Origin of the sequence: Streptomyces sp. NPDC052040 (assembly GCF_044548405.1) — a bacterium.
GTDB lineage: Bacteria > Actinomycetota > Actinomycetes > Streptomycetales > Streptomycetaceae > Streptomyces.
Genome location: NZ_JBIUBV010000005.1, coordinates 1 through 113,529, shown reverse-complemented (window position 1 = coordinate 113,529; position 113,529 = coordinate 1). Strand labels below are relative to the sequence as shown.

The 113,529-nt window shown below is 71.2% G+C and carries 102 protein-coding genes and 1 pseudogene (1 of these 103 only partly in view); 46 read left to right on the top strand and 57 right to left on the bottom strand.

Annotated elements, in window-relative coordinates:
• Window positions 1–89 carry the final stretch of an alpha/beta fold hydrolase gene (locus tag ACIHAA_RS13250; protein WP_399816338.1) on the top strand. Its footprint begins 781 nt before the window's first position, so 89 of the gene's 870 nt are visible here — the last part of the coding sequence; its start codon lies beyond the left edge, outside the window; it ends in the stop codon at window positions 87–89.
• Between the two features lie 25 nt (window positions 90–114).
• Here the strand turns inward: ACIHAA_RS13250 and ACIHAA_RS13245 are convergent, their stop codons facing one another.
• Entirely contained in the window at window positions 115–1,011 is an 897-nt protein-coding gene (locus tag ACIHAA_RS13245; RefSeq protein ID WP_399816336.1) for an NYN domain-containing protein, read from the bottom strand.
• 286 nt (window positions 1,012–1,297) lie between these two features.
• Here ACIHAA_RS13245 and ACIHAA_RS13240 point away from each other — a divergent pair, with 286 nt between their 5' ends.
• Complete coding sequence (locus tag ACIHAA_RS13240; protein ID WP_399816334.1) at window positions 1,298–1,450, top strand: hypothetical protein; 153 nt, start codon at window positions 1,298–1,300, stop codon at window positions 1,448–1,450.
• A 124-nt stretch (window positions 1,451–1,574) separates the two neighbouring features.
• Here the strand turns inward: ACIHAA_RS13240 and ACIHAA_RS13235 are convergent, their stop codons facing one another.
• From ACIHAA_RS13235 to ACIHAA_RS13225, 3 genes are all read right to left on the bottom strand, one after another.
• The gene (locus tag ACIHAA_RS13235; RefSeq protein ID WP_399816332.1) at window positions 1,575–2,180 is read right to left on the bottom strand and encodes a MarC family protein; all 606 of its coding nucleotides are present in this window, start codon (window positions 2,178–2,180) and stop codon (window positions 1,575–1,577) included.
• A 164-nt stretch (window positions 2,181–2,344) separates the two neighbouring features.
• Window positions 2,345–3,253, bottom strand: a complete 909-nt coding sequence (locus tag ACIHAA_RS13230) for a PHP domain-containing protein (RefSeq protein WP_399816330.1) — start codon at window positions 3,251–3,253, stop codon at window positions 2,345–2,347.
• Window positions 3,254–3,538: 285 nt separating this feature from the next.
• Complete coding sequence (locus ACIHAA_RS13225) at window positions 3,539–4,180, bottom strand: DUF6758 family protein (RefSeq protein WP_399816328.1); 642 nt, start codon at window positions 4,178–4,180, stop codon at window positions 3,539–3,541.
• A gap of 180 nt (window positions 4,181–4,360) precedes the next feature.
• Between ACIHAA_RS13225 and ACIHAA_RS13220 the strand changes: the two genes are divergently transcribed.
• Window positions 4,361–5,626: an MFS transporter gene (locus ACIHAA_RS13220; RefSeq protein WP_399816327.1), complete on the top strand. Its 1,266-nt coding sequence runs from the start codon at window positions 4,361–4,363 to the stop codon at window positions 5,624–5,626.
• A gap of 135 nt (window positions 5,627–5,761) precedes the next feature.
• Here ACIHAA_RS13220 and ACIHAA_RS13215 read toward each other — a convergent pair whose 3' ends face one another.
• The gene (locus ACIHAA_RS13215) at window positions 5,762–6,358 is read right to left on the bottom strand and encodes a suppressor of fused domain protein (RefSeq protein WP_399816325.1); all 597 of its coding nucleotides are present in this window, start codon (window positions 6,356–6,358) and stop codon (window positions 5,762–5,764) included.
• A gap of 537 nt (window positions 6,359–6,895) precedes the next feature.
• On the opposite strand from ACIHAA_RS13215, the gene ACIHAA_RS13210 reads away from it, so the two are divergent.
• Window positions 6,896–8,011, top strand: a complete 1,116-nt coding sequence (locus tag ACIHAA_RS13210) for a magnesium and cobalt transport protein CorA (protein ID WP_399816323.1) — start codon at window positions 6,896–6,898, stop codon at window positions 8,009–8,011.
• 34 nt (window positions 8,012–8,045) lie between these two features.
• Window positions 8,046–8,576 carry a hypothetical protein gene (locus ACIHAA_RS13205; protein WP_399816322.1) on the top strand — a complete coding sequence of 177 codons (531 nt, stop codon included), beginning with the start codon at window positions 8,046–8,048 and terminating at the stop codon, window positions 8,574–8,576.
• Window positions 8,577–8,737: 161 nt separating this feature from the next.
• Here the strand turns inward: ACIHAA_RS13205 and ACIHAA_RS13200 are convergent, their stop codons facing one another.
• A complete protein-coding gene (locus ACIHAA_RS13200; protein WP_399816320.1) occupies window positions 8,738–9,490 on the bottom strand; it encodes a hypothetical protein in 753 nt (250 codons plus the stop codon).
• 175 nt (window positions 9,491–9,665) lie between these two features.
• On the opposite strand from ACIHAA_RS13200, the gene ACIHAA_RS13195 reads away from it, so the two are divergent.
• Genes ACIHAA_RS13195 through ACIHAA_RS13185 form a run of 3 tightly spaced genes read left to right on the top strand, consistent with a single transcriptional unit; the run spans window position 9,666 to window position 12,692 of the window.
• On the top strand, window positions 9,666–10,946 hold the full coding sequence (locus tag ACIHAA_RS13195) for a magnesium transporter MgtE N-terminal domain-containing protein (protein ID WP_399816318.1): 1,281 nt from the start codon (window positions 9,666–9,668) through the stop codon (window positions 10,944–10,946).
• A complete protein-coding gene (locus ACIHAA_RS13190) occupies window positions 10,936–11,514 on the top strand; it encodes a DUF1003 domain-containing protein (protein WP_399816316.1) in 579 nt (192 codons plus the stop codon). Before ACIHAA_RS13195 ends, ACIHAA_RS13190 begins: the two co-directional genes overlap by 11 nt.
• 44 nt (window positions 11,515–11,558) lie before the next feature.
• Window positions 11,559–12,692, top strand: coding sequence for an Mrp/NBP35 family ATP-binding protein (locus ACIHAA_RS13185; RefSeq protein WP_399816314.1), 1,134 nt, complete (start codon window positions 11,559–11,561; stop codon window positions 12,690–12,692).
• Window positions 12,693–12,783: 91 nt separating this feature from the next.
• On the opposite strand, the gene ACIHAA_RS13180 is transcribed toward ACIHAA_RS13185, so the two are convergent.
• The 4 genes from ACIHAA_RS13180 to sigE form a co-directional block, all read right to left on the bottom strand.
• Window positions 12,784–13,446, bottom strand: coding sequence for a hypothetical protein (locus tag ACIHAA_RS13180; protein WP_399816312.1), 663 nt, complete (start codon window positions 13,444–13,446; stop codon window positions 12,784–12,786).
• 252 nt (window positions 13,447–13,698) lie between these two features.
• Window positions 13,699–14,157, bottom strand: a complete 459-nt coding sequence (locus ACIHAA_RS13175) for a sec-independent translocase (protein ID WP_399816310.1) — start codon at window positions 14,155–14,157, stop codon at window positions 13,699–13,701.
• Between the two features lie 283 nt (window positions 14,158–14,440).
• Window positions 14,441–15,436 (bottom strand): zf-HC2 domain-containing protein, encoded by a 996-nt coding sequence (locus ACIHAA_RS13170; RefSeq protein ID WP_399816309.1) that lies wholly within the window; start codon window positions 15,434–15,436, stop codon window positions 14,441–14,443.
• Window positions 15,433–16,203 (bottom strand): RNA polymerase sigma factor SigE, encoded by a 771-nt coding sequence (gene sigE / locus ACIHAA_RS13165; RefSeq protein WP_399816308.1) that lies wholly within the window; start codon window positions 16,201–16,203, stop codon window positions 15,433–15,435. Before sigE ends, ACIHAA_RS13170 begins: the two co-directional genes overlap by 4 nt.
• 57 nt (window positions 16,204–16,260) lie before the next feature.
• Here sigE and ACIHAA_RS13160 point away from each other — a divergent pair, with 57 nt between their 5' ends.
• Window positions 16,261–17,055 (top strand): O-methyltransferase, encoded by a 795-nt coding sequence (locus tag ACIHAA_RS13160; protein WP_399816306.1) that lies wholly within the window; start codon window positions 16,261–16,263, stop codon window positions 17,053–17,055.
• A 139-nt stretch (window positions 17,056–17,194) separates the two neighbouring features.
• Here ACIHAA_RS13160 and ACIHAA_RS13155 read toward each other — a convergent pair whose 3' ends face one another.
• Complete coding sequence (locus ACIHAA_RS13155; protein ID WP_003966491.1) at window positions 17,195–17,362, bottom strand: DUF3117 domain-containing protein; 168 nt, start codon at window positions 17,360–17,362, stop codon at window positions 17,195–17,197.
• 372 nt (window positions 17,363–17,734) lie between these two features.
• On the opposite strand from ACIHAA_RS13155, the gene ACIHAA_RS13150 reads away from it, so the two are divergent.
• On the top strand, window positions 17,735–18,538 hold the full coding sequence (locus tag ACIHAA_RS13150; RefSeq protein WP_399816304.1) for an enoyl-CoA hydratase/isomerase family protein: 804 nt from the start codon (window positions 17,735–17,737) through the stop codon (window positions 18,536–18,538).
• Window positions 18,539–18,600: 62 nt separating this feature from the next.
• Here the strand turns inward: ACIHAA_RS13150 and ACIHAA_RS13145 are convergent, their stop codons facing one another.
• Both ACIHAA_RS13145 and ACIHAA_RS13140 read right to left on the bottom strand, forming a co-directional pair.
• The gene (locus tag ACIHAA_RS13145) at window positions 18,601–19,182 is read right to left on the bottom strand and encodes a DNA-3-methyladenine glycosylase I (protein ID WP_399816302.1); all 582 of its coding nucleotides are present in this window, start codon (window positions 19,180–19,182) and stop codon (window positions 18,601–18,603) included.
• Complete coding sequence (locus tag ACIHAA_RS13140; RefSeq protein ID WP_399816300.1) at window positions 19,179–19,526, bottom strand: DivIVA domain-containing protein; 348 nt, start codon at window positions 19,524–19,526, stop codon at window positions 19,179–19,181. Before ACIHAA_RS13140 ends, ACIHAA_RS13145 begins: the two co-directional genes overlap by 4 nt.
• A 167-nt stretch (window positions 19,527–19,693) precedes the next feature.
• Between ACIHAA_RS13140 and folP the strand changes: the two genes are divergently transcribed.
• The gene (folP, locus tag ACIHAA_RS13135) at window positions 19,694–20,554 is read left to right on the top strand and encodes a dihydropteroate synthase (protein ID WP_399816298.1); all 861 of its coding nucleotides are present in this window, start codon (window positions 19,694–19,696) and stop codon (window positions 20,552–20,554) included.
• 103 nt (window positions 20,555–20,657) lie between these two features.
• Here the strand turns inward: folP and ACIHAA_RS13130 are convergent, their stop codons facing one another.
• Complete coding sequence (locus ACIHAA_RS13130; RefSeq protein WP_399816297.1) at window positions 20,658–21,416, bottom strand: TIGR00730 family Rossman fold protein; 759 nt, start codon at window positions 21,414–21,416, stop codon at window positions 20,658–20,660.
• Between the two features lie 181 nt (window positions 21,417–21,597).
• Window positions 21,598–22,677, bottom strand: a complete 1,080-nt coding sequence (gene dapE, locus ACIHAA_RS13125; protein ID WP_399816295.1) for a succinyl-diaminopimelate desuccinylase — start codon at window positions 22,675–22,677, stop codon at window positions 21,598–21,600.
• Window positions 22,678–22,773: 96 nt separating this feature from the next.
• Here dapE and ACIHAA_RS13120 point away from each other — a divergent pair, with 96 nt between their 5' ends.
• Window positions 22,774–23,751 carry a heavy metal transporter gene (locus ACIHAA_RS13120; protein WP_399816293.1) on the top strand — a complete coding sequence of 326 codons (978 nt, stop codon included), beginning with the start codon at window positions 22,774–22,776 and terminating at the stop codon, window positions 23,749–23,751.
• 641 nt (window positions 23,752–24,392) lie between these two features.
• Complete coding sequence (locus tag ACIHAA_RS13115) at window positions 24,393–24,845, top strand: ATP-binding protein (RefSeq protein WP_399816291.1); 453 nt, start codon at window positions 24,393–24,395, stop codon at window positions 24,843–24,845.
• Between the two features lie 90 nt (window positions 24,846–24,935).
• Here ACIHAA_RS13115 and ACIHAA_RS13110 read toward each other — a convergent pair whose 3' ends face one another.
• Both ACIHAA_RS13110 and fdxA read right to left on the bottom strand, forming a co-directional pair.
• The gene (locus tag ACIHAA_RS13110) at window positions 24,936–26,030 is read right to left on the bottom strand and encodes a bifunctional succinyldiaminopimelate transaminase/glutamate-prephenate aminotransferase (RefSeq protein ID WP_399816289.1); all 1,095 of its coding nucleotides are present in this window, start codon (window positions 26,028–26,030) and stop codon (window positions 24,936–24,938) included.
• Between the two features lie 152 nt (window positions 26,031–26,182).
• Complete coding sequence (fdxA, locus tag ACIHAA_RS13105; RefSeq protein ID WP_307068547.1) at window positions 26,183–26,503, bottom strand: ferredoxin; 321 nt, start codon at window positions 26,501–26,503, stop codon at window positions 26,183–26,185.
• Window positions 26,504–26,643: 140 nt separating this feature from the next.
• On the opposite strand from fdxA, the gene ACIHAA_RS13100 reads away from it, so the two are divergent.
• Both ACIHAA_RS13100 and ACIHAA_RS13095 read left to right on the top strand, forming a co-directional pair.
• A complete protein-coding gene (locus tag ACIHAA_RS13100; protein WP_399816286.1) occupies window positions 26,644–27,693 on the top strand; it encodes a GNAT family N-acetyltransferase in 1,050 nt (349 codons plus the stop codon).
• Window positions 27,690–28,562, top strand: coding sequence for a tetratricopeptide repeat protein (locus tag ACIHAA_RS13095; RefSeq protein ID WP_399816284.1), 873 nt, complete (start codon window positions 27,690–27,692; stop codon window positions 28,560–28,562). The genes ACIHAA_RS13100 and ACIHAA_RS13095 overlap by 4 nt, the downstream gene beginning before the upstream one ends.
• Window positions 28,563–28,620: 58 nt before the next feature.
• Here the strand turns inward: ACIHAA_RS13095 and ACIHAA_RS13090 are convergent, their stop codons facing one another.
• The 8 genes from ACIHAA_RS13090 to ACIHAA_RS13055 all read right to left on the bottom strand — a co-directional run bounded on the left by ACIHAA_RS13090 (window position 28,621) and on the right by ACIHAA_RS13055 (window position 36,670).
• Complete coding sequence (locus ACIHAA_RS13090) at window positions 28,621–29,235, bottom strand: DNA-binding response regulator (protein ID WP_399816282.1); 615 nt, start codon at window positions 29,233–29,235, stop codon at window positions 28,621–28,623.
• The gene (locus tag ACIHAA_RS13085) at window positions 29,232–30,467 is read right to left on the bottom strand and encodes a sensor histidine kinase (protein ID WP_399816767.1); all 1,236 of its coding nucleotides are present in this window, start codon (window positions 30,465–30,467) and stop codon (window positions 29,232–29,234) included. The genes ACIHAA_RS13090 and ACIHAA_RS13085 overlap by 4 nt, the downstream gene beginning before the upstream one ends.
• 5 nt (window positions 30,468–30,472) lie before the next feature.
• Window positions 30,473–31,216: an ABC transporter permease gene (locus ACIHAA_RS13080; protein WP_399816280.1), complete on the bottom strand. Its 744-nt coding sequence runs from the start codon at window positions 31,214–31,216 to the stop codon at window positions 30,473–30,475.
• Window positions 31,213–32,160: an ABC transporter ATP-binding protein gene (locus tag ACIHAA_RS13075; protein WP_399816278.1), complete on the bottom strand. Its 948-nt coding sequence runs from the start codon at window positions 32,158–32,160 to the stop codon at window positions 31,213–31,215. Before ACIHAA_RS13075 ends, ACIHAA_RS13080 begins: the two co-directional genes overlap by 4 nt.
• Before the next feature lie 144 nt (window positions 32,161–32,304).
• On the bottom strand, window positions 32,305–34,656 hold the full coding sequence (locus ACIHAA_RS13070; protein WP_399816276.1) for a hypothetical protein: 2,352 nt from the start codon (window positions 34,654–34,656) through the stop codon (window positions 32,305–32,307).
• A 224-nt stretch (window positions 34,657–34,880) separates the two neighbouring features.
• Complete coding sequence (locus tag ACIHAA_RS13065) at window positions 34,881–35,300, bottom strand: DUF6113 family protein (protein WP_399816274.1); 420 nt, start codon at window positions 35,298–35,300, stop codon at window positions 34,881–34,883.
• Window positions 35,297–36,196 (bottom strand): N-acetyl-1-D-myo-inositol-2-amino-2-deoxy-alpha-D-glucopyranoside deacetylase, encoded by a 900-nt coding sequence (gene mshB / locus ACIHAA_RS13060; RefSeq protein WP_399816272.1) that lies wholly within the window; start codon window positions 36,194–36,196, stop codon window positions 35,297–35,299. The genes ACIHAA_RS13065 and mshB overlap by 4 nt, the downstream gene beginning before the upstream one ends.
• Window positions 36,197–36,205: 9 nt before the next feature.
• Window positions 36,206–36,670 carry an ATP-binding protein gene (locus ACIHAA_RS13055; protein ID WP_399816269.1) on the bottom strand — a complete coding sequence of 155 codons (465 nt, stop codon included), beginning with the start codon at window positions 36,668–36,670 and terminating at the stop codon, window positions 36,206–36,208.
• A gap of 158 nt (window positions 36,671–36,828) precedes the next feature.
• Between ACIHAA_RS13055 and ACIHAA_RS13050 the strand changes: the two genes are divergently transcribed.
• On the top strand, window positions 36,829–37,704 hold the full coding sequence (locus ACIHAA_RS13050) for a helix-turn-helix domain-containing protein (RefSeq protein WP_399816267.1): 876 nt from the start codon (window positions 36,829–36,831) through the stop codon (window positions 37,702–37,704).
• Entirely contained in the window at window positions 37,701–37,910 is a 210-nt protein-coding gene (locus ACIHAA_RS13045; protein ID WP_399816265.1) for a DUF397 domain-containing protein, read from the top strand. Before ACIHAA_RS13050 ends, ACIHAA_RS13045 begins: the two co-directional genes overlap by 4 nt.
• 160 nt (window positions 37,911–38,070) lie before the next feature.
• Here ACIHAA_RS13045 and ACIHAA_RS13040 read toward each other — a convergent pair whose 3' ends face one another.
• Window positions 38,071–38,265, bottom strand: coding sequence for a hypothetical protein (locus ACIHAA_RS13040; RefSeq protein ID WP_399816263.1), 195 nt, complete (start codon window positions 38,263–38,265; stop codon window positions 38,071–38,073).
• A 205-nt stretch (window positions 38,266–38,470) separates the two neighbouring features.
• On the opposite strand from ACIHAA_RS13040, the gene ACIHAA_RS13035 reads away from it, so the two are divergent.
• Window positions 38,471–40,591 (top strand): prolyl oligopeptidase family serine peptidase, encoded by a 2,121-nt coding sequence (locus ACIHAA_RS13035; protein ID WP_399816261.1) that lies wholly within the window; start codon window positions 38,471–38,473, stop codon window positions 40,589–40,591.
• Window positions 40,592–40,767: 176 nt separating this feature from the next.
• Here ACIHAA_RS13035 and ACIHAA_RS13030 read toward each other — a convergent pair whose 3' ends face one another.
• Genes ACIHAA_RS13030 through ACIHAA_RS13010 form a run of 5 tightly spaced genes read right to left on the bottom strand, consistent with a single transcriptional unit; the run spans window position 40,768 to window position 46,436 of the window.
• Entirely contained in the window at window positions 40,768–41,889 is a 1,122-nt protein-coding gene (locus ACIHAA_RS13030) for an ABC transporter ATP-binding protein (protein ID WP_399816259.1), read from the bottom strand.
• Window positions 41,876–42,856: an ABC transporter ATP-binding protein gene (locus ACIHAA_RS13025; RefSeq protein ID WP_399816257.1), complete on the bottom strand. Its 981-nt coding sequence runs from the start codon at window positions 42,854–42,856 to the stop codon at window positions 41,876–41,878. Before ACIHAA_RS13025 ends, ACIHAA_RS13030 begins: the two co-directional genes overlap by 14 nt.
• A 9-nt stretch (window positions 42,857–42,865) precedes the next feature.
• Window positions 42,866–43,864, bottom strand: coding sequence for an ABC transporter permease (locus ACIHAA_RS13020; RefSeq protein WP_399816255.1), 999 nt, complete (start codon window positions 43,862–43,864; stop codon window positions 42,866–42,868).
• A complete protein-coding gene (locus ACIHAA_RS13015; RefSeq protein WP_399816253.1) occupies window positions 43,857–44,780 on the bottom strand; it encodes an ABC transporter permease in 924 nt (307 codons plus the stop codon). Before ACIHAA_RS13015 ends, ACIHAA_RS13020 begins: the two co-directional genes overlap by 8 nt.
• A 33-nt stretch (window positions 44,781–44,813) precedes the next feature.
• A complete protein-coding gene (locus ACIHAA_RS13010) occupies window positions 44,814–46,436 on the bottom strand; it encodes an ABC transporter substrate-binding protein (protein WP_399816251.1) in 1,623 nt (540 codons plus the stop codon).
• Between the two features lie 479 nt (window positions 46,437–46,915).
• Here ACIHAA_RS13010 and ACIHAA_RS13005 point away from each other — a divergent pair, with 479 nt between their 5' ends.
• The 6 genes from ACIHAA_RS13005 to ACIHAA_RS12980 all read left to right on the top strand — a co-directional run bounded on the left by ACIHAA_RS13005 (window position 46,916) and on the right by ACIHAA_RS12980 (window position 53,989).
• Window positions 46,916–47,944, top strand: coding sequence for an ABC transporter permease (locus ACIHAA_RS13005; RefSeq protein ID WP_399816249.1), 1,029 nt, complete (start codon window positions 46,916–46,918; stop codon window positions 47,942–47,944).
• A gap of 82 nt (window positions 47,945–48,026) precedes the next feature.
• Complete coding sequence (locus ACIHAA_RS13000; protein ID WP_399816247.1) at window positions 48,027–49,781, top strand: ABC transporter substrate-binding protein; 1,755 nt, start codon at window positions 48,027–48,029, stop codon at window positions 49,779–49,781.
• A 100-nt stretch (window positions 49,782–49,881) separates the two neighbouring features.
• Window positions 49,882–50,862 (top strand): ABC transporter permease, encoded by a 981-nt coding sequence (locus tag ACIHAA_RS12995; protein ID WP_399816245.1) that lies wholly within the window; start codon window positions 49,882–49,884, stop codon window positions 50,860–50,862.
• Between the two features lie 46 nt (window positions 50,863–50,908).
• Entirely contained in the window at window positions 50,909–51,946 is a 1,038-nt protein-coding gene (locus tag ACIHAA_RS12990) for an ABC transporter ATP-binding protein (RefSeq protein WP_399816244.1), read from the top strand.
• Between the two features lie 26 nt (window positions 51,947–51,972).
• A complete protein-coding gene (locus ACIHAA_RS12985) occupies window positions 51,973–53,013 on the top strand; it encodes an ABC transporter ATP-binding protein (protein WP_399816242.1) in 1,041 nt (346 codons plus the stop codon).
• Window positions 53,014–53,248: 235 nt separating this feature from the next.
• On the top strand, window positions 53,249–53,989 hold the full coding sequence (locus tag ACIHAA_RS12980) for a class I SAM-dependent methyltransferase (protein WP_399816241.1): 741 nt from the start codon (window positions 53,249–53,251) through the stop codon (window positions 53,987–53,989).
• Between the two features lie 2 nt (window positions 53,990–53,991).
• Here ACIHAA_RS12980 and ACIHAA_RS12975 read toward each other — a convergent pair whose 3' ends face one another.
• The 7 genes from ACIHAA_RS12975 to ACIHAA_RS12945 all read right to left on the bottom strand — a co-directional run bounded on the left by ACIHAA_RS12975 (window position 53,992) and on the right by ACIHAA_RS12945 (window position 65,066).
• Window positions 53,992–55,134, bottom strand: a complete 1,143-nt coding sequence (locus tag ACIHAA_RS12975; RefSeq protein WP_399816239.1) for an ABC transporter ATP-binding protein — start codon at window positions 55,132–55,134, stop codon at window positions 53,992–53,994.
• Window positions 55,135–55,146: 12 nt separating this feature from the next.
• On the bottom strand, window positions 55,147–56,208 hold the full coding sequence (locus ACIHAA_RS12970) for an ABC transporter ATP-binding protein (protein ID WP_399816237.1): 1,062 nt from the start codon (window positions 56,206–56,208) through the stop codon (window positions 55,147–55,149).
• A gap of 9 nt (window positions 56,209–56,217) precedes the next feature.
• Complete coding sequence (locus tag ACIHAA_RS12965) at window positions 56,218–57,198, bottom strand: ABC transporter permease (RefSeq protein ID WP_399816235.1); 981 nt, start codon at window positions 57,196–57,198, stop codon at window positions 56,218–56,220.
• A 91-nt stretch (window positions 57,199–57,289) separates the two neighbouring features.
• Complete coding sequence (locus tag ACIHAA_RS12960; protein ID WP_399816233.1) at window positions 57,290–59,113, bottom strand: ABC transporter substrate-binding protein; 1,824 nt, start codon at window positions 59,111–59,113, stop codon at window positions 57,290–57,292.
• Window positions 59,114–59,248: 135 nt separating this feature from the next.
• A complete protein-coding gene (locus tag ACIHAA_RS12955) occupies window positions 59,249–60,283 on the bottom strand; it encodes an ABC transporter permease (protein WP_399816231.1) in 1,035 nt (344 codons plus the stop codon).
• Window positions 60,284–60,881: 598 nt separating this feature from the next.
• Window positions 60,882–62,789 (bottom strand): translational GTPase TypA, encoded by a 1,908-nt coding sequence (typA, locus tag ACIHAA_RS12950; protein ID WP_399816229.1) that lies wholly within the window; start codon window positions 62,787–62,789, stop codon window positions 60,882–60,884.
• Window positions 62,790–62,990: 201 nt separating this feature from the next.
• Window positions 62,991–65,066: an ABC transporter family substrate-binding protein gene (locus ACIHAA_RS12945; protein ID WP_399816228.1), complete on the bottom strand. Its 2,076-nt coding sequence runs from the start codon at window positions 65,064–65,066 to the stop codon at window positions 62,991–62,993.
• A 360-nt stretch (window positions 65,067–65,426) separates the two neighbouring features.
• On the opposite strand from ACIHAA_RS12945, the gene ACIHAA_RS12940 reads away from it, so the two are divergent.
• The 5 genes from ACIHAA_RS12940 (at window position 65,427) to ACIHAA_RS12920 (ending at window position 69,835) form a co-directional block, all read left to right on the top strand.
• On the top strand, window positions 65,427–65,717 hold the full coding sequence (locus tag ACIHAA_RS12940; protein ID WP_399816226.1) for a hypothetical protein: 291 nt from the start codon (window positions 65,427–65,429) through the stop codon (window positions 65,715–65,717).
• Between the two features lie 49 nt (window positions 65,718–65,766).
• A complete protein-coding gene (locus ACIHAA_RS12935; RefSeq protein WP_399816224.1) occupies window positions 65,767–66,603 on the top strand; it encodes a hypothetical protein in 837 nt (278 codons plus the stop codon).
• A gap of 16 nt (window positions 66,604–66,619) precedes the next feature.
• Complete coding sequence (locus ACIHAA_RS12930; protein WP_399816222.1) at window positions 66,620–68,554, top strand: fumarate reductase/succinate dehydrogenase flavoprotein subunit; 1,935 nt, start codon at window positions 66,620–66,622, stop codon at window positions 68,552–68,554.
• Window positions 68,551–69,327, top strand: a complete 777-nt coding sequence (locus tag ACIHAA_RS12925) for a succinate dehydrogenase/fumarate reductase iron-sulfur subunit (RefSeq protein WP_399816220.1) — start codon at window positions 68,551–68,553, stop codon at window positions 69,325–69,327. Before ACIHAA_RS12930 ends, ACIHAA_RS12925 begins: the two co-directional genes overlap by 4 nt.
• Window positions 69,328–69,451: 124 nt before the next feature.
• On the top strand, window positions 69,452–69,835 hold the full coding sequence (locus ACIHAA_RS12920; protein ID WP_399816218.1) for a hypothetical protein: 384 nt from the start codon (window positions 69,452–69,454) through the stop codon (window positions 69,833–69,835).
• On the opposite strand, the gene ACIHAA_RS12915 is transcribed toward ACIHAA_RS12920, so the two are convergent.
• From ACIHAA_RS12915 to ACIHAA_RS12900, 4 genes are all read right to left on the bottom strand, one after another.
• Entirely contained in the window at window positions 69,832–72,444 is a 2,613-nt protein-coding gene (locus ACIHAA_RS12915) for a SpoIIE family protein phosphatase (RefSeq protein WP_399816216.1), read from the bottom strand. The genes ACIHAA_RS12920 and ACIHAA_RS12915 overlap by 4 nt on opposite strands.
• Before the next feature lie 199 nt (window positions 72,445–72,643).
• Window positions 72,644–73,051, bottom strand: coding sequence for an ATP-binding protein (locus ACIHAA_RS12910; RefSeq protein WP_399816765.1), 408 nt, complete (start codon window positions 73,049–73,051; stop codon window positions 72,644–72,646).
• A 109-nt stretch (window positions 73,052–73,160) separates the two neighbouring features.
• Window positions 73,161–73,556, bottom strand: a complete 396-nt coding sequence (locus ACIHAA_RS12905; protein ID WP_399816214.1) for a (deoxy)nucleoside triphosphate pyrophosphohydrolase — start codon at window positions 73,554–73,556, stop codon at window positions 73,161–73,163.
• A 30-nt stretch (window positions 73,557–73,586) separates the two neighbouring features.
• Window positions 73,587–73,790, bottom strand: coding sequence for an SPOR domain-containing protein (locus ACIHAA_RS12900; RefSeq protein WP_399816213.1), 204 nt, complete (start codon window positions 73,788–73,790; stop codon window positions 73,587–73,589).
• Between the two features lie 536 nt (window positions 73,791–74,326).
• Between ACIHAA_RS12900 and ACIHAA_RS12895 the strand changes: the two genes are divergently transcribed.
• The gene (locus ACIHAA_RS12895; protein WP_399816211.1) at window positions 74,327–74,527 is read left to right on the top strand and encodes a hypothetical protein; all 201 of its coding nucleotides are present in this window, start codon (window positions 74,327–74,329) and stop codon (window positions 74,525–74,527) included.
• Here the strand turns inward: ACIHAA_RS12895 and ACIHAA_RS12890 are convergent.
• From ACIHAA_RS12890 to ACIHAA_RS12880, 3 genes are all read right to left on the bottom strand, one after another.
• On the bottom strand, window positions 74,494–75,246 hold the full coding sequence (locus tag ACIHAA_RS12890; protein WP_399816210.1) for a GntR family transcriptional regulator: 753 nt from the start codon (window positions 75,244–75,246) through the stop codon (window positions 74,494–74,496). The genes ACIHAA_RS12895 and ACIHAA_RS12890 overlap by 34 nt on opposite strands.
• Window positions 75,247–75,392: 146 nt before the next feature.
• Entirely contained in the window at window positions 75,393–76,580 is a 1,188-nt protein-coding gene (locus tag ACIHAA_RS12885; RefSeq protein ID WP_399816208.1) for a DUF4190 domain-containing protein, read from the bottom strand.
• Window positions 76,581–76,652: 72 nt separating this feature from the next.
• Window positions 76,653–78,218 (bottom strand): S8 family peptidase, encoded by a 1,566-nt coding sequence (locus ACIHAA_RS12880; protein ID WP_399816206.1) that lies wholly within the window; start codon window positions 78,216–78,218, stop codon window positions 76,653–76,655.
• Window positions 78,219–78,379: 161 nt separating this feature from the next.
• Here ACIHAA_RS12880 and ACIHAA_RS12875 point away from each other — a divergent pair, with 161 nt between their 5' ends.
• Window positions 78,380–79,522 carry a pyridoxal-phosphate dependent enzyme gene (locus ACIHAA_RS12875; RefSeq protein ID WP_399816204.1) on the top strand — a complete coding sequence of 381 codons (1,143 nt, stop codon included), beginning with the start codon at window positions 78,380–78,382 and terminating at the stop codon, window positions 79,520–79,522.
• Window positions 79,523–79,567: 45 nt separating this feature from the next.
• Here ACIHAA_RS12875 and ACIHAA_RS12870 read toward each other — a convergent pair whose 3' ends face one another.
• Window positions 79,568–81,769 (bottom strand): DEAD/DEAH box helicase, encoded by a 2,202-nt coding sequence (locus ACIHAA_RS12870; protein ID WP_399816203.1) that lies wholly within the window; start codon window positions 81,767–81,769, stop codon window positions 79,568–79,570.
• Between the two features lie 534 nt (window positions 81,770–82,303).
• On the opposite strand from ACIHAA_RS12870, the gene ACIHAA_RS12865 reads away from it, so the two are divergent.
• The gene (locus tag ACIHAA_RS12865) at window positions 82,304–84,985 is read left to right on the top strand and encodes a SpoIIE family protein phosphatase (RefSeq protein ID WP_399816201.1); all 2,682 of its coding nucleotides are present in this window, start codon (window positions 82,304–82,306) and stop codon (window positions 84,983–84,985) included.
• A gap of 83 nt (window positions 84,986–85,068) precedes the next feature.
• Here ACIHAA_RS12865 and ACIHAA_RS12860 read toward each other — a convergent pair whose 3' ends face one another.
• Complete coding sequence (locus tag ACIHAA_RS12860) at window positions 85,069–85,785, bottom strand: LPXTG cell wall anchor domain-containing protein (protein ID WP_399816199.1); 717 nt, start codon at window positions 85,783–85,785, stop codon at window positions 85,069–85,071.
• Between ACIHAA_RS12860 and ACIHAA_RS12855 the strand changes: the two genes are divergently transcribed.
• Complete coding sequence (locus ACIHAA_RS12855; RefSeq protein ID WP_399816197.1) at window positions 85,775–86,218, top strand: hypothetical protein; 444 nt, start codon at window positions 85,775–85,777, stop codon at window positions 86,216–86,218. The two genes, ACIHAA_RS12860 and ACIHAA_RS12855, sit on opposite strands and share 11 nt — an antisense overlap.
• 257 nt (window positions 86,219–86,475) lie before the next feature.
• On the opposite strand, the gene ACIHAA_RS12850 is transcribed toward ACIHAA_RS12855, so the two are convergent.
• Window positions 86,476–89,481, bottom strand: coding sequence for an AAA domain-containing protein (locus ACIHAA_RS12850; RefSeq protein ID WP_399816195.1), 3,006 nt, complete (start codon window positions 89,479–89,481; stop codon window positions 86,476–86,478).
• Window positions 89,482–90,365: 884 nt separating this feature from the next.
• Here ACIHAA_RS12850 and ACIHAA_RS12845 point away from each other — a divergent pair.
• Window positions 90,366–90,892: pseudogene (locus tag ACIHAA_RS12845) on the top strand (transposase family protein).
• 13 nt (window positions 90,893–90,905) lie between these two features.
• On the opposite strand, the gene ACIHAA_RS12840 reads toward ACIHAA_RS12845, so the two are convergent.
• From ACIHAA_RS12840 to ychF, 3 genes are all read right to left on the bottom strand, one after another.
• Entirely contained in the window at window positions 90,906–91,160 is a 255-nt protein-coding gene (locus ACIHAA_RS12840) for a Txe/YoeB family addiction module toxin (RefSeq protein WP_399816193.1), read from the bottom strand.
• Window positions 91,157–91,438: a type II toxin-antitoxin system Phd/YefM family antitoxin gene (locus tag ACIHAA_RS12835; protein ID WP_266847120.1), complete on the bottom strand. Its 282-nt coding sequence runs from the start codon at window positions 91,436–91,438 to the stop codon at window positions 91,157–91,159. The genes ACIHAA_RS12840 and ACIHAA_RS12835 overlap by 4 nt, the downstream gene beginning before the upstream one ends.
• 192 nt (window positions 91,439–91,630) lie before the next feature.
• Entirely contained in the window at window positions 91,631–92,719 is a 1,089-nt protein-coding gene (gene ychF / locus ACIHAA_RS12830) for a redox-regulated ATPase YchF (protein WP_399816191.1), read from the bottom strand.
• A 353-nt stretch (window positions 92,720–93,072) separates the two neighbouring features.
• Between ychF and ACIHAA_RS12825 the strand changes: the two genes are divergently transcribed.
• A complete protein-coding gene (locus ACIHAA_RS12825; RefSeq protein ID WP_399816188.1) occupies window positions 93,073–93,579 on the top strand; it encodes a DUF6542 domain-containing protein in 507 nt (168 codons plus the stop codon).
• An 86-nt stretch (window positions 93,580–93,665) separates the two neighbouring features.
• Here ACIHAA_RS12825 and ppgK read toward each other — a convergent pair whose 3' ends face one another.
• Both ppgK and ACIHAA_RS12815 read right to left on the bottom strand, forming a co-directional pair.
• Window positions 93,666–94,412 carry a polyphosphate--glucose phosphotransferase gene (gene ppgK / locus ACIHAA_RS12820; RefSeq protein WP_399816186.1) on the bottom strand — a complete coding sequence of 249 codons (747 nt, stop codon included), beginning with the start codon at window positions 94,410–94,412 and terminating at the stop codon, window positions 93,666–93,668.
• Window positions 94,413–94,552: 140 nt separating this feature from the next.
• Entirely contained in the window at window positions 94,553–95,584 is a 1,032-nt protein-coding gene (locus ACIHAA_RS12815; protein WP_399816184.1) for a 4-hydroxy-3-methylbut-2-enyl diphosphate reductase, read from the bottom strand.
• Window positions 95,585–95,674: 90 nt separating this feature from the next.
• On the opposite strand from ACIHAA_RS12815, the gene xseA reads away from it, so the two are divergent.
• From xseA to ACIHAA_RS12800, 3 genes are all read left to right on the top strand, one after another.
• On the top strand, window positions 95,675–96,898 hold the full coding sequence (gene xseA / locus ACIHAA_RS12810; protein ID WP_399816182.1) for an exodeoxyribonuclease VII large subunit: 1,224 nt from the start codon (window positions 95,675–95,677) through the stop codon (window positions 96,896–96,898).
• Between the two features lie 10 nt (window positions 96,899–96,908).
• Window positions 96,909–97,160 (top strand): exodeoxyribonuclease VII small subunit, encoded by a 252-nt coding sequence (locus tag ACIHAA_RS12805; RefSeq protein WP_399816180.1) that lies wholly within the window; start codon window positions 96,909–96,911, stop codon window positions 97,158–97,160.
• 142 nt (window positions 97,161–97,302) lie between these two features.
• A complete protein-coding gene (locus ACIHAA_RS12800) occupies window positions 97,303–97,893 on the top strand; it encodes a malonic semialdehyde reductase (RefSeq protein WP_399816178.1) in 591 nt (196 codons plus the stop codon).
• A 149-nt stretch (window positions 97,894–98,042) separates the two neighbouring features.
• Here ACIHAA_RS12800 and ACIHAA_RS12795 read toward each other — a convergent pair whose 3' ends face one another.
• Window positions 98,043–98,564 carry a DUF4245 domain-containing protein gene (locus ACIHAA_RS12795; RefSeq protein WP_399816176.1) on the bottom strand — a complete coding sequence of 174 codons (522 nt, stop codon included), beginning with the start codon at window positions 98,562–98,564 and terminating at the stop codon, window positions 98,043–98,045.
• Window positions 98,565–98,689: 125 nt separating this feature from the next.
• On the opposite strand from ACIHAA_RS12795, the gene glpX reads away from it, so the two are divergent.
• Window positions 98,690–99,724 carry a class II fructose-bisphosphatase gene (gene glpX / locus ACIHAA_RS12790; RefSeq protein ID WP_399816174.1) on the top strand — a complete coding sequence of 345 codons (1,035 nt, stop codon included), beginning with the start codon at window positions 98,690–98,692 and terminating at the stop codon, window positions 99,722–99,724.
• Window positions 99,725–99,890: 166 nt separating this feature from the next.
• Here glpX and ACIHAA_RS12785 read toward each other — a convergent pair whose 3' ends face one another.
• Both ACIHAA_RS12785 and ACIHAA_RS12780 read right to left on the bottom strand, forming a co-directional pair.
• A complete protein-coding gene (locus ACIHAA_RS12785; RefSeq protein WP_399816172.1) occupies window positions 99,891–100,262 on the bottom strand; it encodes a WhiB family transcriptional regulator in 372 nt (123 codons plus the stop codon).
• Window positions 100,263–100,470: 208 nt separating this feature from the next.
• A complete protein-coding gene (locus tag ACIHAA_RS12780; RefSeq protein WP_399816170.1) occupies window positions 100,471–101,160 on the bottom strand; it encodes a DUF1707 domain-containing protein in 690 nt (229 codons plus the stop codon).
• A 209-nt stretch (window positions 101,161–101,369) separates the two neighbouring features.
• Here ACIHAA_RS12780 and ACIHAA_RS12775 point away from each other — a divergent pair, with 209 nt between their 5' ends.
• From ACIHAA_RS12775 to ACIHAA_RS12755, 5 genes are all read left to right on the top strand, one after another.
• Window positions 101,370–103,046, top strand: a complete 1,677-nt coding sequence (locus ACIHAA_RS12775) for a fumarate hydratase (RefSeq protein ID WP_399816168.1) — start codon at window positions 101,370–101,372, stop codon at window positions 103,044–103,046.
• A 171-nt stretch (window positions 103,047–103,217) separates the two neighbouring features.
• On the top strand, window positions 103,218–104,603 hold the full coding sequence (locus ACIHAA_RS12770; RefSeq protein ID WP_399816166.1) for a class II fumarate hydratase: 1,386 nt from the start codon (window positions 103,218–103,220) through the stop codon (window positions 104,601–104,603).
• A 243-nt stretch (window positions 104,604–104,846) separates the two neighbouring features.
• Window positions 104,847–105,539 (top strand): DUF402 domain-containing protein, encoded by a 693-nt coding sequence (locus ACIHAA_RS12765; RefSeq protein ID WP_399816164.1) that lies wholly within the window; start codon window positions 104,847–104,849, stop codon window positions 105,537–105,539.
• Between the two features lie 274 nt (window positions 105,540–105,813).
• Window positions 105,814–107,946, top strand: coding sequence for a SpoIIE family protein phosphatase (locus ACIHAA_RS12760; RefSeq protein WP_399816162.1), 2,133 nt, complete (start codon window positions 105,814–105,816; stop codon window positions 107,944–107,946).
• Window positions 107,947–108,095: 149 nt separating this feature from the next.
• On the top strand, window positions 108,096–109,559 hold the full coding sequence (locus ACIHAA_RS12755) for a catalase (RefSeq protein WP_399816160.1): 1,464 nt from the start codon (window positions 108,096–108,098) through the stop codon (window positions 109,557–109,559).
• Window positions 109,560–109,634: 75 nt separating this feature from the next.
• Here the strand turns inward: ACIHAA_RS12755 and ACIHAA_RS12750 are convergent, their stop codons facing one another.
• Window positions 109,635–112,025: a transglycosylase domain-containing protein gene (locus tag ACIHAA_RS12750; protein ID WP_399816158.1), complete on the bottom strand. Its 2,391-nt coding sequence runs from the start codon at window positions 112,023–112,025 to the stop codon at window positions 109,635–109,637.
• A 238-nt stretch (window positions 112,026–112,263) separates the two neighbouring features.
• Here ACIHAA_RS12750 and ACIHAA_RS12745 point away from each other — a divergent pair, with 238 nt between their 5' ends.
• Window positions 112,264–113,196 (top strand): SPFH domain-containing protein, encoded by a 933-nt coding sequence (locus tag ACIHAA_RS12745; protein ID WP_399816156.1) that lies wholly within the window; start codon window positions 112,264–112,266, stop codon window positions 113,194–113,196.
• Window positions 113,193–113,441, top strand: a complete 249-nt coding sequence (locus ACIHAA_RS12740; RefSeq protein WP_399816154.1) for a hypothetical protein — start codon at window positions 113,193–113,195, stop codon at window positions 113,439–113,441. Before ACIHAA_RS12745 ends, ACIHAA_RS12740 begins: the two co-directional genes overlap by 4 nt.
• Window positions 113,442–113,529: the final 88 nt, after the last annotated feature.

Genomic DNA, 113,529 nt, shown 5'->3' with positions numbered 1-113,529 from the left:
TCGTACCGCACGCCGAGCACTCCCCCAACACGGACCGCCCCGGGCCGACCGCCGAGGCCCTCGCGGCCTTCTGGAACCAGTACTCCTAGCGGGCGGTCCCCGGCGAGCCTTCGGTCAGTACTGCCCCTGCAAGTGCTCCCAGAAGCCGTCCCGCAGGGAGCGCCGCAGGTCGGACTGGCCGCGCAGCGAGTACTGCAACAGGCCCTCCGCCTCCACCAGGAGGTCCTGGTCGACCGAGCCGGGCAGATAGGGGTGCCCGGGCAGCAGCTCCGCCAGCGTCTCCCGTCCCCGCGCCACCAGCCACTTCGCCGCGATCTGCGCGCCCACGAAGCGGACGTCCTCGCGGGTGGGGCGGGCGGCGGAGGTGGCCTCGTACGCCGCCGCCGTGCGCCGGGTCACATAGGGCTTGAAGAATTCGAGTTCCAGGGTGCGCTGGCTGTCGACCTCCCACAGCAGCGGTTCCGCCTGGTTGCGGCCCTCGGGGGCCTCGATCCCCCACAGGTGCACCCGTGCCCCGTACCCCTGGGCCGCCTCCACCGCGGACACCAGGTCCTCGTCGCCGCCGATGAGGGCCGCGTCGCTGATGGCTCGATGCCGGGCCAGGGACTCCAGATCGGTGCGGATGAGGGAGTCGACGCCCTTCTGCTGGTTGTTGGCGTTGAGGTTGCCGAGCCGCACCTTGACGTCGGGGAGTTCGGCGATGGACTGCTGTTCGGCCGTGTGGATACGGCGCCGGGCGCCGTCGTACCAGTAGACGCGGAGCAGGCGGCTGTCCGCGAAGATGGAGCGCGCCTTGTCGATGAAGGCCTCGATCAGCCCCTCGGCGTCGAGGTCGAAGGACCGCCGGTCCTCGGTACCGGCGACGAGCCGCCCCGCTGCCGCGTAGAGATAGCCCGCATCAACGAAGATCGCGTGGGTGGAGGGCGTCTTCGCCACCTCGGCGAGCATGCGGTGGAGCAGCTCGTTCGTACGGTCGATGCGGGCGCCGAGCGCCGCCAGGTCGTCGTTCATATGCCTTCATTGTCCCGGTGGTCACGCTGCGAACACAACTGGTCCCGATCGGTGTCGACGGGCGGCGGACCGTCTGCTTCCGCTTCGACGGGGCAGGCGTACGGCATCTGAGCGGTCACACCCCCGACTTACCGGTCGGTAATTAGCGACTCGAAAAATTTCCTTAGCGTAGGGAATGTTTGTAACACGCATCCCGTTGACTCCTACGGACGGGGGCACTGTGGCCCCACGCTCCGCAGACCAGTAGTTCTCCTCAGGAGGATGACCAGACGAAGGGAGAAGCCCTATGCGCTTCGAAATCATGCGACTCGACGACATCGACGGCACGCCCGTGGACACCACCGTCGTGGACGCCGCCTCCGTCAAGCAGATCGTTCAGCAGGCCGCCGCCATCGGGCAGCGCCTCTGGATCCGCCCGGCAGACCCGACCGCTTCATGATCCGCACCATCGGCACGACCTCGCTCCGCCTCCGGCCGCGCAAGGCCGTCTGAGACTTCGGAAGCCCCGTACGGCAGCACGCCGTACGGGGCTTCCGCGTTCCCCGGCCCCGGGTACGGGCCGTTCAGCTTCCGCGAATGACCTGGGTGATCCCATTGATGATCTGCTGCACGGCGATCGCGGAGAGCATCATGCCCGCCAGCCGGGTCACCAGCACCACACCGCCGTCCTTGATCACCTTGATGATCAGCAGCGAGTAGCGCATCACCAGCCACAGCACCACATGGATCGCGAGGATCGCCGACCACACCGACACCTGGGTGGTGACGCTGTCGGCCTTCTGGACCGCGAGGATCACCGAGACGATCGCACCCGGGCCCGCCAGCAGCGGCATACCGAGCGGTACCAGCGCCACATTGACGTCCTTGGTCTGCTTCGGCTCGTCCGTCTTGCCGGTGAGCAGGTCGAGGGCGATGAGCAGAAGCAGCAGCCCGCCCGCGATCATCAGCGCGGGCACGGAGACATGGAGGTAGTTGAGGATCTGATGGCCGAGCACCCCGAAGACGGCTATGACACCACCGGCCACGCAGACGGCCTGGAAGGCCATCCGCTTCTGCACCTTGGCGGGCCTGCCCGCGGTGAGCGCGAGGAAGATCGGGGTGATCCCGGGGGGATCCATGATCACGAAGAGGGTGAGGAAGAGGGAACCGAAGACAGCGACGTCGAACATGGGGGCCTTGCGCAGAGGTACGGAGCGAACGCGCGGCGGTGAGTGCCGCGGCCGCTGGGGGCGGTGGCCGCGCCGGTGGCGCGGTGGGGCGGGGGCACGGCGGCGGGCGGCCGGGTGCCTCCGGGAACAGGGGGTGGAGGGGGAGAGAGGAGAAGGGTGCGGGGCTAGACGTTCCGGCGTCCGCCGGGAGTGACGCCGTCCCCGTCCGGGGTACCGCTCGGTCCGCCGGCGCCCGGGACCGGGAAGGCCCCGGTGGCCCGACGGGTGATCTCGCCGTACACCTCGGGGTCGGTGGTGTACTCGCCGAGCACGCAGGTCTTGCGGCTGCCGTGGTAGTCGGAGGAGCCGGTGGCGAGCAGTCCCAGTTCCCGCGCGAGGCCGCGCAGCCGCGCCCGGGTGGCCGGTTCGTGGTCCATGTGGTCCGCCTCGATGCCGTCGAGACCGGCGGCGGCGAGGTCGGCGACGGCGGACTCCGGCAGGGTGCGCCCGCGCCGGGCGGCCGCCGGGTGGGCGAGGACGGCGACCCCGCCCGCGGCCTTGACCAGCCGGATCGCGGCAAAGGGGTCCGTCTCGTGCTTCTGCACATGGGCCCGCCCGCCGTCGGCGAGCCACTCGGGGGTGAAGGCGTCCGAGACGCTGTCCACCACACCCAGCTCGACCAGGGCGGAGGCGAGGTGCGGGCGCCCGACCGAGCCGTCCCCGGCGATCCGGGCCACCTGGTCCCAGGTGATCGGCACGTCCAGCTCGCGCAGCTTGGCGATCATGGCGTGGGCGCGCGGCACCCGGTCGTCCCGGACCAGCTCGCGTTCGGCGAGCAGCTCGGGTTCCCTCGGGTCGAAGAGATACGCCAGCAGGTGCACACCGATGCCGTTCCACCGGCAGGACAGCTCGGCGCCGGTGACGAGGGTGAGCCCCTCGGGCAGCGCGGCGACCGCCTCGGCGTGGCCCCGGGTGGTGTCGTGGTCGGTGAGCGCGATGACGTCCAGCCCCTCGGCGGCGGCGCGGCGCACCAGCTCGGCCGGGGTGTCCGTGCCGTCGGACGCGGTGGAGTGGGTGTGCAGATCGATGCGCACGACACGGACTCCAGGCGGTGACGGGACGGAAGGGGTTCGCTCCAGGATAACGGGAGTTCCCGGCACCCCTGTCACAGCCGCAGCCGGGCTCCGCCCCCTACGCACCGGCACCCCGGCGGACCTGAGCGTCACGGCTCCATCGGCGCGTCACGGCCAACCGGAGCCACGACCCACCGGCCCACGGCCCGCGACCCACGACCCACGACCCACCCAGAGATCACGACCCACCCAGGATCACGGCCCGACCGAACTCACGGCCCGACCGAACTCACGGCCCGACCGGACTCACGGCTTGATCAGGCGCGGCGACAGCGCACCGATCGGGAGCAGGTCCACCTCGGCGCCCGCGTCGCGCAGATCGGTCAGCACCAGGTCGTCGTACATCAGCATGCCCGTCTCCTCGGGCCAGACGACCGCCCACAGCCACAGGCCGCGCGCCTCGCCCGCGAAGACCGCCCGGTCGCCGGGGACGCCCGAGACATGCCACAGCGGGGTGGGGCGTCCGGCGGCCAGCACCTTGGCCTGGGGCGGCTTCTCAACGTTGAGGCAGGCGCCGGGGTCGGGCCCGTCGATGCCCGCGTAGCGCGCGCCGAGGCCCACGCCCAGTTCCTCGGCCACGAGGATCAGCTCGCCCACCCCGCCGAGCGGCCCGGGGCCCGAGCAGGCCACGGCCGTGGCCCGGCCGCCGCTGCGGTCGTCGCCCGCGTAGGCCACCCCCGTGAACAGCCAGCCCACCGGCAGCGGCCAGGGCATCCACACCGGGACGCGGGCGCGGTGCACCACCACGCCGAGGGCCTCGACGCTGGGCGGGATCACAGGCTGGAGCGGATGCACGTTCCCATGCACATCGCACTGCCAGGCATCGGCGAAGAGTCCGGGAGCCCTGACCCGGCCACCGCACTTCGGGCAACTGGGTTCGCCCCTCATAGGGCCCCACGGTCCTCCCCGTCCCGCGCCGCGTCAAGGACGATCACCCGTCCGGCGCGCGCCCCGGCGTCGTTCCACCGGCGCAGAGTAGGTGCGGGTTGCATCTATTAGCCCTGCTAACTTATTATGTGTATAAGCCAACCATTCGGCGACCATTCAACCGAGAACTGCGAGGGCATCATGGGCAGTGGTACGGAAGGATCCGCCACGGCGGCGGCCGGGACGGATCCGTTCGACACGGGGACCGGCGGGCTGCTGCGCCAGCCGAAGGCGGTGTGGGCGACCGCGGGCGCGTCCGTCGTCGCCTTCATGGGCATCGGACTCGTCGACCCGATCCTGCCGTCCATCGCGCAGGGCCTGCGGGCGACACCGAGCCAGGTCTCCCTGCTCTTCACCTCGTACTTCCTGATCACCGCCGTGGCGATGCTGGTCACCGGCTTCGTCTCCAGCCGCATCGGCGGCCGCCGCACCCTGCTGGCGGGCCTCGCCCTGGTCGTGGTCTTCGCGGGCCTCGCCGGAACCTCCCACTCGGTGGCCCAGCTGGTCGGCTTCCGCGCGGGCTGGGGCCTCGGCAACGCGCTCTTCGTCTCCACCGCACTCGCCGTGATCGTGGGCGCGGCGGCCGGAGGCAGCGCCGCGGCGATCCTGCTCTACGAATCCGCGCTCGGCCTCGGCATGGCCTGCGGCCCGCTGGTGGGCGCGCTGCTCGGCAACATGAGCTGGCGGTACCCGTTCTTCGGTACGGCCACCCTGATGGCGATCGGCTTCCTGTGCATCACGGCGTTCCTGAAGGAGCAGCCCCGGCCCGCGCGGAAGACCTCACTGCTCGACCCGGTCCGGGCGCTCGGCCACGGCGGCCTCGCCTCGGTGGCCGCCTCCGCCTTCTTCTACAACTACACGTTCTTCACGGTGCTGGCCTTCACCCCGTTCGTACTGAACATGACGCCGTACAAGTCGGGTGCCGTGTTCTTCGCCTGGGGGCTGCTGCTCGCCGTCTTCTCGGTGATCGTGGCACCGCGCATGCAGCGGCGCTTCGGTTCGCTGAAGGTGCTCGGCGGCTCCCTGGTGCTGCTCGCGGCCGATGTCGCCGTGCTCGGCTACGGGGACCACACCACCGCCGTGGTCTGCACGATCCTGTCCGGCGCCTTCATCGGCGTGAACAACACCGTCTACACCGAACTGGCTCTCGGGGTCTCGGACGCCCCCCGGCCGGTGGCGAGCGCGGGCTACAACTTCGTCCGGTGGTTCGCCGCCGCGGCCGCGCCCTACCTTGCGCCGAAGATCGAGGAGTGGAGCGACATCCATCTGCCGTTCGCGGTGGCGGCGGTCACCGCGCTGCTGGGCGCCGTGGTGGTCCTGCTGCGGCGCAAGGCGCTGGTGCACGAGGCGGAGGAGCTCCAGCCCCGCCACGCCACGGAGGACGGGGTCGGCGTCTTCGCCGGCTGACACCGCCCGCCACCGGCCGCCTCCTTCACCGACTGACGCCGACGGACGCCGGTTGGGCCCGGGCCCTCACGGCCCGGGCCCAACCGGCCGACAGCGGGGGCGACTTGGACCCGGGTGATCCCCCTCACCCTCGCGTCAGTCCAGGGGTACGGACCTCCGGGAGGGATCCCGGAGGTCCGTACCGTGCGTCAGCCAGCGCTCCTGGAGCGCCTGGGCGCCGTGCACCCGCTTCCAGGCGGCCTCGTTCGGAGTCATCGGCAGCAGCGGCAGAAACCGCACGGGGTCGAGGGGCGCGTCCAGCTCCAGATCCTCGACCAGACCGCCGGACTCGGCGACCAGGACCGAGGTGAACGGCGCGCCCGGCCACAGCGGCCCGCCCACGTCCAGCGAGGCGCCGGGAGCCACCACCACGCCCTCGACCTGCGGGGAAGCCGCCAGGACGGCGAGCGGGCGGAGCACCTTGCCGGTGTCGGCGAGGCCGCCCCGGACGGAGAGGACCAGTTCGGCCCGGGGGCCCTTGACGGGGTCGGCGAGCAGCGCGGCGGGGTCCGCCATCGGCTGTCCCGACATGCCGAGGGTGGCGTAGCGCAGGACGGTTCCCTCCCCGGAGCCCTCCCGGAAACGCAGCACCTCGATGCGGTCGGCGCCGAGGAAGGTGACCGCCGCACGGGCGTCCGGTTCGCCGAGCGCGGTCCGCAACCGGGCCTCGACCAGAGGGAGAACATCAACCATGCGGCGAGCATAGAACTCGTCAGCTACGGGCAAAGCGGCGCCTTGACACTTCGGTCTGCTGATACTCTTGCCCGGTGCTCGGGCAGCCCGCAGAAGCGGTCGGATCGAAGCCCGGCACCGATGAGACTCCCCCACGGGGAGATGGACCGTCCCTCACCGGGGACCGGCCGGAGGAGGTGGGGCTGACATGGATCGAAGTCGACCGTGCAGTACCACCCGCTCTTCCGGCCTCTGATGTAGCTGCTCCGGCTGGCTGCCACCCCTCACCTGCGCGCCGTGTTTCCGTGCGGATCCCCCGGGAATCCGCTGAGGATCCGTTCGTGCACCGCGGAAGAGCACTTCGTTTCGCTTTACCTGATCTGACTGATCTGTACCCGTAGCGAAGCCCGCCACCGCGACGGTGCGGTGCTCCCCGCTTTGTGGACGTGCCAAACCTCCCCTGCCGAAAAGGCAGGAGACGGACCGTCAGGACGTCCCCATTCCGGGCAGTTCCACCCGTCGTCGGCGCCTCCGCTCCCCGTCGCGAAGGAGCCTGCCATGTCCATGATCCGCGATCTGCGTGCGGTGGTCCGCCCGTCCCGCCCCTCCCTGCGCAAGGACACCGGCGCCTACGACACCACGCGCGACCCCGCGACGCCCTCCGCCGTCGTCGACTGCGCGGTCTACCGCGACGGGGTCCGGATCGAGACCCCCGGCCGGCTGACCCCGCACGAGGCGATGCGGCTGGTGCGCCGGGACGGCGGCTTCGTATGGATCGGACTGCACGAGCCCACCGACGCGGAATTCGCGGGTATCGCCAGTGACTTCGGGCTGCACCCGCTGGCGGTGGAGGACGCGGTGCAGGCGCACCAGCGCCCCAAGCTGGAGCGGTACGACGACTCCCTCTTCACCGTCTTCAAGACCATCCACTACGTCGAGCACGACCGGCTGACCGCCAACAGCGAGGTCGTGGAGACCGGCGAGGTCATGTGCTTCACCGGCCGGGACTTCTTCATCACCGTCCGGCACGGCGGCCAGGGGTCGCTGCGGGAGCTGCGGCGCAGGCTCCAGGACGAGCCCGAGCTGCTGGCCAAGGGCCCCTCGGCCGTGCTGCACGCGATCGCCGACCATGTCGTCGACGGGTACATCGCGGTGGCCGACGCGGTCCAGGACGACATCGACGACGTCGAGACCGAGGTGTTCTCGCCCGGCCGCAAGGGCACCCCCCGGGGCACCGACGCCAGCCGGATCTACCAGCTCAAGCGCGAGGTGCTGGAGTTCAAGCGGGCCGTGGCGCCGCTGCTGCGGCCCATGCAGCTGCTCAGCGAGCGGCCGATGCGGCTGATCGACCCCGACATCCAGAAGTACTTCCGCGATGTCGCCGACCACCTCGCCCGGGTGCAGGAGCAGGTCCTCGGCTTCGACGAGCTGCTCAACTCGATCCTCCAGGCCAACCTGGCGCAGGCCTCCGTGGCGCAGAACGAGGACATGCGGAAGATCACCGCCTGGGCCGCGATCATCGCCGTACCGACGATGGTGTGCGGTGTGTACGGCATGAACTTCACCTACATGCCCGAGCTGCACTGGCGGTACGGCTACCCCGTGATCATGGGCATCACGGTGGTCATCTGCCTCGGCATCCACCGCACGCTGAAGCGCAACGGATGGCTGTGACCCCCCCTGGGCCGGGCGCAATTAGGCTGGCCGCATGACAAGCGAGCTGCTGGAGCGGGCCCTCGTCGAGGAGGCCACGAAGAAGTCCGGGCTGATCTGGGTCCGGGCCGAGCCCTCCCCCGGCGCGCACACCGCGGCCGCGCCCGCCCAGGCGCTGTGGCATGTATGGCACGAGGGCGCGGCCTGCGTGGTGGGCGACGGCCCCGGCGAGCAGCCGCTGCCCGGCCTGGCCGACGGGGGCGGCGCGGTCGTCACCGTCCGCAGCAAGGACAAGGGCGGCCGGATCGTCGGCTGGACCGCCCGGGTGACGGAGCTGGCGCCCGGATCGCCGGAGTGGGAGGGCACGGTCGCCGAGCTCAAGGGCAAGCGGCTGAACGCCCCCGACGGCGAGGCGATGCCGGAGCGCTGGCGCCGCGAGTGCCGGGTACTGCGCCTGGAGCCGCTGGGCACGACGCTGCCGCTGCCCTCCGACTCCCAGGCCGCGCCTCCGCCGCCGAGCCCGGCCCTCACCCGCCACCCGATCCCGGCGGCCCTGCCACGCCTGCTGCGCCGCAAGCGCCGCTGACCCGCGCCGCAAGCGCCGCTGACCGACGGCTGCCCCTCCCGGCCGCTCGCGCGGACGGCCCGTCCCCCAGGACGACCGGGCCGTCTGGACGACCGGGACGACTGGACGACCGGGACGGCCAGGGCGACCGGACGACCAGGCCGACCGGACGACCAGGGCAGCTAGGACGACGGCAACTGCTCCCCGTAGTCCACCGTCTCCTGCTTCGGCGGCTCCTGGAGCGCGAAGTCCTTTCCCCAGTCCGACAGGCGCAGCGTCCCCGCGTTGCCCGCGCGCACCAGGAGCAGCGGGTAGGGGGTGCCCTCCAGGGAGACGTCCAGGGTGCCGCCGGACCCCTTGTCGCCCTCGATCCGGATCGTGCGGACGCCGTTCTGCTCGTGGTGGCCGTCCGTGCCGAGCGTGCCGTGCAGCGCGAGCAGGCCGTCGAGCAGCACACCCTTGTCGGTGAAGCCGCTGAAGCGCTGGTAGGCCGGGTCCCCGGCCGGCACCTTGACGTACTTCCCGTCGAGCTTGTCCGCGGCGGCCGTGGATCCCGCGCCGCCCTTGCCGCCCACCCGGCTCCAGAAGCCGGCGTCGGCCTTGAGGAACAGGTGCTCGCCCACCCGCAGCAGCCGGAAGGTGCCGTTCTTCGAGGTGACCGAACCGGTGCCGCCGTCCCCCTTCAGCCGCATGTCCAGGGTGTAGGTGGCGCCGCTGCTGACGACGGTCCCCGACAGCCGCACCGCCGGGGCCGACTTCGCCGCCGTGCGGGTCCGGGTCTGGATGGTGTCGGGCGGCAGCTTTCCCACCCCGTTGGTGCCCGCGTCCGGGTCCTCGCTGCACCCCGAGAGCGCCGCCGCTCCCGTCACGACCAGCGCGCACACGGCGCTCACCAGGGCGGCCCTGCGGGTGCGGCGCGGGGGGAATGCAGTCACGGATGGGGCTGCCTCTCGTGCGGATGTCCTCGTCGGCGTACCGCAGAGTACCGGTGCCCGGCGGACCCGCCGGAGTCAGTCCGTCCGCCCCGCTCGCCAAGGCGTACGGCACCGGGACGGACTAGCCTGAAGCCCACCTGAACGGATAGACCGGCATGAACAGGAGGCGGCGGGCATGGCGGCTGGCGCCTCTCGCATCTTCGTCTCGCACCTGGCCGATGTCGCCGTCTTCGACCCCAACGGCGACCAGGTGGGCCGGGTGCGCGACCTCGTCGTCATGCTGCGGGTGGGGCGGCGCCCCCCGCGACTGCTCGGACTGGTGGTCGAACTGACCACCCGCCGACGTATCTTCCTGCCCATGACCCGGGTGACCGGCATCGAGTCCGGCCAGGTCATCACCACCGGCGTGCTGAATGTGCGCCGCTTCGAGCAGCGGCCCACCGAGCGGCTCGTCTTCGGGGAGCTGCTGGACCGCCGGGTCAAGATCGTGGAGACCGGGGAGCAGGTCACCGTGCTCGACCTCTCGGTGCAGCAGCTGCCCGCGCGCCGGGAGTGGGAGGTCGACAAGGTCTTCGTGCGCAAAGGGAAGGGCGGGGCGTTCCGGCGCAGCAAGGGCGAGACCCTCACGGTCGAGTGGTCCGCCGTCACCGGCTTCTCCCTGGAGGAGCACGGGCAGGGCGCCGAGAGCCTGCTCGCCACCTTCGAACAACTGCGCCCCGCCGACCTGGCCAATGTGCTGCACCATCTGTCGGCCAAGCGCCGTGCCGAGGTCGCCGCGGCCCTCGACGACGACCGGCTCGCCGATGTCCTCGAACAGCTGCCCGAGGACGATCAGATCGAGATCCTCGGCAAGCTCCAGAAGGAACGCGCCGCGGACGTCCTGGAGGCCATGGACCCGGACGACGCCGCCGATCTGCTCGCCGAGCTGCCCGAGGACGAGAAGGAACGGCTGCTGGGCCTGATGCAGCCCGACGACGCCGCCGACATGCGCCGTCTGATGGCCTACGAGGAGAAGACCGCGGGCGGCCTGATGACCACCGAGCCGGTGGTGCTGCGGCCCGACGCGACCGTCGCCGACGCGCTCGCCCGGGTCCGCAACGCGGACCTGTCCCCCGCTCTCGCCGCCCAGGTGTACGTGTGCCGTCCGCCGGACGAGACGCCCACCGGCAAGTACCTGGGGACCGTGCACTTCCAGCGGCTGCTGCGCGACCCGCCGTACACCCTGGTCAGCGCGCTCCTCGACGACGATCTCCAGGCCCTGTCCCCGGACGCGGCGCTGCCCGTGGTGGCCGGGTTCTTCGCGACCTACGACATGGTCGCGGCGCCCGTGGTCGACGAGTCCGGCTCGCTCCTCGGGGCGGTCACCGTGGACGACGTACTGGACCACATGCTGCCCGACGACTGGCGCGAGGCGGAGTTCGACCTGGGCGACGAGGGGGCCCCGCATGGCACCTGACCGCGAGAAGACCCCCGCGGGCGCCACCGCCGCCACCCGCGCCCGCACCCGGCTCGACCAGCCGCAGCCCCGCCGCCACCGGATGCTGCCGGAGTGGGACCCGGAGGCCTTCGGACGGCTGTCGGAGCGGATCGCCCGCTTCCTGGGGACCGGGCGGTTCATCGTCTGGATGACGGTCGTCATCATCCTCTGGCTGGTGTGGAACATCACCGCACCGCGCCATCTGCGCTTCGACCCCTACCCCTTCATCTTCCTGACCCTGATGCTGTCCCTCCAGGCCTCCTACGCGGCCCCGCTGATCCTGCTGGCGCAGAACCGCCAGGACGACCGCGACCGGGTCAACCTCGAACAGGACCGCAAGCAGAACGAGCGGTCGATCGCGGACACCGAGTATCTGACCCGGGAGGTGGCCGCGCTGCGCACCGGACTGGGCGAAGTGGCCACCCGCGACTGGATCCGCTCCGAACTCCAGGACCTGATGAGGGAGCTGGAGGGTTACCGAAGGCCCGACGGGGCCGTTGTATTCCCGGCGGAGCGCGGCCGGGGACGTGACACAGACGACCGCTGACGGGGCTTTCCCGGGCCCCCTCCGGGCGCCGTACCATCGTGGTTATGGCTACGGAAGACGCGGTGCGCGAGGCACTGGCGACGGTGAACGACCCCGAGATCCAGCGACCCATCACCGAACTGGGGATGGTCAAATCGGTGGAGATCGGCGCGGACGGAGCGGTCGCGGTCACCGTGTACCTGACGGTCTCCGGCTGCCCCATGCGCGACACGATCACCCAGCGCGTCACCGAGGCGGTCTCCCGGGTCGACGGGGTCACCCGGGTCGACGTCACCCTCGATGTGATGAGCGACGAGCAGCGCCGTGAGCTGGCGACCGCGCTGCGCGGCGGCCAGACCGAGCGCGAGGTCCCCTTCGCCAAGCCGGGCTCCCTCACCCGGGTGTACGCGGTGGCCTCCGGCAAGGGCGGCGTCGGCAAGTCCTCCGTGACGGTCAACCTGGCCGCGGCGATGGCGGCCGACGGTCTGAAGGTCGGTGTCGTGGACGCCGACATCTACGGCCACAGCGTGCCCCGCATGCTGGGCGTGGACGGCCGCCCCACCCAGGTCGAGAACATGATCATGCCGCCCCAGGCCCAGGGGGTGAAGGTCATCTCGATCGGCATGTTCACCCCCGGCAACGCACCGGTGGTCTGGCGCGGCCCGATGCTGCACCGCGCGCTCCAGCAGTTCCTGGCGGACGTGTACTGGGGCGACCTCGACGTGCTGCTGCTCGACCTGCCGCCGGGCACGGGCGACATCGCGATCTCGGTGGCCCAGCTGGTGCCGAACGCGGAGATCCTGGTGGTCACCACCCCGCAGCAGGCGGCCGCCGAGGTGGCGGAGCGGGCGGGCTCCATCGCCGTGCAGACCCACCAGAAGATCGTGGGCGTGGTCGAGAACATGTCCGGGCTGCCCTGCCCGCACTGCGGCGAGATGGTCGACGTCTTCGGCACGGGCGGCGGCCAGCTCGTCGCCGACGGCCTCACCCGCACCACCGGCGCCACGGTGCCGGTGCTCGGCTCCATCCCGATCGACGTCCGGCTGCGCGAGGGCGGCGACGAGGGCAAGCCGGTGGTCCTGACCGACCCGGACTCCGTGGCGGGCTCGGCCCTGCGCGCGATCGCGGGCAAGCTCGGCGGCCGCCAGCGCGGCCTGGCGGGCCTGTCGCTGGGGATCACCCCGAGGAACAAGTTCTAGGTGGCCTGCGGGGAAGGGGGCGCCGTCATGGTGACGGCGCCCCCTTTTTCGTAGATCCGCCGGGGCACGAGCCCGGCGGGGCCTACGGAGCCTACGGGGCCACGTAGGCCCCGATGTCCTTGATCATCGAGAAGCCCAGTCCATAGGCGCTCAGGCCCCTGCCGTACGCCCCCACGTGCACCCCGGCCCCGGTGGTCCCGGCGAGGACCCAGCCGTACTCGGACTCGCGGTAGTGGAACTGCGTCGGCACCCCGTCCACCGGCAGCGACAGGGTGGACCAGTCCGGACCGGCCAGATCGTCCGCGAGCACCCAGGCCGTCTCGGTCTGCTGGTCCAGCCAGTCGTCCCGGAGGCTGTGGTCCAGCTGGCCGGGCCAGGTGAAGGACAGCAGGCCCATACCGGCCAGCCAGGCGGCGGAGGAGACCGAGGTGGCCTCCAGCAGTCCGGTGCCGTCCGCGCTGCGCCGCACGGGGTTGGCGGCGACGGTCACCACGACCGCGAACCGCTCCTTGTCCTCGGTGGCCTCGTGCCGCACGGAGGGCTCGTCGCCGTGCCCGACCGATCCGTGTTCCACGGCCCCGTCCGCGGCGGTGCCCACCTGCATCAGCCAGCGGGGGCCCGTGAAGGCCTCGTCGAGGCCGTACCAGGGGAACAGCGCCTGCTGGTAGCCGTCGACCGTGCCCCGGGCGAAGGGGAGCCGTGCTCCGCCCTCCGCGGCGGACGTCTGCGCGCCCACCCGACTCGTCGTCTCCATCTGCCCGGACGCCTCCTCGCTCTCATCGGACCGAGCGGCCCGCCCCCCACGGGCGTCCTCGCTCCCACAGGTCCGCACAACAACTGGGCAGCATAGCCACAGCGGTCCGAAGCGCAGGGAAACGCCCGGCGCATACGGCCTCTTGGCCGTCGCAATACGGCCGCTCGCGCGCCGAAGGGCGTAGCGCCCGGGTCACGCCGGGGCGGCCGTGCCACCCGGCCGGCCGCGGCCACGGAAGGGGTCAGCGGGAGGTCAGGTGGCGTCCGCGTCGAACGGCGGAGGCCCCGCGGGACCCGGGGTCTCGGGCTTCTTGGTCATGTCGACGGTGCCGCCCAGGGCCGGGGAGGACGAAGAGGGCGCGGACGACGGTGACGACGACGATTCGGACTCGCGGCCGTTCACCGCGTCCGTGATCTCGGCCATCTCCTTCTTCAGGTCGAAGCCGTTGCGGATCTCCTTGAGGCCCAGCTCGTCGCCGTCCAGCTGCTTGCGGATGAACGTCTTGGGGTTGAGGTCCTCGAAGTCGAAGTCCTTGAACTCCGGACCCAGCTCGCTGCGGATGTCCTGCTTGGCGCTCTCCGAGAACTCGCGGATCTTGCGGATGGTGCGGGAGACGTCCTGGATCATCTTCGGGAGTTTGTCCGGGCCGAAGACGAGCACCGCGAGGACGACGAGCGTCAGCAGCTCGAGCGGTCCTATGTCATTGAACACCTGAAGCTCCTTGCGAGGTCCTCGGTCCGCGGCCCTTGTGGTCTGGCGGGTCTTCCGTGGTCCGGGCCGGATCCACGGTACCCGGCGTTCCCGCCCGACCGGTACTGTCCCAGGCTTCCGGATCGCGTGTACACGTCGGGTTTTCCGCGTTGTTTGCCGTGTGGGGCGGTTTTCGTCCGCGTTCCTGGCGCTTGGCGCCGGTTGCCGCCCCGGCGGAACCCGTCACGCACACGCGCACCGCCCCGGACGTCGGCCGGTGCGGTGCGCGCGGGGCGGCCCGCTCTCAGTGGGCGAAGGGCGGCAGCCCGGAGCCGGAAGCGCCCCCGGACGGGGACGGCAGCGGAGCCAGCAGAAGCCTCGGCGGCTTGATCACCGGGGCGGCCGACCAGGGGGAGGCCGGGGTGAGGGGCGTGCTCTCGGTGAGCGGGCGTATCAGCGGGGACATCGCCGCGGCCCCGGCCAGCACGGGAGCCGTCAGGGCGCGGATCTCCGAGGCGTCCCGCGGCTGCGGGGAGGCTCCCCCGGGCAGCAGCGGGGCCGTGGCCGCTGCGGAGACGGCGGGTGACTGGCCGGACAGCCGCTGGGCGAGCAGAGGTCCGGCCGGCCGCCGCCGCTGGGCGTCGGGCGTCGTCGTACCGCCCGCGCCGGGCGAGCGCAGGGGGGTCACGTTGCTTCCGCCGCCCGGACCGCGCGCCTCCGCGCCACCGCTCACCGGAACGCCCGTCGAGACCCCGCCGAGCGCGATCGCGGCCAGCGAGACCGCGCCCGCGGCGGCGAACGCGAACCTCCGCCCGCGCCACGGCGACCGCTCGGCCTCCTGGCGGCCGACGGGATGGACACGGAACCCGGGGTCCCCGGACAGCGCCCGGCCCTCGGAAGGGGTCAGCGCGGTGGCGTGCGGGCCCGCGGGGACGTAGGCGAAGGACTCACCGCGCGCCCCGAAGACGTCGGGCGCAGGGGGCAGTCCGGCGGCCGACGGGACTCTTCTGCCGAAACCACCCCCGCCGAACGGTGAGCCGCCGCCGTCGCCTCCCTCCGACAGGCCGGACAGGCCCTGGAGGCGGGCGAGGAAGCTCTCGGAGGGCGGCGGCGGGGCCGCCTCCGCGAAGACGTTCTTCAGCCGTCGCTGGGCGTCGGCCTCGGCCTTGCACTTGGTGCAGGTGGCCAGGTGCGCCAGCACACGTTCGCGGCTGTCATGACCCAGCTCTCCGTCCACGAGGGCGGAGAGGCGGTCTCCCAGGTGCTGCTCTGCCGGTGTGGGGCGACGGGATCCACTCACGCGGCCGCGCCCCCTCCCCCCAGCGCGGGCACCGGGGCGACGAAGGTGCGCCGCTCGGCCCGGGCCTCGGGCGAACGGTGCGCCAGGGCCTTGCGCAGCTGGGAGCGTCCGCGGTGGATACGCGACCGGACCGTGCCGAGCTTGACGCCCAGGGTCGCGGCGATCTCCTCGTAGGACAGGCCCTCGATGTCGCACAGGACCACCGCGGCGCGGAACTCGGGCGCGAGGGTGTCCAGGGCCTGCTGGACGTCCGCGTCGAAGTGCGCGTCGTTGAAGACCTGCTGCGGGCTGGGCTCCCGGCTGGCCAGCCGCTCGGCGGCGTCCTCGCCGAGCGCGTCGAAGCGGATGCGCTGCTTGCGGCGGACCATGTCCAGGAAGAGGTTGGTGGTGATCCGGTGCAGCCAGCCCTCGAAGGTGCCGGGGGTGTAGGTCGACAGGGAGCGGAAGACACGGACGAAGACCTCCTGGGTGAGGTCCTCGGCGTCGTGCTGGTTTCCGGTCAGGCGGTACGCCAGCCGGTAGACCCGGCCGCTGTGCGTGCTGACAATCTCCTCCCAGGTGGGCGGAGTCCACGCCTGCGAGTCCGCGTCGGCGGCGAAGGTCGCGGTCTGCGCGGTGTCGTCAGCGTGGTGCGTGTCAGCGATGTCGGTCACGGATTTCGGCTCACCCGACGGCCTGAGAAGGCGCCGCAGCACCCCTCTCCGATCCACAGGCGCAGCCGCACCTCCCCTGTCGGCTCTGGTGGTGTCCAGTGGAGCCCCTACCATAGCCACCTCGCCCGTTAGCTCCGGATAAGCGGTTTTACGAGAATTTGATGTGCGCTGATGCGGCTGCGTCAGCACTTGCTCGGCCGCCAGACCCACCGGTCGTCCCCCGTCCTGTCCCCGCGGTCCTTCCCACCCTTCCAAACGCCTGGTCCCATCTGCGGGTTCCCGGGGTCAACGGATACAGTCACGCCCAGGCAATCGCGGGGACAGGAGAGGGTCATTACCGGCAACCGGCAGACGAGCTGGGCGTTCGCCGACGCCTATGTCGCCGAGGACGAAGCACTGCTCTGGGCCCGTGACCGGGCCCATGACGCGGGGCTGCGCTCGGTGACCCCCGGCGCGGGCGCCGCGCTGCGGTTGCTCGCCGCCGCCGCGGACGCGAAAGCGGTTGCGGAGATCGGTACGGGCTGCGGTGTCTCCGGGATCCATCTGCTGCACGGCATGCGCCCGGACGGGGTGCTCACCACGGTGGACCAGGAGCCGGAGCACCAGCAGTTCGCCCGTCAGGCGTTCCGCGCCTCCGGCTTCGCCAGCAACCGGGCCCGCTTCATCCCGGGCCGCGCCCTGGAGGTGCTGCCCCGGCTCGCGGACGCCGGTTACGACCTCGTCTTCTGCGACGGTGACCGGCAGGAGGTGCTCGACTACCTCGCTGAATCGTTGCGCCTGCTGCGGCCCGGCGGTCTCGTGGTCTTCGAGGGCGCCTTCGCCCAGGGCCGCACGGTGGACTCGGGACCGCAGCCCACCGAGGTCCTGCGGCTGCGGGAACTGCTGCGCGCCGTCCGCGAGAGCCAGGAGCTGGTGTCCTCACTGCTCCCGGTGGGTGACGGGCTGCTGTGCGCGGTCAAACGCTGAGGCCGGACAGTGCGGGCGGGATGCCGTGGGGGAACGCCGGGCCGGAGGGCGCGCCGACGGCGGGCCGGGCCCGGAAAAGCAGTCCCCGGCACCGCGTACGCGGTGCCGGGGCAGCAGGAATTCCGGGGTCGCTTGGGCGTCAGCCGACGACCTTCTTGAGGGCGTCGCCGAGCGCGTCGGCCTCGTCCGGGGTCAGCTCGACGACGAGCCGACCGCCGCCTTCGAGCGGAACGCGCATGACGATGCCCCGCCCCTCCTTGGTCACCTCGAGCGGGCCGTCACCCGTCCGCGGCTTCATGGCCGCCATGCTCGTTCCCCTTCCTGAAACCAGCTCAACGTCAGCCGACGGCCCCTTGGAAGGGCACGCACCCCTCAGGGGGACGCGACACCGGCATCGAACACATTGCTTCCCAGCCATTATCCCGCATCTCAGGACCCGATGACCAACATCAGTCCGCATCGCTTGGGCAACACGCCCGACCAAAACCACTCAATACGGCGATGCGGCTGTGATACTGCGCCCCTGCACGGAGGTCCGGCGACCGGATCCGGGTGGACTTTGTTTGACGCAGGTCACATGTGCGGCCCGGTCCGGGACGGGCGAACTCCGCCATGCTGTCCCTCGGACACCGGACGTACCGGCCGGTACGACGGCACCGCGACACCGGAGGGGACCACCATGGCCGACACCGTGCTCTACGAGGTGAGCGACGGCCTCGCGACGATCACGCTGAACCGTCCCGAGGCGATGAACGCGATGAACATCCACGCCAAGGTCGCGCTGCGGGACGCGGCCGAGGCGGCGGCGGCCGACGGGGCAGTACGCGCGGTCCTGCTCACCGCGGCCGGGGACCGGGCGTTCTGCGTGGGCCAGGACCTCAAGGAGCACATCGGGCTGCTCCAGGCGCAGGACGCGGGCTCCGACGCCGGGGTGATGAGCACCGTCCGGGAGCACTACAACCCGATCGTGCGGGCGCTGACGGGGGCGGCGAAGCCGGTGGTCGCGGCCGTGAACGGGGTCGCGGCAGGCGCCGGTCTCGGTTTCGCGCTGGCCGCGGACTACCGCGTCGTCGCCGACACGGCCTCCTTCAACACCTCCTTCGCGGGCGTCGCCCTGACCGCGGACTCGGGGATCTCCTGGACCCTGCCGCGGGCCGTCGGCACCTCCCGCGCCACCGATCTGCTGCTCTTCCCGCGCAGCATCAGTGCCGAGCAGGCGCTCGAATGGGGGATCGCCAACCGGCTGGTCCCGGCGGCCGGGCTGCGTGCCGAGGCCGAGCGGACCGCCCGCGCGCTGGCCGAGGGGCCGACCCTGGCGTACGCGGCGCTGAAGGAGTCCCTGGCCTACGGGCTCTCCCACTCCCTGGACGAGTCCCTGGAGAAGGAGGACGAACTCCAGAGCCGGGCCGGGGCCTCGCAGGACCACCGGATCGCCGTACAGGCGTTCGTCAACAAGGAGAAGCCGGTCTACCTGGGCCGCTGAGGGAAGCCGCGCGAAGCCCGGGCGGCCCGTATAGCGGCCGCGGGCGGCGCTGCGGCTCGGCCTCAGCGGCCGCGGGCGGCGCAGTCGGCCAGATGGTCGTCGACCAGGCCGCACGCCTGCATCAGCGCATACGCCGTGGTTGGCCCGACGAAGCGGATGCCGCGCTTCTTGAGCGCCTTGGACAGGGCCGTCGACTCGGCGGTGACCGCCGGGACGTCGGCCAGGGTCCGGGGGGCGGGTCGGGAGGCCCGGTCGGGGGCGTGGGACCAGATCAGCCCGTCCAGCTCGCCGGGCGCCCACTCGGCGAGCAGACGGGCGTTGGCGAGGGTGGCCTCGATCTTGGCGCGGTTGCGGATGATGCCCGCGTCGGCGAGCAGGCGCTCCTGGTCGGCGTCGGTGAAGGCGGCCACCTTGGCGATCCGGAAGTCGGCGAAGGCGGCCCGGAAGCCCTCCCGGCGCCGCAGGATCGTGATCCACGACAGCCCCGACTGGAAGGCCTCCAGGCTGAGCCGCTCGTACAGCGCGTCGTCGCCGTGGACCGGGCGGCCCCACTCCTCGTCGTGGTAGGCCACGTACTCCTCGGCGGACAGGGCCCAGGGGCAGCGCAGCACGCCGTCCGGTCCTGCCGCGGCCGCACCGCTCACTGCTTCTCCCCCTCGGCCGGGTCCTCGGGGCCCCGGCCCGCCGCGCGGGCCCCGGCGAGCGCCGACTCCAGGTCGGCGATGCGGGCGTCCCGCTCGGAGATCTCGGCGCCGAGCCGGCCGAGCGCGTCGTCGACCTCCCCCATGCGGTACCCCCGCAGGGCGAGCGGGAAGCGCAGGGCGTCGACGTCCGCGCGGGCCACCGGGCGGTCCGGCGGCAGCGGGTCGTCGAACCGCTCGGGCGCCGCCTCCGGCAGGGGCGCGCTCTCGCCGCCGCCCACCACGGCGAGTGTCACCGCGGCAACCACGACGGCGAGCGCGACGACCAGGAACAAGAACATGAGCATCAGCGAGGTCCCCACGCTCGGTGCCGGCGCGGAAGGAGCGCCGACGCGGAAGTGCACCTGTCGAGAAGTGCAGCTGTCGAATGTGTCCGGGTCCGATCGTGCCATGCGACACCGACAATGAGGCTCGCAGGCGGTCAGGGAACGGACGTACCGGGAGAGGTCAGCGGATGCTCAGACTGGGCAGGCGGCAATTCGGCACGCACGAGCCGGTGATCATGGCGATCGTGAACCGGACCCCGGACTCCTTCTACGACCAGGGGGCCACCTTCCGGGACGAGCCCGCCCTGGCGCGGGTGGAGCGGGCGGTGGCGGAGGGAGCCGAGATCATCGACATCGGCGGGGTCAAGGCGGGGCCGGGGGAAGAGGTCACGGCCGAGGAGGAAGCCCGGCGCACGGTCGGTTTCGTCGCCGAGGTGCGGCGCCGCTTCCCCGACGTGGTGATCAGCGTGGACACCTGGCGGCACGAGGTCGGGGAGGCCGTCTGCGAGGCGGGCGCGGATCTGCTGAACGACGCCTGGGGCGGGGTCGATCCCCGGCTCGCGGAGGTCGCGGCACACCACCGGGTGGGCCTGGTGTGCACCCACGCGGGCGGTGCCCGGCCGAGGACCCGTCCGCACCGGGTGGCCTACGACGACGTCATGGCGGACATCCTGAAGGTGACGCTGGGGCTCGCCGAGCGGGTGGTGGCCCTCGGGGTGCCCCGCGAGTCGGTACTGATCGATCCGGGGCACGACTTCGGCAAGAACACCCGGCACAGCCTGGAGGCGACGCGTCGGCTGGACGAGATGGTGGCCACGGGCTGGCCGGTGCTGGTGTCGCTGTCCAACAAGGACTTCGTGGGCGAGACCCTGGACCGGCCGGTGAAGGAGAGGGTGCTCGGGACCCTGGCGACCACGGCGGTGTCGGCGTGGCTGGGCGCGCAGGTGTACCGGGTGCACGAGGTGGCGGAGACGCGCCAGGTGCTGGACATGGTGGCGTCGATCGCCGGGCACCGGCCGCCCGCGGTGGCGCGGCGCGGTCTGGCGTAGCCCCCGCCGCGTACGGCCTGCGCCGCGTACGGACTGCGGCCGACGGTACGGAGCCCGGGAGCGGTCACCGGGCGCCGTACCGCCGCAGGGCGGGACAGCACACCTAGCGGCCTGCCTCCTTGGAGACCAGCGCCACCGCCTCCTCCACGTCGTCCGTCAGATGGAACAGCAGCAGATCCTTCTCCGCGGCCTTGCCCTCGGCGACCAGGGTGCCCTTCAGCCAGTCCACCAGGCCGCCCCAGTACGAGGTGCCGTAGAGGACGATCGGGAAGCGGGTCACCTTCTGGGTCTGGACCAGGGTGAGGGCCTCGAACAGCTCGTCCAGGGTGCCGAGGCCGCCGGGCAGGACCACGAAGCCCTGCGCGTACTTGACGAACATCATCTTCCGGACGAAGAAGTAGCGGAAGTTCAGGCCGATGTCGACATAGGGGTTCAGCCCCTGCTCGAAGGGCAGCTCGATGCCGAGGCCGACCGAGATCCCCTTCGCCTCGCAGGCGCCCTTGTTGGCCGCCTCCATCGCGCCCGGGCCGCCGCCCGTGATCACGGCCCAGCCCGCCTCCACCAGGCCGCGGCCCAGCCGTACGCCCGCCTCGTACTCGGGCGAGTCCACGGGCGTGCGCGCGGAGCCGAACACACTGATGGCCGGGGGCAGTTCGGCCAGGGTGCCGAAGCCCTCGATGAACTCCGACTGAATACGCAGCACACGCCAGGGGTCCGTGTGGACCCAGTCCGAGGGACCGCCCGCGTCCAGCAGCCGCTGGTCCGTGGTGCTCTTCGTCACCTGGTCCCGCCTGCGCAGCACGGGACCGAGCCGCTGCTCGTCCGGCGGCACCTTCTTGCCCTGGGGGTTGCCAGTGGGCATCTGCGCTCCCTCCGCATCGGGGCCTCCCCCGCCCGCCGGGCTCCCGGCCCGGACGGGGCCGGGAGCCGGGGGCCCGGAGGCCGGAGAAGGTCGTTCGACCCCAGCGTAGATCCAGCCAGGTGAAGGACGGGGGACGTGTGCATGGCCGCCACGGGCCGCCCGTCCGCACGGCCGCCGCCGGTCAGGACGTCAGCCAGGCCCGCAGCCGCTCCTCCCCGGCGAGGATCTTGGCGGTTTCCACGCGTTCGTCCCGCTTGTGGGCCAAGTGCGGATTGCCGGGGCCGTAGTTGACGGCCGGGACGCCGAGTGCGCTGAAGCGGGAGACGTCGGTCCAGCCGTACTTGGGCTGCGGGGTGCCGCCGACGGCCTCGATGAACGCGGCCGCGGCCGGGTGGGAGAGCCCGGGCAGCGCCCCGCCGCTGTGGTCCGTGACGGTGAACTCCGCCACACCGCAGTCCGCGAACACCTCGCGGACGTGCGCGACGGCCTCCTCCTCGGTCCGGTCCGGCGCATAGCGGAAGTTGACCGTGACCACACACTCGTCGGGGATGACGTTCCCGGCGACCCCGCCCGAGATGCCCACCGCGTTCAGGCCCTCCCGGTACTCCAGGCCGTCGATCACCGGGTACCGCGGCTCGTAGGCGGCCAGCCGGGCCAGGATCGGGGCCGCCGCGTGGATCGCGTTGGAGCCCATCCAGCCGCGCGCCGAGTGCGCACGCTCCCCCTCGGTCCGCAGCTGGACCCGCAGGGTGCCCTGGCAGCCGCCCTCGACCTGGCCGTCGGAGGGTTCGAGCAGCACCGCGAAGTCGGCCTCCAGCCACTCCGGGTGGGCCTCGGCCACATGCCGCAGACCGTTCAGATGTGCCTCGACCTCCTCGTTGTCGTAGAAGACGAAGGTGAGGTCCCGGTTGGGCTCGGGGACGGTCGCCGCGATGCGCAGCTGGACCGCGACGCCCGACTTCATGTCGCAGGTGCCGCATCCCCACAGCACCCCGTCCTCGTCCAGACGGGAGGGCACGTTGCCGGCGATGGGGACGGTGTCGATGTGACCGGCCAGGACGACCCGCTCGGGGCGCCCGAGGTCCGTGCGGGCCACCACGTTGTTGCCGTACCGCTCGACCCTCAGATGTGGCAGCCTGCGCAGCGCCGTCTCGATGGCGTCCGCAAGCGGCTTCTCGGTTCCGCTTTCGGAGGGGAAGTCGACGAGCCGCGCGGTGAGACGGGCGGCGTCCAGTGTGAGGTCAAGCGGGGAATCGGCCATGGAACCGACCCTAGCGTGCCGCACCGGGGCCGCCTTGGGCTCCGGTTGTCCACAGCCCCGGGCTCCGCTTGTGGGGCCCTCCAGTACCTTGTACGCGTGTCAGAGCCGCCCCCCACCCCCAAGCGCCGTGGCCGTCTCCTCCGTTTCGGGGCGGCCCTGGTGGTCCTGCTCTCCGTCGCGGGCTATCTCGCCGTCCAGTACCTCACGGGCCCGGGAACGCCGAGCTGCCGGGTGGTCTCCGGCACGAGCGACGGGGAGTCGTACGCGTTCACGCCCGAGCAGGCGGTCAACGCGGCGACCATCTCCGCCGTCGGCACCACGCGCGGGCTGCCCGAGCGCGCGGTGACCATCGCGCTGGCGACGGCGCTCCAGGAGTCGGGCCTGCGCAACATCGAGCACGGGGACCGGGATTCGCTGGGCCTGTTCCAGCAGCGCCCGTCCCAGGGCTGGGGCACCCAGAAGCAGATCATGGACCCGACGTACGCCGCGTCCATGTTCTACGACCACCTGGCCAAGGTCCCGGACTACACCCGGCTGCCGCTGACCGTCGCCGCGCAGCGCGTGCAGCGCAGCGGCTATCCGGAGGCCTACGCCAAGCACGAGCCGGACGCCACCCTGCTCGCCGCCGCGCTGACCGGGCGGTCGGCGGCCGCCCTGACCTGCCAGGGCCGTCCGGCCACGGCCGCCACCGGCGGTCCGGACGCGGTACGGGCCGCGCTGGTGCGGGACTTCGGGCGGGATGTGCTCCAGACCGCGGGCGCCGAGCTGGACCCCCGCGCCCCGTCCCGCCCCTCCCCCACGGCCACGGTCCCCGTGCGGTCGGCCCCGGACGCGCTGACGATCCCGGTGCCGCGCAAGTCGACCGCCGCGGGCACCGCCCGGGAGCGCGGCTGGGAGCTGGCGCACTGGGCGGTGGCCAACGCCTCGGCGCTGCACATCGCGCGCGTCTCCTTCGACGGCCGCGAGTGGTCGCGCGGCGGCTTCGCCAACGAGTGGCGCCGGGTCGCCGACGGCTCCGGCCCGGAGGACCCGACGACGACGGAGGACCGGGTCCGCATAGTCGTCGGCGACTAGCAACTCGCTTACGCGGGCGGCAATGGGCGCGAGGCGGCTCGGCGAACGGAAAGCTGATCTGCGGGCGGGGGGGGGCGGCTCGACGGGGCGGAAGGCGGCTCGCGGGCGCGGGCGCCCTCCCGGCCAGGTGACTTCCCGGCGAGGCGGGCCAAACGGCTTCCCGGCCAGGCGGGTCGGGCAACTTCCCGGCCAGGCGGGCCAAACGGCTTCGTGGCCGGAGCGGCCCGGGCGACACGTGCCGCCCGGGCGACCTCCCGGCCGGGCGGCCTCCCGGCCGAGCGGGCCAGGCGAAGCGACGTTCAGCGGGTGGGGTTCATGGACCGGGCGGTCGTGCGAGTGGTCACTCCTCCGGGTTGTCCGCGGCGCGTCCCGTCGACGGGGCGTGCCGTTCTCGTCCCGGCCCGCCGACGGGTCCGGACTCCTTGGGAGCACTGTGCTGTAAGGATTCGCCAGACCCTCCACCCGGTGTCTGTTTGCCCGATTTCCTCCCCACCCGATAATGCGACGCATTGCCAACTCTTTACGGCGGGGCACCGCAACCTTCAGGGGCCTTCGAGCGGTAGTCACTGCGCCGAGCCCGGGTCGATCAACTTCCGGGCCCGGTCGCACACTTCACCGTTCTCTCCCGTCTAAGGAGCATCATGTCCCTCCCCCTGACCCGCCGGATCGCCCGTGCCGCGCTGCTCATCGCGGCGGGAGCGGCACCCGTGGTCGGTGCGGCCGGCTCCGCCAGCGCGGCGACGGCCGGCCTGCCGGCCACCCCCGACCTCGGCGGCGTGACCGCCCTGGACCACGCGCAGGTCGGTCCTGCCGTCGACGGTGCGACCCACCAGGTCGACGGTGCGGCCCAGAAGGTGACCGGGCTCGCGGGCGACGCCGGTGGCCACGTGGTCACGTCCGGCGGCCAGGCGGCCAAGAAGGCCGTCCCGGCGGCGGCCCGGACCGTGGGGACGACCGGCAGGACGGCCACGCCGGTCGCGCAGAAGGTCGCCGGGGACGCCGCCGCCCAGGCCGGTGGGCTGGTCGGCGAGACCGCCGGGAGCGGGCTCACGGGGCAGCACCTTCCGGTGCAGGGCCTGCCGCTGCACGGCTGAGCCGCGCCCGCGCACGGCGGAGGGGTCCGGGGAGCAGTTCCCCGGACCCCTCCGCCGTATGCGCCGACCGTGCGGGGCCGCCGGGGGCGCTCAGACCAGCCGCTGCACCGCCGCCGCGATCCGTTCGTCCGAGGCAGTCAGGGCGACGCGTACAAACCGCTCCCCGGCGGGGCCGTAGAAGTCCCCGGGAGCCACCAGGATGCCCAGACCGGCCAGCTGGGAGACCGTCTCCCAGCAGGACTCGTCGCGGGTCGCCCACAGATAGAGGCTCGCCTCGCTGTGCTCGATCCGGAAGCCGTGGCCGAGCAGGGCCGCACGCAGCGCCGTGCGCCGGGCCGCGTAGCGTTCGCGCTGCTCGCGGACGTGGGTGTCGTCGCCGAGGGCCGCGACCACCGCCGCCTGCGTCGGCGCGGACGTCATCATGCCGCCGTGCTTGCGGATCTCCAGGAGCGGGCCCAGGACCGCCGGGTCGCCCGCGAGGAAGGCCGCCCGGTAGCCCGCCAGGTTCGACCGCTTCGACAGCGAGTGGACCGCGACGATGCCCTCGTAGGAGCCGCCGCACACGTCCGGGTGCAGCACCGACACCGGGTCGGCCTCCCAGCCCAGCTCCAGATAGCACTCGTCGGAGAAGACCAGCACGCCGTGCTCGCGGGCCCAGGCGACGATCCGGGTCAGCTCCTCCTTGCCCAGCACCCGGCCGGTGGGGTTGGACGGGGAGTTGAGCCACAGGAGCTTCAGGTTCGCGGGGTCCAGCTCGGTCGGGTCGTCGTAGACCACATGGTCCGCGCGGGCCAGGCGGGCGCCCACCTCGTAGGTCGGGTAGGCGAGACGGGGGTAGGCCACCGTGTCGCCGGGGCCGAGGCCCAGCTGCGTCGGCAGCCAGGCGACCAGTTCCTTGGAGCCGACGATGGGCAGCACATGCCGGTGCGTCACCCCGCGGGCGCCGAGCCGCCGCTCCACCCAGCCCGTGATCGCGTCCCGCAGTTCGGGCGTGCCCCAGACGGTCGGATAGCCCGGCGAGTCCGCCGCCGCGACCAGCGCCTTCTGGATCAGCTCGGGGACCGGGTCGACGGGCGTGCCGACGGACAGGTCGACGATCCCGCCCGGGTGCGCCGCGGCCGTCTTCTTGTACGGCTCCAGCTTGTCCCAGGGGAACGTCGGAAGGCGATCGGTGACTGCGGTCACGGGGGATCGGCTCACTTTCTGGTACGCGGGTTCTGATACGCGGGCGCCCGCTTCGAGCGTAGGACCGGGCGCAGGGCCGCCAAAACGCCTCGGTCCCGTGCGGCGCCGGTGAGCGCCGTACGGGACCGGGACGGCACGAGTGGTGCTGTCGCTTACTGGTTCATCGGAGGCAGTGCCGCCACGAAGGGGTGGTCACGCTCGATCAGCCCCAGCTTGCTGGCACCACCGGGCGAACCGAGCTCGTCGAAGAACTCGACGTTCGCCTTGTAGTAGTCCTTCCACTCCTCGGGCGTGTCATCCTCGTAGAAGATCGCCTCGACCGGGCAGACCGGCTCGCAGGCTCCACAGTCGACGCATTCGTCCGGGTGGATGTACAAGGACCGCTGGCCCTCGTAGATGCAGTCGACCGGGCACTCCTCGATGCACGCCTTGTCCTTGACGTCGACACAAGGCTCTGCGATGACGTAGGTCACGCTGTCGTTCCTCCTCGGTAGGGCGCTGGCGGGCCTCCGTAGGCTCCGCCGCCTGGCGCGCGGGAGCGCGGCGTCGTCGATGCCCGCACCTAGTATCTCCGTTCTTGGGCATGATCCGAACAGGAGGGGTGAACTGACCTGTGGAAATCTCTGCGGGTGGCCGGCTTGAGGTCCGCATCACCGCCGCTGACGTGGGCAAACGCGTCTCGGTACGGCGGTGGAGCGAACATGCCGCCAAGGGTGAGAGGTTCACCGACACGGTCGGAGTTCTCACATCATGGGACAACGGCGTGCTGGTGATCACCCGGCGCGACGGCGAGCGGGTCAGGATCCAGGAATCCTCGCTGGTCGCGGGCAAGACCGTGCCCGCGGCACCGGCCCGTCGGCGGGGGCCCGCGGCGACCTGGGAGGAGCTGGCACGGGTCTCCGCCCGCGCCTGGCCGCCCCTGGAGCGGGAGCCGCTCGGCGGGTGGGAGCTGCGCGCCGCGGCCGGTTTCACCCGCCGCGCCAACTCGGTGCTGCCGCTCGGCGACCCCGGACTGCCCCTGGACCAGGCGCTGACGGCCGTACGACGCTGGTACGCGGCCCGCGGCCTGCCCGCCCGCATCCAGCTCGCGACCGGGGCGGAGAACTCGCAGGAGCCGCTCGCCGCGGAGCTGGTGGAGCGCGGCTGGACGCCGGAGGTGACCGCCGAGCTGTGGACCGGCGCCCTGGCGCCGGTCGCGGACCGCGACACGGCCGGGGTGGAGCTGTCCCGGACGGCCGGTGCGGACTGGCTCGCCCGCTACCGGCGTACGGGGCCGGGCGAGGCGGCGGCGACGGTGCTCGGCGGCGGGCCCTCGGTGTGGTTCGCGGCAGTGCCCGGCGCGGAGGGCGCCCCGCCCGCGGCCATCGGGCGGTGCGTGGTCGACGGCCGCTGGGCCGGTTTCGCGGCGGTCGAGGTCGGCCCGGAGCAGCGTCGGCGCGGTCTGGCCACGGCCGTGATGGCCGCGCTGGCCCGGCGGGCCCTCGACGAGGGCGCCTCGGCGGGCTGGCTCCAGGTGGAGAACGACAACACGGCGGCGCGGGCGCTGTACGCACGGCTGGGCTTCGCAGCGCATCATGCGTATCACCACTACCGGGAGCCGGAGGGCTCCCGCGGTCCGGAGGCGGCCGCGGGGCCGGGCACCGGGACCGGTCCGGTGGCATGAGAGGTTTCGAGGCCGCCATGCAGGGACCCCGTCCCCCGGAGCCGGAGCGCGCCGCCGAGGTGCGGCGGCGGTTCGGGGACCAGGCGCGCTCCGAGCGGCCGGACCTGGCGGCCCTGTGCCTGCTCGTGGGCGCGGCCGCGGACGGCACTCTGGACGACGCGAGGATCGACGCCGCCCAGATCGAGCTGGACCGGCTCGCCGGGCAGCTGCCCTTCGCGCCGGGCGGTCCGCGCGCCTGGGCCCTGGCGCTGGCCGAGGTCCTCGGCGGGCGCCTCGGCTTCCACGGCACGGGCGCGGACTACGAGCGGCTGGACTCCTCGCTGCTGCACGAGGTGCTGCGGCGGCGGCGCGGGCTGCCGATCCTGCTGTCGGTGGTGTGGATGGAGGTGGCCCGCCGGGCCGGGGCGCCGGTGTACGGGGTCGCGCTGCCGGGGCACTTCGTGGTGGGGTTCGGGCCGCGGGAGCACCAGGTGCTGGCCGATCCCTTCGACGGGGGGCGGCTGCTGACCGGGGCCGACGCCGAGCTGCTGGTGGCGGGCGCGACCGGGGCGGCGCTGGACCCGTCGGTGCTGGCGCCCGCGGATCCGCTCGATGTGGTGCTGCGGGTGCTGAACAACGTCCGCGCCTGGGCCGCCGCCCGGCCGGAGCGGACCGATGTCGCCCTGTGGGCAGTGGAACTGTCCCTGCTGCTGCCGTCGCATCCGGCGCGACTGCGCTACGACCGGGCCCAACTCCTCGTCCAGCGCGGGGACTTCCTGTCCGGGGCCGCCGAACTCGACGCGTACGCCGAGGTGGTCTCCGGAGTGGACGAGACGGCCGCGGAACAGGTTCGGGGACAGGCCAGGGCGGCCCGCTCCCTGCTCAACTGACGGCGGCTGCCCGCGTCGGCGCACGTCTTCGGCCGACGGCGTCCGCCGCGGCGGGCGGCTACAGCCAGCCCTTCTCCCGGGCTATCCGGACGGCTTCCGCGCGGTTGCGGACCGCCAGTTTCTGTATCGCCGTGGAGAGGTAGTTGCGGATCGTGCCCTGGGACAGGTGCAGGGCCGCGGCCAGTTCCGCGTTGGTCGAGCCGTCGGCCGCCGCGCGCAGGACCTCGCGCTCGCGGTCGGTCAGCGGGTTGGCGCCGTCGGCCAGCGCGGCCGCGGCCAGCGTGGGGTCGATCACGCGCTCCCCGGCGAGCACCTTCCTTACCGCTGCGGCGAGTTGGGCCGCGGGGGCGTCCTTCACCAGGAAGGCGTCGGCGCCCGCCTCCATCGCGGAGCGCAGATAGCCGGGGCGCCCGAAGGTGGTCAGGACGACCACCTTGAGGTGCGGGAGTTCCCGCCGCAGCACGGCCGCCGCCTCGATACCGGTGGCACCCGGCATCTCGATGTCCAGCAGCGCCACGTCCACCCCGTGGGCGCGGGCGGCCGCCGGGACCTCGTCCCCGCGGGCGACCTGGACGACGACCTCCATGTCCTCCTCCAGGCCGAGCAGTGCGGCGAGTGCCTCGCGGACCATCGACTGGTCCTCGGCGAGCAGGACCTTGATCGTGCGGCTCATGCCCCGGATCCTACGTCCGCCGCGTCCTGCGCGGGCACGCGCGCGACCAGCCGGAAACCGCGCTTCGCCCGGCCCGCCTCCAGCGTCCCACCCGCCTTCTCCAGCCGCTCGGACAGGCCCGTCAGACCGTTGCCCGGACCCGCGCCGGAGCCGCCCGAGCCGTTGTCCTCGACGGAGAGTTCCAGCCTCGGCCCGTCCAGGGTCTGCCGCCGCAGCACCTCCACCGTGCAGCGCGAGGCGCCGCTGTGCCGGACGACGTTGGTGACCGCCTCGCGCAGCGCCCAGGCGAGCGCGGACTCGCTCTCCTCGGGGACACCCCTGAGGTCGGCCTCCGTGGGGACATCGGCGGTGACCGAGGCCGCGGTGAGGGCGGCCTGGGCGCCCGCGAGTTCGTCGGCCAGGCGGGCGCGCCGGTAGCCGGTGACCGCCTCACGCACATCGACCAGCGCCTGGCGGCTGACCTGTTCGATGTCGGCGACCTGCTGGGCCGCCTTGTCGGGGTGGTCCGGGAGCATCCGCCCGGCCAGCTCGCTCTTCAGCGTGATCAGGGAGAGGGAGTGGCCGAGCAGGTCGTGCAGGTCCCGGGCCAGCCGCAGCCGCTCCTCGTTGGCCGCGAGCCCGGCGACGGTGGCCCGGGCCTTGCGCAGCTCGATGCCGGTACGGATCAGCTGGACGACACCGGTCATCGCGAAGCCGATGAGCAGCACCATCAGCACCAGGTCCCAGGCGTCGTCGTCACCGGTGCGCATTCCGACGAGGAGCATCAGCCCGGCCGTCCCGGGGACGGCCCAGTACGTGGCCCGCAGGGGGAGGGTCGCCCCGCAGGCCACGGAGACATAGCAGTACAGGCCGAGCCAGGACGGGCCGAGCGTGCAGCACAGCAGGGTCGCGAGGCCGGCGAGGCAGACGAGCAGCACGGCCACGGCCCGCTGCGGGAGGGGAGGGGAGCCCAGGTTCCGCAGGACCAGCGCCAGATAGGCCCCCACGAAGACCACGAGACCCAGCCAGCCCCCCACGGTGGCCGCGGTGGTGTGGGACCCCTCGGCCAGGTCGCGGATCGGGGCGCTGAGGAAGACGAACCAGACGCCGATCCACAGCAGTTTGCGCAGCAGCAGGTCGCGCCCGCTGCGGGGCGGCTGTCCGATCGGGATCGCCCGCCGGATCCGCTCCGCCTCGGTGTGCGCGCCCCCGGTCTCCCGGGTGTCCTCCGTGTCCTCGGTGTTCTGGGTCATCGTGCTCACGCCTTCAGCGTGTCCTTCCGGTACAGCCAGGCCGCGCCGCCCGCGAACAGGGCGAAGAAGACGACGAGGATGGCGATGTCCTTGCTGTGCGGGGCCTGGCTCTGTTCGATGGCCTGCCCCAGAGCAGCGTACGCGTGGGTCGGGAGCCACTTGGCGATGTCCTGGAGCCAGCCCGGGAAGACCGCCGAGGGCCACCACAGGCCGCCCAGGATCGACAGCACGAAGTAGGTGATCATGGTGATCGGGCGGACCGCGTCCCCGCTGGCGAGGTAGCCGATGGCGACACCCAGGGCGGCGAAGACCAGGCTGCCGGCCCAGATCGCGCCGGTGAGGGCGAGCCACTGCCAGGCGTCCAGGCGGACGTGCTTCACCGCGGCGGCGACCGCGAAGACGACGACGATGGAGGGCAGGCTGACGACGGCGGCCGCGGCCGTCTTGGCCAGGACATAGCCGCGGCCGGGGAGGGTGGTCAGCCGGAGCTGGCGCACCCAGCCGCTCTCGCGCTCCTTGGCGATGCGCTCGCTGTTGCCCATCAGTACGGCGGTGAGGGCGCCGAAGGAGGCCATGGACACCATCATGTACGTCGGCACGGTCAGACCGCTGCCGGGGATCTTGCTGTCGGGGGCGCCGGAGGTGCTGGAGATGAGCAGGAACAGGGCCGAGGGGTAGAGCACCGAGAAGAACAGGAACTTGCGGTTGCGCAGGGCGCGGGTGAGTTCCAGCTTGATCAGGGCGTTCACGACTGCTTGGCCTCCTCGGCCTCGGTGATGGCGACGAAGGCCTGCTCGAGACCGAGCCCGGCGACTTCGAGATTGCGGGGGTAGACGCCGAGGCCGTACAGGGCGTGCACGGTCCCGTCGGCGTCGCTGGACTGCATCCGGACGGTCTGCCCGGCACCGGCGGCGGAGCCGTTCGCGGAGAGGGTGAGGGAGGTCAGGAAGGGCAGCGCGCGCAGGGCCGCCTCGTCGACCGGGCCCTGGAGGTCGAAGGAGATGCGGCGGGCACCGGCCTTCGCCTTGATCTCGGCGGCGGTGCCGTCGGCGAGGAGCCGTCCGCGGTGCAGCACCAGCACCCGGTCGGCGATCGCGTCGGCCTCTTCCAGGTAGTGGGTGGCGAAGAGGACCGCACGGCCCTGGTCGGCCTGCTCCCGCATGGTGGCCCAGAAGGCCTGGCGGGTGGTGACGTCCATACCGGTGGTCGGCTCGTCGAGCACGATCAGGTCGTTGGCCCCGGCGGTGGCGAGGGCGAAGCGGACGCGCTGGGCCTGGCCGCCGGAGAGCTTGTTGACCTTGCGGTCGGCGATCTGGGCGATGCCCGCGCGGGCGAGCACATCGCCGACCCGGTACGGCTTCGGGTGCAGCGTGCAGGCCAGCTTGACCAGCTCGGCGACGGTGACCTCGTCCATCAGGCCGCCGCTCTGGAGCATGGCGCCCACCCGTCCGGCCACGATGGCCTCACGGGGGCCGGTGCCGAAGACCCGCACGGTGCCATGGTCCGGCTGCTTGAGGCCGAGGAGCAGGTCCAGGGTGGTGGACTTGCCCGCGCCGTTCGGCCCGAGCAGGGCCACCGTCTCTCCCGGGTGCAGCTCCAGGGACAGTCCGTCCACGGCGCGCACCTCGCCGTATGCCTTGGTGACCTGGTCGAACCCGACCACCGGTGCGGTGGCCGCCACTGTTGTCGTCATGGGTTCATCGTCGCGGTGCGGGGGCGGCGGGCGGCAGTGCCGGGTGTCGTCGGTCCCGCATGACAGATGTCATGCCCGGGCCGGTGACCTACGCGAGAGGGGCACCCGGCCGGAACCGGGCGCCCCTCCTGTGCCGTGTGCCGGTCAGCTCGGATTGGTGTCGATCGTGGCGACCCGTGCCGCCGCGGTCTTGCCGAGCAGGGCGGGCCGCAGTGCGCTGATCACGTCCTCGACGGTGACCGGCGTCTTCTGCCCGGTGCCCCGGGCGATGAGGACCCCGTCGAAGGCGTGGCCGTACAGCTCCTGGAGGGCGGCCTTGTCGTAGGACTCGACGAGCTTGCCGCCCACGGGCTTCACCTGGAGGAACTTCCACAGGGACTTCTGCGGGCTGAAGGCGACGGAGTGGGCGGCGTCCACGCGCACGGTCACATTGGCGGACATGGCGGGCTCGGCGAACGCCTTCATCATGCGGTCGACCTCGGCGTTGGGCACCGAGGGCTGCCGGGTGGTCGTGGGCACCCGCACGGGCGTGGTGGTGCCGGTCTCCACCTCGGTGCGGTAGGCCTGCTCGACGGCCTGGGCCGAGCCTGTGGCGTCGATGCCCTTGCCCGCCTTGCCGTACACCGCGACGGCCTGCCCGGACTCGAACTTGATCGAGCCCTCGGTCATCGAACCGGCACCGCCCGCCGCCCGCGCCAGGGCGGCCTGGAGCTTCTCCTCGTCCACGGGCATCACGGGCTCCACGACCCGCTGCTGCCCGAAGAGGGAGCCGATCACCGACACCGGGTTGTAGTCGCTGCCCGCGGCGGCGGCCACGGTGGCCTTGCTGTCGAGCTGAAGTCCCGCCTGGTCCGGGCTGAGGGTGACGGTCCGGCCGTCCACCGACAGCTGCAACGGCTTGTTGGTACGGCTGCCCAGCGCCGAGTCCAGCTTCTGGGTGGCCTCGTCGATGGTGCCGCCGCCGATGTCGACGCCGAGCACGGTGGTGCCCTTGGGCACGTCGGAGTGGTTCATCAGCAGCCCGGCGCCGTAGGCCACACCGGCGATCACGACCACTCCGCCGACCAGCAGCATGCGCTTGCTGCGGCCCTTCTTCGCGGGCTTGGCCGGGGCGGTGCCCGCCGCCTTGGGCGGGTCGGGCAGCTTCGGGGGCGTGTGCGCCACCGAGCCCTCGGGGGTGTCCGCGTCGAACGCGCCGATCTGGGCGCCCGGGGGGACGACCGGGATACCGCTGGTGACGGTGTGTCCGGAGACATTGTCGCCGGGGCCGCCGAAGCCCGGGCGGCCCGGCTCCGGAGCCTGCTTCTGCGGGGTGAGGATCGCGGTGTCGTCGCTGAGGCCGCCGCCGGGGCGGGACTTGCCCGCGGCGGCACCGGGGACCCCGGGTACGCCGGGCTTTCCGGGTGTGCCGGGGGCGAACGGGCCGCCGGGGCGGCCGGGGCCGCCGCCGGGCACGCCCGGCACTCCGGGGATCGACGGGCCGGGGGCGCCGGGCGCCGTGCCGGAGGGGGTGGGCGTGATGAACGGTCCGTCGCCGGTGACCGGGCCGCCGGTGGGCCCGTTGGGGCCGGAGCGGCCGTTGGGGCCGGGGCGGCCGGGCTCGGAGAAGTAGGGCAGCTCGTCGCGGCCGGTCTCGCCGGTGTCCTCGGCGCCGATGGCCGGGAAGGAGGCGGTGCTCGCGGCCACGGCGTCGGAGACGTCGAAGGAGCCGGTGCCGCCGCCGTGTCCGGGGGCGACGGGGCCCGCGCCGGTGGCGCCCGGGAGCCCCTTGCCGTGGGTGCCGCCGGGGCGTGCGCCGAGCGGACCCGCGCTGCCGTTGCGTGCGCCGGGGACGCCCGGCGTGCCGGTGGATCCGGGGGCGCCGTTGGCGCCGGGGCGCGGACCGCCGATGCCGTTCGCACCGGGCGTGCCCGGGCGTGCGCCGCCCGCGCCGGGAGCGGTCGGCGCACCCTGGGCGCCGTTCGCGCCCCGCGCGCCCGCGCCGGGCACACCCGGCGTGCTGGGCGCACCGGGCGCACCCGGCGTGCTGGGCAGGCCCTGTATGCCCGCGGCGCCGGGCATCCCCGCGCCGTTGGTCGAGCCGCCCTGGGGGCTTCCGGGCGCCTGGGGCTTGCGGGGGGCGAACCAGTCGCTCGCCGGCTTCTCCTCGGCCGCGGCGGGCGGCTCCGGGGGGCCGTCGAGGATGTCCACGGCGCTCATGGGGGCGGTGGACTCGACGTCGGCGGCGGCCTCGGCCGGGGCGTCGGCGGAGTCGCCGTCCCCGACGGGTGTCCGCACCACGACGGGCGGAATGGGCCGCGACCCGGGAATGTTGATCCGGATCCGGGTCGTCAGCGTGGTCTCGGTCTTGCGTTCCTCCGGCTGTGCGGCCGGGCGGCCCCCGTCCCCGCCGTCCGAGGAAGCCATGGGGGTCCCGTACGGCGGCGTCCCCGACGGGTACGCGGCTCCTCCGCGTCCGTTGGGTCCGGCGGACGAACTGTCAGTTTCACGACTCAAGGCAGGTTCTCCCGGTTGGCTCCACCGCCTGTCTCGACCTCAACAGGTGGGCCTCTCCGCTCGGACGAAGCCGACAGCGCGCGGGAGGCTCGGCGGCGCGCACCACCATACTGGCCGCTCGGGACCCGTAAACCGCGCCCGTGAGGGAAACCCGCACGGGACCCCCACGGACGCACCCCGTTTTACCGGGGGACATCCCGCACCCCGGGTGATGAACCGGTATGTCACCGGCCAAGTCGGGCGCCGGAGCTGTCCGGTTGGCGCACCGGCGCAAGAGTGGCGCAGATCACAGCGAGGGCCATTCCGCCCAGCAGGAAGAGATAGGAGCCGAGGCCCGCGCCGAACAGGAAGTCGCCTTCGGGGCGGCTGGCGGTCAGCAGGACCACGGCGATCAGCCATCCCGCGGCGGGCGCGAGGGCACCGGCCCGGCTCCCCAGGGCGCGTCCGCCGCCGACGAACAGCCCGGCCGCGCCGGCCAGCGCGAGCAGCAGTCCGCCGGGGAACAGGCCGCCCTGGACGAGCGCGCCCGCCACTCCGGTCACCGCGCCGAGCACGAGGAGGCCGAGGCAGGCGGCGATCCGCCCGGCCGAGGGCAGGGTGATCGGCTGCGCCAGTGCGCTCTGCTGCTTGCCCGTGGGGGTCATGGGGCCACTCCTTCGAACAGATCGGTCTCTCGGCCGTCCCTGCGCGCCGCCCCGCCCCGCCCGTCGCGCACCAACTCGTAGTACTCGGTGGCGAACAGCGGCTGCGCCTGTGCGTTGGACAGCGCGAACCAGGGTTCGGCGACCTCGATCTGGGTCGCGTGCGCCCGCATGGCCGCGGACTTCGCGGCGACGAAGGCGGTGCCGTCGATCTCCGCGGTGACCACCGTCTCGTCGACGACCCCGGGGACGTCGTCGACGGCCGCCGCTTCCGTGAAGGGCGTGGTGGCGAGCGCCCGGCCGAGCCGCTCGAAGGCGGCCTCGGCGACCGGGCGCGGCATCCGGTTCCAGTAGATCTTGCAGATCTCCCAGGGTGCCCCGAGGTCCGGCCGGAAGCCGGAGTCCCCGGCCAGCTCGGCGGCGCGCATCGCGACACGGTGGGCCTGGATGTGGTCCGGGTGGCCGTAGCCGCCGTTGTCGTCGTAGGTGATGAGGACCTGGGGCCGGACCTCGCGGACGACCGCCACCAGATGGGCGGCCGCTTCGTCGGGGTCCGCGGACCAGAAGGCGCCCGGGCGGTCGTTCTGCGAGGTGCCCATCATCCCGGAGTCGCGGTAGCGGCCGGGGCCGCCGAGGAACCGGTGGTCGGTGACGCCCAGCTCCTTCATGGCGGCGGCCAGCTCACCGGCCCGGTACGGCCCGAGCGCGTCGTCGCGGTCCGGCGCGAGGTGCGCCAGCGCGGGCGGGACGACCTCGCCCTCCTCACCGAGCGTGCAGGTCACCAGCGTCACTCCGGCGCCCTCGGCCGCATACCTGGCCATGGTCGCGCCGTTGTTGATGGACTCGTCGTCGGGGTGCGCGTGCACCAGGAGCAGACGCCGGTCGGGCAGATCGGTCATGGGTCCACCCTACGAGAGCACCAGCCCCGCACCCCGCGGCGCGGGTTCCGGTACGAGGTCGATTTCCGCCCACACCGTTTTGCGGGGCCGCGGCCCGGGCGCCACGCCCCAGCGGTCGGCGAACGCCTCCACGAGCACGAGACCGCGGCCGGACTCGGCGTCGGGGGCGGGTTCCCGGACGCCGGGGAGACGGTCACCCCGGGTGTCGGTGACCTCGATCCGCAGGGTGCCGCCGACGACGTAGAGCAGCAGCCGGAAGTCACGCCCCTGGACGCGGCCGTGCGTCGCCGCGTTGGCGGCCAGCTCGGCGGTGATGTGCTCCGCCCGCTCGACGGGCAGCCCCCAGCTCCGAAGCTGCTCGGCGGCGAGCAGCCGGGCGAGACGGGCACCGCGCGGGGTCGCGGACAACTGAACACCGAAGTGGCGGATCGGCTGCCCGAGTTGGGCCTCCGGGGAGGCAGTTCCTTGGTTCACATCACTCAGGGTGGCGGCGGCCGCCTACCGTGAACAGTGACGCTGCCTGTGCGTACGGTGACTGTCCGGACGTTGTCCGGCCATGTCCCGCCGGTCCGGAGCGGCCGTATGCGTTGGAGACGTAGAGGCACGAACGGTACGGCGGGAGGGATACGGCGATGCACGTGGACGGTGACGGGGTACGGCTCAAGAGCGAGGCGGACGAACCGGGTTGGGAGGTGGACCCGGACGACGACTGGGGAGTGGCGGTCGTCGCGACGGTGGGACGCCAGCTGAAGCTGCGCCGGGAGGCCGTGGGCATGCGCGCGGCGGACTTCGGGGTGGCCGTCGGCTACGGCGAGGACATGGTCTACAAAATCGAGAGCGGCAAGCGGATCCCCCGCCCCGAGTACCTGGACAAGTCGGACGAGATCCTGGACGCGGGCGGCCTCCTCTCAGCAATGAAGGAGGACGTGGCCAAGGTCCGGTATCCGAAGAGGGTTCGGGACTTGGCGAAGATGGAAGCCAGGGCGGTCGAGATCGGCGTGTATGAGTGCAGCAACATCGCGGGGCTGTTGCAGACGCCCGGGCATGCACGAGCCTTGTTGGAATCGTGGCTGCCCGCGTATTCACCAGAGGACCTGGAGCGGCGAGTCTCTGCACGAGTGTCCCGGCAGGCCGTTTTCGAACGGCTGCCCGCGCCCGCCCTCAGCTTCGTACTGGAAGAGGCAACGCTCCGCCGCAAGGTTGGAGGCACAATGGTGCAGAGACAGCAGTTCGAACGGCTGCTGGAGGTGGGGCGATTGAACAACGTCACGCTTCAGGTGATGCCAATGGACAGCTCGGCACACGCAGGCATGAGCGGCCGAATCGAACTGCTGAAGTTCGACGACGGCACGGCGGTAGGGCGTTCCGATGGTGCGTTCAACAGCCGTCCGGTCTCTGACCTGAGGCAGCTGCGCATCCTGGAGCTGCGATATGGAACCATCCGGGCCCAGGCTCTTCCACCGGCGGAGTCTCTGGTCCTCATTGAGAAACTGCTGGGAGAATCATGATCCGCACGTTCGCCACCGGTGACGCCTCCAACCTGGCTTGGTTCAAGAGCAGCTACAGCAGCGGCCCCGACGGCGACTCCTGCGTGGAGATCGCCACCGGGCCCCACACGATCCACGTCCGCGACTCAAAGGACACCACGGGTCCCACCCTGGCCTTCGCACCCGCCACATGGGCCGCCTTCGTCCCGTACGCGTCCGAAGGCTGAGAAGAACATGACCCGCGAGATCTCCGCCGCAGGAGTCCCCGACCTGGCCTGGTTCACGGCTGACGCCTGGTCGGTGTTTGCGGGGCTGGCGGGGGCGTAGGCGGTAGTTGGCGGCGGGTCCGGGGGTGGGTGTGCCCCCGGGCCCGCTGTGCGTTGCGCGTCAGAACTTGATGCTTCCGATCATCCCGGCGATGTTCGTCGTCAGATCGTGGATCGTCGGGGCGACAGTCGACGAGGCGAGGTAGAACCCCAGAAGCATGCACACGATGGCGTGCCCCGACTTCAGACCCGACTTCCTGATCAGCAGGACGACGATGATCGCCAGCAGCACCACCGCCGAAATCGAGAGTGCCACGGCGGTTCACCTCCAAAGATCCACGGGGACGCGGGAGTCGGACTATGGGGGCAATGTATCCATGCGGACCCATCACGGACAGATAAATCCACAGGAAAGCCAGCGGGTTCCTACCCACTATGCGCTAGTGATCATAACTATCCGTACGCGCGCATCGGTCGGCGCACAGCCGCACAAGGGGGCGCATGGCCAATATGGTCGGGGCATGACGACCGAGCCTGCTTCCTTCCCCCGACGGCACGCGCGGACCCAGCGGTTCACGCTCGGCGCACCCCGTGCCTTCACCGTCGCGCCCGACGGTTCCCGTGTCGCGTTCCTGCGGTCCGCCTCGGGCACGGACCGCTCTCACGGGCTGTGGATCCTCGACACCGCGGACGGTGCCGAACGCCTCGTGGCCGACCCCGAGATGCTGCTCGAAGGCGCCGCCGAGGAGTTGTCGCCCGAGGAGCGCGCCCGCCGCGAACGGAGCCGCGAGGGCGGCGCCGGCATCGTCGGCTACGCCACCGACTCCGCTCTGGAACTGGCGTCTTTCGCCTTGTCAGGGCGGCTCTTCACCACCGGCCTGCCGACCGGGACGGCACGCGAACTCCCCGTCCCCGGACCGGTGATCGACCCCCGACCGGCCCCCGACGGACGCCATGTCGCCTACGTCGCCCGGGGCGCCCTGCGCGTGGTCGGGGCCGACGGCGGGCACGACCGGGCGCTCGCCGAGCCGGAGTCCAAGGGCGTCTCCTACGGTCTGGCCGAGTTCGTCGCGGCCGAGGAGATGAGCCGTGCGCGGGGCTTCTGGTGGTCCCCGGAGTCGGACCGGCTGCTGGTGGCGCGGGTGGACGACACCCCGGTGCAGCGCTGGTGGATCTCGGATCCGGCGCATCCCGAACGGGAGCCGCAGCAGGTGGCGTATCCGGCGGCGGGCACCGGCAACGCGGACGTACGACTCTTCGTCGTCGGCCTCGACGGCAGCCGCACCGAGGTCTCCTGGGACCGGGAGGGCTATCCGTATCTGGCGCGAGTGCACTGGTCAGCGGCGGGTGCGCCACTGATCCTCGTCCAGTCCCGGGACCAGCGCGGCCAGCTGTATCTGGCGGTGGACCCCGAGTCCGGGGCGACCCGGATGGTGCACGCCGAAGAAGATCGACATTGGCTGGAACTTTTCGCCGGGGTGCCGTGCTGGAGCCCCTCCGGACGGCTGGTTCGGATCGCCGAGGAGGGCGGTGCCCGGGTGCTCGCGGTGGGGGAACGGCCGCTCACCGGCGACCAGTTGCATGTGCGAGCGGTGCTGGACGTGTCGGACGACGACGTCCTGGTGTCGGCCTCGGCGGGCGAGGGGGCCGCCGACCCGGAAATCGGCGAGATCCATGTGTACCGGGTGAACGAACTCGGCGTGGAGCGCCTGTCGCAAGAGCCCGGCGTGCACTCGGCGGTGCGCGCCGGGAGCGTGACCGTCCTGCTGTCCTCGGTCCCCGACCGCCCGGGCAGCCAGGCGCAGGTGCTGCGGGACGGGAAGCACATCGCGACCGTGGCCTCCCATGCCGAACACCCGGGTTTGTCCCCGCGCGTGACCCTCACTCAGGGGGGTGCACGGAAAATCCCATGCGCCGTGCTTATGCCGAGGGACTACGCCGGTGACGCCCCCCTCCCCGTCCTGCTGGACCCCTACGGTGGCCCGCACGGCCAGCGGGTGGTCGCCGCGCACAACCCGCATCTGACCTCCCAGTGGTTCGCCGACCAGGGCTTCGCGGTGGTGGTCGCGGACGGCCGGGGCACCCCGGGCCGCTCCCCCGCCTGGGAGAAGGCCGTCCGGGACGACCTCGCGGAGGTGGTGCTCCAGGACCAGGTGGACGCCGTGCACGCGCTGGCCGGGGACTTCCCGCTGGATCTCTCCCGGGTCGCGATCCGCGGATGGTCCTTCGGCGGCTATCTGGCGGCCCTCGCGGTGCTGCGCCGCCCCGATGTGTTCCATGCGGCGGTGGTCGGCGCCCCGGTGACCGATCTGCGGCTGTACGACACCCACTATCAGGAACGCTATCTCGGAGACCCAGGCGAACAGCCCGAGGTCTACCGCCGCAACTCCCTGGTCGACGACGCCGGTCTGGTGGACGCCGCGGACCCGGCCCGCCCGATGATGATCATCCATGGCCTGGCGGACGACAACGTGGTGGTCGCCCACTCGCTGCGGCTGTCCTCCGCACTGCTGGCCGCGGGCCGCCCCCATGAGGTGCTGCCGCTCTCCGGGGTGACCCATATGACCCCGCAGGAGGCGGTCGCGGAGAACCTGCTGCTGCTCCAGCTCGACTTCCTGCGCAGGAGCCTGGGCCTGAGCTGAACACCCCCGGGCCGGTCCGGCCCGGGCGGCCGAACGGGCCGGGACGCCATGACACGCCCCGGCCCGTTCACGGCACCCGCACGGCCGTACGCTGTTCACTCTGCCGCCGCCGTATATCGCCCTGGCGTCGGCCGAGTTGCCCGTGTGTTAACGATGGTTCAGGGCGCCCGGGCCGCCTACGCACACCCCTCGTGCGGTGCCTCCCCCGCCACCGGCGGCTGCCTCGTCCCCTCCTCACGCACCGACCCTCCGCCCCGCACCCCCTCCTCGGGCGGCACCACCCGCTTCTCCTCCGCGAAGTGGCAGGCCGACGCATGCGCGACCGGACCCCCTTGCGAACGGAAGCGGTCCGGGACCGCGAGCGGCGGCACCTCCCGGGCACACCGCTCCGCGGCCTTCCAGCAGCGGGTGCGGAAGCGGCAGCCGGAGGGGACGGCGGCCGGTGACGGAACGTCACCGCTGAGGATGATCCGCTCCCGCCGCTGCCGCGCCTCCGGGTCGGGCACCGGCACGGCGGACAGCAGGGCCTGGGTGTACGGGTGGGTGGGATGGTCGTAGATCTCCGCGTCCCGTCCGGTCTCCACGATCCGCCCGAGGTACATCACCGCGACCCGGTCGGAGATGTGCCGCACCACCGACAGGTCGTGCGCGATGAAGACGTAGGACAGGCCGAACTCGCCCTGGAGCCGGGCCAGCAGATTGACCACCTGCGCCTGGACCGACACATCGAGCGCGGAGACCGGCTCGTCGGCGACCAGGATCTCCGGGCGCAGCGCCAGCGCCCGGGCGATGCCGATGCGCTGGCGCTGGCCGCCGGAGAACTGGTGGGGGTAGCGGCCGAGGTACTCGGGGTTGAGCCCCACCACGTCCAGCAGCTCCCGCACCCGTCGGCGCCGGTCCCCCTTGGGCGCGGCCCCGGGATGGATCTCGTACGGCTCCCCGATGATGTCGCCCACGGTCATCCGGGGGTTGAGGGAGGTGTACGGGTCCTGGAAGACCATCTGGATGTTGCGCCGTACCGCCTTCAGGGCGCGCCCGGACAGCCGGGTGATGTCCTCGCCCCGGTAGCGGATCGCCCCGGCGGTGGGGCGCTCCAGGGTGACCAGCATCCGGGCGAGGGTCGACTTGCCGCAGCCCGATTCGCCGACGACGCCGAGGGTTTCGCCGCGGCCGAGGACGAAGTCGACGCCGTCGACCGCGCGGACCGCGCCGATCTGCTTCTTGAAGAGGATCCCCCGGGTGAGCGGGTAGTGCTTGACCAGCCCGCTCGCTTCGAGGATCGGTTCAGGACCGGCCATCCAGGCACTCCCTCCAGAAGTGGCAGGCGCTGCCGCGGTCCGCGGAGACCTGGTGCAGCGGCGGCACATCGGTGCGGCACACGTCCCGGGCCATGGGGCAGCGCGGATGGAAGGCGCAGCCCGGCGGGATGGCCATCAGATTGGGCGGCAGGCCCTTGATCGCGTACAGCTCGCGGCCCTTGCGGTCGAGCCGTGGGATCGAGTCGAGCAGGCCCCGGGTGTAGGGGTGGGCGGGCGCCTTGTAGAGGTCGTGGACCGGGGCGGACTCGACGATCCGGCCCGCGTACATCACCGCGATCCGGTCGGCGACGTCCGCGACCACACCAAGGTCATGGGTGATGAGGACGAGCCCCATGCGGTACTCGTGGCGCAACTCGGCCAGCAGATCCATGACCTGGGCCTGCACGGTGACGTCCAGGGCGGTGGTGGGCTCGTCGGCGATGATCAGGGCCGGTTCGAGGGCCAGCGCCATGGCGATCATGATGCGCTGGCGCATACCGCCGGAGAACTGGTGCGGATAGTCCCGCACCCGCTGGGCGGCGGCCGGGATCCGTACCCGGTCCATGAGCTCGACGGCCCGCGCCCGGGCGTCCTTCCTGGACATCCCGCGGTGCACGGTGAACATCTCGCCGAGCTGGTCGCCCACGGTGAGCACGGGGTTGAGGGCGGACAGCGCGTCCTGGAAGATCATGGCCATTCCGGCGCCGCGGATCCTCCGGCGTTCCTCCTCCTTCAGGGTGAGCAGGTCCTGCCCCCGGAAGAGAACCCGGCCGCCGGTGACGCGGCCGGGCGGCACGTCGAGGATCCCCATCACGGCCTGTGCGGTGACGGACTTGCCCGAGCCGGACTCGCCGAGCACCGCGAGGGTCTCGCCCGCGTCCACGGCGTAGCTGACGCCGTTCACGGCCCGGGCGACCCCGTCCCGGGTCCGGAACTCCACATGGAGGTCCCGTACGTCGAGGAGCATGGCGGGGGCTCACCTCAGTTTCGGGTCGAGGGCGTCGCGCACCGCGTCGCCGAGCATGATGAACGCGAGCACGGTGACCGCCAGGGCGCCGGAGGGCCACAGCAGGGCGTGCGGGGCGTTGCGGATGTACGGGGAGGCGGCGGAGATGTCGATGCCCCAGGAGACGCTGGGCGGCTTCAGCCCCACTCCGAGGTACGACAGGGTCGCCTCCAGGGCGATGTAGGTGCCGAGCGCGATGGTCGCCACCACGATGACCGGGGCCACTGCGTTGGGCGCGATGTGCCGCAGCAGGATGCGGGCGGGCGAGGCGCCCAGCGCGCGGGCGGCCTGGACATAGTCGTTCTGCCGGGCGGTGATGACCGCGCCGCGGGCGATACGGGAGATCTGCGGCCAGCCGAGCAGCACCATGAACCCGACGACCGGCCAGACCGTATTGCTGGTCACGACGGAGAGGAGGACCAGGCCGCCGAGTACGACGGGGATCGCGAAGAAGATGTCGGTGGTGCGGGAGAGGACCGCGTCCCAGGCCCCGCCGAAGAACCCGGCGAGGCCGCCCAGGACCGAGCCGAGGAGCGCGACGCCGAGGGTGGCGCAGACGCCGACGGTGACCGAGGTGCGGGCGCCGTGGACGGTCCGGGTGTAGACGTCGCAGCCCTGCCCGTCGAAGCCGAACGGATGCCCGGGCTGGGAGCTCTCCTGGGCCTTGGACAGATCGCACAGCAGGGGGTCGCCGGGGGCGATCAGGGACGGCCACAGCGAGATCAGGACGAGGAAGAGGATCACCAGGGCGGAGACGATGAAGACGGGGTTGCGGCGCAGATCGCGCCAGGCGTCGGACCACAGGCTGCGCGGCCGCCCGGCCGCGGGGGTCTGGGGGTACGGCCCGCCCGGGCCCCCGGGCGCGGGCTCCAGTGTGGTCGCCTCGCTCGCCGCCAGGTCCATGGCGCCGCCCATGCCGGTCCCCGCGATGGCGCCCTCGGGCGGATACGGCTGCTGCTGCTCAGGCATAGCGGATCCTCGGGTCGAGTACGGCGTACAGGAGGTCGACGAGCAGGTTGGCGGCCAGGAAGACCAGCACCAGCACGGTCACGAAGCCCACGACGGTCTGGGTGTTGTGCCGCAGGATCCCCTGGTAGAGCTGGTAGCCCACACCGTGGATGTTGAAGATCCGCTCGGTGACGATGGCGCCGCCCATCAGGGCGCCGATGTCGGTGCCGATGAAAGTGACCACCGGGATCAGGGAGTTGCGCAGCAGATGCCGGGTGATCACCCGGTGGCGCGGCAGGCCCTTGGCGATCGCCGTGCGGACGTAGTCGGACCGCCGGTTCTCTGCGATGGAGGTCCGGGTCAGCCGGGTGACATAGGCGAGGGAGACGGAGGCGAGGACGAGTCCGGGCACGATCAGCTCGTCGAGGGGGGCCTCGGGGGAGACCGAGGGCCGCACCCAGGCCCAGCGGACACCGAGCAGCAGTTGGAGCAGCAGACCGGTGACAAAGGTCGGCACCGAGATCACCACGAGGGTGAGCAGCAGCACCGAGGTGTCGACGGGCCGCCCCCGGCGCATCCCGGTGACCACGCCGAGCGCGATCCCGACGACGATCTCGAAGAGGATCGCGACCACGGTGAGCCGGATGGTGACCGGGAAGGCGGTGCCCATCAGCTCGGTGACCGGCTGCCCGCTGAAGGCGGTGCCGAAGTCGCCGGTGAAGACGTTGCCCATGTAGGTCGCGTACTGCTGCCAGAGGGGCTTGTCGAGGCCGAACTCCCGGCGCAGCTGAGCCGCCGTGGCGGGGTCGCACTGCCGTTCCCCGCACAGGCCGGCGATCGGGTCGCCCATGACGTTCACCATCAGGAAGATCAGCAGGGTCGCGCCGAGGAAGACCGGGATCATCTGGAGCAGACGCCGGACGACATACCGTCCCATGGGGCCTCCGGGGGTAGGGCGCGGCCGTACGGCTCAGCCGACCTTGATCTCGTTGTAGACGGGGACGCTGAAGGGGTTGAGCGCGACATGGGACAGGCGCTGCGCGTAGCCCGCGCTGCCGTTCTGGTACCAGAGCGGGATGGTGGCCATGGAGTCCCGTACGACCTCCTCGGCCCGCTGGAACAGCCTGACGGCCCTGGCCCGGTCCGGCTCGGCGTTCGCCTGGTCGACGAGCCGGTCGAAGTTCTTGTCGGACCAGGTGCCGTCGTTGGAGGAGGCACCCGTGTAGTAGAGCGGTTGCAGGAAGTTCTGGATGAGCGGGTAGTCCATCTGCCAGCCCGCCCGGAACGGGCCCGGCATGCGGTGCCGGCCGATCTGGTTGCGGAAGTCGGCGAAGGTGCCGATCGGGTTGCCGACGCACGCCTTGTCGTTGCCGAGGGCGTTGTTGACGGAGTTGCACAGGGCGTCCACCCATTCGCGGTGGGAGCCCGCGTCCGCGTTGTAGGAGATCCTGACCTGGCCGCCGGGCAGGCCGCCGCCCTCCCGGACCAGCTTTCTGGCCCGGCCCGGGTCGTAGGTGCAGGCGGCCCCGCACAGCCCCTGCTGGAAGCCGCCCGCGGCGCCGAGCACCGGGGAGGTCCAGTCGCCCGCCGGGGTGCGGGTGCCGTGGAAGATGGTGCGGGTGATCTGGTCGCGGTTGATCGCCATGGACAGGCCGGTGCGGACCTTCTCCATCCCGGGCTTGTTCCACCGCGGGTCGTAGAAGGGGAAGGCGAGGGTCTGGATGATCCCGGCCGGGGTGTTGATGTACCGGCCCTGGAGGTCCGCCTCGACGTTCTTCAGCTGGGCGGCGGGCACGTCGTCGACGAGGTCGAGGTTGCCGGAGAGCAGATCGGTGTAGGCGGTGTTGCCGTCGGTGTAGACCTTGAGGTCCACCCCGTTGTTCCGCGCCGGGTCGGGGCCGGGATAGTGCCGCCACGTCCGCAGCGACATCATGAAGCCCCGGGTGTACGACTTCACCCGGTACGGGCCGTTGCCGACAGGTTTCTTCAGCCAGTCCGCGTGATGGTCGAAGAACGCCCGGGGCAGCGGGGCGAAGGCCGCGTAGCCGAGGGTGTCGGGGAAGGTCGAGAACTTCTGGCCGAGGGTGACGGTGAAGGTGCGGGGGCCGGTCACCCGGAGTCCGGAGAGGGTGTCGGCGCGCTGGGTGCCGGAGTCCGGGTGCACCTTGTCGTAGCCCTCGATGTAGCCGAAGAAGTAGGCGTTCCGCTGGTTGTTGCGCAGTCCGGCGCCGTAGTTCCAGGCGTCGACGAAGGAGCGGGCGGTGACCGGCTCGCCGTTGCTGAACGTCCAGCCGTTTCTGACGGTGATGCGGAAGGTCCGGGAGTCGGAGGTCTCGATCTTCTCGGCGAGCATGTTCTCGGCGGCGCCGGTGCGCGGGTTGTAGCGCTTGAGGCCGCGGAAGAGCATGTCGAGGACCTTGCCGCCCTGGACCTCGTTGGTGTTGGCGGGCTCCAGCGGGTTGGGCGGGTCGCTCCACGACGAGCTGAGCACCCCGGGCCCGCCCTCCTGGCCGCCCCCGCCGCAGCCGGCCGCCGGGAGGACCGCCGCCACGACCATGGCCGCCGCCCATGCGGCGTGCCCGGCTCCACGCATGGGGTGTCTCCTCGGAGTGCGCCGTGCCTCCAGCGCCGGGGGCGCTGCCTCTCCTAGGTCGATATCAGCTTCCGCCCGATATGAGGCTTACGCGCTCCGCTTTTTCGGCCATACATCATCCGGATGCATGCAGCCCCGGGAGCCCCCTGAACGGATCTTGGCCGGACAGCGCAACGGATCTCCGCCCATCGATGCCGAACCGTTGATTTGATCACCCCCGATGTACGCATTTCGACACCCACCTGTCCGAGTATCGAACTCCTTGCCGGATTCGCCGCTTTGGCCCGCCTAAGGACACGGATCGATCACAACGCGCTACCCGCGTAGCTACGGAAAGGTCAAGCAGGAGCAAAGAGGGTAAAGAGAAGCCCAACTCGACCGAGAATTTATTGACCGTGAATGAATTGCGTTGAAAAAGTCCGGCGTAGCCCGTAGGGAGCGCCCTGCGGAGCCCTTGACCCCATAGGGCCTGGAGCACCATGACCCCCCCAACTCCATCCGCGGCTGTCCCCCTTGAGGTGACCGACGAGACCGCGGCGAAGTCGACCACTTCGGGCGATCCGAAGGGCAGCGAAGGCCGCTCTCCCGGACGGCTCGCCTGGAAGCGCTTCAAGCGTGACAAGACGGGCGTCATATCCGCCTACATCGTGATCTTCTTCTTCGTGATCGCGATAGCGGCACCGCTGATCGCCAAGCTGTACGGCAAGAACCCGTACACGACCTACGCGAGCCAGGACCCGAACCTGCTGGATGCCTTCGCGTACCCCGCGGGCCCCAACGGCGGCATGAGCTCCCAGTTCTGGTTCGGCATCGAGCCGCAGCTCGGCCGGGACGTCTTCACGTTCCTGCTGTACGGCATCCGGACGTCGCTCGGCATCGCCCTGGTCGCCACGGTCCTCACCGTGGTCTTCGGCGTGGTGCTCGGCATCACGGCCGGCTACCTCGGCGGCAAGACCGACTACCTCGTCAGCCGGGTCATCGACATCCTGCTGTCGTTCCCTTCCACGCTGTTCTTCATCGCGTTCATGCCGGTGGTCTACGGCATCTTCGTCGCTCCGGACGACAACATTCCGACCTCCCTGCGCGCCGCCGCCCTGATCGTGGTGCTGACGGTGTTCGGCTGGGCCACCATCGCGCGCCTGCTGCGCGGCCAGGTACTTGCCCTGCGCGAGCGGGAGTTCGTCGAGGCGGCCAAGATCACGGGTGCATCCCCGATGCGCATCGTTTTCAAGGAACTGCTGCCGAACCTGTGGACGCCGATCATCATCCAGTCCACACTCCTGCTGCCGACTCTCGTGACGACCGAGGCCGGTCTGTCCTTCCTCGGCGTCGGCATCATCGACCCGACCCCGGACTGGGGTGTGATGATCGCCCGAGGCGCTCAGTTCTACTCCCAGGACATCACCTTCATGCTCTTCCCGGGCATCTCGATGGTGGTCTTCGTCGTCGCCTTCAACCTGCTCGGCGACTCCGTGCGCGACGCGCTCGACCCCAAGTCCAAGCGGTAGCACTTCCTCTCCACCCGGTCCGGCTCGATGGCGTCCCGACTGGTTCCGCTCGTCCGAATCGATCCCTACAGGCAGGCACAGTATGTCCTTTTCCCGTAGAAACTTCCTGATCGCCACCGGCGTGGCCGCAGCCTCCACGACTGTGCTGAGCGCCTGCAGCAGCGGCAACAGCTCCTCCGACAACAGCGTCCCGTCGGTGAGCAAGGCCAAGACCATGAACATCCCGGTCGGCACCAAGGCCGACTCGATGGGTCCGGCCCCCGAGGTCTCGGGAGCGGTCAAGGGCGGAACGGTCTACTCGCTCGACCAGTTCGACATGGACCACCTGGACCCGGCGCAGATCTACGTCTCGACCGAGGGCGCCATCACCCGTCCGATCCTGCGTGGCCTCACCGGCTACAAGATCGACGAGAAGGGTGGCTGCACCCTGGTCGGCGACGTCTCCACCGACGCCGGCACCATGAAGGACGGCGGCAAGACCTGGTCGTTCACGATCAAGGACGGCATCAAGTGGGAGGACGGCACCGCCCTCTCCATGGACGACGTCCGCCACACCTTCGAGCGCCTCTTCGCCTCCTTCGTCACCGAGGGTCCGCGCTACGTCCAGCAGTGGCTGGTCGGCGGCGACAAGTACAAGGGCCCCTACGACGGGAAGCACATCGACTCGCTGGAGGTCTCCGGCCAGACGATCACCTTCCACCTCACCGAGCCGCGCGCCGACTTCAACTACACGCTCGCCATGCCGGGCTACGGTCTCGTCAACAAGAAGAACGACACCAAGGAGAAGTACGACAAGCGCCCCTACGCGCTCGGTCCGTACAAGATCGGCAACCGCGACATCGGCAAGTCCCTCACCTACGTGCGCAACGAGCACTGGGACCCGAAGACGGACGCGATCCGCAACGCCTACCCGGACAAGTACGTCTTCCAGTTCGGCTTCGAGCTGGTCGCCTCCACGGACCGCTACATCGCGGACCAGGGCAACGACCAGTACACGATGTCGATCTTCAACGAGGTCGCGCCCGAGCGCGTCGCGCAGGTCATGACCAACGCCACGCTCAAGAAGCGCGTCCTCACCCAGGTCGACACGGTCACCTACTACTGGCCGATCAACATGACCCGGATCAAGGACCTCAAGGTCCGCCAGGCCATCAACTACGCCTGGCCGCACCAGCAGCTCCAGACCATCCGCGGCGGCAAGGCCACCAGCGAGCTGGCCACCACCATCCTCAGCCCGGTGACCCCCGGCTACCAGGACTTCGACCTGTACGGCACGGGCAAGAAGCCCGGCGGCGACCCGGTCAAGGCCAAGGCCCTGCTGAAGGAGGCCGGGAAGATCGGCCAGAAGCTGGTCATCGCCTACCAGGCGTCCGACAACGCCGTGAAGCAGGCCGTCCAGATCAAGAACTCCCTGGAGGCCGCGGGCTTCCAGGTCGTCAACAAGCAGGTCGACAAGACGACCTTCTACACCCAGATCGGCAAGATCGACAACAGCTACGACCTGTTCGCTGCGGGCTGGAGCCCGGACTGGCCGAACGGCTACTCCGTGTTCTACCCCTGCTGGGACGGCAAGAACATCGGCGACGGCCGCAGCAACTACTCCCAGCTGAACGACCCGAGCGTGAACAAGGCGATCGACGCCGCGTCCGCGATCACCGATGTCGAGGCCGCCAACAAGGCCTGGGGCAACATCGACCGCCAGGTCATGGAGCTGGCGCCGGTCGTCCCGGACTACCACTCCATCCGCAACTGGATGTACGGATCCAAGGTCGGCAACGTCGTCTACGACGCCGGCAACACGTGCGTCGCGCTCTGCAAGCTCTACGTCAAGAAGTAAGCGAGCGAGTCCCTCCGGGGGCGGCCACGACCTGGCCGCCCCCTCAGGTCCACCCCTCATAGCCCCGGCGACGGCGCCCCGTCCGGAAAGTCACGCCCCCATGTTCCGCTTCCTTGTCCGCCGAGTTATCGGCGCGCTGGTCATTCTGCTGATCATCAGCGCCGTTACCTTCTGGCTCTTCTACGCCATCCCGCGTGACCCCGCCATGATGTCCTGCGGCAAGAACTGCACGCCCGACATGCTCAAGCAGGTGCGGCACAACCTGGGCATCGACCACTCGATCCCGGTCCAGTACTGGTACTGGCTGAAGGGCATCTTCGTCGGGCGCGACTACGGCGACTTCGGCTACTGCAACGCGCCCTGCCTCGGCTATTCCTTCGCCAACCGTGAGCCCGTGCTCGGCACGATCATGGACCGGCTGCCGCTGACCCTCTCCCTCGCCTTCGGCTCCGCCGTCGTCTTCCTCATCCTGGGTGTCGGCACGGGCATGATCGCGGCCGTCAAGCAGGGCAAGTGGCAGGACAAGCTGGCCAGCTCGGGCTCGCTGATCGCCTCCTCGCTCCAGATCTACTTCGTCGGCTACATCGCGATGTACTTCCTCGTCGCCAAGGCCGGCATCCTCGCCAACCCGTCGTACACCCCCCTCACCGACGACCCGGTCTCCTGGGCCTCCGGCCTCCTGCTGCCCTGGCTGGTCCTGTCGCTCATCTGGACCGCCAACTACACCCGTATGACGCGCTCCCAGATGGTGGAGACACTCAGCGAGGACTACGTCCGTACGGCCCGGGCCAAGGGTCTGTCCCGCCGCACCGTCTTCTTCCGGTTCGCCTGGCGCGGCGCGATGGGTCCGATCGTCACCATCTTCGGCATCGACCTGGCCTCGCTGATGGGTGGCGCGATCATCACCGAGTCCGTCTTCAGCCTCCAGGGTGTGGGCCGACTCGCGCTGGACGCCGTGAACAAGAGCGACCTCCCCATGGTGCTCGGCGTCACGCTGCTGTCGGCCGGTGCGATCGTGATCTTCAACATCGTCGTGGACGCCGTCTACGCCCTCATCGACCCGCGGATCCGGCTCGCCTGACCTCCGCCCCACTCCCGACCCCCCGCATCACCTCAGGAGCGTCCCCGTGACGAGCACCGATCAGCAGCCGTTTCTCTCGATCAAGGACCTAAAGGTCCACTTCTCCACCGAGGACGGCGTCGTCAAGGCCGTCGACGGTCTCAGCTTCGACCTGGCCAAGGGCCAGACACTCGGCATCGTGGGCGAGTCGGGCTCCGGCAAGTCGGTCACCAACCTGACGATCCTGGGTCTGCACGACCCCGCGTTCACGACGATCGAGGGCGAGATCGTCCTCGACGGCAAAGAGCTGCTCACCGCCTCCGAGAGGGAGCTGGAGCGGCTGCGCGGCAACAAGATGGCCATGATCTTCCAGGACGCGCTGGCCTCGCTGTCGCCGTACCACACCATCGGTGCCCAGATCAGCGAGACCTACCGCAAGCACACGGGGTGCTCCAAGGCCGAGGCCCGCAAGCGCGCGGTGGAGATGCTGCGCCGGGTCGGGATCCCGCAGCCGGACGTGCGGGTGGACGACTACCCGCACCAGTTCTCCGGCGGTATGCGCCAGCGCGCGATGATCGCCATGGCCCTGGTCTGCGACCCGGAACTGCTGATCGCCGACGAGCCCACCACGGCTCTCGACGTGACCGTGCAGGCGCAGATCATGGACCTGCTGAAGGACCTCCAGCAGGAGTTCGGCACCGCGATCATCTTCATCACCCACGACCTCGGGGTGATCGCCGACATCGCCGACGACGTGCTGGTGATGTACGGCGGCCGGTGTGTGGAGCGCGGCACCAAGCAGGAGGTGCTGCGGACCCCGGAGCACCCGTACACGCTGGGTCTGCTGAACTCGATGCCGAGCCTGCACGGCTCGGTGGACGTGCCGCTGATGCCGATCCCGGGTTCGCCGCCCTCGCTGCTCAACCCGCCGTCGGGCTGCCGGTTCCACCCGCGCTGCACCTTCGCGGAGAAGGTCGCGGACGGCCTGTGCTCCGGGGAGCGGCCCGCGCTGGAGGTCGTCGAGGGCCGCGGCTCGGCCTGCCACCTGACCGCCGACCAGAAGCAGGACCTCTTCGCGGACTTCGCCGGGTCCGGGCGCAACTGACGTACAAGAGACGGGATTTCACGACCATGAGCAACACCACTCCTCTCCTTGACGTCTCCGGGCTGACCAAGCACTTCCCGATCAAGGGCGGATTCCCCATCCGGCGTACGGTCGGTGCGGTGCAGGCCGTCGACGGTCTGGACTTCCAGGTCGCCGAGGGCGAGAGCCTGGGCCTGGTCGGTGAGTCCGGCTGTGGCAAGTCCACCACCGGGCGGCTGATCACCCGGCTCCTCGAGCCGACCGGCGGCACGGTCTCCTACCGCGGGCAGGACATCACCCACGCCGACCGCAAGAAGCTGGCCCCGATCCGCTCCGAGATCCAGATGATCTTCCAGGACCCGTATGCCTCGCTGAACCCGCGGCACACGGTCGGCAAGATCATCGCGGGCCCGATGGAGATCAACGGCATCAACCCGCCCGGCGGCCGCGAGGCGCGTGTCCGGGAACTGCTGGAGATCGTCGGTCTGAACCCGGAGCACTTCAACCGCTTCCCGCACGAGTTCTCCGGCGGCCAGCGCCAGCGCATCGGGGTCGCCCGGGCCCTGGCCCTGGAGCCCAAGCTGATCGTCGCGGACGAGCCGGTCTCCGCCCTGGACGTCTCCATCCAGGCCCAGGTCGTCAACCTGCTCCAGAAGGTCCAGCGGGAACTGGGCATCGCGTTTGTGCTCATCGCCCACGACCTCGCGATCGTGCGGCACTTCTCGCAGCGCGTGGCGGTCATGTACCTCGGCAAGATCGTGGAGATCGCCGACCGCGAGGACCTGTACGGCAACCCCCGCCACCCCTACACCCGGGCCCTGCTCTCCGCCGTTCCCGAGGCGACGGTGGACGAGGAGCCGCGCGAGCGCATCCGCCTCGTGGGCGACGTCCCCTCCCCCATCAACCCGCCCTCCGGCTGCCGCTTCCGCACCCGTTGCTGGAAGGCGACGGAGAAGTGCGCGACGGAGGCTCCGCCGCTGGTGCAGGTGGAGGGCAACAAGCCGGGGCATCTGACGGCCTGCCACTACCCGGAGACCGGGGAGTCCGCTGCCCCGCGTCTCACCAAGAACCCCGAGGCGGCCGCCTGACACACCCCTTTTCCGTCGGCTGCCGCCTGCGGAACGGACCTTCTCCGGCCCCTTGACCCGAGCCCATGAACGTCTGCTTCCGGGGAAAAGGCCCGCACCCTGCCGGGTGCGGGCCTTTGTGCTGTCCGGCCCCGCGCGCCCCGGAGGACCGGGGGACGGAGAAGAACACGGTTACGTTCCACAAAGATCCAGCACTGTCCACCCAACGCCCGCCCGGAGCTGACAAACTGTCACGATGGTCCACCGTTCGTTCTCCGATGTCGCCCTGGCCGGACTGTACGACGTCCTCAATCCGTGGGGCCCAAGTGACGACTTCTATCTGGGACTTGTGCAGTCCGCGCAGAGCGTGCTGGACGTCGGCTGCGGCACCGGGGCGCTGCTCGCGCGGGCCCGGGAGCGGGGGCACGAGGGCCGGCTGTGCGGGCTCGACCCGGCCGCCGCGATGTTGGTCCGGGCGCGGGACCGGGCGCCCGGCGTCGAGTGGGTGCTCGGCGACTTCCGTTCGCACCGGTGGCAGGGCGCCTTCGACCTCGTGGTGATGACCGGGCACGCCTTCCAGGAGCTGCTCGGCGACGACGAGCTGCACAGCTGCCTGCGCGGGGTGCGTGAGGCGCTCGCCGAGGGCGGCCGGTTCGTCTTCGAGACGCGCAATCCGGGCGCGCGCGCCTGGGAGTCATGGACCCCGGAGCGGGTGCGCGAGGTGCCGGACGGCGACGGCGGGGTCGTCAGCATCCGGCACGAGGCCGAGACGCCGGTGCGCGGCGACCGGGTGTCGTATGTGTCGACCGTCGAGGCCCCCGGCTGGGAGCGGCCCGCGGTCACCCAGGGCACCCTGCGGTTCCTCGGCCCGGACCGGCTGTCCGGCTTCCTGGCCGGGGCGGGCCTGGACGTCGTCGAGCAGTACGGGGACTGGGGGCGGGGTCCGCTCACGCCCGCCAGCCCCGAGATCATCACCGTCGCGGCGGCGGCCGGGTAGCCTCAGCCGTCCCCCTCCTCCAGCGCCGCGAGCGCCGGGTCCAGCACGATGTCCTCCTCGCGCGCCTCCGTCGTCGGCTCCTCCGGGAAGTGGCAGGCCGTCAGATGCCCGGGGCGGTTGCCGCCGATCCGCACGAGGGGCGGCTCCTCGGTGGCGCATCTGTCCTGTGCCTTCCAGCAGCGGGTGCGGAAGCGGCAGCCCGACGGCGGGTTGATGGGCGACGGGACGTCTCCCGCCAAGCGGATGCGTTCGCGGCGGGGCTCGTCCTCGGCGTCGAGGCTCACCTCGGGCACGGCGGACAGCAGCGCGTGGGTGTACGGGTGGCGGGGACGGGCGTAGATGGAGTCCCGGTCGCCGACCTCGATGATCTTGCCGAGGTACATGACGGCCACGCGGTGGGAGAAGTGGCGTACGACGGCGAGGTCGTGGGCGATGAAGACGAAGGCGATGCCCAGTTCCTGCTGGACCTTCTGGAGCAGGTTGACGACCTGGGCCTGGATGGAGACGTCCAGGGCGGAGACCGGCTCGTCCGCGACGATCAGCTTGGGCTCCAGGGCCAGGGCCCGGGCGACCCCGATGCGCTGGCGCTGGCCGCCGGAGAACTCGTGCGGGAAGCGGTTGAAGTGCTCCGGGTTCAGACCGACGATCTCCAGCAGTTCCCGGACACGCGCCTCGCGGCCGCCGGGCGGGTTGATGCCGTTGATCTCCATCGGACCCGCGATGATCCTGCCGACTGTCTGCCGCGGATTCAGGGACGAGTACGGGTCCTGGAAGATCATCTGGATCTCGGAGCGGATCGGGGCCAGCTTCTTGCGGCTGGCGTGCGCGATGTCCCGGCCGCGGTAGGAGATGCGCCCCTGGGTCGGCTCAAGCAGCCGGGTGATCAGCCGCCCGGTGGTGGACTTGCCGCAACCGGACTCGCCCACCAGCCCGAAGCTCTCGCCGACATGCACGGTCAGGTCGACACCGTCCACGGCCTGTACCGCGCCGATGGTGCGGCGGATGGGGAAGCCGCCCTTGACCGGGAAGTGCTTGACCAGGTTCTCCACCACCAGCAGGGGTTCCCGGGGCCCCTCCGGGGCCGCCTCGCGCGCGGCGGGCACGGCGGGCCCGGCCTTGGTGAGATCCACAACCTCTTTTTTCATGACGCTGCCTCCCTATCGCAGCCGGGGCTTGATCTGCTCGACGAAGATGGACCGCTTCTGCTCGGCCGTGAGATGGCAGGCCGCGCCCCGGCCGCCGGGCAGCGGCGGCGGTTCGCCCGCGCACCGGGTGCCGCCCACCTCGCTCCGGAAGGTGCAGCGGGGGTGGAAGCGGCAGCCACTGGGCGGGCGGAGCAGGGACGGCGGTGTGCCGGGAATGGGCGCGAGGGGGGTGCCGAGGTCCGAGTCCAGGCGCGGCATGGAGTTGAGCAGGCCCCAGGTGTACGGGTGCTGAGGGGTCCTCAGCACGTCGTGGACCGCGCCGCGTTCGACGGCCTCACCCGCGTACATCACCATGATGTCGTCGGCCATGTCGGCGATGACCCCGAGGTCGTGGGTGATGAAGACGATCGCGGAGCCGAACTCCTGCTGGAGGTCCTTCAACAGGTCCAGGATCTGCGCCTGGACGGTCACGTCCAGGGCCGTGGTCGGCTCGTCGGCGATCAGCAGATCGGGGTCGCAGACCAGGGCCATGGCGATCATCGCGCGCTGGCGCATCCCGCCGGAGAACTGGTGCGGGTAGTCGTCCACCCGCACGTCCGGCTGCGGGATCCCGACCCGGCGCAGCATCTCCACCGCGCGCTTGCGGGCCTCGGCCTTGGAGCACCCCGTGTGCTTGCGGTAGGGCTCGGCGATCTGCCGGCCCACCGTGTAGTACGGCGACAGCGCGGTCAGCGGGTCCTGGAAGATCATGGCTGCCTTGTTGCCGCGGACCCGCTCCAGCTCGGACTCGCGGGCGGTGATCAGCTCCTGGCCGTCCAGCACGATCTCCCCGTCGACCGTGGTGAACATCGGGTTGTGCAGCCCCAGGATGGTCAGATTGGTCACCGACTTGCCGGAGCCGGACTCCCCCACGATGCCGAGGGTCCTGCCCCGTTCGAGGTCGAAGGAGAGCCCGTTCACGGCGCGGACGAGGCCGTCCTCGGTCCGGAAGGCGACATGCAGGTCCCGCACCGAGAGGAAGGCGCCCGCGCCCGCCGGGGCGGGAGCGCCGGATTCCTTGGTCACTGTGGTCACGGAGTGCTCCTAGGCGAGCCGCACACGCGGGTCGATGTACGCGTAGCAGGCATCCACGATGATGTTGAACAGCAGGATCATGGCGGCGGAGAACAGCATCACGCCCAGCAGCAGCGGCAGATCGCTGAAGAACACCGACTGCACCGCGAGCTGGCCCAGCCCCGGCAGTCCGAAGGTGGTCTCGGTGATGATCGCGCCGCCCAGCAGGGACCCGAGGTCGATGCCGAAGATGGTGACCAGGGGGATCAGCGAACCGCGCCAGGCGTAGCGGAAGAAGACGTACCGGCGTGACATGCCTTTGGCGCGGGCGGTGCGGACATGGTCCTCCTGGAGCTGCTCGATCATCGAGGAGCGCGCCATACGGGTGTACTGCGCGGCGAAGATCGTGGACAGCACCACCCACGGGATGATCAGCCCGGTGAACCAGGTGGCCGGGTCGTGGGTGAAGGGGTTGTAGGCGGGCTTGTCGAACAGGTGCGACTGGTAGACGAGTGCCGCCAGGGCCAGCGGGCCCAGGAAGTAGATCTGCATCGAACTGAGCACCATCGAGCCCGCGGTGACCGTCTTGTCGAGCAGCGAGCCCCGCTTCCAGGCGGCGAGCATGCCGGTGCCGAGGCCCACCAGCAGGAAGACGCAGGCCCCGCCGACGGTGAGGGAGACGGTGGTCGGCAGCCGGTCCATCAGGGTGGACCACACCAGCTCGTTGGTGTGGTACGAGTACCCGAAGCAGGGGGCGGGACAGGGCCCCTGGTCGAAGCCGTTGCTGCCCACGACCAGGTTGTGCAGAAAGGTCCAGTACTGCTCGGGGATCGGCTTGTCGAGGCCGAGGACATGGTGGATGTTCGCGAGGTTGGCCGGGGTGCAGGTCTTGCCGCACATCAGCAGTCCCGGGTCCCGCGGCATCCCGAAGAACAGCAGGAAGGTGACGATACTCAGCAGGAAGAGGATGACGACGGCGCCGAGTGTCCGGCGCACCAGGAAGCGCAGCATCAGGGGGCAGCTCTCAGACGTCAGCGGGCCGGACTGTTCCCGGTGCGGGCGCCGTGGCGGGCGGCCGCACCGGGAACCGGCGGATGGGTGCTTACTTGACGTAGAGGCGGCGCGGGTCGACGCCGCCGATCACGTCGTCGTAGACCAGGCCGCCGACCTGGGAACCGGCGATCTGGATCTGCTTGTAGTAGCCGGTCGGCACCTCGTTCACCACCTTGGTGAGCAGGTACTTGTCGAGCTTCTCCCACGCGTCCGCGGCCTTCACCGGGTCGGTGACGGTGTTGATGCGGTCGATCTCGCCGTTCACATACGGGTCGTTGATCTGCGAGTAGTTCTGGGCGCCGTCGGCGATCAGCCTGCCGTCGTAGAGCGGCGGGATCACGGTGGAGGCGGACGGCCAGTCGGCGCCCCACGCCGTGTGGAAGATGTCGTAGGCGTTGTCGAGCTTGCTGACCTGGTCGTAGTACGTCTCGGCCGGGATCTCCTGGCGCTGGACGTCGAAGCCGGCCTTCTTGAGGCCCGCGGCCATGGCGGTGGAGTACTGCTGGCCCTCGGGGGTGTTGGTGTAGCCGAAGGTCAGCTTCATGCCGACCTTTCCGGCCTCCTGGAGCAGCTTCTTGGCCTTGTCCGGGTCACCGGCGGGCTTCTTCTTCTTGCCGAAGGGGTCGAAGGCGGGGTCGTAGCCGCTGACGGTGGGGCTGAGCAGGCCGCCCGCGACCTCCATCGCCGCGCTGCCGCCGTAGGCCCGCACGAACGGGGTGACGGGCAGCGCGTAGGCGATGGCCTGGCGGACCTTGATGTCCTTCAGCTCGGGCTTGCTCATGTTGATGTTCATCTGGCCGACGTAGGGCTGGAAGCCCTGCACCGTACGGGACTTCATCCTGGGGTCGGCGAGGACCTTGGACAGGTTGCCCGCGTCGACCTGGTTGTTGAAGCTGAGGCCCGTCCGGTCGGCGCCGCTGTCCGCGAGGAGCGCCTTGGTGGACGCCTCGAACTGCTGGTTGAAGGTGATGTTGAACCGGTCGACGTACTGATGGCGGATCGGGTCCGTCTTCGGGTCCCACTGGTCGTTCTTCACCAGCACCATGGACTTGCCCGACTTGAACGACTCGATCTTGTACGGGCCGGACACCACCGGGGCCCGGTCGTACTTCTCCTTGGTGTCGCCCTTGGCCTCCACCACCGCGTAGCCCGCCATGGCCAGGGCGTAGGGCAGGTCCGGGTGCGGCTTCTTGAAGTGGAAGACGACGGTCTTGGCGTCCGGGGTCGACAGGACGCTGTCCGGGAGGTGCTTGCCGTCGTAGGGGCCGTTCTTCAGCAGCTTGCGGTAGTCGGCCCCGGAGGTGTCGGCCAGCCACTGCTGGACATAGGTCGGGCCCTGGTTGACGAAGGGGGCGAAGAGCCGCTCGAAGGTCTGGCGGATGTCCTTGGCGGTGATCGGCGAGCCGTCCTGGAACTTGATGCCGTCCTTGAGCGTGTACTTCCAGGTCTTGCCGCCGTCCGTGGTCGTTCCGGAGTCGGTGGCCAGGTCGCCGACGATCTCGTGCGTGCTGCCGTCGTCGCCGGTGGCCCGGTATCCGGTGAGACCTCTGTGGATCAGCTGGGCGAGCGAGCCCTCGTCGGAGACGTAGATCTGCGCCGGGTCCAGATGGGCGTAGCTGTCCCGCTGGAGGACCTCCATCGTGCCGCCGCTTCTGGCCCCGGGGACCGGGGTGGCGGGGCCGGTGGAGTCCGCCGCGTCACCGAACTTGATCGAGGCCTGCTGGCGCTTGGCGTTGCTGTCGTCCTTCTTGCCGTCGCCGCCCCCGTCGCTGCCGCCCTTGCTGCAACCGGTGAGCACGAGAGCTCCGGCCGCGAGCACCGAGAGTGCGGCGTAGGCATGGCGTCCGCCCGTGTTCTTCACGCTGTTTCCCACCCATCTGTGTGTCACCAGTGCGTTGTGACATGCCGTGGTACGGCATGGAGTTGCTGGACATGTCGGGCACGTCGGAGAGTGCGCGTCACCGTCGGGCCGTGGTCCTTGAGCCGGCTGCGGTCTCCCGCGATCGGGTCAGCGCGCCGTCTTGGGGTCGAAGGCGTCCCTGACCGAGTCCCCGAGCAGGTTGAACGCGACGACGAAGACGATCATCGAGATGCCGGGGAAGAGCATGTAGGTGATGTCGTTCTGGAGCACCAGCTCCGTCGACGCCTTGGCGAACATCTGCCCCCAGTCGGGGGTCGGTTCGACGATTCCGACGCCGAGATAGGACAGGCCCGCCTCGACGGTCACAAAGCTGGGGAGCAGATAGGTGGCCTGCACCAGCAGCGGGGTGACCACATTGGGGAGGATCTCCCTGCTGATGATGCGCCAGGGGGACGCCCCGCTGACCCGGGCCGCCTCGATGAACTCGCGTTCCCGCAGCGACAGGGTGGTCCCGCGCAGGATGCGGGCGAGGCTCATCCAGCCCAGCACCCACTGGACCGCGATCAGCGCCAGCACACGGACATAGGTCGGTGTCTCGTCGCGCGGGCTGACGAAGAGGGAGACCACCACGGGCATGCTCGCGATGAAGAACAGCTGCGAGGGGAAGGCGAGCAGGAAGTCGATGAGCCGGCTGATGGTGTAGTCGGCCCTGCCGCCGAGATAGCCCGCGGAGACCCCGAGGACGATTCCGGTGAGCACCACGGCGAGCGTGACCGCACAGGAGATCATCAGCGAGGTGCGGATGCCGTAGATCAGCTTGGTGAAGACGTCGTAGCCGTTGCCCGGTTCGAGGCCGAACCAGAACTCACTGCTGATGCCGCCGTTGGGCCGGACCGGCACGCCCGCGCTGTCGAAGAGGTCGGGGCGCTCGTCGGCGTAGACGGTGTACGGGTTCTTGCCGTACACCGTGGAGATCAGCGGTGCCAGCAGTCCGATCAGGAAGAAGAAGGCCACCACACAGGCGGAGATCACCCCGGCGCGGTCCCGCCTGAAGCGGATCCACATCAGCCGGCCGGGCGATCGGCTCTCCGGCCGCGCCGCCCCGGGCTGTTCCACCGGTGGTTTCCCGTCGGCCACGACGAGAAACGCTGCGCCGCCCTCGGTGTCGGGAGGACTCGTCATGATGCGTTCCATTCATGGATACGCCGAGCCGGTGGCCGCCGCTGGTTGCGGGCGGGCCACGGCTTGGACCACGTGGATCGGATAAGACGGCGCTACCGCTCGGACACCGCGACAGATCGCAGCTGAACACGCGTAGTTGACATGAGAAACGCCTCCTTGACTCAACCGGTGCACGGACGGGAAGGGCGATCGCTGTCCCCTCCGACACCCCTGACGGAAGGTCAACACCCCACCGGTGCTCGCGAGTCGGCGCCGCCCCCGCAGCGCATGACCCATTGACCCGAGCGTTGGGCCCAACTATCTGCCATGCGCCAGATACCGACCACTGTCTTGAGGTCTCGGTTCCATCACAGCTGGCCGGAACATCTTCCAGAAGACGGACAAAGAGATCCGCCCGAGAAACCCCCGAAACGGGCGTGTTACGTGTCCATCGGCGGGAGATCGCGCAGTGCGGACAGGGGGCCGGAAAACCGGTTGCGGGCGGGCGCCCGGCTGGCCGGATCAGGTCCGGGCCACCCGCGGGAAGGCCGGGGAAGGCGAAAGCCCGGGTGCCCCCGTGACGGGGCACCCGGGCTTCGGGTGGCTGTGAAGCCGTGGATCAGCCGTGCTTGGCGCGGCTCGCGCTGCGGGCGCGCTCACGCTGGTCGAGGACGACCTTGCGGATCCGGACCGCCTCCGGGGTCACCTCGACGCACTCGTCGTCGCGGCAGAACTCCAGGGACTGCTCCAGCGACAGCTTGCGCGGCGGCACGATCGACTCGGCGATGTCCGACGTGGCCGACCGGATGTTGGTGAGCTTCTTCTCCTTGGTGATGTTGACGTCCATGTCGTCGGAGCGGGAGTTCTCACCGACGATCATGCCCTCGTACACCTCGGTGCCGGGCTCGATGAAGAGCGTGCCGCGCTCCTGGAGGTTCGTCATCGCGAACGCGGTGACGCTGCCGGAGCGGTCGGCGACCAGGGAGCCGTTGTTACGGGTCTGGAGGGGGCCGAACCAGGGCTCGTGGCCCTCGTGGATGGAATGCGCGATACCGGTGCCGCGGGTGCCGGTCAGGAACTCGGTACGGAAGCCGATCAGACCGCGCGAGGGCACCACGAACTCCATGCGCACCCAGCCGGAGCCGTGGTTGGACATGTTGTCCATACGGCCCTTGCGGACGCCCATGAGCTGCGTGACCGCGCCCATGTGCTCCTCGGGCACGTCGATGGTCAGACGCTCGACGGGCTCGTGGACCTTGCCGTCGACCTCCTTGGTGACGACCTGCGGCTTACCGACCGTCAGCTCGTAGCCCTCACGGCGCATGGTCTCGACCAGGATGGCCAGCGCCAGCTCACCGCGGCCCTGCACCTCCCAGGCGTCGGGGCGCTCGGTGTCCAGGACCCGCAGCGAGACGTTACCGATCAGCTCGCGGTCGAGGCGGTCCTTGACCTGGCGGGCGGTGACCTTGCGGTCCTTGACGGTGGCCTTGGCGTTGGCGCCCTTGCCGGTGCCGCCACGACCGACCAGCGGCGAGGTGTTGGTGCCGATGACCATGGAGATCGCGGGCTCGTCCACCGTGATCAGCGGCAGCGCGACGGGGTTCTCCGGGTCGGCCAGGGTCTCGCCGATCATGATCTCGGGGATACCGGCGACGGCGCAGATGTCACCCGGACCGGCCTTCTCGGCGGGCTTGCGGGTGAGGGCCTCGGTCATCATCAGCTCGCTGATGCGAACGTTGCTGATCGTGCCGTCGCGCTTGATCCAGGCGACGGTCTGGCCCTTGCGCAGCTCGCCCTGCTCGACGCGGAGCAGCGCGATACGGCCGAGGAAGTTGTCGGCGTCCAGGTTGGTGACGTGGGCCTGGAGCGGCGCGCCCTCGTCGTAGGTGGGGGCCGGGATGTGCTCCAGGATCGTGGAGAAGAACGGCTCCAGGCTGGTGGAGTCCGCGGGGACCGTGCCGTTCTCCGGCTTGGTCAGCGAGGCGATGCCGTCACGGCCGCAGGCGTAGACGATCGGGAACTCGATCTGCTCCTCGTCCGCGTCGACGTCCAGGAACAGGTCGTAGGTCTCGTTGACGACCTCGTCGATCCGGGCGTCGGGGCGGTCCGTCTTGTTGATGCACAGGATGACGGGCAGCCGGGCCTGGAGCGCCTTGCGCAGCACGAAGCGGGTCTGCGGCAGCGGGCCCTCGGAGGCGTCCACGAGCAGGACCACGCCGTCCACCATCGACAGACCGCGCTCGACCTCGCCACCGAAGTCGGCGTGGCCGGGGGTGTCGATGATGTTGATCGTGATCGGGTCCCCGCCGTCCTTGGGGTGGTAGCTCACCGCCGTGTTCTTGGCGAGGATCGTGATGCCCTTCTCACGCTCCAGGTCGTTCGAGTCCATGACCCGGTCGTCGACCTGCTCGAGCTGGTGGGCGGCGAAGGCACCGGCCTGCTTCAGCATGCCGTCGACGATGGTCGTCTTGCCGTGGTCGACGTGGGCGACGATGGCGACGTTGCGGATGTCGTGGCGCGTGGCCATATTGCGGCGTACTCCCGGAGTGGTGAGGACGGCCTGCGCGTACGTCTGTGTCTACGCGGGCCCTGCCGGGCTGAACATGCCACGGCCTCACCCCATGGTACGGGGCCGCCGCCGGACGGGCTCGCCGGGGCGTCCGGCGGCGGCCCCGTACCAGGTGGGGCAGGGGGGAGCCGCCCGTCGCGGGGACGGGCGGCCCGGGGGCTACGAGGTCGGGCTCGCGGAGGGCTTCGCGGGCTTGGACCCCTTCTTCAGGAAGCCCATGTCCTCATAGACCGGCGTCTGGAAGCCGAAGGCTCCGGCGTTGGCCAGGTCGGACCGGGTCACGGTCAGCTCGGGGCGCTGGTAGAGCGGGATGGAGCCCGCGGCGGCCCAGATGTGGGCGTCGGCCTTGTGCAGCAGGTCCCGCTCCTCGTCCTGGTCCAGGGTGGCGATGGCCTGGTCGAAGAGCTGGTCCACCTGGTCGGTGCCGACCCGGGTGTAGTTCTGGTCGACGCTCAGCGAGCCGTCCGAGGCCGGGACCGGCTTGGCGAAGATCGGCCGGGCGTCGGTGGCCGGGAAGGCGGTGGCCGGCCAGGAGTACAGGGCCAGGTCGTAGTCGCCGGAGGCGATGTGGTCCCGGAAGAACTCGTTGTCCGGGACCTTGGTGATCTGCGCCTGGATCCCGATCGTGCCCAGCATCCGCACGATGCGGTCCCCGACGGTCTGGAGCGAACGGGAGCCCGGGCCCGAGGGCAGCACGAACTTCAGCCGGAGCGGCTTGCCGCTCTTGGCCAGCATCCCGTCCGGGACGGCGGCCGGAGCGGCCGTGCCCTTGGGCGCGTAGGCCCCCGGCGGGGGTCCGCCCTGCTGGCCGGGCTCCCGCAGGGCCGCTCCGGGCTTGTCGTCCTGCCCCTTCTCGCTCTTGGAGCCGGCCGCCTTCTTGCCGCCCTTGACCTCCCAGCCCGCCTCGGCCAGCAGCTTCTGCGCCTCCTTGGCGTCCTGGCTGCCGAGGGCGCCGCTGCCGTCGGTGTAGGCGTCCTGTCCGGCGAGCGCGAGATGGCTGCCGACCGGGACCGCGGGCAGCCCGAGCGGCTTGAGGACGAGTCCGGCCAGCTGGGTACGGTCCAGGGCGCGGGCCACGGCCCGGCGCACCCGCTCGTCGGTGAGCGGGCCCCGGGAACCGTTCAGGGCGAGCTGGGTGTAGGCGGGCTCCAGGGATCTGCGGATCACGAAGCCGTTCAGGGTCTGCTGGGTGCGCGGGCCCGCGGCGCCCGCGGAGGCGCTGTCGCTCGCCTCGGGGTCCGCCGAGGCACTCTCGCTCTCCGCCGGGGTCGCCGTGGCGCCGTCGCTGGGGGACGCGCCGTCGCTCGGCGACGCGCCGAGGGAGGATCCCTGGAGGGGGGTGGTGCCCTTGTCCCGGGAGGCGAGCGTGATGCGCTGGGCCTCTTCCGGGTCGACCTCCGCCATGTCGAGCTTTCCCTCGGCGAGCGCGGTGGCCCGCTGGTCGCGCGGCACGGACACCAGGTCGATCTGCGAGAGCTTGGCGGGCCTGCCCCACCAGCGCGGGTTGCGGGTGAGGGTGACGGTGCCGTTCTTGCGGTCCACCGACTGGACGGCGAACGGGCCCGCGGTGGTCTTCAGCCCCTGGCGCGCCGCGTCGTTGAAGCCGTCCGGGGTGCCCATGACGTCCTTCGGGTACAGCGGCGAGAACAGCGACTTCCAGTCGGCGTAGGGCTTGGCGAAGGTGACCTTGACCTCGAGGTTGTTCTTGCCCCGCTCGATCTTGGCGATGCGGTCGTAGCCCGCGTTGCGGGCGGTCCAGTAGGCGTTGTTCTTCCCGGAGAGGGCGCGCCACTGGGCGGCGAAGTCGTCGGCGCCGATCTCCCGGCCGTCGCTCCAGACGGCCTGCTGGTTGAGGTGGTAGACGACGACCTGCTTGGGCTCGGTCGAGACGACCTTGGCGGACTCCAGATAAGCGGGGTCCGCCTGCGGCCGCCCGTTGGCGTCGAGCCGGAACATCGTGGGCAGGACCGCGCCCGCGATCCGGCTGGTGGCGGCGTCGGCGTCGGCCTGGAAGGTGTTCAGGGTCCCGGGCACGTCGTCGACCGCCCAGCGCAGGGTGCCGCCGTCGCCGACGACATTGCGGCCGGCCGGGGCGATGTCCTGCCCGGCGGCGGGTGTGCTCGTCTTCTTGTCGTCGGAGCTGCAGGCGGCGAGCGCGGTCACCGCGAGGGCCCCCGCGGTGAGGAAGGCGGCCGAGCGCAGCACCGCGCTCCGGCCGACGCCGTCGTGGGACATACGTCCACCTCCGGGGAGCCGCTTCACAGATGAGCGGGCGTTATGATCAGGTTTGGTGGTATTTGGAGCTGATCAGATCTTTGGGCCCACTGAAAAGGAAAGGGTTCTGCGGAATGCGGCGACACGGCGACAGCACCCGGGAACCCCACCCGATCGGCCCAACGGCGGCCCCGTTCCCCGGCATCGGGCTCCACCGGCCGCCCGGCGGCGGACGGGAGGCTCGAATGCGATCCGCACGCCCCCGTGTGCGTCGGCCAATCGCTGCACATCCCTTCACACCGGCTGCTGTGACGCGCAACACTCACTGGCGCATGAACGTCGCCACCTCGGGCCCCCGGGCCCCGGAAGTGAGGTCACGTCATGTCCGTGCACGACGAACTGGCGTCCGTTCAGCGGTGCCTCGACGACCTGTACCGGTCCGTGGGCCGCCTGGAGCGGCAGCTGGGCGTCGGCGGCCTGGAGATACGCCGGGTCCGCACCGACGCCGAACATCTGCGCGAGAGCGTGGCGCTGCTGCGTGCGGCGGCGGCCGCCCCCGGCGCGGTCCGGCGCACCGAGCTGGTGGCGATCTCCGACGCCCCCTACGACAGCACCCTGTGGACGGACTCGGACGACGAGGGCCTCGGCGGCCGGGACCGGCACGCACCCTGACCCCGGCCCGCCCCGGAGGCCGACGGACCCACGAGAGAGGTGCGCTTTCTTGACCACTGGAACGGAACCCCCCGACACCGCACCCCGGACCCCCGGCCGCGGGGTGCGCTCCGGCGCCCGCGCCGCCATCGCCGTACCGCATCTGCGCACCGACCGCTGGTGGCTGGCGCCCGCCGCCACCGCCGCCGGACTGCTGGCCTTCGTCGTGTACTCGACCTGGCGGGCCTTCTCCGACGCGCACTACTACGCGGCGCCCTACGTCTCGCCGTTCTACTCGCCCTGCCTGGCGGAACGCTGCCGGACCATGCACGCGGGCCCCAACGCCGACCTCTTCGGCAGCTGGTGGGCCATCTCCCCGGCGATCATCATCCTGATCTTCCCGCTCGGCTTCCGCCTGACCTGCTACTACTACCGCAAGGCCTACTACCGGGGCTTCTGGCTGTCGCCCCCGGCCTGCGCGGTCCCGGAGCCGCACCGGAAGTACACCGGCGAGAGCCGCTTCCCGCTGATCCTCCAGAACGTCCACCGGTACTTCTTCTACGCGGCCCTGCTGGTGGCGGGCGTCCTCACCTACGACACCGTGCTCGCCTTCCGCGACACCCACTACCGCTGGGGGCACATGGGGCTCGGCACCCTGGTGTTCCTGGTGAACATCGTGCTGATCTGGGCGTACACCCTGTCCTGCCACTCCTGCCGGCACATCGTCGGCGGCAGGCTCAAGCACTTCTCCCGGCATCCCGTGCGCTACCGGATGTGGGGCCTGGTCAGCAGGCTGAACGCCCGGCACATGCTGCTGGCCTGGGCCTCCCTGATCAGCGTGGCGCTCGCCGACTTCTATGTGTACCTGGTGGCGTCCGGCGCCTTCGACGATCCGCGCTTCTTCTAGTGAGTGGGGCTCTGTGATGTCCGTGGTCGACCGGCAGGAGTGGGACGTGGTCGTGGTCGGGGCCGGCGGGGCGGGCCTGCGGGCCGCCGTCGAGGCCCGCGAGCGCGGCGCCCGTACGGCCGTGATCTGCAAGTCGCTGTTCGGCAAGGCCCACACCGTCATGGCGGAGGGCGGCATCGCGGCGGCGATGGGCAACGCCAACCCGCACGACAGCTGGCAGGTGCACTTCCGCGACACCCTGCGCGGCGGGAAGTTCCTCAACCAGTGGCGGATGGCCGAGTTGCACGCGTCCGAGGCCCCCGACCGGGTCTGGGAACTGGAGACGTGGGGCGCCCTCTTCGACCGTACGAAGGACGGCCGCATCTCCCAGCGCAACTTCGGCGGCCATGAGTACCCGCGCCTCGCCCACGTCGGCGACCGCACAGGACTGGAGCTGATCCGCACCCTCCAGCAGAAGGTCGTCGCACTCCAGCAGGAGGACGAGCGGGAGACCGGCGACCCGGAGTCCCGGCTGAAGGTCTTCCAGGAGTGCACGGTCACCCGGATCCTCAAGACCGGGGAGCGGGTGTCGGGGGTCTTCGCCTACGAGCGCGAGACCGGCCGTTTCTTCGTCCTCCAGGCGCCCGCCGTGGTGATCGCCACGGGCGGCATCGGCAAGTCCTTCAAGGTGACGTCGAACTCCTGGGAGTACACGGGCGACGGGCACGCGCTGGCCCTGCTGGCCGGGGCGCCGCTGCTCAACATGGAGTTCGTGCAGTTCCATCCGACGGGCATGGTCTGGCCGCCCTCGGTGAAGGGCATCCTCGTCACCGAGTCGGTGCGCGGCGACGGCGGGGTGCTGCGGAACTCCGAGGGCGCGCGGTTCATGTTCGACTACATCCCGGACGTCTTCAAGGAGAAGTACGCGCAGACCGAGGACGAGGCCGACCGCTGGTACGAGGACCCGGACGCCAACCGGCGCCCGCCCGAGCTGCTCCCCCGCGACGAGGTGGCACGCGCGATCAACGCCGAGGTGAAGGCGGGCCGCGGCTCCCCGCACGGCGGGGTCTTCCTCGATGTGTCCACCCGGATGCCCGCCGAGGTCGTCCGGCGGCGGCTGCCGTCGATGTACCACCAGTTCAAGGAGCTGGCAGACGTCGACATCACCGCCGAGCCGATGGAGGTCGGGCCGACCTGCCACTACGTCATGGGCGGTATCGCGGTCGACTCGGACACCGCGGCGGCCCGCGGGGTCCCCGGTCTCTACGCGGCCGGGGAGGTGGCCGGTGGCATGCACGGCTCCAACCGGCTCGGCGGCAACTCCCTCTCCGACCTGCTGGTCTTCGGGCGGCGCGCCGGACTGCACGCGGCCGGGTACGCGGCCGGGGCGGGGCGGCTCCCGGTGGACGACGCCCAGGTGGCCGCGGCCGCGGCGGAGGCGCTGCGGCCCTTCTCGGCGGAGGGGCCCGCGGCCGCCGGGGAGGACGGGCCGCCGGAGAATCCGTACACCCTGCACCAGGAGCTCCAGCAGACCATGAACGACCTCGTCGGGATCATCCGCCGGGAGGCGGAGATGCGGCAGGCCCTGGAGAAGCTGGCCGAGCTGCGGGTGCGGGCGCGCCGGGCGGGCGTCGAGGGGCACCGCCAGTTCAACCCCGGCTGGCACCTCGCCCTGGATCTGCGGAACATGCTGCTGGTGAGCGAGTGCGTGGCGCGGGCCGCGCTGGAGCGCACCGAGTCCCGCGGCGGCCACACCCGGGAGGACTACCCGGCGATGGACCGCGCCTGGCGCCGGATCAATCTGCTGTGCCGGCCGGCCGCTCCCGTGGACGACGCGGCCGCCGCGGACCCGGCGCGCGACCGGATCACCCTGTCCCGCGAGACCACCGACCCCATCCGCCCCGACCTGCTCGCCCTCTTCGAGAAGGAGGAGCTGGTCAAGTACCTGGCCGAAGAGGAGCTGTACGAATGAGCGGCTACGAGGCCCGTTTCAAGGTGTGGCGGGGCGACCGGCAGGGCGGGGGACTTGAGGACTTCACCGTGGAGGTCCATGAGGGCGAGGTGGTGCTGGACATCGTCCACCGCCTCCAGGCCACCCAGGCGCCCGACCTGGCCGTGCGCTGGAACTGCAAGGCGGGCAAGTGCGGTTCGTGCTCGGCGGAGATCAACGGGCGGCCCCGGCTGATGTGCATGACCCGGATGTCGGTGTTCGAGCGGGACGAGACGATCACGGTGACCCCGCTGCGCGCCTTCCCGGTGGTCCGCGACCTGGTGACGGACGTGACCTTCAACTACCGCAAGGCGCGCGAGATCCCCGCCTTCGTGCCGCCGTCCGGCCTCGCCCCCGGCGAGTACCGCATGATGCAGGAGGACGTGGACCGCCCGCAGGAGTTCCGCAAGTGCATCGAGTGCTTCCTGTGCCAGGACACCTGCCATGTGGTCCGCGACCACGAGGAGAACAAGCCGGTGTTCGCCGGGCCCCGCTTTCTGATGCGGGTGGCGGAGCTGGACATGCACCCCCTGGACGCGGCGGCGGACGCGGGCCTGGACCGCAGGCGCACGGCCCAGGACGAACACGGCCTCGGCTACTGCAACATCACCAAGTGCTGCACGGAGGTGTGCCCCGAGGGCATCAGGATCACGGACAACGCGCTGATCCCGCTGAAGGAGCGGGCGGTCGACCGCAAGTACGACCCGCTGGTGTGGCTGGGGTCGAAGATCAGGAGGCGTCCGGCCGAGGGGTGACCACCCGCCCCCGGCCGCACGGGATCACGGCCCCGGCCGTCCCGCCGCACGGCCGGGCCGCTGCCCCCAAGTACCGGCCGCACTCCACTCGCGGTACCGCGGCTTCGGCCATACGCTCCGGAATGTGACGCCGCCCCACCGTCGAGACCGGGTGCGCCGGGCCGCCGCGGGCCGAGCCGTGCGGCGGGTCTCCGTCGCGTGCGGGGCGGTGCTGGTGGTGCTGGCCGCGGCGGGGGCGGCCCGCCGGGATCCGGCCGTCACCACCGATCTGGCGCTGCCGCTGGCCGCCGCGGTCGCCGCGGTGGCGGTGGCGCTGCACACCCGGGCGCGGCGCAGACGGCGTACGCGAACCCGCACCACGCCCGGCGGCCGCGCGCCCGCCGCCGTACCGCAGGACGGCCGCGAGGAACCGGCACCCCCCGGGAGGACCGCCACACCACCCGCCCCCGAGAGGACCGCCCCGCCACCCGCGCCCGGGCAGGACTCCCCGCCGCCGGGAGCCGTCTAGAACAGGCTCAGCAGGGCCTCCGCCGGGTCGACGAGGCCGTTCTCGCCGTCCGGGAGCGGGAGTTCGAACCAGACCGTCTTGCCGCGCGGGGTGCGCCGCGAGCCCCAGGCCGCGGAGAGCAGCCCGACCAGCTGGAGTCCCCGGCCTCCCTCGTCCGTGTCGCGGGCGCGTCGGCGGCGCGGCTGCACCAGACCCGCGTCCCACACCTCGCACACCAGCGTCCGGTCGAGCAGCAGCCGCAGCCGGATGTCCCCCTCGCCGTACCGCAGGGCGTTGGTGACCAGCTCGCTGACCAGCAGCTCCGTGGTGTCCACCAGGGGCTCCAGGTCCCAGGCGAGCAGCTGGGCGCGGGCGTACTCGCGGGCGCGGCCCACGCTGCGCGGCTCCCGCGGCAGCGTCCAGTCCCCGACGCTGTCGGCGGGCAGCCCCTGGACCCGCGCCATCAGCAGCGCGATGTCGTCCTCGCCGTGGTGGGTGTCCAGGGTGTTGAGGACGTGGTCGCAGACCTCTTCCAGGGGCTGGGCGGGGTCGGTGAGCGCGCCGACGAAGGCCTGGAGGCCCTCGTCCAGCGGATGGTCCCGGGACTCGACCAGGCCGTCCGTGTAGAGGGCGAGCAGGGCACCCTCGGGCAGTTCGACCTCCACCTCCTCGAACGGTTCGCCGCCCACGCCGAGCGGCATCCCGGGCGGCACGTCCAGCATCCGCGCGGACCGCCCCGGCTCCACCAGCACCGGCGGCAGATGGCCCGCATTGGCGAAGGTGCAGCGGCGGGTGACCGAGTCGTAGACCGCGTAGACACAGGTCGCGAGGTACACCTCGGACAGGTCGGCCTCGCGCGGGCGGCGGGCGGCGCGGGTGGCCTGCTGGACGCCGCCGGGGGCGCCGAGGCCGCGGGCGATCTCGTCGAGCTGGGAGAGGACTTCGGCCGGTTCGAGGTCGAGCTGCGCCAAGGTGCGTACGGCCGTGCGCAGTTCACCCATGGCGACGGCGGCGCGCAGGCCACGGCCCATGACGTCGCCGACGACCAGGGCCGTGCGGTGGCCGGGGAGTTCTATGACGTCGAACCAGTCGCCGCCGACCTCGCTGGGGCGTCCGGTGGCCGCGTTGCCCGGCAGATAGCGGCAGGCGATGTCCAGGCCGGAGGCCTCCGGGTCGCCGGGCGGCAGCAGGGACCGTTGCAGTATCAGCGCGCGCTCGTGCTCGCGGCGGTACAGCCGGGCGTTGTCGATGCAGACGGCGGCGCGTGCGGCGAGTTCGACGGCCAGCGCCCGGTCGCGTTCGCCGAAGGGTTCGCTGCCCTTCGTACGGGAGAACTTGGCGAGGCCGACGACGGTGTCGTGCGCGACCATCGGCACGGCCAGGGTGGACTGGATCAGGCCACCGTCCTCGGCGGGGACGGTCCGGGGGCGGGCGGCGCGCAGGGCGTCCGCACAGGGCGAGTTGAAGGGGTAGTGGTGGACGGCGCCGACGGCGACGGGTTCCGTCCCGCCCGCGAAGGGCGCGTCCGACACGGCGCTGGAGTACGCCACCCGGCGCAGCTCGGCGCTGCCGTCGGCGAGGCCCGGCGGTGTCTCGTCGCCCGCCAGGAGCCCCTGGTAGAGGTCGACGGTGGCCAGGTCGCAGAAGCCGGGCACGACCACGTCGAGGAGTTCCCGGGCGGTGGTCTCCAGGTCGAGGGAGTTGCCTATGCGGGCGCCCGCCTCGTTCAGCAGGGCGAGGTTGCGCCGGGCGGCGGCGGCCTCACGGGCGGCGGCGCGCCGGGCGGTGACGTCGATGCCGAGCCAGGCGACCCCGATGGGGCGTCCGCTGCCGCTGTGCACGCGGTAGAGGTTGACGGACCAGTGCCTGCGCTCCTCGGAGCCCGGGACGAAGCCCGAGACATGCATGTCCGTGATCGAGTCGCCGGTCCGCAGGACGCGCCGCAGGGTGGCGGTCATGCGCTCGGCCTCCGGCGACGGCAGATAGTCGTGGACGGTGCGGCCGCGGTGCTCGTCGGGGGCGCCGCCGCCGAAGGTGGAGGCGAACCGCTCGTTGGCGCGGCGCACCCGCAGCTCGGAGTCGATCAGCAGGAAGCCGAACGGAGATTGACCGAAAATCGCCTGCGAGGCGGCGAGGTCCGTTTCGATGCTGCGGAGCGTGCGGACGTCGACGATGATGCACACCGCGGCCCGGTCGCCGTCCTCCGTCACGGTCGGCATCACATAGACCTCGGCGAGGCCCTCGGTGCGCTCCGCACCCGCCGACCGGAAGGGGATGACGCCGGTCCACTCCCGGCCGTCGAGGATCTCGGCCATCTTGCGCTGGCCGCGTTCGCGCAGTTCGGGGGCGACGAACGCCTCGATGGGGTCCATCCCGACGGCCCGTTCACGGGCGACGCCGAAGAGCTGTTCGGCCCGCAGGCTCCACTGGTCGACATGCCCGTCCGGCCCGATGGAGAACGAGGCGACCCTTATGTAGTCGTAGATGGAGCCGGGCGGACTGCTCTGCCAGAGGGTGCCGCCCGGGGCGTCCTGCGGTTCGACGGCCGCCGTGTGCGTCACCGCAGCCCTGTCCCTAGCGCCGCCCGACGGGTCCTCGGACTCCGTGGCCTTCGCTGGTATCTCGCTCACGCGAACCGTCCCCTCCAGCTCACCGCGCCCGGCACCGGTCACCGGGGGCGGCTGCCCGCAGTATCCAGCACTACGGTGCCGCACAGTACGGTGTTCACGATCACAGCACGGTCCCGATGCTTTTAGGACCGGCCGGGCCATACTCCCAGTCTTCTAACCAGGTGACGCCCGGTCGAACCCCCCTTCCGCCCGCCCGCGGTCAGCCGGGCACCGCCAGCTCGAACCAGACGGTCTTTCCGGTGTCCGCCGGGCGGGTCCCCCAGCGCCGCGAGGAGTGCGCGACCAGTTGGAGACCGCGGCCGTCCTCGGCGTCGCAGTCGGGGGTGCGCTCGCGGGGCGGGTCGGGAAGGGTGTCGGAGACTTCGACGAGCAGCCCGGGCGCGGAGCCGTCGGAGCGGACGAGGCGGACGCCGATGGGGCCCGTGGCATGGCGCAGCGAATTGGTCACCAGCTCGCTGACCAGCAGCGCGGCGATGTCGCCGACCTCGTCGAGCCCCCAGGCGCGCAGCTGGCCCCGGACAACCGCACGAGCGGACCGCACCGCCCCGGGGTCCGCGTGGAACGTCCATTCGGCGCTTGTGCCATCGGTGTCGAGCACGCCGATCACTTCCCGGGCCAGATGCTCGTCATGTCCGGTTTCGGGCACCAAGGGGCCCATACCCGGTATCAGGGGCGCTTACCGCCGACCGGGGCGCGGGGTGGCGCGGGAGAAATTTTTACCGGCTCCATACCGTGAGAACGGCCTTGACGGCGGCCACGTCCTGGTCGAGCCAGTCGACGTCCCAGATCTCATCGGCGGTCAGCCAGCGCAGCCGGTCGTGGTCCTCCAGCGGCTCGGGGCGGCCGGCCAGCAGGCGCGCGGTCCAGACGTGCAGGACGTATCCGGGTTTCAGCGGCCACTCCCCCGGCACGCGCTCGACCGGTTCCGCGGTCACCCCGAGTTCCTCGCGCAGCTCGCGTGCCAGGGCCTGCTCGGGGGTCTCACCGGGCTCGACCTTGCCGCCGGGCAGCTCCCAACGACCGGCCAGTTCCGGGGGCGCACTACGGCGCGCGGCCAGCAGGCGGTCGCCGTCCAGCAGGGCGGCGCCGACCACCAGGATCGGTTGCGTCATGCGCCGGAGCCTACGGGAGCCCGCGGTGGATCACACTCCGCGTCGCTCGGTCCGCCTGCCGCTGCCCGGGCCGACGCGCTCGACCCAGTAGAGCTGGCGGTGTCCGCGGGCGTCGAGGCTGTCAACGATCTTCTGGGCCTCGGCGCGGGTGGCGTACCTCCCCACGCTGTAGCGATTGCCGTTGTCGTCCTGCCGTACGACAAGCCAGGGAAGAGTGACCGTGCTGTCGTTCATCGCGTGCCTCCACTTCCCGCCCCGGCTTCCGCCGCGCCCCGCCCACCAAGGAAACCGCACTGCGCATATGCCCGAGCCTACGCCTCACCTTCACTCAGCGAATACGCCTTTTCACAAAGAGGTACGCAACCAGCCATGCCAAAGGGGGCGTACGCCGTCTTGTGCGCTGTCACACGCGCCCCGCGCGCATGCGGAACAGCCCGAAGCTCCCGCCGGGCACGGCGGGGCGGCCGCGAGGAATCGACCGGATCGCACCCGCCGCACAAGCGGGCACGGCCCAGGCGGGCCCGCTCAACCACCCTTCCGGGTAAGCGACTTGAGCGCCGCGCCCATATCACCGACCCCGGGCGGTACTCCGCCACTTCACCGCCGGGCGGTACACGGCTTCCCCCACCGGACGGCGGCCACCACACCGGCGGCGGGTCGCACGCCAGTACCCCACCACCCGGCAGTGCCCCACCACCCGGCAGCACGCCGCCACCCGGCAGTACGCCGCCACTTCACCGCTGGGCGGAGCCCTGCCCCTTCACCGCCAGGTGGCGCACAGCTACTTCATCGCCGGGTGGCGCCCCCACTCCTTCACCACCCGGCAGCGCACCGCTACTTCACCGCTGGGCGGCACCCCGCCGCTTCACCACCTGGCGGCACGTCACCGCTTCACCACCCGGCGGCACGCCGCCCCTTCACCCCCGGGCGGAGCCCGCTACTTCACCGGCAGGTGGTACGCCACCCGGTAGCGGTCCGCCGGGACCACCACGTCCGCCGTCTCCACCGGGCGGCCCGAGGCGTAGTACGTCCGCTGGATGACCACCACCACATGGCCGGGGACACCGCCCAGCTTCAGCAGTTCCTCCGCGAGGCCGGGGCGGGCGCCGACCTCCTCCGTGACGTTGTCCACGATCACGTCGATGGCGGCCATGCGCTCGACGACGCCCATACCGCCGAGCGGTCCCTCCTCGGGGAGCATCACGGGGGTGCGGCCGGTCAGCGCCAGGGGCTCCCAGGAGGTGGAGAGCATGACCACCTCGCCCATCTCCCGGAAGGCGTACGTCGTGCGCATCACCCGGTCACCGGGCTGGATGCCGAGACGATCGGCGACGGTGCCGCTCGCCTCCGTCTGCTCGCTGCGCGACTCCCAGGTCCCGCGCACGGAGGAGTCCGCCTGCTCCTGACGGAAGGGCGTGGCACCGCCCGACGGACGGAACCCCGAGCGGGCCACCCGGCGCGGCACCGGCCGCTCCCGGACATACGTGCCCGACCCGGAGCGGCCCTCCACGAGCCCCTCGGCCATCAGGACCTTGCGGGCCTCCAGGGCGACCGTGTCCGAGACGCCGTACTCCTCGCGGATACGGGCCTGGGAGGGCAGGCGGGTGTGCGGCGGGAGCAGCCCGTCGACGATCTTCTTACGGAGATCACCCGCGACACGCAGATACGCCGGCTGCTCACCGAAAGTCACTGGCCACTCCCATCAGCTTGTACAGACAGCAACAGCGTCGCAACCGTGGGTTGTGCCACGCAAGTAGTGGCCAGAGAATCACTCGATGTGATGACTTGCGTCCTTCAACAGTTTTAGCAGGCACTTCCTGCCCGGCAGGACAGCCGTCACACCTGGCGTCCGCCCCCCGAGGCGTCAGCGGAGCCTTGCCCCTCCCCCTTTTCCGGCGCCGGAGGGGTGGTAGCCAGACCCAGAGCCTCGCGCGCGGTGACCGCTGCCCGGCCCTCCAGCAGCGCGCCGCCCCGGGCGCAGTGGTCGTAGAAGCTGTCGGCATCGGCGGCGGTGGCCGCACCGTTCCACTCGTCCCGGGCCCGGTCCAGGGCCTCGGCCTGACCGGCGACCGGCCCCCGGAGCCCCTGGGGCCAGGAGTGGCCGCGCAGCCGTCGGCTCTGGTCGTCCAGCGCCGTGGACACCCGGAGCGCCCATGCGCGGTACCTCGGCAGATCGTCCTGGGCGTAGACGTCGTCGGGGACGGCGTCCAGCGCCTCGTAGAGGGCGGCGTCCCCGCGCAGATAGGCGAGTTGGTCGCCGGTCAGGGTGGTGGAGTCGCTGCGCAGCGTGCCGGTGAGGGTGCCCTTCTTGTCGGTGTTGCCGAACAGGCAGGTGACCCGGCGGTCGCCGAGCCGCCAGCTGCCCCGGGTGGGGGTGAAGTAGTAGACGTCCACATCGGCGGGGACCGCCCAGGCGTCCATGGCGTAGGTGGCCCGGAGCGCGTAGCACCGGTCACCGGCGGCCCGAGTCACCGCCTCCTCCCCGGGGAAGCGGCCCTGCGGGAGCGTGAAGTCCGCGAAGACCTCGGCCTGGTGGGCCCCGGAGCAGGGCACCTTGTCGATGTTGTACGCCTCCCCCTCCAGGGAGCCGCCCGGCGCATTGAAGCACTCGCCCTTGCGCACGGTGAACACCGCGCCGTCATCGTGCGCCCCGCTCTTGATGCCCTCCCAGGCGTGGTGCGCGCTCCCGCTGGAGAGGGCGGCCAGGAACAGGGCGAGTCCGATCAAGGAGAGCACGATGCCGCCGACCGCGAACACCTCGCCGCGTTCCCCGCGCCGCCGGATCTGCGCCAGCGCGATCAGACCGAGGACCAGCCCGACCCCGGGCAGGAAGCAGAGGAAACCGAGCACGAGCGCGGCGATGGCGAGCCCGTTGACCGGAGCCGGGCGGTTGTACGGGGAGTACCCCTGCCCCCAGGGCTGGTACGGCGGCGCGGACCCGGGGGATCCATGGGGCCCCCGGGCGAGATCCTGCGGGTACGGTCCCCCGGGCTGCTGGGGCCCGGGGGGCGGGGGTATGGCCACGGAATTACCGCTCCTTGTGCACGATGCGCAGAACTTGTGTACGAAGCGCATCGTAGGGGCGGGAACGGCGGTTCAGAACTGGAGCGACCAGGAGTCGATCTTCCCGGTGTCGAACATCGCGTAGTCGCCGACCCTCAGCCGCCAGGTGCCGTTCGCCGTCCGGGCGGAGGCGTTCACGGTGTAGGTGGTGTCGATGTTGTGCGTACTGCCGCCGCCGCCCAGGGGCTTGAGGAAATAGGCCGCACCGTCCGGCGCGATCAGCAGGACCTGGAGGTCGCCGATGTAGGTGTGCTGGATGTGCACCTCGACGCCCAGGGCCGAGGGTGCCTTGCCGGGCACTCCGGACACGGTGATCGGCGACTCCACGGTGGAGAAGTCGTTGATCGGGTAGTCCGTGCCGTTGGTGAACCGGGGCCGGGGCGGGACCGGGACGGAGGTGCCCCCGCCGACGTCGAGCAGCCGGTTGGGCGAGCCGGTTCCCGGCGAGGAGACGACACCGGGGGTCGCGGCACCCGTCAGCGCGGACGCGACCTGTGCGGGCGTGGCCGTCGGATGGTCCGCCAGATAGAGGGCCGCCGCCCCGGTCACATGCGGCGTCGCCATCGATGTGCCGGACAGGGTCGCGGTGGCCGTGTCACTGGTGTTCCACGTGGACTGGATCGAGGAGCCCGGCGCGAAGAGGTCGACCGAGGGGCCGTAGTTGGAGTAGCTCGCGCGCGCGTCGCCCGGCGCGGTGGCGCCCACGGTGATCGCCTCGCCGACCCGGGCGGGCGAGTAGCCGGAGGCGTCGTCGTTGCTGTTGCCCGCGGCGACGGCGAAGGTGACGCCCCCGGCGATGGTGTTGCGGACGGCGGCGTCGAGGGCGCTGTCGGCGGGGCCGCCGAGCGACATGTTGACCACGGAGGGGCCGCTGTGGTGCTGGGCCACCCAGTCGACACCCGCGACGACCTGGTCGGTGGTGCCGTAGCCCGAGTTGTCGAGCACCCGGACCGCGACGATCTTCGCCTTCTTGGCCACGCCGTACGCGCCGCCGGCGACCGTACCCGCGACATGGGTGCCGTGGCCGTTGCCGTCCTGGGCGACGTTGTCGTCGTCGACGGCGTCGTAGCCGTAGGAGGCGCGGCCGCCGAAGTCGCTGTGGGTGATGCGGACACCGGTGTCGACGATGTACGCGGTGACGCCCTGGCCCGCCGAGTCGGGGTAGGTGTACCGGCCGTCGAGGGGCAGGTTCCGCTGGTCGATGCGGTCCAGGCCCCAGGAGGGCGGGTTGGTCTGAGTGGCGGTCATGTGGAAGACGCGGCTCTGGACGACGGAGGCGACCGCCGGGTCGGCGGCCAGCCGTCTGGCGGCGGACGCGGTGGTGTGGATCGCGTAGCCGTTGAGCGCCTTGACGTAGGTGTGCCCGATGATGCAGCCGTACTTCCGGGCGAGGGCCCTGCCGTCCTCGGAGTCGGCCCGCTGGCCGTCCTTGAGGACCACGATGTAGCTGCCCGGAACGGTGTCCGCGGCCCCCGCGTAGCGGACCGTGCCCTGGGGAGCGGGCGCCGCGTGACCGGGGGCGGCGGAGACGAGGCCGACGAGCAGGGCCGCCGTCCCGATCCCGGCCAGTCTTCGCCGAACCTGCCGCATCGCTGGCATCCGAGAGTCCTCTCCTCGTCCGTGGAACGCTGCTGACGCCTCGGGGGTGGTACGGGTGCGTGAGGCGTACGACGGTGCGGGCGCGACCAGTACGCACCCAACACGGGCACCAGCTGGCGATCCTGACATACCGTTACCAAACGGACAACTAACCTGGCCGCATGACACTGCTGCCGGACTCTTTCTGCCCGGCGGACGGCACCCGCGTGACCGCGGCGTCGCTCGCCTGGTGCTGCCCCGTCTGCCGGGGGCCGCTGGACCTGGACTTCGCGCCGACCCCCGCCCCGCTCAAGTCACTGACCGGACGGGTGAATTCGCTGTGGCGCTACGCGGAGACCCTGCCGCTGAGCTCGCCGACGGTCAGCCTCGGCGAGGGACGCACCCCGCTCGTGGACCTGAGGGACGGCATCTGCGCCAAGCTCGACTTCATGATGCCGACGCTGTCCTTCAAGGACCGCGGGGCGGTGCTGCTGGCCGAACTGGCGCTGCGGCTCGGCCCCCGGCAGGTCGTCGCCGACAGCAGCGGCAACGCGGGCGCCTCGGCCGCCGCGTACTGCGCCCGGGCCGGTCTGCCGTGCACGGTCTACGTTCCGGAGGGCGCCGCCCCACGGAAGCTGGAGCAGATCGAGGCGTACGGGGCCCGGCTGCGGACGGTCGGCGGCGGCCGCGAGGAGGCGGCACTGGCGGCGCGCGAGGCCGCCGGTGAGAGCGGGGTGTTCTACGCCTCGCACGCCTACAACCCGTACTTCCTGCACGGCACCAAGACCTGGGTGCACGAGCTGTGGGAGGACTTCGGGGGGCGGCTCCCGGATGTGCTCGTGCTGCCCGTCGGCAACGGCACCCTGCTGCTGGGCGCCGCCCTGGCCGTCGCCGAGCTGTTCGGGGCGGGCCTGATCGACCGCAGGCCCGCGCTCTACGCGGTGCAGGCGGCGGCCTGCGCGCCCCTGGCGGCCGCCTGGGAGGAGGGCGCCGAGGACCTGCCCGGGGACGCCGCCCCCGCGGGCCCCACGCTCGCCGGGGCCATCGCGGTCCCCCGCCCGCCGCGGGCGCGCCGCATCCTGCGCGCGGTACGCGACTCCGGCGGCCGCTTCCTGACCGTGCCGGAGGACCGGATCCGGGACGCCCGGCTGGACCTGGCGTCCCGGGGCCTGTACGTCGAACCGGCGGCGGCGGTCGGCTGGGCGGCGGCCCGGGAGGGCCTCCTCGAATCGCTCCCCCCGTCCCGCCTCCGCGCCAACGGGGCGATCCCCCCGGTGGTGGTACCGCTGTGCGGCGCGGGGCTCAAGGAGGGAGGGGTGTCGTAGAGAGGTGTCCTGGAGAGGTGTCTTAGAGAGGTGCCCTGGAGGACCTCACACGGGTTGCGCCGCCAGCCTCTGCTGCTCCTCCTCCACGATGCGGCGGGCCAGGGACGCGTCCGAGATGTCGATCGCGTCCGGGGTGGCCTCCGCGACCTCGCTGCGCCGGGCGTAGGCGTCGAAGAGGCGGTCCTTGTTCCGCAGGATGCGCAGCAGCCGGTCGTCCACGGTGTCCGCCGCGAGCAGGCGGTGCACCTGGACCGTGCGGACCTGGCCCATGCGATGGGCGCGGGCCACGGCCTGGTGCTCCAGCGTCGGCTTGAGCTGCGGTTCGCACAGGATGACCACGGAGGCCGCCTGGAGGTTGAGTCCGGTGCCGCCCGCCTCGATCTGGGCGAGCAGCACGGCATGCCCCCCGGCCGCGGCGAAACCGTCCACCAGCCGCTGCCGGCGGTCGGCCGGCACCTCCCCGGAGACGGCCCCGACCACCCCGTCCCCGAGGGCGTCCCGCACGGTGGCGAGCACCTCGCGGAAGTACGAGAACACGACCACCTTCAGCCCGTTCTCGGCGGCCTCCCGCACCAGCTCGCGCAGTCGGCGCAGTTTGGCGGAGTGCTCGGCGTCGGCGTAGGCGGCACGGCGCATCGCCATGAAGTTGCCCTCGGCGACCGCCGCGCGATAGGCCTCCCGGTCCGCGGGGCTCGGCTCCTCCCAGGCGTCGACCTGCACCAGGGCGGGCAGTTCGGTGAGCACGTCCTTCTGGTTGCGCCGCAGATAGACGGGGGCGATCGCGGCGCGGAAGGCCCCCGCCCCGGCCGCCCCGGACCCCTGGCCGGCCGGGGGCAGCAGCTCGGGGCGGAGCTGGTGGACCAGGGCGCGGAACTCGCCCACCCGGTTCTCCATGGGCGTGCCGGTCAGGAACAGCACCCGCTCGCAGGCCCCGGTCCACACCGCGACGGCCCTGGCGCGGCGGGTGCCGGGGTTCTTGACGTAGTGCGCCTCGTCGACGACGAGCATGCCCGGCGGCGCGCCGTCGGGGGCGGGCAGGGTGTGCAGGGTGTCGTACGTGGTGACGGCGACCCCGCCGTGCGCGCGCCACTCCTCGTAGGCCTCCCGGCGGTCCGGCCCGTGCACGGGCAGGGCGCGCAGGGTGCTGCGGGCGCCGACCTCCCGGGTCCAGTTGATCAGCACGCTCGCCGGGCAGACCACCAGGAAGCGGCTGTGCCCCTCGGCCGCGAGATGGGCGAGCGCGGCGACGGCCTGCACGGTCTTCCCGAGCCCCATCTCGTCGCCGAGCACCACCCGGCGCTGGGCGAGGGCGAAGCGGGCGCCGAAGGCCTGGTAGCCGCGCAGGGAGACCCGGCGGTACCGGTCGTCGAGCGGCTGGGCGCGGACCCGCTCGGCGACCTCGGCGGGCAGGGAGCCCTCGGCCGCGCCGGTGCCGGGGCCGCGCGCGAAGACCTCGGCGAGCAGCCCGTAGTACTCCGCGGACCGCACCTCGAAGTCGACCCGGGCCTCCAGCTCGGAGACCGGGGCGCGCAGCAGATCCGCGGTGGCCTGGGCGAGCAGCAGGGGCACCCCGCGGGCCGCGGACTCCGCCAGCAGCTCCCCGGCCCCGGCGACCGCGGCGAGCGCCGCCTCCCGTCTGCGCCGCCCCGAGAGCGCGAGCCGCATCCGGCTGCCCGCGGCCCGGGCGGCGGGCAGCAGAACGCCCAGCCGCTCGTCGAGCCGAACCGCGGCGTCCACGGCGCGGCGCAGCTCCGGCCCGGCCTCGACGAGCGGGTAGAGGGCGGCCAGCAGGGCGTCGGTGCGCGGGTCGGGACGGTCCACGTCCAGGCGTACGGCGACCGTCTCCTCCACCGCCGACGCGATCTGCCGGGCGGCGGCGAGCGCGCGGTCGGCGGTCTGCTGCCCCACCCCCGGCACCTGCCGCAGCTCATGGCGGCGCGCCTCGTGCACCGCCCGCACGGTCGCGAACCCGGCGGCCTCGATCGCCGTGATCCGCAGCCGCCCCTCGGTGGCGTCCTTCAGTCGGGCGACCGGTATGCCGTCCAGTTCCTCGGCGACGCGTTCGGCCCGCAGCGGCGCGAAGGCGGTCCGGACCGCCTCCAGCGCGCGGGTGTGATCGCCCAGCAGGGCCCGCGCGGCCTCGTGCAGCCGTGCCGCCTCGGCCGACAGCTCCCGCGCCCTCCGCCCGCTCGGCACCGCGCCGCCGCCCGCCGCCCCGGCCGTCCCGACCGCCAGGCTCCTGGACACGCCCCTGTTCACCCCCCTCTGTTCACCACTCTGTTCACCCCTTGGTGACACCCCTGGTGTGCATCCCGCCCCGGTGCGCGCACATCCTTCCACGGGGCACCGACAGCGGCCCGCGCCGGGCAGACGGGGGCGGGTTGCGGCGGGGCACGCCGCGCAGACGGGGGGATTGCGGCGGGGCGCGGTCCGGCGGTGGCTCCACCGCCGGACGCCCGGAACGAGCGGAGCGGCCTTGTGTTGTCCATCCTGGACAGAAGGGGCAGGGTTGGTCGCAGTGCCGCACAGTCGGAACAGCCGAACTCGTCCGCAGTCACGGGTGGTCGTCGCGCCTGGAGGGACCATGCCACACGCACGAACACGTGGCCGGATCCCGTACGAGTACGAGGTGGTGTCGGCCCCGGGTCCCGAGGTGCCCCGGACCGCCCGGAGGCGCGACGGACGGCCTCCCGGCCGCCTCGCGCCCTGCCCGGCGGTCTGCCCCGCGCCCTGCCCGGCGGCGGTGTCGCGGACAGACCGGTCCCGGAGCGGGAACCGGGCGTGAGGCTCCTCGGCCGTGCCGCACCCCCAGGCCGCCCCGCCCCCGGTGCCGGGGTCGGCCGGAAGGGGCTGAAGAGCGGCGCCCTCGGCATGTTCTCCTCGGTGGTCATCGGCCTGGCCTCCACCGGCCCCGCGTACAGCCTCGCGGCCACCCTGGGCCTGATCGTCGCCGGAGTCGGCCTCCAGGCCCCGATCGTCACCGTCCTGGCCTTCGTACCGATGCTGCTCATCGCCTACGCCTACCGGGAACTCAACGCGAGCGACGCCGACTGCGGCACCGCCTTCACCTGGGCGACCCGCGCCTTCGGGCCCCGCGTCGGCTGGATGGGCGGCTGGGGCATCATCGTCGCCGACGTCCTCTTCATGACGAACGTCGCCGAGATCGCCGGGATCTACGGCTTCCGGCTGCTGGGCTACGAGTCACTGGCGCACGACCGGATGTGGACGACCCTGGCGGGCGTCCTGTGGATCGCGGTGATGACCGCGATCTGCTACGTCGGCATCGAGATCTCGGCCGCGCTGCAACGCTGGCTGCTGTGCCTGGAAGTCGGGGTGCTCGCCCTCTTCGCGGTCACCGCGCTGGTCAGGGTCTACACCAGCACTCCCCCGACGGGCCTGCATGTGTCCGCCTCCTGGTTCAACCCCTTCGAACTGCCCTCCGCGAACGCGCTGACCTCCGGCATCGTCACGGCGGTCTTCATCTACTGGGGCTGGGACACCGCCGTCACGGTCAACGAGGAGACCGTGGACAGCGCGCGCACACCGGGCCGGGCCGCGATCGTCTCCACCGTGCTGCTCCTGATCACCTACGGGCTGGTGGCCACGGCGGCGCAGGCGTTCGCCGGGATCGGCACCTCGGGCATCGGGCTGGGCAACCGCGACAACTCGGGCGATGTGCTGTCCGGCCTTGGCAACGCCGTCTTCGGCGGGAACGCGGCGGGGCTGTTCCTGGCGAGACTGCTGATCCTGATGGTGCTGACCTCGGCGCTGTCCTCCACCCAGACCAGCATTCTGCCGCTGGCCCGGACCGTCTTCTCCATGGCCGCGCACAAGGCCGCGCCCTCCCAGTTCGCCCGGGTCCACCGCAGGTTCCTCACGCCGACCTGGTCGACCGTCTGCATGGGGGCGCTCTCGATCGTCGTCCTGCTCCTTCTGAACCTGTTCAGCAGGAACATCCTGGCCGACTCGATCGACGCGGTCGGCCTGGCGATCACCTTCTACTACGGGCTGACCGGCTTCGCCTGCGTCTGGTACCACCGCCAGGTCCTCACCCGCAGCAGACGGGACCTCCTCTTCAAGGGTGTCCTGCCGGGCCTCGGCGGCCTGATCATGCTCTTCCTGTTCCTCTACGCCGCCTTCGACGTCTACGCCAACCCGCGGTACGACTCGACCATCTTCGACGTGCCGGTGATCGGACGCACCGGCGGCGCCACCGTCGTGGGCCTGGGCTCCCTGCTGCTCGGCTTCGTCCTGATGCTGGTGGTGACCCGGGAGCACACCGCGACCCTGAAACTCCAGCGGAGCCTGCTGCCGCCCCGGCTGCCTCCGGTGACCGCCCTGGAGGCGGAGAGCCGCTATCTGCCCGCGGACAGCGGGTCCGGAGTGGGCGGCGACTGGTACGACGTCATCCCCCTGTCGGGCACCCGGGTGGGCCTGATCGTCGGGGACGTGCTCGGCGGCGGTCTGCGGGCCGCCGCCACCATGGGCCGGCTGCGCACGGGGGTGCAGGTCCTGGCCCGCCTCGACCTGGCCCCGGACGAGCTGCTCGCCCGGCTCGACGACCTGGTCGAGCAGACCGCACGCGAGCCGGGCACCGCCCCCGAGCGCGGCCACGCCGGACCGCACACCGACGAGGCCAGGGGCGTGACCTGCCTCTACGCGGTGTACGACCCGGTCTCGGGACGATGCAGCGTGGCCCGCGCGGGCCAGTCGCTGATGATGGTGGTGGAGCCGTCCTCGGGCGTCGCCGACCTCCCGCGGCTGCCGCCCGGACCGGCGCTCGGAGTGCCCGGGCCGCCCCATGAGAGCACCGAGCTGACCCTGCGCCCCGGCAGCCTCGTCGCCCTCTTCTCGCGGGGCCTGCTCCAGTCGTCGGCCGACCCGGAGACCGGGCTCGACCAGCTCGCCCGGATCCTCGCCGACCACCGGCGGCCGCTGCGGGAACTGTGCGACCAGGTGGTGGCGGACCTGCTGCCGGGCGCGGTGGACGAGGACGCGACCCTGCTGCTGGTACGCACCCGGATGCTCGACCGGAAGCAGTTCGCCCAGTGGAAGCTGCCCCCGGACCCGGCGGCGGTGGGCGCCATCCGCACCACCGTCGGCAAGCAGCTCGACGAGTGGGGACTCAAGGACCTGGTCTTCACCACCGAGCTGGTCCTCAGCGAACTGGTCACCAACGCCATCCGCTACGTCGGAGGGCCCATCCAGGTACGTCTGATCCGCGACCGGGCCCTGATCTGCGAGGTCTCTGACCCCGGCCACAGCGCCCCCAACCTGCACCACGCCGCCAGCGACGACGAGGGGGGCCGGGGCCTGTTCATCATCGCCCAGATGACCCACCGCTGGGGAACCCGCTACACCCCCACCGGCAAAACGATCTGGGCCGAACAGCCCCTGCCCCCGGACCACCGGCCCGGGATCCATGACTCGGGTGATCCCGGACCCATGGCTCGGGACCCATGACCCGGGGCACATGACCCGGGGCACATGACCCGGGGCACATGACCCTATGGCTCGGAGCCCTTGGCTCAAGGAATCACCCGGATTCAGACGGCGGTATCGGCCGCGGCCGTACCCGATCCGGTGGCCCTGCGGCGGCGCACCGCGAACACGGCACCGGCGCCGACGGCCACGGCCGCGCCGCCCACCAGGGCGACCACCGGAAGCGCCGAGCCGGCGCCGGTCTCCGCGAGTCGGCCCTCGGGCTCGATCTGCTTGTCGCCGACGGGCTTGGCGGGCAGCGGCTTGCTGCCGCCCTGCGGCCTGGAGTCGTTGACGTCGCCGGACGCGGAACCGGCCTTCAAGATGTCGAACTCGTAGTAGCCGTCGTCGCCCGAGGAGACGCAGTTGCCCTCGTCGTCGGCGTACATCCCGATGCTGATGGCGAACCCGAGACCGGCCGGGGCCTTCGCGTCCACGGCGAGCCGCATCTCGACGGAGAAGGACTCCTTGGCCTTGATGCCGGTGTAGCCGAGGTAGCCGGCCCCCTCGTCGTTCTCGTCCAGGGAGATGCCGGTCCACTTGCCGGTGGCCGGGTCCTTGTACTGGAGGGTGAGGTGACTGGTGTCGACGAAGAAGTCGTCCTCGTCGATCTGGGCCGCGAACACCCCGAGGTCGACACGCTGATAGGCGTGGCTGCCTGAGTTCTTCACATGGAGCTTGAACCCGTGGAAGCCACTGCCCGCGACGATCCTCGACGGCAGCCCGCTGAGGCTGGTCGCCAGATCGTCATCGAACTTCGGCTCCTCGCCCTTGCATTCCACCGGCCCCTTCGACGGCGACGACGACGCAGACACGGAGGCAGAGGCAGAAACAGAACTGGACGCCGAGGGGGAGGCCGAGGCGCTGGGCGAGACCGACCCGGTGGCCGACGGAGTGGTCCCTCCGGCCGCCGGAGTGGACTGCCCGGCGGCCGGGGTGGTGCCGTCGGCGGGCGCGCTCTCGGTCGCCCCGGCCGACGGCGTCCCACCCGCCGCGGTCGTGCCACCGGCCGAGGGGGTGGACCCCCCGTCCTCCGCATACGCGGCGGAAGCCGAGAACAGAACGGCCGGTGCAAGGGCCGCGGTCGCGGCGGCAAGGGCCAGAGAACGGCGGAGTCTCATACGAACCTCGGGGCAGAAGTGGCTGCTGTATTCGCAAAGAGGACTCCCGCATCGGACCAAGAGTTGCCCAAGAGAACCCGACCTCCTCCAGTGATCCACATCACTCCCCTCGCCGGGGCAACAGCGCTACCCGCCCATCCCCCGAATGGGCTATAGTCGATCTTGAGCCGGTCACCGAACTCCCGGAACCCGGACTCGCGTTGGTAGTCCAAGGAAAGACGCCCCGCTTCCTGCGGGGAGATGCAGGTGCAAGGCCTGCCCGGCGCTCCATCAACGAGCCCCACCCGCCCAACAGCAGGTGGGGCTCGTCGCATTGCCGACGAGCCCCCGGGAACCGACGCCGACCCGGCGTCACGGCAGCCAGCGCCGGGCCCGCTCCCGTGTGACCTGGTCCGCGTCCACGTGCCACAGACGGTTCCGCGAGTCCCACCGGGCACCCAACTCCCGCTTCGCCGCGTCCTTCTCCGGGAAGGGCACGGCCAGATAGAGGCGCCCGTCCACGACGTCGCCCGGCTTGACGCCACCGGCCGCCCGCACCCCGGCATCGGCCGTTCCCCGCGTACCGCCACCGCGCTGCGAGTCCGCAGCGGCGCCACCCGCCCCGTCGGCCTTTCCCGCCGCCCGGGGGTTCCACGCGGCCTTGTCCTTGCGGGCCCGCTCGACCACCCGGCTGACCCGCTCACAGGACGCGGGATCGGTGAACCGCATCATCAGATCGGTGGGACCGGTATTCGCCAGCAGATTGAGCGAGCCGTGCCAGAGCACCGTCCGGTCGAGGATGAGGACCTTCTCATGCATACGTTCCCGGAAGTCCACCTCGCACCCGGCGCCCCGGAGTTCGTCGATCCGCTGCTGATGACGCTCGGCCGAAGCCGCGTCGCGCTGCTCCTCGGCGGCGCGCGTGTAGACGACCACCCGGACGCCCTCGCGAACGCGCTGCCCGAACAACGTCGACCACTTGCGGACCGGCTGGGGGTCCAGGAAGGGGCAGTAGAGCTCAATACTGCCGACCGCCCGGCCGATGTCCCACTCCACCGCCTTGGCCACCTCGTCCGCCGGGAAGAAGGCGGGCCGCTCCAGGTCCTCCGCGCTGAGCGAGGAGAGCTGACCGGCATCACGGATGGGCACCAGCTGGTCGGCCGACATCACCTGGGCGTGGCTTTCCAGATGATCGAGCATGACTCGGGCTTCGCTGTGGGGCGCCAGGTGCCGCCGCAGATGTTCGAGATCGGCGACCACGATCAGATGGTCCTGCGCCCGGCTGAGGGCGACGTTCAGAAGACGGCACGTAGGAGAGGAGAGCCCGGTGCCCTGGTAGAAGAAGCCGGGGTCCCGGCCCGCGCCGACGGCCGTGTCGAACACGACGATCGGACGCTGGCTGCCCTGGAACCGGTGGATCGTATCGACGAGCCCCTCGTACTCCTGCCCGAACCGGTACTTCAGGCTGCCCTGGAGCGCTGTCACCTGAGCCCGGTACGGGGCGATGACGGCGAGCCTGTCCGCCGCGCGCTCACCCGGCGGCACCTGCGCGGCCTCCCACTTGCGGCCCGGGAGGACCTGCTCGTACTGAAGGCCCCGTACCAGCTCGTGGACCACGGCCTCATGCACCGTGTTGGCCTTCTTGTCGGGGCCCGCGATGCGCTGCTTGGAGGTGTCGATGAGCAGGACCGTGGCGTCGACCAGCGGATTGGCGGGGATGCGGCTCCGGTCGTCCCGGCCGGTTCTCAGCGGGGCGTCCGGGTAGGCGACGGCATTCACCACCGCACAGATCGGCTCGCGCATACGGTACTGGGTGTCCAGGGAGACAAGCCGGGGATCCTGCCGGACCGAACCCGACGCGGACACCAGACCCGCGGCATGGAAGGCGTCCCGGGACGCCCACTGCCGGGAATGGGCGCGCTGCTCCTCGGTCGCCTTGCGGTCGCCCTCTCCCTTGGTGACGGCGGGAAGCTGCCGGAAGTCCCCGGCGACCACGAGCCTCTTCCCTGCCAGCCCCGCCGCCAGCCAGGCGGACGGCAGGTCCACCATGCCCGCTTCGTCGATCACCACTACGTCCACACGGTCCAGCAACTTCCGCGACTGCACCGCCTTCGCGACGGTGGCACCCATGACCCGGCACCTGGCTCGCACCGTGTTCTGGATCTCCTTGCGCTGCTGGTCCAGCTCATCAAGGAGCTTCTGCGCGGCCTCCGCCTCACGGGCGAGCACGGGTCGCGCGGGAACACCTGCCAGCCGCGGCCTGGTGGCCGCCAGGCGACCGCTCAACTCCTCGATCGCATGAGCAGCCCGGCACATCCGCCGCCCGGCGTCCTCACCTTGCTGCCGGGCTATGAGCAACGCAGCGTCAGTCTGCTCGAGCTCGCTCCGCAGGGCCGCCAGCCTGCTCTCCTTACGCTTGGCAAAAAGCCCGCCCGGAGCCCCCACCTGACCGATCTTCAGGCGCAACTCCTGTACGGCCGTCTCCGCACGAAGGATCTCCTTCTCGTGCACTGCACCGGCCTGCTTGGCATCGGCGCGTTCCGTACGGGACACCGCAAGCCGCCGCTCGAGGGAGGCCATGTCGTCATGGAGGGCCATGAGGGCTCGCGCGTTCTTCAGGCTCTGGGCCGCCCGGCTGAGATCCTCGTCCAACCGGGCGGAAACCCGGGCCGCGATCTGGGCCGTGTCGACATACGCGCCGTATCGCTCACGCAGAGAGGCGACTTCGATGTCACCGGCGCGCTGCACCAGCCCCTCGGCGAAGCCTTCCTGCGCGGCCAGGAGATCACAGATGCGCTCCAGGGCCTGGTCCACGGCCACCTTCGTCGGCGCGAGGAACAGGACATTGAGCCCCTGCCGGAAGTTCCCCTCGACGATATGCCCGACGACATCCGTCTTCCCCGTCCCCGGCGGCCCCCACAGGAAAAGAACCTGACTCGCCATCGCCTGCTCAATGGCGACTCTCTGGCGTGAATTGAGCCTGAGCGCCGCCCAGTTCGCTATCCAGCGTCCGGGATCGGAGTCACGCGCGATCTGCGGACTGCCGCGGCCGACGATCCAGTCCGCACTGCCCACCCGCACCGGACCGCCCGCTTCACCGGTCGCTTCAAGACGTGCCGCGAGCGTCACGAGTCCCGCCGCATCGTCCTTCCGGATCTGGGCGTTGCGCACCGAAGGCCCGTAGTTCTCGGCGGTGACCAGACGCACGGTCCCGTCCGGCCTACGGGACGCCTCCGCCGCCGCCCACAGCCCGCGGGCCTGCGACTCCCGCACCAGCACGGGCACACCGTCCAGCGACGCGTGCCACTTCCGGCACACGAAGAGATACTCGAACCGCCCACCCGCAGAGGAGACGAGACGCCCACCGGAGAGAGACACCTTGGGACTGTCGCCTCCGTCACCGCGACGCTCCGCAAGAATCTCCGCCCGCACCGCGGTAAGCAGCTCAGCCGCCGGATACGGCAACCCACCCTGCCCCATCGCGCTCCCCCGCCCTTCGCCCGCACAGCTCCGCAGCCAATACCCGAAAGACTCTATGACCGCCCTCCCGAAATCCGGCCCTCTTCGGCCACCCCCCAGACAGACCTCGCATCCCCAGGTCAGCTCCCGAGCGGGGTACGCCGAGGCAAAGAAATCCATGACACACAGGCCGGACCTGCACAAGCCTGCGCAGGTGAGCCACGCCCACCATGCCCGCCTGCAACGCGCGATACGCCGGGCTTGACCGTACCGACCTGCACTACAACCAGCCCGCCGCCCTCGGCGCCCTCCTCCGACGCAGCCCCGCCAGGGCCCTGACCAGGGAATTCGACGTTGGGTCGCGTTGGGTCTCGCTGGCAAGACAAATTACGACAGGCCCTGTTGACGGTCCGCACTTCCCGCCGTTCCGCGTGGCCGGTCGCGTCTTGCGGAGCTCCCGGACTCACCGGGGGAACCGACGCGGCGCTACTTCCAGCAAATGTCACGTCGTGCGCGTCACCAATAGGCCCGCGTCACAGCCTCGGGCGGATGCCCCACGCGTTTCCACTCCTGGAAGAGTGCAGCGACCACCACGACGAAATCCCTGCGTGTCGCCGGGTCAGGGTTCACCACGCTCCCCGAACCTCTGCGCGCCAGCATGTTGCCAGTGAGCCTTTTCCAACCTGACGGTGCTGGTCGCGTGTTGGACAGCTCTACAGAACAGCGAAGCTCCTGGTAGACGGGTTCTCGGCCAAGATCGCCCGCAGCCACCAGGAGCTTCGCGTGCTTGTCTACCGTCGTCGATCGACCTGTCCAGTCGCAGCTTGCGGTGCCGGGCCGGACACCTCGCCGTCCGGCGAGGGGAGGTCGGGACCCGGTGGCGGCGGCTCACCACCGGCCGGCAAGCCCTCCTCGCCCTGGCACATCTGCGGTGCGGTGACACCTACGCCCAGCTCGCGGCCGGGTTCGGTATCGGCATCGCCACCGCGTACCGCTACATACGCGAGGCCGTCGAAGCGCCGGCCTCGCTTGCGCCCACCCCGGCCGAGGCGATGCGTGTAGCACGGACCAAGGCGACCGCCGACCTCAAGTGCTGGGCGGACAAGGCATACCAGGGCGCCGACCGCCCGATCCGGGGCCCTTCCGCGGACGCCACCTCAAGCGGTGGCAGCGGCGGCACAACAACACACACGCCGAGATCCGCTGCCTCGGCGAACGGGCCATGGCCACCCTGAAGGGCTGGCGGCTCCTACGGAAGCTCCGCTGAAGCACCAACCGCATCACCGCGATCGTCCAGGCCGTACTCGTCCTTCATCACACGTCAGCGTGAGGTTGGAAAAGGCTCAGTAGTGATACCGGGCAGAGAGGATGACGATCTCATTGTCCGTCACCAGATAGACGAGGCGCTGCTCTTCGTCGATCCGTCGCGACCAGGCCCCAGGCAGGTGATACTTCAGCGGCTCCGGCTTGCCGATACCCATGAAGGGGTCACGCCTGACATCTTCGATGAGCTTGTTGATCCGGGCGAGCATCTTACGGTCGTTCTTGAGCCAGGACGTGTAGTCCTCCCAGCCCTGATCCTCGAAGACGAGCCTCACGCGGCACCCGCACCTGCATCCGGTGACTCGGGATCGATCAGCTCACGCTCCGACACGTTGATGTGCGACAGGGCGTTCTCGTACGCCTTGAGCAACCGCCGGGCGTTCGCTGGCGAGCGCAGCAGGTAGGAGCCCTCGCGCAGTGCCATGTAGTCCTCGGCCGAGACAAGCACCGCGTTACCGTGCTTGGAGACGATCTCAATGGCCTCATGATTCTCGTTGACCTTTTTGATCAACGGAAACAGTTCCCTGCGCGCTTCACTCGCAGTGATGGACATGACTTCAACCCTCCCATCAAGTGGTACTCAATAACGTACCACTCTTGGTGTCATCTGAGAGAGGAACTGACCGACGGCGCCTCAGCTGATCCAGCACCCATCCAGCACGGGGGAAAGCTAGGGGCCCACCTCCGGAGAGGGGGCCCCATCTGACCTGCATGTTTACCACGTCAGCAACGTGGTGTTATGCGCTCAGACGTTGAAGCGGAACTCCACCACGTCGCCGTCCTGCATCACATACTCCTTGCCCTCCATGCGGGCCTTGCCTGCTGCGCGGGCGTCGGCCACGGAGCCTGTGGTGACCAGGTCGTCGAAGGAGATGACCTCTGCCTTGATGAAGCCCTTCTGGAAGTCGGTGTGGATGACACCGGCTGCCTCGGGGGCCGTGGCGCCCTTCTTGATGGTCCAGGCGCGGGACTCCTTGGGGCCTGCCGTGAGGTAGGTCTGGAGGCCGAGGGTGTTGAAGCCGACGTGGGCGAGGGTGGCGAGGCCCGGTTCGTCCTGGCCGACCGACTGGAGGAGCTCCAGGGCCTCGTCCTCGTCCAGCTCGGCGAGGTCCGCCTCCAGCTTGGCGTTCAGGAAGATCGCCTCGGCCGGGGCGACCAGGGCGCGCTGGTCGTTCTTGAAGGCGTCGTCCGTCAGCTCGTCCTCGTCGACGTTGAAGACGTAGAGGAAGGGCTTGGTGGTGAGGAGGTGCAGGTCGTGCAGCAGCTCCGCGCGCTCGCTGCCCTGGACGATGCCGTGCGCGAAGAGCGTGTCGCCCTTCTCCAGGATCTCCTTCGCCTCCTCGACGGCCTTCACCTTCGGGGCGACGTCCTTCTTGATCCGCGACTCCTTCTGGAGGCGCGGCAGGACCTTCTCGATCGTCTGGAGGTCCGCGAGGATCAGCTCGGTGTTGATCGTCTCGATGTCGTCCTTCGGCGAGACCTTGCCGTCCACGTGCACGACGTTCTCGTCCTTGAAGGCGCGGATGACCTGGCAGATCGCATCCGACTCGCGGATGTTCGCGAGGAACTTGTTGCCGAGGCCCTCGCCCTCGCTCGCACCGCGCACGATGCCCGCGATGTCGACGAAGTCCACGGTGGCGGGCAGGACCCGCTCCGACTTGAAGATCTCGGCCAGCTTGGCCAGGCGGGGGTCCGGTACGCCCACGACGCCGACGTTCGGCTCGATCGTGGCGAACGGGTAGTTGGCCGCCAGCACGTCGTTCTTGGTCAGGGCGTTGAACAGGGTCGACTTGCCGACGTTGGGCAGACCGACGATTCCGATCGTGAGCGACACGTTGCGACTTCCCGTACGTGAGAGTGGAGCTGGACTGGGCGGTGGGGCCCGGGTCCGTCAGGAGAGTGCGCGGGCCGATCCACCAGTCTACGGCGTACCGGGCCCTGCCCCGGCGACGTATCGAACGCTTGGCCAAGCTCGTGACTCCGGCGTGTCTGAGAGGCCATTCCGCACATAAACCGACCTAAGTTGGTCCAGTGGAGCAACACAGGACGCGACCCCCGCAGTACGGACCGCGACGCGGCGCACCCCTGCCTCCCCAGGGCAGACGGGGCGGATCCCCGGCGATGCCGCCGGGCGCGGCTGCCCGGCCCTTCCCTTCCGGCGCTCCCGGGCGGCCCGAGAAGGCCGAGGTGCCCGGCCGTCCCGCCGGCGCACGGCCGTCCGGCCGGTCCGGCGCGCCCCGTCGGCTCGCCGCCGCTGCGCGACGGACCGCGCCGACGGGCGACCGGCCCGTGCGGCGGCTTCCCAACCCCCGGCTCACCGGTCTCGGCGGAGGGCTGTTCTGCGGGGCCGTGATGCTGCTGCTCGGGGCCCTGGACCAGTTGCTGTTCGGCTCGTCCCTCACCTTCTACGGCGTGCTGTTCCTGCCCGTGAGCGCGCTGACCGCGCTGTGGGTGCGGGGCGGGGACCTGGTGATCGCCCCGGTCGTGGTGCCGATCGCCTTCACCGTGGGCCTGCTCGCCCTCGCGGACGGCTCCGGGGGCGTGGGCGGACATCTGGTGGGGCTGGTCACCGCGCTCGCCACCCAGGCGGGCTGGCTCTACGGCGGCACCCTCGTCGCGGGTGTCATCGCGACCGTCCGCCGGGTCAGCATGATGCGCCGACGGATCGCGCAACGCCGTAGGGCAGCGGTGTGAGGGGCGGAGCCGGAGCCCTGGTACGTCGTAGCGAGGCTCTACGGCCCTACGACGTACCAGGGCCCCGGGCGTCGGCGTACTGAGTGCTAGGCGGAGTCTCCCGCCCGCATGGCCGCGCCCACGATGCCCGCGTTGTTCTGGAGCTGGGCGGGGACGATCTCCGCCTTGATGTCCTCGATCAGGGGCAGGAACTTGTGGGACTTGCGGCTGACGCCACCGCCGATGACGAACAGCTCCGGGGAGAACAGCATCTCCACATGGGCGAGGTACTTCTGCACCCGGTGCGCCCAGTGCTCCCAGGTCAGCTCGTTGTCGTCCTTGGCCTTGGTGGAGGCGCGCTTCTCCGCGTCGTGGCCGTTCAGTTCGAGGTGGCCCAGCTCGGTGTTGGGTACGAGGGTGCCGTCGACGAAGAGGGCGCTGCCGATGCCGGTGCCGAGGGTGAGCACGATGACCGTGCCCTTGCGGTCACGGCCCGCGCCGAAGCGCATCTCGGCCACACCGGCCGCGTCCGCGTCGTTGAGCACGGTCACGGGCAGGCCGCCCAGGCGCTCGCCGAACAGGGCGCGGGCGTCGGTGTCGATCCACTTCTTGTCGACATTGGCCGCCGTGCGGATGGTGGAGCCCCCGGTGACCACGCCGGGGAAGGTGATGCCGACCGGGCCGGTCCAGCCGTAGTGGCCGACGACCTCCTTCACCCCGTCGGCGACGGCCTCAGGGGTCGCCGGATGCGGGGTGAGCACCTTGAAGCGCTCCTCCGCGAGTTCGCCCCGGTCCAGGTCCACGGGAGCGCCCTTGATTCCGGATCCGCCGATGTCCACGCCGAAGATCTGCATGGGCACCACGGTACGTCCTGAGACCGGCCGGCTCCCCTCGGCCGACTGTCCCCGGCCGGGGAGAGCCAGGAGCCGGGGAGCAGGGCAGCCGGAGGACTCGCGTCGGTCCCTGCCGGGGATCGGACGCTCCGGGCCTCAGGTCACTCGCCCTCGGTACGCTCCGTGCGCCCCGTCGGCTCCGTGCGCTCCGTGCCCAGGGTGTCCGCCTCCTCGCGCAGGTCGCGGCGCAGCTCCTTGGGCAGTGAGAAGGTGATGGACTCCTCGGCCGCCTTGACGATCTCGACGTCCTCGAAGCCGTGCTCCGTGAGCCACTGGAGGACCTGCTCGACCAGGACCTCGGGGACGGAGGCACCGGAGGTCACGCCGACCGTGGAGACGCCCTCCAGCCAGTTCTCCTCGATCTCGTCGGCGAAGTCCACCAGGTACGCGGCACGGGCGCCCGCGATCTTGGCGACCTCGACCAGCCGCTTGGAGTTCGAGGAGTTCCGGGAGCCGACCACGATCACCAGGTCCGCCTCCGCGCCCATCTGCTTCACGGCGAGCTGGCGGTTCTGGGTGGCGTAGCAGATGTCGTCGCTGGGCGGGGAGATCAGCTGCGGGAACTTCTCCTTGAGGGCGTCGACCGTCTCCATCGTCTCGTCGACCGAGAGCGTGGTCTGCGACAGCCAGACGACCCGGGAGGGGTCGCGCACCTCGACCTTCGCGACGTCCTCGGGGCCGTCCACGAGCTGGATGTGGTCCGGGGCCTCGCCGGAGGTGCCGATGACCTCCTCGTGGCCCTCATGGCCGATCAGGAGGATGTCGAAGTCGTCATTGGCGAAGCGGACCGCTTCCTTGTGGACCTTGGTGACCAGGGGGCAGGTCGCGTCGATGGTGGCGAGGCGGCCCTGCCGGGCCTCTTCGTGGACGGTGGGGGCGACGCCGTGGGCGGAGAACATGACGATGTTGCCCGGCGGCACCTCCTCCGTGCGCTCGACGAAGATCGCGCCCTTCTTCTCCAGGGTCTGCACGACGTATTTGTTGTGCACGATCTCGTGGCGGACGTAGATCGGGGCCCCGTACTGCTCCAGGGCCTTCTCGACGGCGATCACGGCACGGTCGACGCCCGCGCAGTAGCCCCGGGGGGCGGCGAGCAGGACACGGCGGCCAGACGAAGCGGTCATGCGCACCATCGTAAGGCCGTGCCCGGGGCCCGCAGATCGCCTCCCTGGGGAGAGGTTGTGCCGACCGGCGTTGTCGTACCCGCCCGTTACGCTCGGCGCATGGCTGTGAACACATCCGCTGAGTCACCGCTGCCGGTCGGCGAGGTCTCGCGGCTCATCGGGGGCTGGATCGACCGGCTCGGGGCGGTGTGGGTCGAGGGGCAGATCACCCAGCTGTCGCGGCGGCCCGGCGCCGGGGTCGTCTTCATGACGCTGCGGGACCCGTCCTACGACATCTCCGTCGCCGTCACCTGCTACCGCCAGGTGTTCGACGCGGTCGCCGATGTGGTGCGCGAGGGCGCCCGGGTGGTGGTGCACGCCAAACCGGAGTGGTACGCGCCACGGGGCCAGCTGTCGCTGCGTGCCGTCGAGATACGTCCGGTGGGCGTCGGCGAGCTGCTCGCGCGGCTGGAGCAGCTGAAGAAAACCCTGGCCGCCGAGGGGCTCTTCGCGCCCGAGCGCAAGAAGCCGCTGCCGTTCCTGCCGCAGCTGATCGGACTGGTGTGCGGGCGCGCCTCGGCGGCCGAGCGGGATGTGCTGGAGAACGCGCGGCACCGCTGGCCCGCCGTCCGCTTCGAGGTGCGCAATGTCGCCGTGCAGGGGGTGCACGCCGTGCCCCAGGTCGTCCAGGCCGTCGAGGAGCTGGACGCCAGGGAGGACGTCGATGTGATCGTCGTGGCACGCGGCGGCGGCAGCGTGGAGGACCTGCTGCCGTTCTCCGACGAGCAGCTGGTCCGGGCGGTGGCGGCCTGCCGTACGCCCGTGGTGTCGGCGATCGGCCATGAACCGGACAATCCGCTGCTCGACCATGTCGCCGATCTGCGCGCCTCCACCCCGACCGACGCGGCCAAGCGGGTCGTGCCGGACGTGGGCGAGGAGATGCAGCGGGTGGAGGCTCTGCGGGACCGCGCGCGGCGGTGCGTGGGGGCGCTCGTCGAACGCGAGGAGCGGGGGCTCGCGCATGCGCTGGCGCGCCCCTGCATGGAGGACCCGCACCGCATGGTCGACGAGCGGGCGGAGCTGATTGCCTCGCTGGCGGACCGTGGCAGGCGCACGCTGCGGCATCTGCTGGACCGTGCCGATTCGGAGCTGGCGCACACGCATGCGCGGGTGGTGGCCCTGTCGCCGGCCGCGACACTGCGGCGGGGATACGCGGTGCTCCAGAAGGCCGACGGGCATGTGGTCAGGTCGCCGGACGAGGCGGCGGCGGGCGAGGCGCTGCGGGCGCGGGTGGCCGAGGGCGAGTTCACGGTACGGGCCGTGGCGGACAGTGAGGGATCTTAGGGTGGGCGGTATGACCGGTACGACGGACGAGACGCTCGGGTACGAGCAGGCACGGGACGAGTTGATCGAGGTCGTACGGCGCCTGGAGGCGGGCGGCACGACCCTGGAGGAGTCCCTGGCGCTGTGGGAGCGCGGCGAGGAGCTGGCCAAGGTGTGCCGGACCTGGCTGGAGGGCGCCCGCAGGCGGCTGGACGCCGCGCTGGCCGAGGAGCGCGAGGAGGCGGGGGGCGGGGGTGCGGAGGGCCCCGGCCGCGGCGACTGAGACCGCCCTCACCCGTGTGAGGCCGATCACCTCGCACCTATTTAGTTGAACATTGAACCTCTATGGGGTTACCGTCACCACGCAAGACGATCCCGACCCCTCGGGATCCAGCGCCATCATGAGCTTGAGGAAGTCCCCTTTCATGTCCCTCGTTCTTGACCCCGCCGCCCAGGACCTGCTGTTCCGGGAGGCTCGCACCGCCAACACCTTCACCGACGAGCCGGTGACCGACGCGCAGGTCCAGGCCATCTACGACCTGGTCAAGTACGGTCCGACGTCCATGAACCAGTCGCCGCTGCGCATCACCCTGGTCCGCTCCCCCGAGGCCCGCGAGCGCCTCGTCCGGCACATGGCGCAGGGCAACCGGGACAAGACCGCCACGGCACCGCTGGTCGCGATCCTCTCGGCGGACAACGAGTTCCACGAGGAGCTGCCCCAGCTCTTCCCGCACTTCCCCCAGGCCAAGGACACCGTCTTCGCCGCCCGCCCGGCACGGGAGAACAGCGCCCGGCTCAACGCCGCCCTCCAGGCCGCGTACTTCATCGTCGGCGTCCGCGCCGCCGGTCTCGCCGCGGGCCCGATGACGGGTCTGGACTTCGAGGGCGTGCGCAAGGAGTTCCTGGACGACGACCACACCCCGCTGATGGTCGTCAACATCGGCAGGCCGGGCGAGGACGCCTGGCACCCGCGCTCCCCGCGGCTGGAGTACGACGAGGTCGTGACCACGGTCTGACAGCCGGGAGCGGACCAGGTCCGGTCCCTCTCATGCGTGTGAAGGGCCCCCGCCGAAGACGCCGGGGGCCCTTCACACATGCACGGGGCCGGGGCCCGCCCTCCGAACCGGACCCCGGGCGGCCTCAGCCCATCCGCTGCGGGGCGGCCTCAGCCCATCCGCAGTGCTTCCGCCATCTTCGTCAGCTGGGCGAACGACGCGGTGCCCGCGACCACGGTCGTGGAACCCTTGTCCTTGAGGACGAGCGCGTCGTAGCGGCCGCCCGAGTAGCGCTGCCAGGTCTGCCCGCCGATGTCCTGGGTGGCCTTGGTGCCGTGCGCGCCCTGGCTGGCGTCGTCGATGAAGTCGGCCGCCTTCTGCGTCGACTGCTCGACCGCCACGTACTGGCCCTCGGGGTCCTGGAAGCCGAGGTGCCAGGCGCTGTAGGGATCTCCCTGGTAGCGCACCGAGGTGGCCTTCCAGCTGTCGGACAGGCCCTCGGGGGCCGCCACCGGGTAGGCCGCGGCGCGGCGGGCCGTGAGGAGCTCGACGCGGTAGTCCACACGCTTGAGGTCGGGGGCGCGGTCGTCATGGGGGATGAAGAGATAGATGACACCCGCTGCCAGCCCGATGAGGCCCAGGGAGAGAATCATGTCCCGGACCGTCTGCTGCTTGCCTTTCGTACCTGCCACGCCCCCTATCGTCGCAGGTGTGGCGTCCGCTCATCCGTGGGGCCCCCTGCTCATTTTGTCTGCCTAACGATAGAGTCGGCTCATACCCTCATCCGGCCGTCGCCGTATCAGAAAGGTGCGCTCCGATGACCGAGAATCATCATCTGCCGTCCGAGCTCGAAGTCCCCTCCGAGGCTCCGGACCGGAACCTCGCCCTGGAGCTGGTCCGGGTCACCGAGGCCGCCGCCATGGCCGCGGGCCGCTGGGTCGGCCGCGGCGAGAAGAACGGCGCCGACGGTGCCGCGGTCCGCGCCATGCGCGCCCTTGTCCAAACCGTGTCGATGAACGGCGTCGTCGTCATCGGTGAAGGTGAGAAGGACGAGGCCCCGATGCTCTTCAACGGGGAGCGGGTCGGCGACGGGACCGGCCCGGAGTGCGACATCGCCGTGGACCCGATCGACGGCACCACACTCACCGCCAAGGGCATGCCGAACGCGATCGCGGTGCTGGCCGCCGCCGACCGCGGCACGATGTTCGACCCGTCCGCGGTCTTCTACATGGACAAGCTGGTCACCGGTCCCGAGGCGGCGGACTACGTCGACATCAACGCCCCGGCCTCGGTGAACATCCGGCGGGTCGCCAAGGCCAAGCGCTCCGCGCCCGAGGACGTCACCGTCGTCATCCTCGACCGGCCGCGCCACGAGGGCCTCATCAAGGAGGTCCGGGAGACCGGCGCGCGCATCAAGCTGATCTCGGACGGTGATGTCGCGGGCTCGATCCTCACGCTGCGCGAGGGCACCGGCGTCGATCTGCTGCTGGGCGTCGGCGGCACCCCGGAGGGCATCATCTCCGCGTGCGCCGTGAAGTGCCTGGGCGGCACCATCCAGGGCAAGCTGTGGCCCAAGGACGACGAGGAGCGCCAGCGGGCCCTGGACGCGGGGCACGACCTCGACCGGGTGCTCACCACGGACGACCTCGTCTCCGGGGAGAACGTCTTCTTCGTCGCCACCGGCATCACGGACGGCGAGCTGCTGCGCGGTGTGCGCTACCGCTCGGAGACGGCCACCACCGACTCCATCGTGATGCGCTCCAAGTCAGGAACGGTCCGCCAGATCGAGTCGGTGCACCGGCTGAGCAAGCTGCGGGCCTACAGCGCGATCGACTTCGACCGCGCCAAGTAGCCGGGCGACCGGGAAGCCGGACCCGCCGAGGCAAGCGGCCTGGATCCGGGCCCACTGAGGCGAGAGGCCCGAATCCGAGCCCACTGAGGCGAGAGGCCTACGGAAGGGCGCGCTCTGTGCGGAGAGCGCGCCCCTTGTCGTAGATCGTCGATCCGACGAGGCCCGCTCAGCCCGCCGCGGCTATCGTCCCCCGCGAGGCCTTCTTCAGCTCCATCTCGCGACGGCGCCGCCGGGCCAGCACCACGCGGCGCTCGGCGGCGGTGAGGCCGCCCCAGACGCCGTAGGGCTCGGGCTGGAGCAGTGCGTGCTCCCGGCACTCCACCATCACCGGGCAGCGCGCGCAGACGCGTTTGGCCGCCTCCTCGCGGGACAGCCGGGCCGCGGTGGGTTCCTTGGAGGGGGCGAAGAACAGGCCGGCCTCGTCCCGCCGGCACACCGCCTCCGTGTGCCACGGGGCGTCCTGGTCCCTGTCGTGCACTGGTACCCGCTGGGTCGGAACGTCAGCGACCTGCAAGGACGAATGCGGCGGTTGCAGCACGGTCTACTCCTGACGACGGCTTCGCGAGCGAGAGACGATGCAGCAAGGCCTACCCGCTGTACGCGCGCCTATGCACTGAGTTCCGAACTGCTGTCACGCCAGGGGCTGTTGGGGCCGCCGATACGGGACGGACGGCGCGGGAGAGCAGCGGAGTCCGCGGCCGTCAGCGACCCCCGCCACAGCCCCCCACACCCCCGCCACGACCCCGTCAGCGGTCCAGATGCCTGCGCAGGGCCCGGTCCACCTTGCCCGAGACCCGGTCGAGTATGTCCGCGACCACCTTGCCCCGCCGGGGACGGGCCTCGACATTGCCCAGGACCGCCCAGCCGTCGACCTGGACCACGGGCGCCTGCGGCTCCGCCGAGTCCAGCGCCCGCACCTCGAAATTCCCGAGGATCCCGCCGCCGGTGCCGCGCAGCGACACGTTCTCCGGGACGCGGATCTGCACATCGCCGAAGACCGAGACCGCCTTGATCACGACCTGCTGGTACTCGAAGATCGCCTCGCTGAGGTCGATGGTCACGCTGCCGAACACCGAGTAGACCCTCAGGTGTCGCCCGGCCCGCCAGCGGCCCCTGCGCACCGAGGAGCTGAAGACCGCCACCACGCTCTCCTCGGCCACGGGCGGCAGCGGTCCGGAACCGGCCGGGCGGTGCGGCGCGGAGGTGTACGCGGGGGCCGGGCGTCCCGGGTGGGCGGCGGGCAGGTCCCGTACGAAGACCTCCAGCTCGCCGACCGTCTTCGCGTTCAGCACTCCCTCGACGCGCTCGGCGTGCTCGTCCGCGGTCAGGCGGCCCTCGGCGAGGGCGTCGCGCAGCATGTCGGCGATGCGGTCACGGTCGGCGTCCGAGGCGCGCAGCTCGGCGGCGGGCGGCGCGGTCTGCTTCTGAAGGTCCACGGCAGCAGCGTACCCAAACGCGATAGATCGCGACTACCCCCTGTCGCCGTCCTGGGGAAAACCGTTGCGGACCCGACGTCCGGGCCGGTCGGGGCCTGTCCGGACCTACTGAGCCTTACCTCACAAAGCCACCGCGCACCGCAGGTCCTACGCTGGTCCACGCCGCCAATGGAGGCGGGCACCATCTGCCGAGTGAGGAATGGGCTGAGATGCCTGAGTTCGCGTACACCGATCTGCTCCCCCAGGGAGAGGACACCACCCCCTACCGGCTGGTGACCTCCGAGGGTGTCTCCACCTTCGAGGCCGACGGCCGTACGTTCCTCAAGGTCGAGCCGGAGGCCCTGCGCAAGCTCGCCGAAGAGGCCATCCACGACATCCAGCACTATCTGCGGCCCGCGCACCTCGCCCAGCTGCGCCGCATCATCGACGACCCGGAGGCGTCCGCGAACGACAAGTTCGTGGCGCTGGACCTGCTGAAGAACGCGAACATCGCGGCGGCCGGTGTGCTTCCCATGTGCCAGGACACCGGCACGGCCATCGTGATGGGCAAGCGCGGACAGAACGTCCTGACCGGGGGCGAGGACGAGAAGGCCCTCTCCCACGGCATCTACGACGCCTACACCCGGCTGAATCTGCGCTACTCGCAGATGGCTCCGCTCACCATGTGGGACGAGAAGAACACCGGCTCCAACCTCCCGGCCCAGATCGAGCTGTACGCGACGGACGGCGGCGCCTACAAGTTCCTGTTCATGGCGAAGGGCGGCGGCAGCGCCAACAAGTCCTTCCTCTACCAGGAGACCAAGGCCGTTCTGAACGAGGCCTCCATGATGAAGTTCCTGGAGGAGAAGATCCGTTCGCTGGGCACGGCCGCCTGCCCGCCGTACCACCTGGCGATCGTCGTGGGCGGCACCAGCGCCGAGTACGCGCTGAAGACCGCGAAGTACGCCTCCGCGCACTACCTGGACGAGCTGCCCGCCGAGGGCTCCGAGCTGGGGCACGGCTTCCGGGACAAGGAGCTGGAGGAGAAGGTCTTCGAGCTGACGCAGAAGATCGGGATCGGCGCCCAGTTCGGCGGCAAGTACTTCTGCCACGACGTCCGCGTGGTGCGCCTGCCGCGGCACGGCGCGTCCTGCCCGGTGGCCATCGCCGTCTCCTGCTCGGCCGACCGGCAGGCGGTCGCGAAGATCACGGCCGAGGGCGTGTTCCTGGAGCAGCTGGAGACGGACCCGGCTCGATTCCTGCCGGAGACCACGGACGAGCACCTGGCCCAGGACGCCCAGGACGCGGACGTGGTGCGCATCGATCTGAACCAGCCGATGGACGCCATCCTCACCGAGCTGACCAAGTACCCGGTGAAGACCCGGCTGTCGCTGTCCGGCCCGCTGGTCGTGGCCCGGGACATCGCCCACGCCAAGATCAAGGAGCGGCTGGACGCGGGCGAGGAGATGCCGCAGTACCTGAAGGACCACCCGGTGTACTACGCGGGCCCGGCCAAGACCCCCGAGGGCTACGCGTCCGGTTCCTTCGGCCCGACGACGGCCGGCCGGATGGACTCCTACGTGGAGCAGTTCCAGGCGGCGGGCGGCTCCAAGGTGATGCTGGCCAAGGGCAACCGCAGCAAGCAGGTCACCGACGCGTGCGCCTCGCACGGCGGCTTCTACCTCGGCTCGATCGGCGGCCCGGCCGCCCGCCTCGCCCAGGACTGCATCAAGAAGGTCGAGGTCGTCGAGTACGAGGAGCTGGGGATGGAGGCGGTCTGGAAGATCGAGGTCGAGGACTTCCCCGCGTTCGTCGTGGTGGACGACAAGGGCAACGACTTCTTCAAGGACCCCGCCCCGCAGCCGACGTTCACCAGCATCCCGATGCGGGGCCCGGGCCTGGCGTAGCCCTCCGGGCGGACGGGGGCGCGCCATCCACCGGCGCCCCCGCCCGCACCCCGCGGCCCCGTACGCCCCGCAGGTCGCCCCGCACCCCGTACCGCCAGTCGCCCCGCGCCCCATACCGCCGTTCGCCCCGCCCCCCGGAACATCCGCCCCTCCCCGCGCGCTGTACCCGGTATGAGCGAATACCGCATCGAGCACGACTCCATGGGCGAGGTTCAGGTCCCCGTCGACGCCAAGTGGCGCGCCCAGACCCAGCGGGCGGTGGAGAACTTCCCCGTCTCCGGGCAGCGGATCGAGCGCGCGCACATCGAGGCGCTGGCCCGGATCAAGGGGGCCGCCGCCAAGGTCAACGCCGAGCTGGGCGTGCTCGACAAGGACGTCGCCGAGGCCGTGCAGGACGCCGCCGCCGAGGTCGCCGAGGGCCGGTGGGACGACCAGTTCCCGGTCGACGTCTTCCAGACCGGGTCCGGCACCTCGTCCAACATGAACGCCAACGAGGTCATCGCCACCCTGGCGAGCGAGCGGCTCGGCCGGGACGTGCACCCCAACGACCAGGTGAACGCCTCCCAGTCGTCCAACGACGTCTTCCCCTCCTCGGTGCACATCGCGGCCACCGCCGCCGTCAGCCGCGACCTCGTGCCCGCCCTGGACCATCTCGCGGCCGCCCTGGAGCGCAAGGCCGAGGAGTTCGCCGATGTCGTGAAGTCGGGGCGGACCCATCTCATGGACGCCACCCCGGTGACCCTCGGCCAGGAGTTCGGCGGGTACGCCGCCCAGATCCGCTATGGCATCGAACGGCTGAACGCTTCGCTGCCGCGCCTGGCCGAACTGCCGCTGGGCGGCACCGCGGTGGGCACCGGTATCAACACCCCGCCCGGCTTCTCCGCCGCCGTCATCGCCGAGGTCGCCCGCGCCACCGGGCTGCCGCTCACCGAGGCCCGCAACCACTTCGAGGCGCAGGGCGCGCGGGACGGGATCGTCGAGACCAGCGGGCAGCTGCGGACCATCGCCGTGAGCCTGACCAAGATCTCCAACGATCTGCGCTGGATGGCCTCCGGGCCGCGCACCGGTCTGGCCGAAATCAGCCTGCCGGACCTCCAGCCGGGTTCCTCGATCATGCCCGGCAAGGTCAACCCGGTGATCCCCGAGGCCGTCCTCATGGTCGCCGCCCAGGTCATCGGGAACGACACGGCCATCACCACGGCGGGGGCCTCCGGCTCCTTCGAGCTCAACGTGATGATGCCGGTCCTCGCGAAGAACGTGCTGGAGTCGGTCCGGCTGCTCGCCAACGCCGCGCGGCTGCTGGCCGACCGTACCGTCGACGGCATCGCCGCCCACCGCGAACGCGCCCGTGAGTACGCCGAGTCCTCGCCCTCCGTCGTCACCCCGCTCAACCGGTACATCGGCTACGAGGCGGCCGCGAAGGTCGCCAAGAAGGCGCTGGCGGAGCGCAAGACGATCCGTCAGGTCGTCCTGGAGTCCGGCCATGTGGAGCGCGGCGACCTCACCCTCGAACAGCTTGACGAGGCATTGGACGTCCTGCGGATGACCCGGCCGTGACGACGGCGCCCGGCCCCCTCACCAGGACGCGACCGACGCACCCCTGAGGGCGCGCTCCCCCACCCCTGAGGGCGCACGCCCCCACTCTTGGGGGCGCGCGGCCCCACTCTTGGGGCCGTGCCTGCCCCGCACGCCAGGCCGCGCCTGCCCCGCCCCCGAGACCGCGCCCCGGACCGGTCAGCCGCGACGCGAACCGGGACGGGGCCCCGGGGCGTCGTATGCCCCGGGCCCTAATATCTGTGCATGGCAGACGGTGGAGCGGTGAGACGAGTGGAAGCAGGCGGGTCGACGACACACTGGGCGCCGGGCGACCGGATCCTCTGGCGCTACCGCGAGAACGCCGGGCCGCGCTTCCATATCGCGCGGCCCGTCACCGTGGTCCGGGACGACGAGGAACTGCTCGCCGTGTGGATGGCCCCCGGCACCCCCTGCGTCAGGCCCGTCCTCGCCGACGGCACACCGCTGCACGCCGAGCCGCTGGAGTCCCGCTACACCAAGCCGCGGGCCGTGCGGCTCGACCGCTGGAGCGGCACCGGAGTGCTCAAGCTGGCCCGGCCCGGCGAGCCCTGGTCGGTGTGGCTGTTCTGGGAGCCGGGCTGGCGGTTCAAGAACTGGTACGTGAACCTGGAGGAGCCGCTGGTGCGCTGGGCCGGCGGGGTCGACTCCGAGGACCACTTCCTGGACCTCTGCGTCTACCCCGACCGCAGCTGGGACTGGCGCGACGAGGACGAGTTCGCGCAGGCGCAGCGGGACGGGCTGATGGACGCCCGGCTCGCCGCCCGGGTGCGGCAGGCGGGCCGGTCCGCGGTGGAGGTGATCCGCGCCTGGGGGCCGCCCTTCTCGGACGGCTGGCAGCACTGGCGTCCGGATCCGTCCTGGTCGGTGCCGTCGCTGCCGGAGGACTGGGACCGCCTGCCCGTGTGCACGGCCACATGAGACCCTTGTTGCGCCCCCGCGGTACAACCGTAGGATCGTCCTCCGCAAGGGCACAGCACTGGAACTCCCGCGATGTGCGCTGGGTTTGACCGATCGTCACCGAGGGGCGGCAGGACGTGAGCGAGGGGTACGAGGGCCACACAGGGACGGCTCGGCCGTCGAGTGGATCAGCGACGGCCTGTGACCATGCGGGAATTCCGTTCCTGGGGCACGCATTCCGGGTATCGGATTCTCGGCGGGACGAACTGCACGCACGGCGCGCAGCCCCGGACGGATGGATTCGACACGCGTGACGGAGCACCCGACCTCCCATGAGCGCCCCCAGCCGGGCGTGAGCCCCGCGGACCCCCGCGGGGCGCTCCTGCGTACCCCGGAGCCGCTGCCCACCGCGCCGGCCACCCCGGCGTTACCCGCGCAGACGCGGGCGGGCGGCCTGCCCGGCTCCTCCTCGGTGCCGGTGCCCCTCGCCCAGCAGGGCGCCGCGGGCAACCAGGGCGGTACACCCACTCCGCTGCCCGCGGCGGAGGGCGCCGAGCACTCCCAGCCCGCCGCCGAGGAGCCGGACACCCACCGGCCGCGGCCCGCTTCGGACGGCACCATTCCGGTCCAGCCGGGTGCCGGCCAGGACCGGGCGCCCGCCGTTCCCGGCGGCAAGGAGCGGCGCACCGGCCAGAACGGCCCGCCGCACGGACCGATGCCGATGCGGCGCGACGGCGACCGGCTGCGTTTCGTGGGCGCCGCCACCCGGCGGATCGCCCGCGGCATAGACCTCGACGAGATCGTGATGGGCCTGTGCCGGGCCACCGTGCCGACCTTCTCGGACGCGATCCTCGTCTATCTGCGCGATCCGCTGCCCGTGGGCGACGAGCGGCCCACGGGGCCCCTGGTGCTGCGGCTGCGGCGCACCGACCGGATCCCGCAGGACCGGGACCGGGACCTGGAGGACGGCATCCTGCCGGTGCCCGTCCCGGAGAACTCCGGTGTCGCGGACCTGAGCAACGAGCTGTGCGAGGTGCGGCCCGGCGGTGCGCTCGCCGAGGTGCTGCGCGGGGTGCGGCCGGTGTTCGCGGACGCGCCCGCCGCCCGGGCCGCGCTCCCGGAGCTGCTCGGCGAGGGAGTCACCATTCCGCCGGGCCAGCGCGCGATCCTGGCGCCGCTGCGGGGGCGGCGGCGGGTCATCGGCGCCGCCCTCTTCCTGCGCCGCCCCGAACGGCTCGCCTTCGAGCCGGACGATCTGCTGGTCGCCGCGCAGCTCGCCACGCACAGCGCGCTCGGCATCGACAAGGCCGTGCTCTACGGCCGTGAGGCGTACATCGCCGACGAGCTCCAGCGGACCATGCTGCCGGAGACCCTGCCGAACCCGACCGGTGTACGGCTCGCGTCCCGCTATCTCCCGGCCGCCGAGACCGCGCGGGTGGGCGGCGACTGGTACGACGCCATTCCGCTGCCCGGCAGCCGGGTGGCCCTGGTGGTGGGCGATGTCATGGGCCACTCCATGACCTCCGCGGCGATCATGGGCCAGCTGCGGACCACGGCGCAGACGCTCGCCGGGCTGGATCTGCCGCCGCAGGAGGTGCTGCACCATCTGGACGAGCAGGCCCAGCGGCTCGGCACCGACCGCATGGCGACCTGTCTCTACGCCGTCTACGACCCGGTCGCGCACCGGATCACCATCGCCAACGCGGGCCATCCGCCGCCGGTGCTGCTGCACCTCGGCGGCCGGGCGCAGGTGCTGCGGGTGCCTGCGGGCGCCCCCATCGGCGTGGGCGGGGTGGACTTCGAGGCGGTGGAGCTGGACGCACCGGCGGGCGCGACCCTGCTGCTGTACACGGACGGTCTGGTGGAGTCCCGGCTGCGGGACGTGTGGACCGGTATAGAACAGCTGCGGGAGAAGCTCGCCGCGACCGCCCGGCTCACCGGCGCGGACCATCCGCCGCCGCTGGAGGCGCTCTGCGACGAGGTGCTCGACATGCTCGGCCCGGGCGACCGGGACGACGACATCGCGCTGCTCGCCGCCCGCTTCGACGGGATCGCGCCCAGCGATGTCGCGTACTGGTTCCTGGAGCCCGAGGACGCGGCCCCCGGCCGGGCCCGGCGGCTGGCCCGGCGGGCGCTCGCCCGCTGGGGCCTGGAGGAGCTGACGGACTCGGTGGAGCTGCTGGTCAGCGAGGTGGTGACCAATGCGGTGCGCTATGCGTCACGACCCATCACGCTGCGGCTGCTCCGTACCGATGTGCTGCGCTGCGAGGTCGGTGACGACGTTCCGCAGCTGCCGCGGCTGCGGCAGGCCCGGGCCACGGACGAGGGCGGCCGGGGGCTGTATCTGGTGAACCGGCTGGCCCGGCGCTGGGGCGCGACCCGGCTGAGCACCGGAAAAGTGGTCTGGTTCGAGCTGGGCCGGGGGTGAGGTCCGGCCCCGCCCGGGGCCGGACCCCCGCCCGGAAGAAAGCTCGAATTGGACCCCGTCCAAATGTTGCCGACATCCCGTCGGCGGAGTTGACTGCGAAGGTGACCGAAGCGACCCGACCGACCCCTTAGCACGACGGGAGGACGCTCGTGACCCAGGCACCGCAGTCGGTTCCCCGCACCACCTCCAATGCGGGCATCCCGGTGGAGAGCGACGAACACTCGCTCACCGTCGGTTCGAACGGCCCGATCCTGCTCCAGGACCACTACCTGATCGAGAAGATGGCCCAGTTCAACCGGGAACGGGTCCCCGAGCGGGTGGTGCACGCCAAGGGCAGTGGCGCGTACGGAACCTTCGACGTCACCAATGACGTGAGTCAGTTCACCAAGGCCGATCTCTTCCAGCCCGGCAGAAGCACCGCGATGCTCGCCCGCTTCTCCACGGTCGCCGGAGAGCTGGGCTCCCCCGACACCTGGCGCGACCCCCGCGGTTTCGCGCTCAAGTTCTACACCGAACACGGCAACTACGACCTGGTGGGGAACAACACCCCCATCTTCTTCGTCCGCGACCCGATGAAGTTCCAGGACTTCATCCGCTCCCAGAAGCGCCACCCGATGACCGGGCTGCGCAACAACGACATGCAGTGGGACTTCTGGACCCTCTCCCCCGAGTCGGCACACATGGTCACCTGGCTGATGGGCGACCGGGGTATCCCGAAGACGTACCGCAATATGAACGGGTACTCCTCTCACACCTACATGTGGATCAACGGCGGCGGCGAGAAGTTCTGGGTCAAGTACCACATCAAGACCGACCAGGGCATCGACTTCCTCACCCAGGAGCAGGCCGACGAGCTGGCCGGCAAGGACGCCGATGTGCACCGCCGGGACCTCTACGAGGCCATCGAGCGCGGCGATCACCCGTCCTGGACGATGTATGTGCAGGTGATGCCGTTCGCGGACGCACCGGACTACCGGTTCAACCCGTTCGACCTGACCAAGGTGTGGCCGCACGGCGACTACCCGCTGATCGAGGTCGGCCGGATGACCCTGAACGAGAACCCGGAGGACTACTTCATCCATATCGAGCAGGCCGCGTTCGAGCCGTCCAATCTGGTGCCGGGCATCGGCCCCTCGCCGGACAAGATGCTGCTCGGCCGGCTCTTCTCGTACCCGGACACGCACCGCTACCGCATCGGCCCGAACTACGCCCAGCTGCCGCCCAACCGGCCGCGGGTGGACGTACGGTCGTACGCCAAGGACGGCCCGATGCGCTACGAGCCCGCCCGCACCGCGCGGGTGTACGCACCGAACTCCTACGGCGGCCCCGCCGCGGCCGTGGAGCAGTTCGGCGACCCTGCCGGGTGGGAGACGGCGGGCGAGATGGTGCGCGAGGCGTACCGGCTGCACCGCGAGGACGACGACTTCGGCCAGGCCCACACCATGGTCCGCCAGGTCCTGGACGAGGCGGCCCGCGACCGGCTGGTCTCCAATGTCACCGGACACCTGCTCCAGGGCGTGTCCCGGCCGGTCCTGGACCGGGCGCTCCAGTACTGGCGCAACATCGACAAGGAGATCGGCGACCGCATCGCCCACAACGTCAACGGCGGCTGACGCACCCCGCAGGAAGGGCGCCCGGTGATGCACCGGGCGCCCTTCCTGTGTCAGTTTCCTTGCGTCTGCTGGGGCCTACTGCGGCTGCCTGTCCGGGTTGAACGGGTTCTCCGGGCTCACCGGTGGCGACGGGGCCTGGGTGGTCGGCGCGGTCGTCGTCGGCGACTCGCTGGGCGAGTGGCTCGGGCTGCTCGGCGGAGCCGAGCTGGTCGGCGGCTGGGTCGTCGGCTTCTGCGTGGTCCGCGTCGGCGACGGGCTGGAACTGGGCGACAGCGAGGGGCTCGGGCTCTCGGTGGGCTGGACCGCCGCGCCCTGCGTGGTGTCCAGGTCGAAGGAGCTGACCTCGCCCATCGCGGCGAAGGTGTACGCGGCCCAGATCTGCGCCGGATAGCTGCCACCGGCGATCCGGCCGCCGCTCCGGGTGAGGCCCGTGGCGCCCGCCAGGCCGACCTGGTTCCCGTTCTTCGCCTCACCGAAGAGGCCGACCGAGGTGACCAGGTCCGGGGTGTAGCCGGTGAACCAGGCCGACTTGTTGTTGTCGGAGGTGCCGGTCTTGCCCGCGACCTGCTGCCCCTCGCGCGCCGGGTTGTCCCGGACCGAGGAGCGGGCCGTGCCGTCGTCGACCACACCGGTCAGCACCGAGGTGACCGTGTCCGCGGCGGTACGGCTGATGGCCTGGCCGCCGACCGGGTCGGGCAGATCGACCGTACGGTCCTTGTGCTCGGCGGACTTCAGGATCGCCGGGGTCACCTTGCGGCCGTGGTTGTCGAGGGTCGCGTAGACGCCGGCCATCTCCAGCGGGCTGGCGCCCATGCTGCCGAGGGTCTGCGCGGGAACGGCGGGCAGGTCCTTGGTGTCCATGCCGAGGGTGTTCGCGACCTTCAGCACCTCGGGCATGCCCACATCGACGCCCATCTGCGCGAAGACCGAGTTCACCGACTGGTTCATCGCCGTCTGGACGGTGATGTCGTTGTAGCTCTGGTCGTCCTCGTTCGGCGGGGCGAAGGGGATCGAGCTGCCCCGGACCGGACGGCGGGACGTGCCGTCGTAGATCGTGTTGGCGGTGATCGCCCGGCCGTCCTGCGTCTTGGCCTGCTCCTCCAGGGCGGCCGCGAGGATCACCGGCTTGAAGGTGGAGGCGGGCTGGTAGTCGCGGCGGGTGGCGTTGTTGCGGAAGTGCTTGAAGTAGTCGACACCGCCGTACATGGCGAGCACCCGGCCGGTCTTGGGGTCGACCGAGACGGCGCCCGGCTGGACATTGGCGTCGACTGCGCGCTTCTGCGGATCGAGCTTGCTGGTCAGCTGCTGCTTGACCGCCTGCTCGAGCTCCTTCTGCTTCTTCTTGTCGATGTTCACCGTGATGGTCCAGCCGCCCGCCCGGACCAGCGCCTCCGCGTCACCGAGGGAGGAGGCGGTGCCCTGGGCGACGAGCTGCTTCTCCAGCTCCGCGTTGGCCGCGTCCACCAGGTAGCCGGTCTGCCCCTCCATGCCGGGCGCGGCCTTGGGCGCCTTGGGCACCGGGAACTTCATGGACTGGCGCTGGCCCGCGTCGAGCCAGTGCATCTGCACCATGTTGTCCAGGACGTAGGTCCAGCGGGCCTGCGCCAGCTTCTTGCCGGTGTCGCTGGCGATGGCCCAGTCGTACTGGTTCGGCGCCTGGAGCAGCGCGGCCAGGTAGGCGCCCTCCTGCACCGTGAGGTCCTTGGCGTCCTTGCGGTAGTACGCCTGCGCGGCGGCCTGGATGCCGTACGCGCCGCGGCCGTAGTAGCTGGTGTTGATGTAGCCCGCAAGGATGTAGTCCTTGGTCTTCTTGCGGTCCAGCTTCAGCGAGATGACCAGTTCCTTCAGCTTGCGCGTGACGGTCTGGTTCTGGTTCAGGTAGTAGTTCTTGACGTACTGCTGGGTGATCGTCGAACCGCCCTGCGCGCCCTTGCCGGAGACGGTGTTGAGCAGACCGCGGGCGGTGCCCCTCAGGTCGACGCCGGAGTCGTTGTAGAAGGTCTTGTTCTCCGCGGCGACAAAGGTGTGCTGGACGGCCTTGGGCACCTGGGCGAGGTCGACGCTCTCCCGGTTGATCTCACCGGTGCGGGCGAGGATCGTGCCGTCGTCGTACTTGTAGACATTGCTCTGGAGCTTGGCGGTGGCGTTCCCGGCCGGGATCGGTGTCATCGCGTAGAGCAGCGCGAAGGCGCCCATGACCAGCAGCACCAGGCCGATCAGCGAGCCGACGACCTTCTTCCAGGTGAAGAACCTGCGTATGCCGCTCTTCCCGGACTTGCCGGCCTTGCCGCCCTTGGCGGTCCGGGCGGCGCGCGCCGCGGCCCGGCCGCCGGCCGGCGGGGCGCCCGCACTCGCGGTGGCCCCCGGTATGCCGGCGGTGGTGTCGGTCGTCGTCCCGGACGAGCGCTGGGGCGCCGCGCGGCGGCCCTGGCGCTGCCGCGCCCGTCTCTCTTCCGCTCGTCCCATGAGTCGATCCGCTCCGCTTCCTTCTCGGCTGTCGCACAGGTACGTGGCTCAGGTCAGCTCAGAAAGCTAGCACCGCGTCCTAAGACAAAGGGGCGGCGATCCCCCCTTTTACGGACGTGACAATCAGCACCTGTCCCACCGGAACCGACGATCAGGAGGGCTGGAAGGTTGTCACCACGGATATTGTGATATCACTTAGCTAGAGAAGAGCTAGATCAGGAAACGGGGGAGACCACCCATGTCGACACAAGACGCCACGGCCGCCGACATACCCGAGATGCCGAGCCCACGCGTACGGGAGTTCCCGGCGCACAGCGTCGGCGGCGGCCTCGCGCTGCTGCTCGGACTGGCCGGGCTGGCGCTCGGGGTGGGGCTGGTGGCCTGGGGCTCGACGGTCACGTCGTCCGGCGCCAGAGGCACGCTGATCACCGTCGGCGTCCTGACCGCGATCGCGGCGGTGACCGCGATGTGCGGTCTGAACACGGTGGCGCCGGGTGAGGCCCGGGTCGTACAGCTCTTCGGGCGCTACCGCGGCACGATCCGGCAGGACGGGCTGCGCTGGGTGAACCCCTTCACCTCCCGCTCCATGATCTCCACCCGGGTCCGCAACCACGAGACCGCCGTCCTCAAGGTCAACGACGCCTACGGCAACCCGATCGAGCTGGCCGCGGTGGTGGTCTGGAAGGTCCAGGACACCGCGCAGGCCACCTTCGAGGTGGACGACTTCCTGGAGTTCGTCGCCACCCAGACCGAGGCCGCCGTGCGGCACATCGCCATCGAGTACCCCTACGACGCCCATGAGGAGGGCGGGCTCTCGCTGCGCGGCAACGCCGAGGAGATCACCGAGAAGCTCGCCGCCGAACTGCACGCCCGGGTGGAGGCGGCCGGAGTGCGGATCGTCGAGTCCCGCTTCACGCACCTCGCGTACGCTCCGGAGATCGCCTCCGCGATGCTCCAGCGACAGCAGGCGGGCGCGGTGGTCGCCGCGCGGCGGCAGATCGTGGACGGCGCGGTCGGGATGGTGGAGGCGGCACTCGCCCGGATCGCCGAGCAGGACATCGTGGAGCTGGACGAGGAACGGAAGGCAGCAATGGTGTCGAACCTGATGGTGGTGCTGTGCGGGGACCGGGCACCGCAGCCCGTGCTCAACACGGGATCCCTCTACCAGTGACGGCCTCCTCCGGGGGCCCCGCCCCCCAGCGCCGGCCGCAGCAGCGCAAGCAGGTGCTGCTGCGGCTGGACCCGTCGGTGTACGAGGCGCTGGCCCGCTGGGCCTCGGACGAACTGCGGTCCGCCAACGCCCAGATCGAGTTCCTGCTGCGGCGCGCCCTCGCGGAGACCGGCCGCCTGCCCGGCGGCGCCGGACCGATCCCCCGCCGGGGCCGCCCACCGGCCTCGGGCGACCCGGAGGCCTAGCTGTTCTGTCCCGGGAGGTTGTGGACGGGTGAGCCAGGTCTCGGCTGAGGGATCTTGAACGGGTGAGGGCCTTCCGGTTCGGTGTGGA

Bases quoted from the DNA above. Each gene is read 5' to 3' on its own strand.
- ACIHAA_RS12965 (WP_399816235.1), bottom strand. From the start codon at position 57,198: ATGCTGCGCTTCCTGGTGCGCCGGACACTCGGCGCCGTCGTCATCCTC.
- ACIHAA_RS13015 (WP_399816253.1), bottom strand. From the start codon at position 44,780: ATGGGACGGTATGTCGTCCGGCGTCTGCTCCAGATGATCCCGGTCTTC.
- ACIHAA_RS13065 (WP_399816274.1), bottom strand. From the start codon at position 35,300: ATGACCCCCACGGGCAAGCAGCAGAGCGCACTGGCGCAGCCGATCACC.
- ACIHAA_RS12765 (WP_399816164.1), top strand. From the start codon at position 104,847: ATGGCAGACGGTGGAGCGGTGAGACGAGTGGAAGCAGGCGGGTCGACG.
- ACIHAA_RS13115 (WP_399816291.1), top strand. From the start codon at position 24,393: ATGTCCCTCCCCCTGACCCGCCGGATCGCCCGTGCCGCGCTGCTCATC.
- ACIHAA_RS13215 (WP_399816325.1), bottom strand. From the start codon at position 6,358: ATGGTTGATGTTCTCCCTCTGGTCGAGGCCCGGTTGCGGACCGCGCTC.
- ACIHAA_RS13160 (WP_399816306.1), top strand. From the start codon at position 16,261: ATGCGGCTGCGTCAGCACTTGCTCGGCCGCCAGACCCACCGGTCGTCC.
- ACIHAA_RS13025 (WP_399816257.1), bottom strand. From the start codon at position 42,856: ATGCTCCTCGACGTACGGGACCTCCATGTGGAGTTCCGGACCCGGGAC.
- ACIHAA_RS13180 (WP_399816312.1), bottom strand. From the start codon at position 13,446: ATGGAGACGACGAGTCGGGTGGGCGCGCAGACGTCCGCCGCGGAGGGC.
- ACIHAA_RS13210 (WP_399816323.1), top strand. From the start codon at position 6,896: ATGTCCATGATCCGCGATCTGCGTGCGGTGGTCCGCCCGTCCCGCCCC.
- ACIHAA_RS12945 (WP_399816228.1), bottom strand. From the start codon at position 65,066: ATGTCCCACGACGGCGTCGGCCGGAGCGCGGTGCTGCGCTCGGCCGCC.
- ACIHAA_RS12775 (WP_399816168.1), top strand. From the start codon at position 101,370: ATGCCTGAGTTCGCGTACACCGATCTGCTCCCCCAGGGAGAGGACACC.
- ACIHAA_RS13155 (WP_003966491.1), bottom strand. From the start codon at position 17,362: ATGGCGGCCATGAAGCCGCGGACGGGTGACGGCCCGCTCGAGGTGACC.
- ACIHAA_RS12760 (WP_399816162.1), top strand. From the start codon at position 105,814: ATGGATTCGACACGCGTGACGGAGCACCCGACCTCCCATGAGCGCCCC.
- ACIHAA_RS13140 (WP_399816300.1), bottom strand. From the start codon at position 19,526: ATGCTCATGTTCTTGTTCCTGGTCGTCGCGCTCGCCGTCGTGGTTGCC.
- ACIHAA_RS12745 (WP_399816156.1), top strand. From the start codon at position 112,264: ATGTCGACACAAGACGCCACGGCCGCCGACATACCCGAGATGCCGAGC.
- ACIHAA_RS12975 (WP_399816239.1), bottom strand. From the start codon at position 55,134: ATGAAAAAAGAGGTTGTGGATCTCACCAAGGCCGGGCCCGCCGTGCCC.
- ACIHAA_RS12940 (WP_399816226.1), top strand. From the start codon at position 65,427: ATGTCCGTGCACGACGAACTGGCGTCCGTTCAGCGGTGCCTCGACGAC.
- ACIHAA_RS13095 (WP_399816284.1), top strand. From the start codon at position 27,690: ATGAGAGGTTTCGAGGCCGCCATGCAGGGACCCCGTCCCCCGGAGCCG.
- ppgK (WP_399816186.1), bottom strand. From the start codon at position 94,412: ATGCAGATCTTCGGCGTGGACATCGGCGGATCCGGAATCAAGGGCGCT.
- ACIHAA_RS13000 (WP_399816247.1), top strand. From the start codon at position 48,027: ATGTCCTTTTCCCGTAGAAACTTCCTGATCGCCACCGGCGTGGCCGCA.
- ACIHAA_RS13205 (WP_399816322.1), top strand. From the start codon at position 8,046: ATGACAAGCGAGCTGCTGGAGCGGGCCCTCGTCGAGGAGGCCACGAAG.
- ACIHAA_RS12880 (WP_399816206.1), bottom strand. From the start codon at position 78,218: ATGCCAGCGATGCGGCAGGTTCGGCGAAGACTGGCCGGGATCGGGACG.
- ACIHAA_RS13225 (WP_399816328.1), bottom strand. From the start codon at position 4,180: ATGAGGGGCGAACCCAGTTGCCCGAAGTGCGGTGGCCGGGTCAGGGCT.
- glpX (WP_399816174.1), top strand. From the start codon at position 98,690: ATGACCGAGAATCATCATCTGCCGTCCGAGCTCGAAGTCCCCTCCGAG.
- ACIHAA_RS12815 (WP_399816184.1), bottom strand. From the start codon at position 95,584: ATGGTGCGCATGACCGCTTCGTCTGGCCGCCGTGTCCTGCTCGCCGCC.
- ACIHAA_RS12835 (WP_266847120.1), bottom strand. From the start codon at position 91,438: ATGTCCATCACTGCGAGTGAAGCGCGCAGGGAACTGTTTCCGTTGATC.
- ACIHAA_RS13085 (WP_399816767.1), bottom strand. From the start codon at position 30,467: ATGACCCAGAACACCGAGGACACGGAGGACACCCGGGAGACCGGGGGC.
- sigE (WP_399816308.1), bottom strand. From the start codon at position 16,203: ATGGTAGGGGCTCCACTGGACACCACCAGAGCCGACAGGGGAGGTGCG.
- ACIHAA_RS13235 (WP_399816332.1), bottom strand. From the start codon at position 2,180: ATGTTCGACGTCGCTGTCTTCGGTTCCCTCTTCCTCACCCTCTTCGTG.
- typA (WP_399816229.1), bottom strand. From the start codon at position 62,789: ATGGCCACGCGCCACGACATCCGCAACGTCGCCATCGTCGCCCACGTC.
- ACIHAA_RS12925 (WP_399816220.1), top strand. From the start codon at position 68,551: ATGAGCGGCTACGAGGCCCGTTTCAAGGTGTGGCGGGGCGACCGGCAG.
- dapE (WP_399816295.1), bottom strand. From the start codon at position 22,677: ATGGCCGATTCCCCGCTTGACCTCACACTGGACGCCGCCCGTCTCACC.
- ACIHAA_RS12980 (WP_399816241.1), top strand. From the start codon at position 53,249: ATGGTCCACCGTTCGTTCTCCGATGTCGCCCTGGCCGGACTGTACGAC.
- mshB (WP_399816272.1), bottom strand. From the start codon at position 36,196: ATGACCGATCTGCCCGACCGGCGTCTGCTCCTGGTGCACGCGCACCCC.
- xseA (WP_399816182.1), top strand. From the start codon at position 95,675: ATGGCTGTGAACACATCCGCTGAGTCACCGCTGCCGGTCGGCGAGGTC.
- ACIHAA_RS12930 (WP_399816222.1), top strand. From the start codon at position 66,620: ATGTCCGTGGTCGACCGGCAGGAGTGGGACGTGGTCGTGGTCGGGGCC.
- ACIHAA_RS13190 (WP_399816316.1), top strand. From the start codon at position 10,936: ATGGCACCTGACCGCGAGAAGACCCCCGCGGGCGCCACCGCCGCCACC.
- ACIHAA_RS12800 (WP_399816178.1), top strand. From the start codon at position 97,303: ATGTCCCTCGTTCTTGACCCCGCCGCCCAGGACCTGCTGTTCCGGGAG.
- ACIHAA_RS13185 (WP_399816314.1), top strand. From the start codon at position 11,559: ATGGCTACGGAAGACGCGGTGCGCGAGGCACTGGCGACGGTGAACGAC.
- ACIHAA_RS13030 (WP_399816259.1), bottom strand. From the start codon at position 41,889: ATGGCCGGTCCTGAACCGATCCTCGAAGCGAGCGGGCTGGTCAAGCAC.
- ACIHAA_RS13240 (WP_399816334.1), top strand. From the start codon at position 1,298: ATGCGCTTCGAAATCATGCGACTCGACGACATCGACGGCACGCCCGTG.
- ACIHAA_RS13050 (WP_399816267.1), top strand. From the start codon at position 36,829: ATGCACGTGGACGGTGACGGGGTACGGCTCAAGAGCGAGGCGGACGAA.
- ACIHAA_RS13090 (WP_399816282.1), bottom strand. From the start codon at position 29,235: ATGAGCCGCACGATCAAGGTCCTGCTCGCCGAGGACCAGTCGATGGTC.
- ACIHAA_RS13075 (WP_399816278.1), bottom strand. From the start codon at position 32,160: ATGACGACAACAGTGGCGGCCACCGCACCGGTGGTCGGGTTCGACCAG.
- ACIHAA_RS13005 (WP_399816249.1), top strand. From the start codon at position 46,916: ATGACCCCCCCAACTCCATCCGCGGCTGTCCCCCTTGAGGTGACCGAC.
- ACIHAA_RS12770 (WP_399816166.1), top strand. From the start codon at position 103,218: ATGAGCGAATACCGCATCGAGCACGACTCCATGGGCGAGGTTCAGGTC.
- ACIHAA_RS13045 (WP_399816265.1), top strand. From the start codon at position 37,701: ATGATCCGCACGTTCGCCACCGGTGACGCCTCCAACCTGGCTTGGTTC.
- folP (WP_399816298.1), top strand. From the start codon at position 19,694: ATGCTCAGACTGGGCAGGCGGCAATTCGGCACGCACGAGCCGGTGATC.
- ACIHAA_RS13150 (WP_399816304.1), top strand. From the start codon at position 17,735: ATGGCCGACACCGTGCTCTACGAGGTGAGCGACGGCCTCGCGACGATC.
- ACIHAA_RS13220 (WP_399816327.1), top strand. From the start codon at position 4,361: ATGGGCAGTGGTACGGAAGGATCCGCCACGGCGGCGGCCGGGACGGAT.
- ACIHAA_RS13195 (WP_399816318.1), top strand. From the start codon at position 9,666: ATGGCGGCTGGCGCCTCTCGCATCTTCGTCTCGCACCTGGCCGATGTC.
- ACIHAA_RS13130 (WP_399816297.1), bottom strand. From the start codon at position 21,416: ATGCCCACTGGCAACCCCCAGGGCAAGAAGGTGCCGCCGGACGAGCAG.
- ACIHAA_RS12805 (WP_399816180.1), top strand. From the start codon at position 96,909: ATGACCGGTACGACGGACGAGACGCTCGGGTACGAGCAGGCACGGGAC.
- ACIHAA_RS12905 (WP_399816214.1), bottom strand. From the start codon at position 73,556: ATGACGCAACCGATCCTGGTGGTCGGCGCCGCCCTGCTGGACGGCGAC.
- ACIHAA_RS13010 (WP_399816251.1), bottom strand. From the start codon at position 46,436: ATGCGTGGAGCCGGGCACGCCGCATGGGCGGCGGCCATGGTCGTGGCG.
- ACIHAA_RS12995 (WP_399816245.1), top strand. From the start codon at position 49,882: ATGTTCCGCTTCCTTGTCCGCCGAGTTATCGGCGCGCTGGTCATTCTG.
- ACIHAA_RS12875 (WP_399816204.1), top strand. From the start codon at position 78,380: ATGACACTGCTGCCGGACTCTTTCTGCCCGGCGGACGGCACCCGCGTG.
- ACIHAA_RS12985 (WP_399816242.1), top strand. From the start codon at position 51,973: ATGAGCAACACCACTCCTCTCCTTGACGTCTCCGGGCTGACCAAGCAC.
- ACIHAA_RS13020 (WP_399816255.1), bottom strand. From the start codon at position 43,864: ATGCCTGAGCAGCAGCAGCCGTATCCGCCCGAGGGCGCCATCGCGGGG.
- ACIHAA_RS12750 (WP_399816158.1), bottom strand. From the start codon at position 112,025: ATGGGACGAGCGGAAGAGAGACGGGCGCGGCAGCGCCAGGGCCGCCGC.
- ACIHAA_RS13035 (WP_399816261.1), top strand. From the start codon at position 38,471: ATGACGACCGAGCCTGCTTCCTTCCCCCGACGGCACGCGCGGACCCAG.
- ACIHAA_RS12955 (WP_399816231.1), bottom strand. From the start codon at position 60,283: ATGACGAGTCCTCCCGACACCGAGGGCGGCGCAGCGTTTCTCGTCGTG.
- ACIHAA_RS12900 (WP_399816213.1), bottom strand. From the start codon at position 73,790: ATGAACGACAGCACGGTCACTCTTCCCTGGCTTGTCGTACGGCAGGAC.
- ACIHAA_RS13245 (WP_399816336.1), bottom strand. From the start codon at position 1,011: ATGAACGACGACCTGGCGGCGCTCGGCGCCCGCATCGACCGTACGAAC.